Consider the following 115,343-nt stretch of genomic DNA (forward strand, 5'->3'; position numbering starts at 1 on the left):
TACTATAAGTTTTGATTTTCATGGTTTAAACTTTTGCGATACGTAACTCTTCGGCAATTCTCTTGGCTACTATTTTTTCTTCTTTCGGTCGGAGCATGAAAACCGTCATACTGATGGCGTTATCGCCACCGCTAATGACCTCTATGGAGGGATCCCCCATGCGTAATTTTTCCTGCATTTGTTCACGGGTAAGTTGGATGGAATCATCCCAGGAAATTTTGAGATAGGGGGTGTGATTGGCGATTGGAGGTACTGAAACATCGGTAGTCACACCATCAATTTTTTCAACCTCTCCGGCTACATAGGCCACTTTATCTTCCCATTCTTTCCATTCCTTTTCATGGTCTTTTTTGATGTATTCGTCCAGGGCCACGTACATGCCAAGGATTTCCTCCTTATTTACTTTCATGCCTCTTCCGATGGTTCCTCCACGGGGTGGAGCACTCAGGCGGGCAGCTTCAATCAGGTCTTTTCTTCCCATAAGGATACCGGCACTTTGGGGCCCTTTGATGGCCTTTCCTCCCGATACGCACACCAGGTCGAATCCCATATCATTGTATTTCCATAGATTTTCTACCGGGGGTACATCCGCCGCCATATCGATCATGGTCGGGATCCCGTGCTTTTTTCCCAGGGCCACCCACTCTTCATGGTTTATTTTGCCGTCCGGTGCCTGGTAATTTAGAAACCACATCATTGCGGTTTTGTCATTTATGGCGCGATCTACATCCGCAGCTGTTTCCACTTCTACTACTTTCACGCCTGTATTCGTGATGGCATGAACGTACCCTACATTGTGAGACTTTTGTACAATGACTTCCGATTTCATCCCCTCGAGATTGGGAAGTTGCCTGATTTTATCCCGGTCTTTGCCAGTCAATACTCCTGCCGTACCTAAAACCATCGCAGACCAGCAGCCCGCTGTGACCGTGGCGGCTTCGGCATGGCAGAGTACTGCGATCTTCTCACCTACCTTGTCCTGTACCTCGTCGAGCATTACATAATGGCGGGAGGAGTAGTTAATGGCTTCCATAACCTCTCTGGGCATCAGGGAGGCGGTCATGGCGGTATAGGTGCCAGCTGCATTTATAAAACTCCGCAACCCCAGTTCCTGTACCAGGTCTCGTTTGGGTAAGGCATCGGTAGGGGCTGCCAGGGTTCCGGATAAGGGAATTCCACTGCCCATCATGCCTCCTACCAAAGGAAGTGCTCCCAGTCTTTTTAATAATTTTCTTCTACTTAACATCTTTTTTTCGTTTAGTGACGCTTTGGACGGATTCTGATTGGGTCCAAAACGAAATATTCTAATCTTCTATTTCCACTATCATCTCGATCTCTATGGCAATGTTGTTGGGAAGCGAGCCCATGCCTACTGCAGATCGGGCATGCTTGCCTTTCTCCCCAAATACTTCTACCATAAAGTCGGAAAATCCGTTCATAACGCTGGGTTGTTGGGTAAAATTCGGACTGGCATTTACCATTCCCAGGACTTTAACGATTCGTTTTACTTTATTTAAATCTCCTATTTCAGCTTTTAATGTAGCTAACAAAGCGATCCCGGTAAGCCGGGCGGCTTCCTGTCCCTCCGACACGGTAAGTTCCGTACCTAGCTTTCCCTGTACACTTGTCCCATCCCCACGGCTGGGACCATGTCCAGATAAAAAGACCAGGTTTCCGGTACGGACTGCGCGAACAAAATTGGCTGTAGGTGGGGACGGTTCGCTTAGCGTGATGCCCATGGCCTTTAACTTCTGTTCGGGATTCTGCTGTGAATAACCCATCCATGAAACGGTCATGAGTCCCCATAATAATAGAAATTGTAGTGGTTTTTGCATAAGTAATTAGTTGTTTATTTGATTCACTATTCCTAACGGTATTAGTCATTCCAAGGCCTGCTGCCCAGACCGTTCAGGTCCCAAACGATGCTACCCGCCCTGAGCGTAAGTTCTGTTTCTAATCTTTGAGTGCCGGCGTTGGATTCCCCTGCGGAATCCAAAAATCCAAATGCTCCCTGATGCAAAGTAAAGAGGGCCAGATCCGCTTCTGCTCCCACCGATAAGTGACCCAAATCTTCCCGCTGAATTACCTGAGCAGGTTTCCAAGTGGACGCTTCTATGGCCTCCTGAAGGCTCATGCCAAGATTCATCATTTTGGAGACCACATTGGACATGTCCTTCATTCCACCATTCATACTACCCGTGTGCAGATCGGTACTGATGGTATTGGGCCAAAAACCCTGCTGCGTGGCAGGAACGGCGATATCGTAGTAAAAAGATCCGCCGCCATGTCCTACGTCAAAGATCAAGCCCTTCTTCTGAGCGGTCCACCAGTGCTCCCTTACCTTTTCGCTCTCATCAATAACTGCTTCTTTTGGCCCGTGCCCGGAGTAATTCCTGCCATACATATGTGTCAGAATATCTCCTGGCCTCAGGATCTCCAGGAAGAGCGTTGCCAGCGGTAGGGCAGGATCCGCACCTCCCAAATCCACCATTACTGGGATATTCGCAGCGACACCTGCTGCTGCCGCTTTGCGATAGGGTTCCCACTCATGTCCCCGGTAGTGGGCGATCTTAACGCCGATTATTTCTGGAAACTGCCGGGCTACCATAGCCGTCATTTTGGCATCCATATCTCCCTGGTCTTGTTCTCGCGGGACGACCCCACTCATGCCATCGCCCACAATGTTGATAAAGGCAAGAACCCGGGTTCGGGACCTGTCGATCACTTGTTCTTTAAATTGCCGAAAATTTCGCCATCCCGCACCACCGGCGTCCGCCACAGTGGTAACTCCTGCCCGGAAGGTAAAACCGTCTGGAGGCAAAGCGGAAAAACTATTGCTTAAATACCGGTGAGGGACCGTGCCGAAGAAATGATGACCATGAATGTCTATCAGTCCGGGACTCACGATCATGCCCTGTGCATTGATTGTCTTTTTTGCGTCCTCAGCAGCGATGTTTTTGGCGACACGGGCAATTTTCTGATCTTTTATGGCAATGTCCATCACCTCGTCCAATTGATTTTTTGGATCGATAACATGTCCGTTTTTGATCAGCATATCGTATTGCTGGGCCTGAATGGAAAGCAGGCTCCAGCATAGAAAGGCAAGAAATAGACAGGTTTTTTTCATGGGTTATTGAAAGATAAGGTTGCCGAAGTACTTCGGTAAATGAAAATCCGGACGCTGGTTAATGACTTCATTCCAGGTAATATAATGTGGATTACTGGTCCGGCTCCCTGTTTTGTAAAAATTGGCCTTCCAAACCACTCCGGGAGCGGGGGAAGTGATGGTCCGGTATTGCTTTAATAGTTCGACGGGTAGCCGGAATTCAATATACCAGGTGGTGGCTTCCTTGATTTCAGGAATGACTTCTCCAGGGAGACTATGCGCAATTTCTATTTTTTTGATCAGCTCGGAGTTGACGACTTCGTATTCTTTGCGTGGGGAGGTGACATGGTGAAACAAAGGTACGCCAGCGGCATTGATCTCCAGGTTAAAGTACTCCAATGGCTTGGAAACATCCGGGGAAAAGAAAAACTCCACGCAGGAGTCGGTGGATACCGGACCGTTTATTTCCTGCACTAAAGCCTGCACAAATCTATCCTCGACTTTGAAAATACCATAAATGTTTTGTTTATCGTACCTAAGCTTTACCTGGGTACGAGGACTGAATGCAGGCTTTTCTCCCATATGCAAGGAAATATCGGCTGCTGGCACTTCTTTCCATTCAGGTTTTTCCCAATTTCCATCAATGGTTAAAGGCTGATTCACGGGCTGGACGAGGTATTCGGCAGGGTTCGGTACGGGAGAATTCATGCTGTCTGGCATCGCGTTTTGGGATTCAACGAAAAACAATACAAATAGGAAGTAAATAAGCTGCATGGTCGGATGAATTTAACTAATTGAACGCTCGTACACAAATTATTTCAGCTCCTTGCGCACCTGAGCTACCTCGGCAGCAGAAATGCTGGAGGCGTTATTACCGAAGCTTTTCCGGATGTAAGTCAGCACACCTGCCACCTCCGCATCGCTTAGAAAGGAATGTGCGGGCATGATGCCGTTGTAAGCTACTCCGTTTACCTCAACCTGTCCTTCCAGACCGTTTAGCAAGAGACTGATCAATCTTTTCCTGTTTGGTCCCCTATTAGCGGTCACCCATTCTGTCTCCGAAAGCGGTGGAAAGCGCGTTCCATCCCCTTTTCCATTCGTCTGATGACAGGTAGCGCAATAAATATTGTAAGTTTGCGCACCGGTTTCCAACAAACCTTTTTCCAGGTTATCTTTTTGTTCGTCTGGATTCTTGATGTTCGTTCTGCTATTTTTACGTTCCTCCAGTTTTGCCAACGCAGCTTCCCCAAATTCAGACTTGTCACCGGTATACATGACCCGCCATATTTTTCCCTGCACACTTTCGGTGATGTATAGGGAACCGTCCGGTCCCATGGAAATTCCCATGGGTCGGGCAGCGGCATCGCCGGTGTTGACGATGGTGTCCAGTTGGGCAAAGCCATCGGCGAAGACTTCCCATGGTCCGGATGGCTTCCCGTCTTCGAAAGGTACAAATCCCACAAAGTACCCTCCCTGGGGATAAGGCCCCCGGATGGTGCTACCGTGAAAGGCGACAAAGGCTCCATCTTTATACCTGTCCGGAAACTGATCTCCCTGATAAAAGTACAGGTCATTTGGGGCGAAATGCCCGGGAAATCCCAATAATGGCCATTCCACATTCTCAGCACCGGTCGCTTTTTCCTTGTCTCCTCCATACTCCGGGTTCAACAGCTTTTTTTCCCGTATCTGGTCGTAATAGTAATAGGGCCAGCCGCCATCAGTTCCTTCCTCCACCTTGAAAAATTCCTCAGAGGGCAGGACGGCTGACTCCCACCTGGAAAAAAGATCTGGCCAGGTACGGTGTAGATTATCCCTGCCATGTTGCACGACGTACAGGCTGTTTTCTTTCTCATTCCAGTCCATGGCAACCACGCTTCGAATGCCCGTTGCATACCTGTATCCGTCTTGCTGGGTTTGATTTAGCTTATTCGCATCAAACCTCCAGATGCCTCCGTGCCATTCCAATTGAGGACAGGGATTTAAGCCGGGAGCACCAGGCCTTCGGTTAAACTCCTGACAGACATCACCGGGAGAGCCGAAGGGTATGTACATGTATCCCTGATTGTCGAAAGCAATTGGCTTGGCGATATGTTCGTAACCATGCACTGCATTTTTATAATCATCTTTCATGATGAGCTCCACCTCTCCCTCCGGCACCAGTTTCTCTGGATCCAGCCGGGTTCGGTAAACCTCGCCCGCGGTACTGAAATACAAATAGCCGTTATGGATTTCCATACCGGTACCATAGTTGCCCGTGTCAGGGTAGTCTCCAAAGGTTTCAATTAGGTCGGCCTTTCCATTTCCGTCGGTGTCCCTCAGGGCAACAATTCCCTGACCGGCCTCATTCGGGACTCGCAATTTTACGTAAATATCGCCATTATCATTAACGGTCAGGTGACGCGCCCTTCCGATACTGTCCACTACGACTACCGCCTCGAAACCATCTGGCAGGAACAAGCCGCCATTATCCGGGTCAGCCTCAGGCAAATTACCTCCCTGTTGGCAGGAACTAATAAGCAGAATTATTATCCATATAAATGGCAGGGACTGAAAAAAATGGCTAACGTATTTTGGTCCTTTCATCGTCTAAGCATCAATTGAGGTTTGATAATGTTTTGTTTGCTGAGGTAATGAAACATCGCAAATGGGTGACAAAGCTTGTGGAGATTCGCACAGATCAGTGTTGCTCCCGCTTCAATTTGACTCGAATATTCCAAGCGCATGTCATCGGGGTGATTCGTTAAGCCCTTTACCTCGCCGTGCTTGAACAGAATAGAGCTTGTACAGTTGCATGTTTCGACAAGTAAGATAATTGGATTTCGTAAAAATCCATTGGAATAAATCGTAAATTATAGCGATAAATTACTTAAGTGGACATTGTATACCAGAAATGGCGATATGACCAGTGAAAAAAGTGCAGGCATGCCCAGCGAAGATGCCTGACCTTCCCTCGAGATTAGGCCCGGGCAGTCATAAACGGCCTTATGCTACGGAGGTGAGGGAATGTAAATATTCCTTTATGTCTTTCAAGTAATGCATCACATGGACATTGGATGGGATGGTTAGGTCCTGACCGACTATCTGGTACCCTGAAACCAAAATTCCAGCATCCGGAAATCTTTCAGAAAGAGAATGTAAGTAAGGCTGCACTTGCTCTCCGGAGGGAGAGGTAGTAATGACCGTTACCAGAAAATCCGGTTGGTGTACCTTATAAACGTTATTCAGGTCAATATCTGGGGTGTTTTGACCAAGGTAAATGACCTTGTGACCATGAGACTTCAAAAGGTAACAGGAGAATAGCAGGGAAATTTCATGAAGCTCCCCCTCGGGTAGGTACAGTAGGAACTTTTTACCTCCTCCGGAGTATAATTGCCCATCGATGGCCACGATTAATTTTTGCCTTACGAGGTTACTGATGAAATGTTCCTGCCCGGGATGAATACTTCCCGTTTGCCATAAGATACCAATTTTTGATAAGAAGGGGTAAATGATATTCAGCATGGTCAATTCAAACCCTATTTTCAGAATGTTTGTCGAAATGATTTTTTCGAAGCGACTTTCATCCAATTCCACCATGGCAATGATTAAAGAATGGATTTGATCGTCGTAAGCAAAGGACCTTTCGGTCAATTTAAGGACCTCTGATTTCATTTCTTCAAAGGTCATCTTGGCGATCTTACTTATTTTATATCCATTGTCATTCAACAGTGCCACATTCAGGATCAGTTTCAAATCATCATCGTCGTAAAAACGGATGTTGGTGTCTGTCCTTTTGGGAGTGAGTAAATTGTACCGCTGTTCCCAAATCCGTAATGTATGGGCTTTTATCCCTGAGAGCTGCTCAAGGTCCTTTATGGAATAATTACTCATCTCGGTTATTTTTAAAATACTTAAAAGGAACAATAAAGAGTCCAAAGGCTACCGACCCATCCCGTTTTCGAGTGGAATGGTGCGCCTGGTGGGCTTTAAAAATACCTGCCAGGTACCCATTTTTTGGTTTTTTAAAGAACTTAACCCTTCGATGGATAAGAATATCATGTAAGAAAAAGTAACTCAAGCCGTACAAACTGATTCCGATACCCATCCAAAACCGAAAATCCAGGGTTTCCATCCCCAGAAAAATTAGTAGAATGGCGATACCGCCAAAAAGCAAGGAAAACAAATCATTTAACTCAAAATAGCCTTTGGTATGGGTATGATGTGTTTTGTGAATATTCCAAAGGGGCCCATGCATGATGTATTTATGAATAAACCATCCGGAAAATTCCATCGTCAAAAATCCAACCAGTATAAATAACAAAGCATTTATCATCTCCAAGGTAACTTTTATGCGAATGAAATGTTTTTTTTATCACAAAATAATAGCCAGAACGAAAAAAAACAGGAGTAAATTCATGAAAATAAAGAAGTTTAGTTTGTTTTCTTTGTTAAATGAAGATTTTCTGAAAATCAACTGGATGATCAGCGCTATTAAAAACCAACTCAGGTAATTGGAAAATGGAATGGCCGACGATTCCCATTGCCAAAAGTTGAGCGCGACGGCCACTGGCTCCAGGTTTAGATCCATAACTACCATGAGAGCGGCCCCTGCTAATGCTGCAAGGAAATCATTTCCTATCATTCGGTAAAGCACGCCCCCGGTAAGGTATACCATCAAAAACCAATTGACTCCTATAAGTAGCGGTACGCCCATCAGTTTTGGGCCAAGAACGGGGCCATAGGAATAATCCCCAAAGATGAGCCCCGTATTTACGCCGATTATTTCAGTGATCATTCCGATACCAAATGCGCTCAATGCAAACAAAATAAACCAACGATTATAGGCTTCATGAAAATATAGAAGGATCGATGTGACCAATAATAAATGCAATGGGGTAACCAATTGGAAAAATGGCCTGCTGCTCTCCCAATACAGGCCCACGATTCCCACCAGGTGAAGTATCAGGATAATGGTTTTAGCGATTGCCAATTTATTTCTTTTTACGAATCCTGGCAGTTCAAGGTGATTTTTTCCGTTCATGGGCTATATTTCGGTACAGTTTTAGCACTATCCTTTAATAAGGGATTTTTTTATACTTTTGTTTTACGGATTCAAGGAGAATAAAAGGAGATTATCGGGCAAATTTAATAAAAAACAACTAAACCCATGATACTATATAATATTACCATAAACATTGACAGCGACAGGGAATTGGAATTTGTTGAGTGGATGAAATTCGAATACCTGCCAAGGGTAATGCAAACGGGTTTGTTTATAGAAAAACGCTTTTTTAGGTTATTACAAGAGGACAATGGTGATGGGGTGAATTTTTCAGCCCAATTTTTTGCGGAAAGCATGGATGATTTGGAATTTTACCAACAAAAATACGGTCCCGTCATAAGGGAAGAATTAAAAGAAAAATTTGGCAGCCAGTTTGTTTCTTTCAGGTCTGTGCTGGAATCGGTCGAATAGGTTAGGTGCCGGTTTTCAGTAAAAGGTCACCTTTTCTTTTGACGATAGATAACCCAAAATGCTCATTGATCAGCGATTTACATCTGTTTTCGGCAAAGAGTGCCCGGGAAGGTGAATCGTATAATAAAGTCATTCTGAGCATGGTTTTTACATAGGCTTCTTGCTGACCCAGTTTTTGAAGCCAGCCCTTCAAACACAGGGACCAGTCCTCCTGGTATTTTTCATAGTGACTTCTTCCGTCAAATAACAATTCCAATTGGTTGGATCCGTACCGAAAGCGGTAGATTCCTGCCAGTTGCCTGTAGATTACCAATAGGTGATCCATCGGAAAGTCATCTTGCTGAAGGATTCGCAAATACGTATCGTCCTGAAGTTTCAAAGGGTTGAAAAGAAGGGTGAAGGAATTTTTGACCTCCACCACCATCAATTCAAGCAGTTCCTTTTCTATCGCCAACTGGGCCTGTTGAAGGATATAGTTTTTATCTAAAGGGAAAAGTTTTTTTGCCATAGGATGCTTTTCTGTCGGCAATTTACACAAAACTAATGGAAAATATAAATCACTCTGACAAAATGCAAGGGACTCAATGGACGGAAAGGCGCAAAAAAACGAATATTAAACCCTAAAAAAAGAAGGGTGAAGCGTGGGTACGCTTCACCTTCGAATCCGATTACCGGGCAGAGGCATTGTCAATGGTCTGACCGAAAAATACCGCATTCAGAAATAATTTATTGGTGCCAAACCAGAAGGCCCGAAAATTAGGATTGTCTACAAAACCAATGATTCTCCCGCTGCCCAGGGCAGAAATCTGTACGACACCCTTGTTTTTCATCATTTCCAGGTTTTCGGGATGAACATAGCCACTGGCCAGCGGCGTGTCTGTATACACCAGGGGATTGGCAAAGGGGTTGGAGGATAGATCCAGAAATTGATTCCCTGATTTGAATACATGAAGGTTTTCAGCCGGGTACCCATAGCCAATGGGGTGGGTGGTATCCAGTTTGGCTTTAAATATAGCACCACCTGTCACCTTAGCTCCTCGTTCATTTGCCAGGTTGGCATAAGGGGCTTGACTGGCTGTGGAGGTGTCTTTCGGAGATAGAAATTTAAAGGCGGCCAATTCATTCCCTGTCAGCCAATTCATGGCAGCACCTCTCGCGATAAGGGTACCCCCATTTTCTATCCAGGCCTTTAGTTTATTGACCCCATTTTCTCCAATTCGGGAATAATTTCCTGTTGGCAAAATAAGCACGCTGTACCGGCTAAGATCGGCAGAAGAGAGGCGGGTTGCTGGCATCAGGGTCAGTGGAATTTCCATTCGCTGGTCAAATAAATGCCAAATTTCCCCTGCATCGGAGCTTCCCACTCCTTCATCTACCAATAGGGCAATGGAGGGTTGTTCCAACACATCGATACTGGGTGAGCCCAGGTTAATTCCGGAGGTGTATCCGGTAGATAGGGCGTGTATCGTGACACCCGTGCTGGCAGCGATATCCTGCATGTCTTCATAAAAGGTTTCTTCGCTATTATCAGAAGTGCCTTTTTCTACTAAGATCGTCCCGCGGTTAAAAATAGTACCCAGCTGGTTTTGAAATTTTTCGTGTGTGACGCGCACCTGGTATCCTTTTTCCATCAGTTGGTACAGCGCTTTTGGGGCATAGTATTCCTCCCATCCAAAGGCGTAGCTGTAGGCACCGGCTGCCCCCAATACCTTACCTTCCCGGAATTGAATGCCCGCACTGACATCTTCCACTTCCGCCAGATTGAGGATCCGACTACTGAGTGCCATGGAGTTCAGATTAAATGCCATGGGCATGTTCCAGGTAGAAACATCATAGAAAAGGCTGTCCTGAAATTCCGTCCGCGTTTCAAACATGGTTTTGATCATTTTATATTGCGGCTGATCCAGTGGTACGATAAAGGAGTTGCCGGAACTAAAAGGCACTCCGTTCATGTTTACGTCTTCTTCCAAACTGTACAGCTCAATATCGTGCTGCAATAAGAGGTCCGCAAAATGATAGGCTCTGCCATAGTCTTCATCCGATCCGAATATATAGGCTTTGTCATCATCTTCCGTGTACTCGGTTTTGGAGTCTTCGTAGAAATCGACCATGTATTGGTTGAGTTCTACCCGCATGTCACGGGCAGCTTCAAAGGATGAGAGTGCCGTAGTAAATTGATTTCGGATGGTAAAGGGAAAAGAGATTTCGCCATACACATTTTCCTGGAGGTGCCCTCTGGAAGAGGCCTGTTCAAACAATATCCCAATGGCACCCTGAATATCCGGATAGGTGGAGCCTTTTCCGTAATAATAGTCGTCGAAACTCTCCCTGGTATAATACAGAGAACCGATTTCATCCAGATAGCGGGCGTGATATTGGGCTATTTTCTCTGTTAATTCCATGTTTTTTTCCGGCGTTAGCGGATTATTTCGACTGGGGATGCCTGGCTGGAAGAAGAAAGTGCTGTTGGTTCCCATCTCGTGAAAGTCCAACACAATATTCGGCAGCCATTTTTGAAGCTGACTGATTCGTCCTCTTGATTCGGGATGCTGTACTGGAAGCCAATCCCTGTTAAGATCAAACCAGTAGTGATTGGTCCGTCCCCTCGGCCAGGTTTCGTTAAGCTCACGATTATTGGGGTCTCCGTTGGGGTGGTAGCTTCTATGGCTATTTACCCAGGAGGCAAAGCGGTTTATACCATCCGGATTAATGGCAGGATCAATAAGTAAAATCATATTTTCCAGGTCCTCAGCAATTTCTGAGGCGGCCGTGAAATGATAGGCAGACAGAAGGGAAGCATTTACTCCCGAAGCCTCATTTCCATGAACCGAATGGCCCATGTACATGACTACGGGCAATTCCTGCGGATTGGCCGTACCGCTTCGCAAACCAGCTCTCTCCGACTTGATAGCTTCCAGGTTACGAATATTTTCCGGAGAGGAGACTGCCAACATTAGCAAAGGCCGCTTTTCATAGCTTTGCCCGTATTCGATGACTACTGCACGCGGGGAATTTTCGGCAACGGTCCTAAAATAATGAACCACCTGAGAATGATTGGCATGCCAGGCTCCGACTTCAAACCCCAGAACAGCAGAAGGTTTGGGTATGCTGTTATCGTAAGTAGACGTTTCCGGGAGGTAGTACTCCAGGCTTACTTCCTCCTGCGCCCGGGCGGTTAAAAAAAAGAGCAAAAGCAGGATGCTTGATAAGGTAAATTTCATATTACTTGATTTAGTCGGAGAAATAAATAGGATTCAGAAAACAAATATGAAAATACTAATTTTCATCAAGGAAAAGGGGCCATCTATCAAATCTATTCAAATATTTGCTTTAAAGCCTGGTTCAGGTCACTGTAGAGGTATTGAAATCCAGTACCCTCCATTTTTTCCGAACTTACCCGATTGCCGCCCAGAACCATTTGCGCCATTTCCCCCAGGACGATCTTTAAAGCAAATCCCGGCACTCCTATATCGATAAAAGGTTTTCCTTTAAAGCGAGCTGCTTTCTTCGTCAAACCACGGTTGGTTACCGGCACTGGCCCAACGGCATTGTAAATACCCGATAAGCCGGGGTTTTCCAAGGCATGCACAAACATTCTAGAAAGGTCTTCTATGTGAATCCAGCTCATGTATTGTCTTCCATTTCCCAATGGAGCTGCCACCGGGGGCTTGAGGATTTCAGGTAAGGCTCCTCCGTCTTTTGATAACACGATTCCTATTCGCAGGAGTACGGTACGGATTTTTAGGTCCTGGATTTTTTCTGTTGCCGTCTCCCATTCCTTCACTACCGTGGCGAGGAAGTCCTTTCCGGGAGGATTTCCTTCGAAAACTAATTTTTCTCCCGTATTAAATCCGTAATACCCCACCGCACTGGAGCTGATCAAAGCTTTGGGTTTGTCTTTTATTTTTTGGAGTTCCTGATAAAGCAAATGGCCGCTTTTTACGCGGCTATCCAAAATTTCCTTCTTCCGACTATCGGTCCAGCGCTTATCGGCCACACCAGCACCGGCAAGATGAATGATTCCATTCGCCCAATAAAGCGACTCCTGATCCAGAATACCTTTCTCAGGGTCCCAATAAAAAGACTTTTGCTTTTGTTTGTCCGGATTTCTACTAAGCCAGGCCACGTCTTTGCCTTGACTCTGCAGCAATTTTGTAATCGAATTGCCGATTAATCCGGAACCTCCGGTAATCAATATATTTTGCATCCTTATTTTTTCTTCCGTGGTTACTTTTTACTGACTGTTCACTCATCAAAAATTATTCCATCTAGGGGATGCGTTACGGATTTTTCCAGGATGCAGCAACGCAGCTAGTGTCCCATTTCCACAAATGGGCCATACCGGTAAGTAAGGACGGATTCCATCAAGATTTCCGTGACAAGTTTTAAATTCTTTCCCTATATTTGCAGCCCTTGGTGATGGGGTTCCACCAGAATCGGTGATGGATGACGTGATCGTCGGATCATCCCTAACAAACCGCTGCTACTTCCCTGCAGCTGATGACTCCTGCTTCAACTGATAGTACCTGTTATTCTCAGGTTTCGTTTTGTATGCATCGTTGTCCGTTTGTTTATGTTGAAGAGGAGCAAGAAATTATTACCACTGACCAAGTTTCTTTTTCAGGAACTGGTTCCTAGTCTCAAATTCACTTTTCGTTGGCTTTTTCTGTCCATCGTGATTGGCTTAGCAGTAGGATCTGCGTCAGCCTTTTTTTTAATTGCATTGGACTGGGCGACGCGCTACAGGGAAGGTCATCTCTGGCTTATCGGGTTTCTGCCTCTCGGTGGGTTTTTTATCGGGTGGATGTACCACCAATTTGGCAGTTCAGTGGTGAAAGGAAATAACCAGCTACTGGAGGAATTTTACAATCCCATGCAAGTGATTCCGCTACGAATGGCGCCCCTGGTACTTGGAGGGACGGTCCTTACCCATTTTTTTGGTGGGTCGGCTGGAAGAGAAGGCACCGCTGTACAAATGGGAGGAGCCCTGGCCGACCAATTCACCAAATGGTTTAAACTATCTGCTCAGGATCGGAAAATCATCCTGACTATTGGGGTGGCTGCAGGGTTTTCTTCCGTTTTTGGAACCCCTTTGGCAGGAGCCGTTTTTGCCTTGGAATGGCTCATTATCGGAAGACTGAGATACGAATCTATTTTGCCGGCATTCTTCGCCGCCTATCTGGCAGATTTTGCCTGTTCCGGCTTATGGAACGTCCCTCATACGCACTACTCCATTCCCTATGTACCCGATTCCGATCTAATTAACTTTCTCTGGGTCATTCCGGCGGGCATATGCTTTGGCCTGGTAGGAAGGCTTTTTGCGAAGAGCACCCATCTCTGGTCGGCATTCTTTACCAAAGTCATCAAATATCCTCCCTTGCGTCCCCTGGCCGGGGGGCTGATCATTGCCAGCTCTGTTTATTTCATGGGAACTACCAAGTATATAGGACTTGGTATTCCCACCATTGTGGATGCCTTTTCCGAAGACCTGCCCTGGTATGACTTTTTCGTGAAGCTACTGAAAACCTCCATCACTTTAGGAGCAGGTTTTAAAGGGGGAGAGGTCACACCGTTGTTTTACATGGGGTCTACGCTGGGGAATGCCTTATCTGTAGTCATACCATTGCCATTGGCATTATTGGCGGGGATGGGTTTTGTCGGCGTTTTTTCAGGAGCCACCAATACCCCATTAGCCTGTACCCTAATGGGTATGGAACTTTTTGGTGCCGAACCCGGGGTTTTTATTGGATTGGCTTGTGTAATAGCTTATTTGTTTAGTGGCCATGGAGGAATTTACAGCTCGCAGGTTATTGGTTCTCCGAAATACACGCAACAGGGTAGGAAGAAAGGAAAGAAAATAGGCTAACCCATTTTTCAGACTAAAATTAGGTTTTACTGCGGTTTATTCCTCCGTTAAAAAACTTTAATAAAAAAACTTGCGTGTTGGCACAACAAAATCACAGGATAATTCGTCTTCATTTTAAATTAATTCTTAGGGAAAACTATGAAAAATATCACAGCCATGCGTAAAGCAATTGGGGTGTTTCAATCTTATGGCATTCCACTCACAGGGAAAAAGAAAGCAGCCAATTTTTATTATGATTTAAGAATGGACAAAATTTTTGTTTCAGGCTTGATTTTCGAACTGGAATATGAACTAAAAAAAGAATTAGAGGATGACAAAATTGCCCGCATCCAAACCCCATCGGAATTGATTGATTCTTTGTTGCAGGCATCTTAATTAATAATTCGGATTTTTTCAATACTCTTATTAAGCTAACCTGGTGGCAAGCGGGCATTTTTTTACCGATTCCTAGCCCCAGGCAATGGCAGTCGGATCTCCCTGTTATTAAATTCACCAAATACATTCTTATGTAAAGGATGCTTCCGTTTTTTTTATTCGGGGCTCCTTTTAAAGTAGGCTGGATTGGCAAAAAGGAATGATAAATATTAGCGCAATTTTCTTTAAACCAGACCGCACTGTTTGATTCCAGTAAGAATTTTCTTTTATTTATAAACAAACTTGTTTGAATTAAACATTAACAAAACCCAAATAATGAAACAAAGAAGGGAGTTTATTAAAAAATCGATTTTTGGTGCGGGTGGATTGACCATCGGTGCCATGGGCTTTAATGCAAAGTCTTACGGAGCAATAATAGGTGCCAATGAAAGGTTCCGGATAGCAGTTTGTGGGGTAAATGGACGGGGGAAGACCCATATCCGGGAATTTTCCGAGCACAAGGATTCCGAAATTGCTTATCTGGTAGACCCGGATAGTCGTGTACTGGGAGAGCGCGTTCAGTCCCTTCGAGATGGAGAGACAAAAAGTAACCGGGTAAAAGCGGAAACAGATGTCAGGCGGGTGTTGGAGGACAGTGAGATCGATGCCATCAGTGTGGCTACTCCCAATAATTGGCATTCCCTGATGGTGGTCTGGGCTGCGCAGGCGGGCAAGCATTGCTATGTGGAAAAGCCTGCCAGTCATGATGTTCACGAAGGAAGAATTGCCCTGGCGGCAGCCGAAAAATACGGCATTGTCGTTCAACACGGAACGCAAAGACGAAGCAGTGATAACTGGGCAAAGCAAATTGGGGAAATTAAATCTGGCATGTATGGAAAAATGAAAGTTTCCCATGGATTTGCCTGTAAGCCCAGGGCGGGAATAGGCTACCGGCCGGTAACCAATCCACCTGATCATCTGGACTGGAACTTATGGAAGGGGCCTTCCATCATTGATGGTTACCACGAAAACCTGGTTCATTATAATTGGCATTGGTTTTGGCAAGTGGGAAACGGGGAATTGAATAACCAGGGAACGCATCAATTGGACGTAGCCTACTGGGCGCTGGATGATGAAGTCGCCAATACCCACCCAAAAAGAGTAATGGCTATTGGCGGGCGTTTCAAGTGGGATGATCAGGGAGAGACACCCAATACCATGTTTGCGCTGGCCGAATTTGCCAATGGGCAGTACGTTTTCTTTAATGTTAGAAACGTCGATCACGAGGGCTACCAACGAGAGGTAACTAACCGGTTTTATTTTGAAGATGGAGGCAGGTTGATGGAAGGTGGAGAGTACACCTCTCATCAGGGCAGTCAACCCAGAAATGTCAACGCAAGTCCCGTAAAAATTACCCCTGGTGGTGCATTCGGCAGTTTTATTGCCGCTTGCAAAGCGAACGATCCCATGATGGCCAATGGTAATATGTACGATGCACATTACAGTTGTACCATGGGACACCTGATGAACATCTCCTACCGACTGGGTAAAAAAGTTCCCTTTAATGCCAAGGCAGGAAGGTTTGGAGATAACCCGCTGGCGTTTGAAGAATTTATGAAAATCCATGAAATAGCCAGAGATGGTATGGGCGTTCCAGTAGACCAGGCCGAATACGTGGTAGGTCCATGGCTGGAATTCGACGGAGAAGCAGAGCATTTTGTGGGAGAAGGATCACTGGAAGCCAATCGCCTCTTGTACGACCCGCGAAGAGCAGAATTTGACTTGCCTTCTCCCGGTTCCGTATAAACTCCAAACGACCACCTTTAGCAAGGTAGGATACCAGTAGTGGGGATTTCCGATCAGGTGACCTTTGTCGGATCATCCAAAAAGTAGCAATGGGGATGCCGGCTCATGCCGATTTTAGGATAATAATCCACCGCTTTTGGGGCGGATAAGAGAATTAACTTAGCCAGGGGATAGGCCGCCTTGGTCTTTAGGATCAATGTTTTGCCTATCCCTTGTTTTTGGAAGTCCCGATGAACAGCCAGATCCGATAAATAGGTGCAGAAGGCTTGGTCTGTTAGTGACCTGGCGACTCCAACCAGCAGTCCGTCTTTTCTGGCAGTGAGGATCAGATTGGCATGCCGTAGCATGATTTCCAGTCTTTTTAGGTCTGCCACCGGTCTTCTTTCTCCCAAAGTGGAAGCTATAAGCACTTCCTGGAATTCCTGGACAGACAGATGGTTTTCTTCCTGATACTTAATTTTTTCCACCGTTATCGAATAGATTGCCTTATTTTTCCTTTTACAGAACAAAGGTAAGCCTATTTTTATGTTCTATATATCGGAAAAAACCAATATCTTGCATTTGATGTAATTCAGAACCATCGACGATAACCAAAAACCAAAGGACCATGAAGAGTAGACGAAATTTTTTACAAAAACTGACCCTTTCTGCAGTTTCCTTACCACTAATACCAGGTTTGAAATCCAGCACCTTCTCCGGCTGGCAGAAAAGGGCTTCTCAGGATACCCTGTTGCGTGTGGCTATAATGGGACTTGGGAGTTATGGAACAAGGGTAGCAGAAGCCATGCAGGACAGTAAAAAGGCAAAATTGGTTGGTGTCATCAGTGGGACCCCCTCAAAAATTTCAGCCTGGCAGAAAAAGTACGACATCCCGCCTAAAAACTGCTATAACTACGAAAATTTTGATGCGATTAAGGACAATCCGGACATCGATGCCGTATACATCATTACCCCAAACGCACTTCATCATCCCCAGACCTTGCGCGTGGCTGCAGCAGGGAAACACGTCATTTGTGAAAAGCCAATGGCCCTCAATGCGGAACAGGGCAGAGAGATGGTGGAAGCTTGCAAGCAGGCAGGCGTTAAACTTTTGGTGGGTTACCGCATGCATTTTGAAGCCAATACCCTAGAGGTTATCCGCATGAGAGAAGCAGGTGAATTTGGAGAAATCAAATTTTTTCAGGGCCTGAGCGGGTTTAAAATCGGCGATCCTAGCCAATGGCGCCTAAATAAGGAGCTCGCAGGAGGGGGAGCCATGATGGATATCGGTATTTATTCTATCAATGGTGCCCGATACATGATAGGAAAAGAGCCCATCTGGGTGACTGCTCAGGAGACCAAAACAGATCCGGTAAAATTCAAAGAAGGAGTGGATGAAACAATATTATTTCAGTTTGGATTTCCCGAAGGAATTGTGGCCTCCTGTCTTTCCACCTATAGCATGGGAAACCTGGATCGGTTTTTTCTCAACGGCACCCAGGGTTTTGCCGAGATGCAGCCTTCTACGGGATATGGTCCTATAAAGGGGAAAACACATAAAGGTCCATTGGATAACCCCCATATCACCCATCAGACGGTACAAATGGACCGCATGGCAGAAATCATACTGGAAGGGGACACCGCAAAAGTGCCTGTAGATGGCGAGGAAGGTCTGAAAGATCTAATCATCATCGATACCATTTACAAAGCAGTAGCCTCGGGTAGAAAGGAGCTTATCGATCTGAGTTAAATTAGTACTCAGGCAAGCTCGGTTTCATCTGTTTATTAATATTTTTAATGGTCAGATGGAATCTCGCATGATTAATAGTCATCCCACTATGTGACGTTCTCGTCATGCTCGATTTCCTATGGTCCTATTTTTAAGCGAACATAGCTTGTCCCGTACGCACGGAGGGCATTGCCTTTCCTGATCCTTATTGGGGAACATCTCGCATAGTAGAATATTCATTCCACTATGTCCTGCTTGCCGTATGCTTGATTTCTTCCTTCTCTCCCCTAAATCAGATGGGCAAGAATAAATGGAATGTAAGGAAGGAACGTATTTGCCCCTACTTTGTGAATCGAATTGCAGGGGATGTCGGAGAATTGGTTTAATTTTGGGCTTAGAAAAATGATTGCCGACGTGTATAAGTATTTAATCAAGCCTATTTTATTCCTTCAAGACGCTGAGTCAGCGCATCATTTCACCTTTTCCTGGATCAAAAGGCTGTTTAACTTGCCCTTATTGCATTCCCTGATTAAATCGGCTTTTGCCTTTGAGCATCAGGATTTGGAAAGGGAGGTATTTGGATTGAAGTTCAGCAATCCCATTGGTCTGGCGGCTGGTTTTGATAAGGACGCGAAGCTAATTGACGAGATGGCCATGCTTGGTTTTGGTTTTATAGAAATCGGCACGCTCACTCCCAGGGCTCAGGGCGGTAATCCCAAACCCCGACTTTTCAGACTTCCCGAAGACCAGGCCCTGATCAATAGGATGGGCTTTAACAACGGGGGAGTGGCGGCTGCCGTGGAGCGGCTAAAAAAGCGGAATGCCAAAATTTTGGTGGGGGGAAATATTGGTAAGAATAAGGATACTCCGAACGAACAAGCCCTGGAGGATTACTTATATTGCATTCATGCCTTGCATCCCTATGTTGACTATTTTGTAGTAAATGTAAGTTCGCCAAATACCCCTGGGTTAAGGGAATTGCAAGACAAGGAGCCGCTTCAGCACTTGTTAACGGCAGTAAAAAAGACCATGGAGAGTTACCCAAAGACCCGGCCAGTGTTGCTCAAAATTGCTCCGGATCTGTCGGACGGACAATTGGATGATATCATAGCTATCGTCAGGGAAACTGGAATCGATGGGGTGGTGGCCACCAATACAACCATTGAAAGGGGAGAGTTGAAAACTTCTCCGGAAGCAGTAGCGGCCATTGGAGCAGGGGGTCTTAGTGGTAAGGTATTAAAGGATAGGAGTACGGAGGTAATCCGCTACCTGGCTCAAAAGTCCGGGAATGCTTTTCCGATTATTGGGGTTGGAGGCATTTTTTCCGCTTCGGATGCCAGGGAAAAACTCGAAGCCGGGGCCAGTCTGGTGCAAATTTACTCTGGAATGATTTATGAGGGGCCAGCATTGGTGAAGCGATTGAAAAAGGGTTTGATCAAGGGTTGAGGGAGCTAGCAATTCTTTTTTATTTCTAATGCAAGCGTTAAATTACATCCCGAATAGTGGAGGAAAGGAATAACCATGACTGCAAATACGTACAAAAAAAATACGTTTAAGAAAAAATCAGGTCCTGTAAAAGGAGCAGAAAAGCCAAAGCGCTCCTTTTCATGGGCTGTTTTTAAGGATAAACGCTGGGGTTTATCGTTTGGCATTTTTTTTATGATGTTTGCCATTTTCATGTTTTTGGCATTTTTAAGTTACCTTTTTGCAGGACAGGCCGATCAAAGTCTGGTGAGTGATTCGGGCGTACCTTTACGTACAAAAGGTGGGGAGACCCAAAATCTTCTGGGATACAGTGGTGCGGTGATGTCGCATTACATGATTTTCAGATGGTTTGGGCTGGCTGCTTTGCTTTTTCCTCCCTTTCTGTTTCTATGGGGCTATCGCCTATCGTTTAAAAATAGCCTGATCTCCTTGAGTCGGTACGCTTTTTTCTCCTTGTTTTTTCTGGTGTGGCTGGGATTGTTATTAGGGTACCTGGTCCATTTAATTGATGGCTTTAATTACCTGGCATTCCTAAGTGGTGGTTTGGGATACGAATTGGCGCTGATTGCGGACGAATTACTGGGTTGGGGAACGTTCATTCTTATTTTCGGTTCGCTCTTAATATTCGTTATTGTATTTTTTAACGTAGAGAAAATCAGCTGGTTTGGAGATACTGAAACGGGCACCGCTACCGGGGGAGAAGATGAAAAATCGGCTCATCCACTACAGGATCCGGTTCCTGAAAACACAGAGGTCGTGGAGGATTTGGATTCCCCAGGAGAAGAAGAAACCTCAGAGAACAGCTGGAAATTGTCTGAAAAAGAAAAGCCTGCTCCTCAAAAAGGCGGTTCTGAATCACCCGCATTCAATGTGGAGGATCGAACTCAAATGACCGAATCAGAGGAGGAAAAAGCTGCTGATAACTTTTTTGTAGCCGCCCAACACGAGGAAGAAAAAACGGCCGATACCGTCGTGAACTCTGATCCCTACGACCCTACGCTGGACCTTCCCAGTTATCAATTTCCCACGCTGGACTTGCTGAATGAATACGATCAGCAAAAAGTTACGGTTACCAGGCAGGAATTGGAGGAGAATAAAAACAAGATTGTAGAAACCCTTGTTAATTTCAAAATCGGGATTCAGGAAATTAAGGCCACCATTGGACCTACCGTCACCTTGTACGAGATCATTCCGGATCCAGGGGTGAAAATCAGCAAGATCAAGAATCTGGAAGATGACATCGCTTTGAGCCTGGCCGCTTTGGGCATCCGAATCATCGCTCCCATTCCGGGAAAAGGCACCATAGGGATTGAGGTGCCGAATAAAAACCGGGAATTGGTGGCCGCAAGGTCGGTATTGGGTACGGAAAAATTCATGAAGAGCGATAAAGACCTGCCGGTGGCCCTTGGAAAAACCATTTCAAACGAGGTCTTCGTTGTGGATTTAGCCAAAATGCCCCATTTACTAATGGCAGGAGCTACCGGACAGGGAAAATCGGTAGGATTAAACATGATTCTTGCCTCCCTGATTTACAAGAAACATCCTTCACAGTTAAAGTTGATTCTGGTAGATCCGAAAAAAGTAGAATTAACCCTTTTTAATAAAATAGAAAGGCACTTTCTGGCAAAGCTTCCCAACGCCGAGGAAGCCATAATCACAGATACAAAAAAGGTGATTTATACCTTAAATTCGCTTTGCATTGAAATGGACAATCGGTACGATTTGTTGAAGGAGGCAGGTTGCAGAAATTTGAAGGAGTATAATACCAAGTTTGTTGCCCGGAAATTGAACCCTGAAAAGGGGCATCAATTTATGCCCTATATTGTATTGGTGATCGACGAATTGGCGGATTTGATGATGACAGCCGGAAAGGAAATCGAAGGGCCCATTGCCAGGCTTGCTCAATTGGCCAGAGCCATCGGGATACACCTGGTGCTGGCGACGCAGCGACCCTCCGTTAATGTTATTACCGGAATTATTAAGGCGAATTTTCCCGCCAGGTTGTCTTTCAGGGTTACCAGCAAGATCGACAGCCGCACCATTCTGGATGCAGGGGGTGCCGAGCAGTTAATCGGCATGGGAGACATGCTGTTGTCCATGGGTTCGGATGTGATCCGGTTACAGTGTGCATTTCTGGATACCCCCGAAGTAGATTCAATATGCGAATGGATCGGTGATCAGCGGGGCTATCCGGATGCGTATTTACTCCCGGAATTCGTGGGCGAAGAAGGAGACGGTGGTTTGGGAGAAGTAGACCTTGCGGACAGAGACCCATTATTTGACGATGCCGCCAGGTTGATCGTCATGCACCAACAGGGAAGTACTTCGTTGATCCAGCGGAAGCTGAAACTAGGTTATAACCGGGCAGGAAGGATCATTGATCAGCTCGAAGCGGCTGGTGTGGTAGGAGCATTTGAAGGGAGCAAAGCCAGAGAAGTATTGGTACAGGACGAAAACAGTTTGGAACAATTATTGAACAACCTTTAGAACAGATTGTAAAAGAAAAATGACAAGCAAAAACAAAATCGCCTTAAGTCTTGCTTTCCTTTGGAGTTTTCAAATCGCAGTTGGGCAGAATGACCCCAAAGCGGTAGAGATTTTATCAGAAGTAAGTGAAAATTACCAAAAGCTGAACGGGTTTTCGGCTACCTTTGAATATGCCTACGCTACCGAAGATGAGGGTTTGATACAAACCAATACGGGAGAGGTAACCGTCAAGGGGGAAAAATACCGGCTTACGCTAAATGACCAGGAAATTTTTAATAATGGGAATACCGTATGGACCCTCATTAAATCCAGCAAGTATAAGGAGGTAACCATTAATAACGTGGAGGAAGATACAGAAGAATTGACCCCTTCCAACATTTATACGATTTATCAAAAAGGATATCAGGCTGAGTTAGTCGGAAGTGATCAGAAGAATGGAGTGGCTGTTCATGAAATTCTACTTACCGCCGAAAAGAAATCATCTCAATTTGAAAAAATCACGCTTTTTATTGACAAGTCCAAGCTGGATCTCGTTGCCTGGGAAATCCAAGATGACGTAGGAGGGACGTTTACGTATTCTTTTAAGGATTTGGACAGCAATGTCAATGTTATGGATGATTATTTCGTATTTAATACCCAAGAAAATCAGGATGTTGAAGTCATCGACCTGAGGTAAGGTAGGTATACTTTGACACTACTGTGCTTATTTTTTCTATTTTTGTGGCATGACATCAGGGGAAATATACGCGGAAATTCAAAAAAAGCAATCGTTTCTTTGTGTTGGGTTGGATCCTGCCCTGGAAAAAATCCCCAACCACCTGCTCAAGGAGCAAGATCCGATTTTTGCCTTTAACAAGGCGATCATTGATGCCACCATCGATCAGGCGGTCGCCTATAAGCCTAACTTGGCCTTTTACGAAGCCCTGGGCCCCGGAGGATGGGAGACGTTGCAGAAAACCCTGGACTATTTGCCCGCCGAAGTCTTTACCATTGCCGATGCCAAAAGAGGGGATATTGGAAATACTTCTACCTTGTATGCCAGGGCCTTTTTCGAAAAAATGAATTTTGATGCCATTACAGTAGCCCCTTACATGGGTGAGGATAGTGTGAGTCCTTTTTTGAAATTTGAAGGGAAATGGGTGATTTTACTGGCACTGACCTCCAACCGGGGGAGTCATGATTTTCAATTGATAGAGGACAAGGAGGGAACGCCTTTATTTGCATCGGTATTGGAAAAAAGTAAATCCTGGGGGACACCGCAGAATACCATGTACGTGGTGGGAGCTACCCGTGGACCTGCGATTCAATCGGTACGGGAAATCATCCCCGAACATTTTTTATTAGTACCTGGAGTGGGGGCGCAGGGGGGAAGCCTGGAAGAAGTCGCCCGGTATGGTATGAATGCGAGTTGCGGATTGTTGGTGAATTCTTCTCGTGGAATAATCTACGCCTCATCCGGAAGGGATTTTGCCGAGGCGGCCAAGAAGGAAGCCCAGTCGCTTCAAACCTCCATGGAAAAGCTACTAAATCAATACTGCGGCTGATATTTGCGCACGTATTTTCTCCAAAAACGGATTTTTTTGTATATTCATAGGGATTTTCATTCCCTTTTTTATGATTCGTTTTCAGGAGGATTTTCTTCAGATGGTCTGGAAGTACCAGTATTTTGACAAAAAAGGACTGGAGACTAGTAATGGATTGCCCTTGTCGATTTACAAAATCGGATTTCATAACCAGCACGAAGGACCGGACTTTAAAGAAGCCGAAATCCTGATCGCTGGGATCAAGCATTTTGGTCATGTAGAAATTCACCTGCGTTCCTCCGATTGGAAGTCCCATCAGCATCAAAAGGACCCTGCTTACAATAGCGTGGTGTTGCATGTGGTATGGGAGCATGACGAACCCGTCACCCGGGCGGATGGCACCACCCTGCCTACCTTATCGCTTCAGGGTAAGATTCCTTTGGACGTGATAAAGAACTACGAGAAACTGGTGTTTTCGCCAAAAAAACTTTTATGCACGGATGCATTGGCCGGAGTGCCTGGAATATTAAAATTCTCCATGCTGGAAAAGGCATTGGTGGAGCGTTTACAGGGAAAAAGTCAACAGGTCTTATCCTTATTAGAAGAAAATCAGCAAGATTGGGAAGAGACGGCTTATCAATGGTTGTTTTATTCTTTTGGTTTTAAGACCAATGCCAAACCCATGCTGAAGGTGGCCAAAAGTCTTCCGTACAATTTGCTCAAAAAAAGTGCAGGTAACCTGTTGCAGGTGGAAGCCCTGATATACGGGCAGGCTGCTATGATGCAGCCTTCCTTAGATTTGAGTCCCGGGTATGAGCAAGGGTTGGCAGCAGAGTACAGTTACTTGCAGCGGAAGTACGGTTTGAAAAGGGAATTGTTCGGGTCGGAGTGGAAATTCATGAAAGTCAGGCCGGGAAACTTCCCTTCCTTTCGCTTGTCCCAGCTGGCTGCGCTATTGAATTCCAGTCCGAATTTATTTTCAAACGTTCTCTATCGGCTCCAGGATGTGTCCTCATTTCGGAAGGTTTTTGAGATGACGGTGAGTCCCTATTGGCAGCAACACTATCACTTTGGAAAGCCCATGAAATCGAAAACCAGCGGCAAACTAACGGAGGGTCTGTTGAATTTACTGGCCATCAACTTCGTGGTACCGCTCTGGTACGCCTATGGGCAATACTCGGACCTGGGGCTTTGGCAGGAAAAATGTTTTAATTTTCTTCAGGAAATCCCGGCAGAGAAAAACAGTTTGATTGCTATTTTTTCAGGAGCTGGCTGGGAGCCCTTGCAGGCCTTTGACAGCCAGGGGATGCTGGGCTTGTATCATGGCTATTGTTCCAAAAGGAAGTGCCTTTCCTGCAAAATTGGCCAAAACATACTCCGAGGCAATAAATGAGTATCTTTGCACGGGACAGGAATTTCCGTTAATTTTGCGGTTCAAAAAAAGAATCATGGAGAAACCCATTATTATATTTGGCGCCAAGGGCATCGCTCATCCCGCACTTGAAATTTTCAACAGCCATGATCTGGTAGTGTATGGTTTTCTGGATGAGGACGAAAGCCTTCACAAAAAGGAAATAAACAATGTAGCCATTTTGGGAAACCCGGAAGACGATGGGTTTTTAAAATTGATCGGTAAAAAATGTGAAGCGTTCGTGGCGGTGGATGATGCCCGGTACAGAGCCTCTTTGGTAAAAATGCTCAATGAGAAGCGAAAGGTACAACCCGTCAACGCATTACACCGCCTTTCCTATATTTCAACAGATGCGGCGATAGGCCATGGAAACTTTATCAATGCAAAGGTAAGCATCGGTGCTGGTGCCAGTATTGGGAATCACTGCATTCTCCATACCAACGCGACCATAGAGCATCAGGCTAAAATAGGAGACTTCGTCCAAATAGGTGCCGGAGCGGTGGTAAATTCCGGAACGACGATCGGCAACGGGGTCTTCCTGGGATCCGGAGTGACGGTGGTAGCAGGGGTTACCATCGGGAAAAATGCGCGGGTTGGTGCCGGTTCCGTTGTAATCGGAGACGTGGCGGCCAATCAGACCGTTTTTGGCAATCCGGCACAAGTAGTTGAAAAATAAGTACTAGTAGTTTATATTTGGCGTATTAATATAACACCCTGTCGGAAACAGGGCTGGCGTTATGGAATATCGAATTTTACTTTATTATTGCTATGCTCCAATCGAGGATTTGGAAGCATATAGGGATGAACATCATTTGTTCTGCGTCGAAAACAATATCCGGGGGAGAATTATAGTTTCTCCGGAAGGGCTCAATGGCACGGTTTCCGGGTTGAAGGAAGATTGTGACAAATACATGGCCTATGTCACCTCCGATCCGAGATTTGCCGACACTGAATTCAAGGTAGACAAACACCAGGGGCATGCCTTCGCAAAAATAAACGTGCGGGCAAAAGAGGAAATTGTTCATTCAGGACTGAAACACATCAATCCCCGGATGAAAACCGGCAAACACCTGGAACCTTCTGAATTCAAGGCGCTAAAAGATGAAGAAGACGTGGTTATTTTGGATGTTCGCTCCAACTACGAACACGAATTAGGTCATTTTAAAAATGCCATCCGGCTGGATATCGATAATTTTCGTGATTTTCCGGAAAAAGTCAAGGAGCTGGAGCATCTGAAAGGCAAAAAGGTACTGACCTACTGTACCGGTGGCATCAAATGTGAGAAGGCTTCTGCCTTTTTGCTGGAACAAGGGTTTCAGGATGTTTATCAGCTTCATGGCGGTATCATTAAGTACGGAATGGAAGCAGGCGGAGCAGATTTTGAAGGAAAGTGTTATGTCTTTGACAATCGACTTGCAGTAGAAGTGAATTCCGTCAATCCGAAAATTATTTCGAAGTGTTTTGTCTGTGGTACCGCTTCAGATCGCATGGTCAACTGCGCCAATCCCGATTGTAATGTTCACGTACCCATTTGTGAATCTTGCGGCTGGGAAATGGAAGGGGCTTGTTCGGATACCTGTAAAACACATCCCAGGAAAAGAGCCTATAATGGCACCGGTTATTATCAGAAAAACACGAACGGATACAACCCCTACAAGGGGCTTTACCAAAAGCCCAATGTGGACAAAATAAAATCTGCGCTGCATGGTAAAACCTCTGCCTGACTCGGATTTTATTCTCAATCCGGATGGCAGTATCTACCATCTGAATTTAAAACCTGGTCAGGTGGCAGAGACGGTGATTGCCGTAGGCGACCCCGATAGGGTACAGGAGATTTCCAGACACTTTGATGAGGTAGAGCTGAGGGTCCGCAAACGGGAATTTGTAACCCATACCGGATGGTACCATGGAAAAAGGATCAGTGTGATCAGCACCGGGATGGGTACGGATAACGTCGAGATTTTTATGACGGAATTGGACGCTTTGTTCAATATCGATTTCAGTACCAGGCTTCCAAAAAACAACCTTACCCGCCTCACTATTATCCGTGTTGGCACCTCAGGTGGCATGCAAGGCAGTCTTCCAGCAGGCAGCCTGCTTGCTTCTTCCTTCGCGCTGGGATTAGACACCTTGATGGCATTTTACCAACTCCCGCAGACCGGGGAAGAACGCAGTATTTCGCAGCTAGTGAAGGAGCGGTTGCATTTGCCTTTTTTACCCTACTGCGTGCGGGGATCGGAAAGTTTATTGGAGAGGTTTAGTGATCTTCCCCGGGGGATTACGGTCACCTGCCCTGGATTTTATGGGCCACAGGGAAGAGCGGTAAGGCTTAGTCTCCAAATTCCGGAAATGATCTCCACCTTGAGCGAGCTAGAAGTAAAACCCGGATTTTTTTCAAATTTTGAAATGGAGACCGCTGGCTATTATGCGATGGGCAGACTTTTGGGGCATGACACGCTCAGTCTTAATGCCATCGTGGCCAATCGCATAAGCAACCGTTTTTCAGAAGCTCCCGAGCAGGTGGTGGAAAAACTTATTGCCATCGTTTTGGAAAAAATGTAACCGTTGGTGGGACTTTACCCTTTCCGGTAATTTTTTCTATTCGGAGATTTTTGGAGATAATATTGAAGAGGGATTTAATAACAGTAATTTCATCCTATTCCATCCAACTCGCTTAATTCGAGCCAGCGCATTTCCAGTGCTTCAGCTTTCTTATCGATTTGTTCTATTTCCTGAGACCAGTCGGTCAGCAGTTGGTGATCATCTGTACCTTTAGCCATTTTATCTACCAGTGCTTTTTTCTGGGAGTGGAGCTTCTTTAAATCCAATTCTATGGATTCAAATTCCTTTTTGTCTTTATAGCTTGCTTTGTTGGAGCTGCTGGCGGGAGCTTCGGTGGCTTTCGCTGCTTTTGCCACCGGCTTTTTGCTGGGGGCTGCCTTTTTTACCTTTAAGCTTTCCCTGTAATCGGTGTAGTTTCCAGGAAAATCGCTTATTTGACCCTGTCCTTCGAAGACAAACAGGTGGTCTACCAGTCGATCCATAAAATACCTGTCATGAGAAACGATGACCAGGCATCCCGGAAAATTTTCCAGAAAATCTTCCAGCGTATTGAGTGTGACAATGTCCAGATCGTTGGTCGGTTCATCCAGAATCAGAAAATTGGGGCTTTTCACCAGCACCATTAGCAACTGAAGCCGCCGTCTTTCCCCACCGCTGAGTTTGGATATGGGAGTGTGCTGCTGTTTTGGCGGAAAACCAAATTGGTTGAGAAATTGGCTGATCGTGATGGTACTTCCCCCAGCCACGGTGACCACTTCGGCAACTTCTTTTACGCAATCTAAGAGTCGCTTTTCCTCGTCAAAGCTGTTCTCCTCCTGCCTGTAATAGCCAAAGGCGGTGGTTTGTCCGATCGTAACTTCGCCTTTATCCGGGGTATTCATACCCGTCAGCATATTCAGGAAGGTGGTCTTGCCGGCTCCATTGGGGCCAACGATCCCAATTTTATCTCCCTTTTTGAAAATATAGCTGAAGTCATCGACTAGTGTCAGGTCTCCATACGATTTATGGATTTTCTCTAGTTCCACTATTTTTTTACCCAGCCTTCTGGAAGTAACTTCCAGGCTAATATCCCGCTCTTCCGAAGGGCGAAATGCTTTGTCTTTGGTTTCTTCAAAGGCATCCACCCGGTATTTGGCCTTGGTCCCTCTAGCTTTGGGTTGGCGCCGGATCCAATCCAGTTCTTTTTTATACAGGCTTTTTGCCTTCTCCTGTTCGGTGGCCTGGTTGGCTTTTCTTTCTGCTTTTTTCTCCAAAAAATAGCCGTAGTTTCCGGCATAGCGGTAGAGATTGCCCTGCTCCAGTTCCAAAATTTGATTGGTAACCCGGTCCAGGAAGTACCGGTCGTGGGTAACCATCAGCAAGGAGAGATTGGACTTGGACAGGTATTCTTCCAGCCATTCGATGGTTTCAAGGTCCAGGTGATTGGTAGGTTCATCCAGTAGCAGCAGGTCCGGAAAATTCAATATGGCTCGCGCTAGTGCTACCCGTTTTCTTTGCCCTCCGCTAAGAGCTGAAACGGGGATGTCCGTATCGTGTAGCCCTAATTTGCCCAGTACCTCGTTGATTTGGTATTCGAAGTCCCAGGCTTGCAGGCGATCCATTTTCTCCAGCATGGGCTGGAGTTTTCCCTGTCCGTCGTGCTCAGCATCCAAAAGCACTTTTTGGTATTCCTGAATTACCTGGATGATCTCGTTATCCGGATCGTCAAACACCGTCTGATAAATGGTTTTATCTCCGGAGAAAACCGGATTTTGGTGTACATAAGCGATCTTGGCCTCCTGATTTATCACCACTTGCCCCTCATCCGGAATATCCTCTCCCATGATTATTTTCATCAGGGTGGACTTTCCCGCCCCATTTATGCCAACCAGCGCCGTCTTTTGACCGCGTTCCAGACCAAAGGAAATGCGGGTAAATAAAACCCGCTCGCCAAATGATTTACTTAAATTTTCTACTGAAAGGTAATTCATAGTGTAAAATTACAACCGTATTTTTGATTATTCAATCGTTGAGAAAGGATGGGAATGAAGGCGCACCAAAATTAGGGAAATAGGGCGTTTAATTTCCCTACCAAATTCCTTTGCGTGTGCCTGGAGACCATTGACAGGATACTTTTCGGACCGCATTCACCTGCCGAAATTGAAATCCTTTCTTCTTGTTTATTGAGGGAGCTGTTTTGGGTGCAGTGTGGTTTCTGCTTTAAGAGGAGCAATTATAAAGTAAACGCTGGTTTTTTTAATCCTGGAAAGGGAATTACTTTAAAAATTCATTGATGGCCTTTACAAGGGATCGGATGCTTTGTTTGAAGTGTGCGAGGGATTCATCCAGAAAGGGCTGCGCGTTTCCTTTTTTTCCCTGGTATTTTTCTTCAAACGAGGCTTTTTTTTCGTTGAGTTCCTTTTCCAGTTTTTCCTTTTTTCCGCGGAGTTCCTGAATTTTTTTCTCAATTTCTTCGCTCGCCTCTCCGGTAGCCTTGGTTCCTTTTTCTATCAAAATCTCGATTTTGCTTCCAACTTCCTGAAGCATTTTTTCGATTTCATCAAATCCTGAACGTTTCCTTTCCATGGTATTTTTGTTAATAATCCTAAAAGTAGCCAAATTTCTGCATAAAGCAGAAGAAAAATGCTTCTAGAAATAAACTTGGCTCATTAGACAAAAATAAAGCCCCAATGCTATTGGGGCTGATAGAGGTTGGATTAACCGGCCAATTTTATAAAATACTTGTTTAAAATCGGCTCGTATAGTTTGGAAAATGTCTTGTAACACCATTTCCTGAACTCTTCCAGCTCGGCTGGAACCAATAGATTCAGGCCCTTTCGCAACTCTTTCTCGAAGAGTTTGCTGTCAAAACTTACCTTTAATAAAATAGTTTTAACATATTCCATCATGGTTCATGTTATTTTAATTAGGTTTGGCAAAAAGATTGATTTATTTACGGTATACGGTTTAAAATTAGATTTGTTACGTATAAAATATACTTGTTTATTTGCAGTTATAAATAAAAGCACTACAAGCATCTTCTATGTTCTCAACGATTAACCACGTTCTTTTCGTATCCCTTGCGTTCCTTTTTTCATTGACGGCTGGGGCGCAAGATATCCGCATAGAATTGGGAGAAAGTGAAGTCGCACTGAATGAAACCTTTACCATTAAAGTAACGGTTTCCGGCGAAAAAATCCGATCCTATGATCAATTGCCCGACATTTCGGGATTCCAGAAGCAGGGTGTGTCGCAAAGTTCGTCCATGAACATTGTAAACGGACAAATGAGCAGCACGAATAGTATTATCCAATATTACAAGCCCCTTCGGAAGGGACAATTTACCTTACCAAATTTCACCTTAACGGTGAATGAAGAAAGTGTTTCCTCTCCAGGAAAGACCATTTCCGTAGTGGATGCCCGCGCCAGTGCCCGGAATAACCGTGCGCTGGATCCTTTTGATGATCTCTTCGGAGGCAATAACTCTGAGGAGCCGGAGTATGTGGAGGTTGAAGACGATGCTTTCTTCTCCCTTTCTGTCGACAAAGAAGAGGTTTACGTAGGAGAAGGGTTCAATGTAAGTTTGGCATTTTACATGTCAGAAAGCAATCAGGCACCCTTTAATTTTCACGAACCGGGAAAGCAGCTAGAGCGGATCATCAATGAAATCAAGCCTGGAAATGCCTGGGAGGAAAATTTTAATATTACCAGTATTCAGCCTGAAAGGGTGGAGTTTGGAGGAAAGCAGTGGACGAAATACAAAGTGTATGAAGCCAGTTTTTTTCCGTTTAACGCCGGGTCGGTGGATTTTCCCTCTGTGGGCTGGGAGATGATCAAATACCGTATCGCCAAAAACCCGAGCTTTTTTGGCAGCAATCGCCTGCAGGATTTCAAAACCTTCTATTCTCAACCCAAGTCCATCCAGGTAAATGCCCTGCCCCCGCATCCCTTAAAAAATGAAGTGAGTGTTGGTAATTATCGATTGAGGGAAAGTTTTGAGCAAAAAGAGGTACAGACAGGAGAAGGTTTTACCTATGATTTTACCATTATAGGAGAAGGAAATATCAGTTCCATTCGACCGCCCCGGCTCAGACGTCGGCAAAAGCTGAATACGTTTGACCCCAATGAGCAGGTACAAATAAACCGGGGCAGAGGAAAGGTAACCGGGATGAAGGAGTTTGGCTATTTTATCACCTTAAATGAGCAGGAGGAAGTAGCGCTAAAAGATCATTTTGAGTGGATTTATTTTAATCCGCAGTTGGCCCAATACGATACCTTGGTGCCTCAGGCGATGGTCCGGGTAACCGGGGAGAGCAAGATCAATCAGGCCATATCCTCTTCCCGCCTGGGAGGATTATACGATCTGATCGAAGTAGAAGACAATAAGCTTTTAAACCAGGGATATAAATATTATTTTTCCGCACTGATAAATGGCTTGCTGTTGCTGGCAGTGCTTTTATTAGGGTTTTTGATGTTTAAGAAAAAATAATTCATGCGCAATACATTTGGTAATGTTTTCACCATCACCACCTTCGGGGAGTCACACGGTAAAGGGTTAGGAGTGATTGTTGATGGTTGTCCCGCTGGAGTAGCTGTCGATGAAGCGTTCATCCTGCAGGAGTTGCAGCGAAGAAAACCCGGGCAATCCAAAATCACCACTCAGAGAAAGGAGGAAGACGGGTTTGAAATCCTGTCAGGCGTGTTTGAAGGAAAAAGCACGGGTACGCCCATTGCCGTCGTTATCTATAATACCGACCAGAAAAGCAAAGATTATTCGCACATTGCGGACAAGTTCAGGCCTTCCCATGCAGATTTTACCTATCACGAAAAATTTGGTGTCCGGGATTACCGGGGAGGAGGAAGAAGCAGTGCCAGGGAGACGGCTGCGAGAGTGGCCGCAGGGGCCATCGCAAAATTAATGTTGCGGGAATTTGGGGTTTCGATCAATGCTTATGTGAGTCAGGCAGGACACGAACGGCTGGAAAAAACGTACAAGGAGCTGGACTTTAGCCAGACAGAAGCAAACATAGTGCGGTGTCCGGATGCTGAGGCGGCCGAGCGAATGATCGACCTGATCGATGAAACCAGAAAAAATAGGGATACCATCGGAGGGGTGGTGAGTTGTGTCGCCCAGGGAGTTCCCGTAGGACTTGGAGAACCTGTTTTTGATCGGTTGCATGCCGCGTTGGGGCATGCCATGCTTAGTATCAATGCCGTCAAAGGTTTCGAATACGGAAGTGGCTTCGAGGGGGTGAGCATGAAAGGATCCGAGCATAACGATGCCTTTTACAAGGAAGGTGAAAAAATAAAAACCAGGACCAACCACTCCGGAGGAATTCAGGGAGGAATATCCAATGGAGAGGCCATTTATTTCAGAGTAGCCTTTAAGCCGGTAGCGACCATCATGCAGGATCAGGAGAGCATTGATACGAAGGGTGAGCCTGCTGTTGTTTCCGGAAAAGGGCGTCACGACCCCTGTGTGGTACCCCGTGCCGTGCCCATTGTGGAAGCCATGTGCGCACTTGTCCTGGCCGATTACCTGCTATTGAACCGCTCAAGCAAACTATAACCACTTCAACCACTAACCAAACATGAAAAAAAAAATACCCCTTCACACCCAGATCATCATCGGATTGGTTTTGGGTCTTATCGTAGGTTTAGCCGTAGTAAAACTTGGCATATCTCCGGATTTTACCCTTAATTACATCAAGCCAGTAGGTACCATCTTTATCAACGGGCTTAAGATGATAGCCGTACCCTTGGTGCTTGCTTCATTGATTGTAGGTGTTTCCAATCTGGGGGATATTTCCAAATTGAGTAGAATTGGTGGAAAAACCATTCTGACCTATATTTTTACCACGGCATTGTCAGTATCCGTAGGCTTGTTAGTGGTGAATATTTTTAGCCCCGGAAAAAGCTTGCCGGTGGAGACCCGGGACAACCTGATGAGCCTCTATACTGAAACGGCGGATACTAAATCCATGCAGGCTGAAGAACTCAAGCAGCAAAGTCCTTTACAGCCATTGGTGGACATGGTGCCGGAAAACGTTTTTCAGGCAACCACCGAAAATGCGAGCATGCTGCAGGTAGTGTTTTTCGCCATCATTGTAGGCATTGCTCTGATACAAATACCCAAAAGTAAAGCCGAGCCGGTCATCGCCTTTTTTGATGGGTTGAATGATGTAATCATCAAAATCGTAGGATTTATCATGATTTTAGCCCCCTATGGGGTATTTGCACTCATGGCTTCGCTGATTGTGGAGATCACAGGCGACAATCCCAGTTCGGCGCTGGAGTTGCTGCTCGCTTTGCTAAAATACAGTTTGGTTGTTTTGGGGGGCTTGGCATTTATGACATTGGTAACGTATCCGTTGATATTGAAATCATTTACCAAAGTCAGGTACCAGGACTTTTTCAAAGCCATCCGGCCAGCCCAGTTATTAGCGTTTACGACCAGTTCTAGTTCCGCCACCCTGCCCGTGACCATGAAACAGGTAGAAGAAGAAATAGGCGTTTCGGAAGAAGTAAGCAGCTTCGTCTTGCCGTTGGGAGCCACCATCAATATGGACGGGACCAGTTTGTACCAAGGAGTGGCCGCTGTTTTTATTGCCCAGGCGTTGGGGATGGATCTGAGCTTGAGTCAGCAATTATTAATAGTAATGACTGCTACCCTGGCTTCCATAGGCACTGCGGGAGTACCGGGTGCAGGGATCATCATGTTGATCATTGTATTGGAATCCATCGGCGTTCCTGCCGCAGGAATTGCCTTGATTTTGGCACCGGATCGGATTCTGGACATGTTCCGAACCATTGTGAATGTGACCGGGGATGCCATGGTTTGTACCGTGGTGGCGTCTACTGAGGGCGAACTGCCGGAGGGACTGATCCGAAAGTCCAATCCACTTACAGCCTCCTGAGTAGATTTTTCATAAACGAATTGCCTATTTACCGAACCATCATTGCATTCCGGGCGTTTTACAGTTGCTTAGAAATGAAATATTTAATGTAAATTAATAAATACCATGCTGGAAGCACAAAAAAAGCCTGTTCATCTTTATTTAGAGGCTAATCCAAACCCCAACTCCTTAAAATTTGTCGTGAATTTCATGCTTGTTGAGGATGGAGTTAGTTTTGATTTTCCAGATGAAGCAAGTGCTGAAAAGTCTCCTCTCGCTAAGGAATTGTTCAATTTTGCCGCTGTAGAAAGGGTGTTTATTGCTGCCAACTTTGTCACCGTGACCAAGAAAAGCGACATTCTTTGGGAAAACATTCAGGATCATATCCGTAATCAAATCAAGGGATTCCTGGAGACCGGGCAGTCGGTTATTGCCAGAGACCTGGATGTGGATCCTCTTTTTGATGAGAATGATAGCGAGACCGTCAAGAAAATCAAAGGAATTCTAGATGAATATATCCGCCCCGCTGTAGAACAAGACGGGGGAGCCATTGTGTTTCACAGTTTTCAGGACGGGATTGTCAAGGTGCTGCTTCAGGGAGCTTGTTCCGGTTGTCCCTCCAGTACCGTTACCTTGAAGGCGGGAATAGAAAATCTTTTGACCGGTATGCTGCCTGAAGTGAAGGCCGTAGAAGCAGAAGGGGTCTAAGGCTTTCATATCCAATAGATGGTCTTTGGAAAGTGGATTGGTGGGATTTTAGGATTCCTGGCTATTTTGTTACGGTTGATCTCCGAAGCATTTCCGCAATTTACGGAAAGCTGGTACGCCAAAGGCCTGTTTCCCCTAGTACGTGGAATACTGGACCATTCACTGGGAAAACTGCCTTTTCCAGCTATTTACCTCGTTTTCGCTGGGTTGCTACTGGCATTGTTTTATTTTGTTAAGGCACTGTTACGTAAAAATAGAGGAAGTAGAAAAAAGACCTTTTTCATTTTTAGAGGGCTACTGAATTTTGGTGGCTGGGCGATTTTTTTGTTTTTATTTCTATGGGGATTTAATTATTACCGGTTGCCACTTTACTGGCACCTGGGGCTTCGTTCGGAACCGATGGGCCGCGAACAGTTGCTGGAAGAAATGCGTTTGACCGAGGCGGACTTGTTGGCACAGCGAGCGGAACTGCAACTTGATTCCCTGCCCCTGGTATATTTGCGAGACTTTGAAGCGCTGGAAAGCCAACTTAGAGAAGAGATGCAGGAGACCCTGGAAAAGATCAGGTACTCCTGGGTTGGAAGCCCTTCCGTGAAGCCTTTATATCCGGCTGGAACCTTGAGGCGCATGGGGATTTTTGGAATTTACTTTCCGTTTACCGGCGAAGGATACCTGGACCCCAGCTTGCATCCCCTGGAAAAAACCTTTACCCTGGCCCATGAACTTGCCCATGGATTTGGAATTACCGATGAAGGAGAAGCTAACTTTATGGGTTGGCTGGTCTGTGCCAGCAGCGAAGACTACTATTTGCGCTATATTGGGTCACTTAAACTTTTCCGGTACCAGCTAAACGATTTGTACCGAATGGATCCGGAATCCTACCAACAATTCGTTGGTCAACTTCCCATTGCAATCCGGCAGGATATTCGGGAGATTCAACAGAGCAACCTGGAGATAAGGCCCTATTTTCTTGAATTGAGCAGGAAATCGAATGATTTTTACCTCAAATCTCAAGGAGTAAAAGCCGGCATAAAAAGTTATGCTCAGCTTCCCATGCTCGCCAGGGCTTGGAGATTAGGGCAAGTCGATATATGAAGCCCTTTTTACAGTGGAAAATGACCTGTTTTTAGGTAGAAGCTGAATTCAGTCCATTGGGTATGGTCAAGGTGAAATTGGATCCGCTTCCCTCTTTGCTGACTACCTCCAGACTTCCCCCCAGTCTCTTTGCATTTTGGAAGCACAGGTGTAACCCCATTCCTGTTCCTTTTTCTTGCTCAGTGCCGTAAGTGGATTTGATGTCCTGCTCAAATATTTTTCTGAGGCGTTCCTGAGAAATTCCAATACCATTATCCTGTATGGAAATGATGATCAATTCTTTCTGGCCAGTAATTTCGATACTTACCTGTCCTCCGGTAGCAGTAAATTTAATGGCATTCTGGACCAGATTTCTAAGGATCAATAGCAAACGGTCCGTTTCAATCTTTACCATCGGATTTTTGCGGTAATGGACTGCCAGCGAAATGGATTTTTGTTTGGCAATTACCTTTAGGATTTCCAATGTGTCCTCGAAGAGGTCCTTTAGTTTTATTTCCTTTACCCGGATCGCTTGATTTTTTAATTCAAAAGAGGACCAATCCAATATATTTTCCATCATATTGTAAGTCCGGGTCGTTATTTTAAGCAGTTCTTCGTGCAAAAAATCCATTTCTTCGGGCGGTAAATCTCCCTTATTGATGAGTTCCAGTGTCTGCATAATGGATTGGAGCGGATTTTTTAAGTCATGGGAAATGATGGTAATGATTTTATCCTTTTGAGAACTGGTTTTACTCAGGCTGCGGTTGATTCGGACCAATTCATTGCTTTTTACTTTGACCTTGTTTTTTTGAGATTTATAAAACCGTTTCAAGGTGGCTACCAGAAATCCAATTCCAGCCAGGCAGGCGATATAGGTGATGGCATGATCAATAAAAATCAGTCCGTTGCTATCGTATAATTTGGGGATCCACTGCGTGTGGAAGGTACCAAGATAATAGAGCAGCAAGAAGAACAAACCATTGATCACACTCCAGAAAAAATAGGACCGGATGGGAGAAATACTGAGGATAATGAGGTGGCATAACATGAAAATATAGAAAGTGGGACCATCAATGCCATCATTATTGAAAAAGTTAATGGTCAATACGGGATAGGTAACCCCGCCGAATAGATAGTAGGCATATTTAAACTGGTTTCGTTCTCTAAGCAGGTAATAGCAGACCGCCAGTCCAACGATAACCACAAACGAAATTCCGATTAAAAACCAATTGCCAATAATCGCATTAAAGGCCATCGTGGCCAGTATAAAAATGAAGACGATGACCAAGGTGGAATTAAAAATCTGTTTTTCCATGACCGGGCTATTTTCCCAATAAAAAAAATGGGAGGCCCGGGTTTTTATTTTATTCCAAAAGCTCACAATAGGGTTGTCATTTTAAAATTTTCCGGGCTGCTGATTACCAAATATCGGAATGAATTCAAACGTTTCACCATCAAAAAGTCCTTTGTCACTCAACTTGATGGATGGAATAACCAATAGAGCCATAAAGCTCAAGGTCATAAAAGGGGATTGTAGACGGGATCCCATTGCCTTTACCATTTTATCCAGACGGGTATAATGCCTGGCTACCTCAAAGGCATCTGCCTTACTCATCAGTCCCCCCACTTCTAAGGGCAGCACTTCCTCTGCTGGACCATTAACTGCCGCAAGACCTCCTTTGCAGCGAATAATCAGATTGGCTGCTCTACTCATGTCCTCGTCACTCACGCCAACCACAATAAGGTTATGGGAATCATGTGCTACCGAAGAAGCGAAGGCTCCTTTTTTCAGCCCGAAACCTTTTATAAGTGCCACTTGTGGGGGGCTGTTTTTTTCATACCGGTTGATCACCGCGATTTTTAGGATATCCTCTTCGGTATTGCTAATTACGCTTCCGGAGTTTTCCGGTACGGTCACTCTTATTTTATGGGTGGTTAATTGCTTGTCCAGTGCTTTGATAACGGTGGCGGGCCCGCCCTGGTGTTTTAATTCAAATGATGCCTTGTCAAGAAAATCAGCCTGGAAGCGGTTTACTGCCTGACAATCCTGGTGGGGGATTCTTGTCTTTCCCTCCCTGGCCATTAATTGGCCGTTGATGTGGGTTTCTAGCACCTGAAAGCTAACCAGATCTTCCACCAGTATAAAATCTGCAGGATCGCCCACTTTAAGCAGTCCCACCGGGAGTCCGTAATGGTGTACGGGCGTGATGCAAGCGGCACGGAGTACGTCAAAAAGATCTTTGCCCCTGGAAACTGCCCGGACGACCAACTGATTGATATGCCCTTCGAGTAAGCTGTCGGGATGTTTGTCGTCCGAACAAAACATGAGGTGTTCCGGAAATGCATCCATCAGGTCAATCAACGCATCGAAGTTTCTGGCGGCACTTCCTTCACGAATGGCCACCTTCATACCGTTTCGAATGCGGTCCCTTCCTTCTTCAAATGTCGTGCACTCATGATCGGTGGTAATTCCAGCGGCCGCGTATTTGGCGGCACTTTCGCCTGTAAGCCCCGGGGCATGACCATCTACAGGCTTTCCATAGCGTTGGGCAAGATGGATTTTTTCCATTACTTCTGGATCCTCCTTCAATACGCCGGGCCAATTCATCATTTCTGCAAGGTAGTGGATATTCCCTTGCTGAAAGAGTTGTTCAATTTGTTTGGGAGAAATGGCATCTCCGGCAGTTTCAAAGGGAGTGGCAGGCACGCAGGAAGGAGCTCCAAAGAAAAACTTGAACCCTGTTTTTTCCCCGTTGGCGATCATGAAGGCAATGCCCTCCATGCCGCAAACATTGGCAATCTCATGGGGATCAGAGACGGTGGCGACGGTGCCGTGGATCACGGCAAGTCGGGCAAAAGACGCAGGGACCAGCAAAGAGGATTCGATATGAACATGGGCATCAATAAAACCGGGAAGCAGGTAGTGGGGAGGTGCCGTAGAGAGGCGATCAACAGCCTGTATACGGCCATTGTTCACCTCAATCTTTGCGGGATAAATTTCTTTCTTTTCAATATCCACCAATTGTCCCTTCAGGCTGTAAGCTGTCGTCATTCCGCTGTTAAAAGTTTAAATAGTACTATTTCTGTTGGTTTGTACACCAGATTGGAATAAAAAACCAATACAAATAAGGTCTACTGCCCAGAATAGTCATAAATATACTATATTTGCATCTGAAAAGGAAAGCAGGTACCATTCATTTTTTATTAATGAAAAAAATCATCATTGCCATTGACGGTTATTCCGGTTGTGGGAAGAGTACCACAGCAAAGGCGGTGGCTAAAGCGTTGCGCTATACGTATTTGGATTCCGGGGCTATGTACAGGGCAGTTACCCTTTATTTTTTAGAAAATCACATTGACACCTCTGAGTCAGAGGAAATTGATCAAAGCCTCCGGGAAATGGAAATTGAATTCCGACATAATGAGGCCGATGGAACCCAACAAGTTTATCTGAATGGAGTTAATGTAGAGAGGGAAGCACGCGGAATGGAAGTTTCGGCAAAAGTGAGTGAGATTAGCAAGATTCCACAGGTAAGGGCTGCTTTGGTAGAAAAGCAACGAAGTTTAGGAAGTAATAAAGGTATTGTGATGGATGGCAGGGATATTGGTACCGTTGTTTTCCCGGATGCGGAGTTGAAAATATTTATGAAAGCCGATACCCTAATCCGGGCAGAGCGAAGGCAGCGTGAGTTATTGGAAAAAGGGCAGCGGGTAAGTTTGGATAAGGTGCAGGAAAATCTGGAATCAAGAGATGAGCAGGACAGCGGAAGGTCGATAAGTCCCTTAAAAAAAGCAGAAGATGCCGTGGAGTTGGATACGAGCTATTTGGATTTTAACGAGCAGGTCTTGAGGATACTGGAACTGGCAAAGGAGAGAATGGATTAAGTTTATGGAAGTTACGATAGATAAAAATTCAGGATATTGTTTTGGTGTGGAATACGCCATAAAGATGGCCGAAGATGAAATGGTTGACGACCGGAAATTGTATTGTCTTGGGGATATCGTCCATAATGATATGGAAGTAAAACGATTGAGTAATAAAGGCCTGGTGGTGATTGACAGGGAGGATTTACGATGTCTTCACGATTGTAAAGTCCTGATCCGGGCCCATGGAGAGCCACCGGAAACCTATCGCATGGCCATTGAAAACAACATCGAATTAATCGATGCCTCCTGTCCGGTGGTATTGAAGCTACAGCACCGGGTAAAAACCGCCTTCGATAAAATGCAAAACCAGAAGGGGCAAATCGTTATTTACGGGAAAAAGGGGCATGCCGAGGTCATTGGCCTCACCGGCCAAACCCTTGAAAAAGCCATCGTGGTGATGGATGATGAAGACCTTGAACAAATTGATTTTTCAAGGCCGGTGACATTATTCAGCCAAACCACCAAAAGTACCAAAGGCTTTTATGCGCTCAAGCAAAAAATTGAAGAGCGAATTCGAGAAGCCAAAGGAAAAATGGAAGAGTTGGATTTTAATGCCAATGATTCCATTTGCAGGCAGGTCTCTAACCGGGAACCACAATTGCAAAAATTTTCGGAGGACAATGATGTCGTCATCTTTGTTTCCGGCAAAAAAAGTTCGAACGGTAAGGCCCTGTACCAGGTCTGCAAAGGGATAAATACCAGGAGCTATTTTGTCGAGAACGAGCAAGATATAAACCCTGACTGGATCATGCCCGAAGATAAGGTGGGCATTTGCGGGGCTACTTCTACCCCTATGTGGTTGATGGAGCAAGTAAAGGAACACATTCTGTTTCTGGATACGCCCTCGGTGGAAGCGGAATTATAAATAGAGGCAAAAGAGGTGGGCGATCGTTCAATATTTGATAAATAAACAAGGAATTAGCTTCTAATAACTAATGTAATTTATTAGATTTGAGGCGTTTTTCATAGGATCATATAGTTTCAAAAATTAAATATGTCAAAACAAATCAAGCTTAAAAAAGGGTTTGATATACGCCTGGTTGGTAAAGCCGAAAATAAGATCGGTGATTTTCAGCCTGTCAAAACCTTTGCCATCAAACCTACAGACTTCATCGGAATGCGACGGCCAAAGGTCATCGTCAAAGAAGGTGATACGGTAAAGGCAGGTTCTCCTATTTTATTTGATAAGAAATTGGAAAAAGTGCAATACGTGGCACCTGTTTCCGGGGAGATTGTTGAAATCAAGCGAGGAGAAAAAAGAAAATTGTTGGAAATTAAAATCCTGGCTGACAGTGAAATTAATTTTGAGAATTTTGAAAAATTCACCGAAGCTGATATTGCTGCTGCCAGTCGGGAAAAGCTGGTGGATCACATGACCGCTACGGGAGTGTGGCCTCAAATTATTCAGCGCCCTTACGGTGTTGTAGCCGATCCGGAGGACGAGCCCAAGAATATTTTTATTTCCTGTTTTGACACCCACCCACTGGCTCCGGATTATGATTTCCTTCTGAAAGGTCAGGCCAACTATTTTCAGGCTGGTATCAACGTGCTGAAGAAACTTACCAAGGGCGGCGTCTTTCTGGGGCTCTCCGGTGAATCTAAGTCGTCCGAAATGGCGAACATTCAGGGGGTGGAAACCAATTATTTCTCCGGCCCTCATCCTGCGGGCAACGTAGGAGTTCAAATTCATCACATTGCTCCCATTAATAAAGGCGAAACGATTTGGACCCTAAACCCTTATGGAGTAGTCCAAATCGGGAAATTGTTTACGAACGGTCACTATGATGCCTCCAAGCTAATTGCCTTAACCGGATCCGAGATAAAAACCCCTGTTTACGCCCAAACCTATATTGGAAGCTGCGTGGATAGCTATGTGGCTGGAAATACGAACTCGGATAACGTAAGGGTGGTATCTGGAAACGTGCTGACTGGGGAGAAAATTAAACGGGATGGGTACCTGGGATTTTATGATCACCAGCTAACCGCCATTCCAGAGGGAGATTATTACGAATTTCTGGGGTGGATGAAGCCTACGACGGAAAAACTGAGTTACCACAAGGCACTCGGTTTGCTGTCCTTTTTGTATCCAAAAAAGGAATACGCTCTGGATTCCAACGTTAGAGGAGAAGAACGAGCTTTCGTCCAAACAGGTGTTTTTGAGAGTGTGACTCCAATGGATATCTATCCGGTATACCTTTTAAAAGCTATCATGGCAGAAGATTTTGATGAAATGGAGGAGTTGGGAATCTACGAGGTAATTGAGGAAGACCTGGCACTTTGTGAATTTGTGGATGTTTCCAAACACCCGGTGCAGGAAATAGTTAGAAAAGGTATAGAACTCATTCAATTTAGTTAATCATATGAAGTTTTTACGTGACCTGTTGGATAAGCAGAAGCCCCTTTTTCAAAAGGGAGGAAAATTAGAAAACCTCTACTACTTGTATGAGGCTGGAGAAACATTTCTGTTTTCTCCCAAGCATACGACAGCACCCAGAGGCGCACAGGTGAAAGACGCAATCGATTTGAAGCGGATGATGATCACCGTGGTGATCGCCATGATTCCCTGTTTGTTATTCGGTATTTACAATACCGGCCATATGCACTACCTTGCGGTAGGGGAAGCGGCTAGCTTTGGAGATAAGTTTATACTGGGACTGACGCTGGTATTGCCGATCGTTATCGTCGCCTATGCGGCCGGAGGCTTGGTGGAGGCTGTCTTTGCTGTGGTCCGGAAGCACCCGATTAATGAAGGATTTTTGGTGACCGGAATGTTGATTCCTCTGGTGGTTCCTGCTACGACACCGTTATGGCAGGTGGCACTTGCCACCATTTTTGCAGTCGTAATTGCCAAGGAGGTTTTTGGCGGAACGGGAATGAATATCCTGAACGTGGCCATGACAGCAAGGGCCTTTTTGTACTTTGCTTATCCTGCGCAGATTTCAGGAGATCAGGTCTGGACCTACCTGGGTGACAAAACACCAGTAGATGGATTTTCGGGTGCTACTGCCCTTTCCGTTGCGTATCAATCCGGCCAGGAAGGGGTAGATGCCGCTTCCAATCTTGCCAGTCATAATTCGGCAATCATGGATAATATGTTTGGCTTTGCTAACATGTTTTTTGGATTTATTCCAGGTTCCATCGGGGAAACCTCCACGTTAATGGTACTACTAGGGGCAGCGATTCTGCTGTTTACCGGTGTGGCTAGTTGGAAAATCATGCTGAGCGCGTTTGGCGGCGCCTATATCATGGCTGCCATCATGCAATTGTTGGCGGTAAACGAATTTATGGCGATGCCAGCACATTATCACCTGGTGATGGGAGGAATTGCCTTCGGAATTGTATTTATGGCAACAGATCCTGTTTCGGCTGCTCAGACGGAATCCGGGAAGTGGGTTTATGGCTTGCTGATCGGTGTACTTACGATCATTATAAGGGTGACAAATCCGGCCTATCCGGAAGGAATCATGCTTGCGGTGTTGTTTATGAACGTATTCGCCCCGCTGATCGATCATTATGTAGTAAAAGCTAACAAGAAAAGGAGGTTACAACGTGCAACAGTCTAACGCTTACATTATCACATTTTCAATAATCCTGACCGTAGTTTTGGGTTTATTGCTTTCCGGTACCGCTGAGGTATTGAAACCCATACAGAAAAAGGCTGAGGAACTAGACACCAAAAAGCAAATTTTGGGCGCCGTGATGGCGGCAGATGAAATTGATGCCATGAAGCCTGAGGAAATCAATACCTTTTACCAGAATCGAATTTCTTCGAAGGTGGTCAATATAGAAGGAGAAGAAGTAGAAGAACAAGATGGGGCGCAGGTAACTGCCGAAACCATCGATGTAGGAAAAAATTATAAGAAGGCACCGGAAGACCGGTTGTATCCTGTATTTATTTTCCAGGAAGAAGGAAACGAAGATGCTGTCGCCTCTTACATCTTTCCGGTATATGGAAACGGGCTATGGGACAATATTTGGGGATACCTGGCCTTACAAACGGATATGGAGACCATTGAGGGGATTACCTTTTCTCATGCCGGCGAAACCCCGGGACTAGGTGCGAGAATTACCTCCACAGATGTTCAGCAGCGATACAAGGAAAAGTCCATATACGATGAAAGTGGCGAGTTGGTATCGGTAGTGATGCAAAAAGGAGAAGGTAAAGACTATTCCGGAGAGCCGCATAAAGTGGATGGCTTGTCAGGAGCTACCATTACGGCTGAAGGGGTAAATAGAATGTTGAAAAGCTATCTGGAGCATTACAAGGCTTACATGGAAAAGAATAAAGAAGGTTCTTCCAGAATGGCATCCAATTAATTTGAACGTTTCAATAGAACAACGATATGAGTACAGACACTGCTGAAAAAGAAATAGCTATAAAAGAGTCAGAAGCGCTTCTTTCGAAAAGAAGGAAAAAGCTAATGACCGATCCTTTGGTAGATGATAATCCCATAACCATTCAGGTGTTGGGTATTTGTTCTGCGCTAGCGGTTACCACCCAGATGCAGCCTACCTTGGTAATGGCATTATCCGTTATTTTTGTCATGGTAATGGCCAACTTGTCGATATCCCTGTTGAGAAATAAAATCCCAACCAGGGTGAGAATCATCGTGCAGTTGGCAGTGGTAGCCTCTTTGGTTACCCTGGTAAATGAAGTATTGCAAGCCTTCGCTTATGATATGTATAAGGAACTATCCGTTTTTGTAGGCTTGATTATCACCAACTGTATTGTGATGGGACGCCTGGAAGCCTTTGCGCTTGGTAATAAACCCTATGATTCGGTACTGGATGGTTTTGGGAGTGCGTTGGGGTACTCCTGGATTATTCTGACAGTTGCCTTTTTCAGGGAATTATGGGGATCAGGTTCACTATTTGGCATTCCTATTTTCGATGGAATATCCAGCCTTTTTGGTTCCGACTTCCAGTTGGCCACCAATGGGCTAATGGTATCTCCGGTGGGAGCCTTTATTATCCTTGGCCTGCTGATTTGGGTGCAGCGCACCAAGACTGGTTATGTGGAACATTAAAAGTAAGAAGGAATGGAATTATTTAACTTAGCAATACGGTCAATTTTTATTGACAACATGGTTTTTGCCTACTTTCTGGGGATGTGTTCGTTTTTGGCGGTGTCCAAAAAAGTGAGCACAGCGCTGGGCCTTGGAGCTGCTGTAATTTTCGTTTTGACGATTACCGTGCCGCTCAATTGGCTCTTGAATGAATTTATATTAAAAGAAGGTGCATTGGCCTTTTTGGGAGCATCCTTTGCTACGATTGACCTTACCTTTCTACGGTTTATTATGTTTATTGCCATCATCGCCGCCATGGTTCAATTGGTGGAAATGGTCGTTGAGAAGTTCGCTCCGGCACTTTATGGTGCGTTGGGTATTTTTCTTCCTTTGATTGCGGTAAACTGTGCCATCCTGGGGGGATCGCTTTTTATGGCGCAAAGGGACTATACCCTGGCAGAAGCTACGGTTTATGGATTTGGATCCGGAACGGGGTTCTTTCTTGCCATTGTGGCGTTAGCTGCCATTCGGGAAAAATTGAAGTATTCAAACGTCCCTAACGGTTTGAAAGGTCTCGGTATTACCATGCTGATCACCGGGCTTATGGGAATCGCCTTCATGTCCTTTATGGGAATAGATTTGTAACATTCCGTATACAGACTCCATTTGGTACAAATTGTAAAACCCTGTTCACTTTTTTTGAGAGCAGGGTTTTTTTCTTTCTTTACTGCTTCTAACTAACAACCGCCATGGCTGATTTCACATCAAAGCGAATTTTAGGCTACTTTCTGCGAGGATTGCTTTTTGTCGTCCCCTTTTTTCTGACGGGATACATTATCATTCTTACAGTTCAATTTCTCGATAACATTATCCCGGTAAACATTCCGGGATTGGGAATCCTAGTCATGTTGGTCTTTGTAACGCTGGTAGGGTATCTGACCAGTATTTTTATCACCAAGTCTATTTTTGAAGAGCTGGAAAAAATAGTCTTTAAAATTCCTTTGGTGAATATCCTTTATACCAGTATCAAAGACCTGATGTCTGCTTTTGTGGGGGATAAGAAGAAGTTCAATACACCGATCATTGTAAAGTTGTCGGAAAATATTTCTCGCCTGGGTTTTATGACTCAGGATGACCTCAAGGTTCTTGGGCAGGAAGATTTGGTAGCTGTATACTTTCCTCATTCCTATAATTTCAGTGGAAACTTATTTCTGGTTCCCAGAGCAAATGTGACCCGCTTAAAAAATGTAAACAGTACCGAAATCATGAAGTTTATTGTTTCGGGAGGGGTCTCTCAGTTGAATTACTACAAATATCCAAACAAAGCGAAGGATCAGCAGGGTCAGGAACCCGGCTTATCCTCCGAGGGACTTTGATATATGTATTCGATCCCCTTTAACCAGCCCTATGTAACCCGTAACGAATGGGTATACGTCCAGGATGCACTGGCGCAAGGCAGGTTATCCTCGAATGGGAAGTACACGCATAAATGCCAACAATTTTTTGAGAGCACGTTTGGATTCAGGAAAACCTTTCTAGCCCATTCCTGCACTCAGGCGCTCGAAATGGCAGCCTTGTTGCTGAACCTTGGCCCTGAGGACGAGGTGATTCTGCCAAGCTATGCTTACGTAAGTACCGCCAATGCCTTCGCACTCCGTGGATGCCGGCTGGTATTTGCCGATAGTCGACCCGATTATCCGGGCATCGATGAGACCGAAATCGAAAGGCTGATAAGCAGCCGAACGCGGGCAATTGTACTCGTCCACTATGGCGGGGTGGCATGTAATATGGATCCAATCCTTGATTTGTGTAAGAGGTATAACTTGTTTTTGATTGAAGATGCGGCAGCGGCCTTGGATGGGTATTACCTGTCAAAGGAGGGTGATGCCCGTCCACTGGGTAGTATGGGGGATTTTGCGACCTTTTCTTTTCACGAAACGAAGAATATCAGTTGCGGAGAAGGAGGATTGTTGGTGGTCAATAATCCCTCGTTTTTCCAGGAGGCAGATTGGGTGTGGAACCGGGGGACCAATCGTTCTGATTTTGACAAGGGAAATCGCTCCTCCTACGAGTGGGTACACCTGGGCTCCGCTTTCGCTCCCTCGGAAATCGCTGCCGCCTGGCTTTGGGCGCAGTTGGAAAACCTGGCTGTCATTCAGAAAAAAAGAGCAGTGGTATGGCATTGGTATCAAACGCATCTTAAGGAAGTTTTACCTTCTTTTTCTGGCCAATTGCCTGTAATCCCCACTTTTGCCCGGCAAAATTTCAATACTTTTTACCTGTTGATGGATCAGCGCCGGGATCGGGAGGACTTGATTGCGTATTTAAAATCCAAAGAGGTCCTTTCGGTGTTTCATTACCGCTGCCTGCATCTGAGTCCCTATTTTAGGGATAAGTACCAGGGGAAGCCCTTGGTAGAAGCGGAAAAATACCAGGATAGATTGCTCCGGTTACCTGTTTTTGCCGATCTCGATGTCAACCGGTTGGAAAAGAAATTGCTTTCCTGAATGAACGGTAAAGATACCAATAAAAAAAGGTCCTTTTTCAAGAAAAGGACCTTCTTCATTCTACGTATGTTGTAAGAAAATTAAATCTGTGCTTCCAATTTATCTGCGAGTACCGATTTAGGAACGGCACCGATAACTTTATCTACTACTTTACCTTCTTTGAATATAAGCAGTGTTGGGATGCTTCTGATGCCAAACTGAGAAGGTACACCTAAATTGGCATCTACATCCATTTTAGCAATGGTGGCCTTTCCTTCGTAATCTCCTGCCAGTTCTTCCACTATTGGTCCGATCATTTTACAGGGTCCACACCATTCTGCCCAAAAGTCTACCAAAACCGGTTGTTCTGAATTGATGATTTCTTCAAAGTTGGTATCTGTAACTTCAATTGCTTTTGCCATCTTATTGTTATTATAATTTTGAAAATATATATCTTAATCCGATTATCATCCGATTAGTTCCATCAGATGTCCATATTTTCCTTCGATCCCACTTAAATGATCTTATAGGCCACCTCCGGAAGCTTTTCAAGCGCCTGGATTAAATCATTGGAAGGGTCAATCTTATAACGGGAGGACATCAGGTCGAGCGTTATATTTTCTTTATTGTCAATGATATTGATGTAGAGTTTTGCCTGCCCCTGGTACTTTTTGCTGATCTGTTCGAGTTTTTCCATCAAGTCCAGGCTGAGGTCGTCCAGGTCAATATGCACCCGGACTCCTTTGATCATGCGGCCTCGGATTTCATTTAATAAGGTCATCTGATTGATCTTAAACTCATATTCTCCCGGTTTGTATTTATTAGGGTGTACACTGCCGGAAAGGTATAAAAACCATCCGGTCATGAAATACTGTTTAAATTTCACGTAATCTTCTCCAAAAAGGAAAAAGGTGTGTGCCCCTTGATAATCCTCCAAGCTGAGTGTTCCAAATGGTTTTCCGTTCTTGGTAGTACGGTGAGCAAAGGAAGTGACAGCCCCTGCCAGTTTTATTTCGCCTTTGTTTTTTACCTGAGAGAGATCCGTTAATTCCGGTAAACTGGTATTGGTAAAAGCTTCTATTTCTACCTTGAACTGATCCAGCGGATGGCCGGAAATGTACAACCCCACGACTTCTTTTTCGATATTGAGCTGCTGCAACTGGCTAAAGGGCTCCAGTGGTGGAATGGTGGGTAGTGGAATATCGGTTCCATTTCCTCCGCCAAACAATGATACCTGGGAACTTTCCTCTTCCTGGATTACCTTTTGGGCGTATTTTACCGCTTTTTCCAGTAGGCTGGCTTCTCCATCGGCCGCTTCAAGATACTGCCTGCGATGAAATTCGCTGAAGCAGTCATAGCCACCGGCCATGGCCAGCACTTCCATGGTTTTTTTATTTACCGCCCGAAGGTTGACCCGTTTGGTAAAATCAAATATATTTTTGTACAGCCCCGAGGCTTCTCGTTCTTCGATGATGGCCTGCACTGCTGCGTTTCCGGTTCCTTTGATCGCGGCCATGCCGAAGCGTACCTGCCCTTCCATATTTACCGTAAAGTCACTTTTGGATTCGTTTACATCCGGCCCCAATACCTGTATGCCCATTCGCTTGCACTCTTCCATAAAGAAGGTTACCTGAGTGATATCGTTCATGTTATTACTCAGTACCGAAGCCATGTATTCGGCCGGATAGTGGGCCTTCAGGTAGGCCGTTTGGTAAGCTATCCAGGCATAACAGGTAGAGTGCGACTTGTTAAAGGCATAGGAAGCAAAGGCCTCCCAATCTTTCCATATTTTTTCAAGCTTTTTGGAATCGTGCCCTTTGGAAGCAGCCTGGTCGATGAATTTGGGCTTCATCTTGTCCAGTACATCCTTTTGTTTTTTTCCCATGGCCTTCCGAAGAACATCCGCTTCACCTTTTGTGAAACCCGCCAGTTTTTGGGAGAGTAACATCACCTGCTCCTGATAGACTGTAATTCCGTAGGTTTCTTCCAGGAATTCTTTCATATCCTCCAAGTCATAGGAGATGGCTTCCGTCCCATGTTTCCTTTTTATAAAGCTGGGGATGTATTCCAGTGGGCCCGGACGGTATAAGGCGTTCATGGCAATCAAGTCGGCAAAGACAGTAGGTTTAAGCTCCCTCATGTATTTTTGCATGCCGGCAGATTCGTATTGGAAAATGCCAACGGTCTCCCCTCTTTGAAACAGTTCGTAGGTCTTCTGATCGTCTATGGGGAAATTTTCAGGATCCAGTTGGATGCCATGCCGCTCTTGTATGATCCGAACCGCATCTTTAATGAGGGTTAGGGTTTTTAATCCCAAAAAATCCATCTTCAGCAAGCCGGCATTTTCTACTACCGAGTTGTCAAACTGGGTACAGACCATGTCCGAATCTTTGGCCAATGCGACCGGCACAAAATTCGTGATGTCATCGGGCGTGATGATGACTCCACAGGCATGAATGCCAGTGTTTCGGACGGATCCTTCCAGTACCTTCGCCTGATTTACCGTTTTGGCACTGTCGTCACTGCCCTTGGAGATACGGATCAGTTCCAGGGCTTTGTCCAGATTCTCGTTATTGTTTTTAAGTTTGGCAGAAAGGCGGGGCCGGTCGTTGGCAAGCTCAAAGAGGCTTTTTAATTTGATGTCAGGCACCAATTTGGCAAGCCTGTCTGCCTCCGATAGCGGGAGGTCCAATACCCTTGCCGTATCCCTGATAGCAGATTTGGCAGCCATGGTACCGTAGGTAATGATTTGTGCCACCTGGTTGGCACCGTATTTTTCGATTACGTAATCGATCACCCGCTGACGTCCTTCATCATCAAAGTCAATATCAATATCCGGGAGGGACACCCGGTCCGGATTCAGAAAACGCTCGAAGAGGAGATCATAGGCGATGGGGTCTACATTGGTAATGCCCACACAAAAAGCCACCGCCGATCCAGCCGCCGAGCCCCGACCCGGGCCCACCGAAACACCCATATCCCTGGCGGCTCTGGTAAAGTCCTGAACGATCAAAAAATAACCGGGGTATCCTGTCCGTTCTATGGTTTCCAATTCAAAATCAAGCCGTTCTTTGATTTCATCGGTGAGGGTTTCGTATCGCTTTTTGGCTCCTTCGTAGCTAAGGTGCCTTAGGTAAGCATTTTCACCCCGGTTCCCTCCATCCACCTCATCTTGGGGATCAATAAATTCTTCAGGAATGTCAAATTTAGGCAGCAATACCTCCCGGGCTAATTGGAAAGGTTCTATCTTTTTTACAATCTCATTGGTACAGGCAATGGCTTCCGGAAGGTCAGCAAAGAGTTTTTTCATCTCCTCCGGACTTTTGAGGTAGAATTCTTCATTCGGAAAGCCATAACGGTATTCCCGCCCCCTTTTGCCAACGTATTTTTTGGGTTTTGCGACCAATTCGCCATCTTTTACACAAAGTAAAATATCGTGCGCTTTTGCGTCTGTTTTGGTATTGTAGTAGCTATTATTCGCTGCAAAATAGGGGACCTGGTACTTAGCTGACCATTGCAATAAGACCTCATTGACCTTTTCTTCTTCGGGTATGCCATGGCGGTTTAGCTCGATGTAAAAATCATCGCCAAATTGGTCCAGCCACCAGACAAAAGCCTCCTCTGCCTGGGTTTCTCCTACGTTAAGGATGAGATACGGAATTTCTCCCCACAGTCCCCCGGTGGTAGCAATGATGTCTTCCTTGTATTCGACTAGCAGGTCCCGGTCGATTCGGGGCAAATAATAAAACCCCTCAATATTTGCGTAGGAAGAGAGTTTGGCCAGATTATGATAGCCTTTTTTGTTTTTGGCCAACAGCACCGTTTGGAATCCATCGTCTTTGTTGGTCTTATTTTTCCGATCCCGGCAGAGGTTAAATTCACAACCAATTATGGGTGTGATTCCCTGATTGAAGGCCTCCCTTACAAAGTGAAAAGCACCCATCATGTTGCCATGGTCGGTCATGGCCAGAGCCGGCATGCCGAGTTGTTTGGCCCGCTGTATGACCACGGGTATTTCGGAAGTGGCCTGTAAGATGGAAAACTGGGTGTGGACATGCAAGTGGCTGAAAGGAACGCCTTTCAGGTCCGAAATATCGGCCCCGTCGGCTGCCTTTAAAACTTTTTTGGCTGCAGTTTTTTCATCGTCTTTGGCTGTGGCAAAGTTGGCCTCGTCCAGATCAGGAGCCTCATACAGGACTTGTTCCAGTGAAACACCTTCTGCGGGAGGCAACACCCCTTCCTTAATCAGGCCAAAAAAACATTTGGCAGTAGCGTCCACATCATAAGCGGCATCGTGGGCATCTCCAAAACCCTGCCCAAACAATTTGGTATGCAGTTCCAGAAGCGTAGGCCATTTGTATTTGCCGCCTTTTCCACCAGGTATGGCACAGAAATCGGTGGAAAGGTCCTTGGTATCCAGGCTTTCCTTTTCCAATAAGTTACCGGGCCTTTTGGCCCGCAACATTTCAGCGCCTACTACATTGATATCAAATCCAATGTTGTGGCCCACCAGGTAGCGACACCTTTCAAGGTCCTTTTCAAACGCCTTCAATACCTGACCCAGTTCGTGACCATCTTTTAGGGCTCTTTGGGTAGAAATACCGTGAATTTTTTCGGCATTGTAGGGAATGGTAAAGCCCTCTGGCTTAACTATGAAATTCTGCTGAGAAATTAATTCGCCCTTTTCATTATGTAACTGCCAGGCCAACTGGACCAGACGTGGCCAGTTGGCCAGATCTGAAATAGGGGCATTGTAGTCTCTGGGAAGCCCGGTGGTTTCGGTATCAAATATTAAGTACATCTGGCTTGGATTATTGAATTTCGAAGTGAATACCCGTTTCCGGATTCACATTTAAAAATACATGGAATCCAGTGGATCTTCCAATTTATATCCGAAAATAAATAAAATCATCCGCCCACTTTATTTCAAAGGTTTCAGGGATAGCTACTTTCCATAATTGACTATTTCCCAAACCATGGAGCAGGAAAAAAGGTGAAACGACTCAAAAATTTTCTGGCACCTTTTTCAAATATAAAAAAACTGCCCACTCAATAAGGGTGGGCAGTTCAGGAGTTTGGGAATGCCGTAAAGGTTATTTGCTAATGGAAAATTGATCTACTTGCTCGCCCTCCAAATTGATGGTTTCGGCCCGGAGCTCCTTACCGTCTATGGTGATGTATTGGTATAGATGAGACGCTGGAAACTGCACCTCCGCATAGGGCTCTCGTGGTATGTCCTCATTTTTACCCGTGGTGCCAATGGAGATCCAGTAAATGGTGCCGTCGGCAGGGGAGGCTTGTACTTTGCCATTTTTCATCGGTTTGGAGCGCATGTAGTAGTGAAAGTGGCCCCCCATGACCAGGTCCACATGGTATTTATCAAAGAGAGGGCCCCAGAGTTCTTGAATATCCTCGTAGGGCTCCACGCCGTTATAGGGTGGAAAATGAAACACGGCAATTTTCCAGGTTGCTTCGGATTCCTTTAATTTAGTTTCAATCCAGGCCGTTTGGTCTTCCAGGGGTAAGGTAACGTCAATCATCAGAAAGAGCGTTTTTTGGTAGTCAAAAGCATACGTTCTACCTTCCATCTCAGGGGGACTGTCAGCAGGCAAGCTCAGCATCCGCTCGTACATCCATGCGCCCAGACCATCCTGGCTGTCGTGATTTCCCGGGACTGCCATCAGGGGTTTTCGGGAGACGGTTTCCCCGGCATATTCGAACAGTTCATCCCAATCATTTCGGTAAAGTCCGGTATTTACCAGGTCTCCTGCGATGATATAAAATTCATTTTCGGGATGTTGGGTTTCTGATTTTTGAATCAAATTTCCCCAGATTTCGGAATTGTGCACATCTCCAAACCAAATGAAGGAGAAAGGCTTTTCCTCACTAGCCGCGGTTGAAAAAGACTGCGTCTCCGACCAGCCCCCAGTATCAGTCCCTGCCTGGTAGCCGTACTCCGTTCCCGAATTTAAGGAGCGGAGTTTTGCCGTAAAACGATGGATGTACCGGTCGTTCTGCAGGAGCCTGTCCTCCATCACGTACCGTTCTGCTGAAATTTCGGTGGTGTCCGCAGTTCCTTTTTCCCAATAGCGAACGCTCCCTTCGGTAACCTCTTCAGATGTTCTCCATTGAATGTCCATCGAAGTGGTGGGGTCCCCGCTCCAGGTCAACAATAAATGGTCTGGTTTTTCACTGCTTGGAAACTCCGTGGTTCGAAATGCATTTACAAGATGTGCTTCCCTGGCCCTTCCCCGGATGGTGGTTAGCAGCTGCTGTCCCTGCAGGGACTCCGGAACGTTTGTGATGGTCAATCCATCCCAGTCATGGTAAGTAAAAGCACCTGGTTTCAATATTTCAATGTGTTGCTCTTCCGGAAATACCGGAGTGATGGTCAAGCTGTCATTTGGATTTTGGGGGGCAAGGGCTAAAAAGTAAACGGGTCGGTGTTTCCCAAAGCCATTGATGCCCAGTCGAACGTCACCTGCCTCAAAATCTTTCTGCCACACCTCGTAGGTGTAAATTTCATTTTCTACTTCCATTCCCGTTGGTTCAAATCCTGATGTTTCAAGCCAGAAGGGGATTTTATCCTGGGCTTTGTCCCGCATCAGGGATACGGTAGCAGGCACATTGATCTGAATTTTCCAATACTGGGTGGCGAGTGACGCTTTTTCTTCTTCGCTTAGGTAGTGTTCTACAAATTCATGGGAAACCGTATCCAGGGTTTCGCTATCCCATTCTTCATACATTCTGGTCACGACCCTGTCCATGGTTTCAGAAACGGAAAGCAATTCTATGTCAGTACTTTGATGGGGACCACAGGAAAAGCCAAGGATCCAAATCCATAGAACTAACAAATTCGATTTTTTCATAAAGACATTGATTTTAAAATGTTTTCCAATAAAGAAATAGCATATCACTAGACAATAATACATGATCAATTGAAATCAGGCTATTTAAGGAATTGTTAAATGTCTTCACATTTTTTTCATAACAAAAAAGAAATGAAGGAGATAGTCTTTTTTTTGACCCGGATGGTATATACGGTGGAGGGCAAACATATGAAAAAGAAAGAAACGGCCGCTTTGCTTCAACGGCTTGTACAAAATAAGATTTCCCGGGAAGAGTTTGAGGAGTTGCTTAGTGGAATGGAAGATCAGGAAACAGTTGGCTATCTGGAAGAAAGCATGAAGGCCTATTTCGATAAGATAATGGATGATTATGAAGCGGAAAACAGAACGAACATAGAAAAAAAAATTCCAATGACGAAAGTAATAAATAGTTCAAATTAATTAAAAACCATTAATAGAGATAGGAGGTCCCAATAGAGACAAGGTTTGGAAAGGAATATTCCGATAGAATTGAATGAAAACTAAATTAAAACTGCAAATCAATTTAATGAGTTATGAAAAAACGCCGTACTAAAAAAATGTTAAAGTGGATGGTACCACTTTTATCGGTTGGGCTGGTTTCCACCGGCAGCCTGCTGGCGGAGGCAACTAGCTTTCCGATTACCAGTGCAGGTAATCCGATACATGCTACCAGCACGATGGATGATGCCATTGCTGTTACGATTCGAGGGACCGTTACCTCTCAGGAGGACAATGCCGGTCTTCCAGGAGTGACTGTTTTGGAAAAAGGAACGAATAACGGAACCGTTACCGACATTGACGGTGCCTATACCATTGATGTGGCCGGTCCGAATTCCGTTTTGGTATTCTCCTATGTAGGTTTTGAGAATCAGGAAGTAACCGTAGGGAACCGCACTAATGTAGATGTGATCCTGCAGGAATCCATGGCAGCCATGAATGAAGTGGTGGTAACCGCTCTGGGTATCGAGCGAGACCAACGATCCCTCGGCTACGATGTATCGACAGTAAATGCGGAGGATGTCACGCAGGTGTCTCAGGAAAACGTATTGAGCTCCCTGGCAGGTAGAATGCCTGGAGTTACCATTAACCAAACCAGTGGGCCAGGCTCTTCCATGAGCATGGTGATCCGGGGGGCAACCTCTCTGACTACCGATAATCAGCCCCTATTTGTGGTGGATGGAGTGCCCATGTCCAATTCCCTGAATAACATTTCTCAAAATGGAGATGGTAACCAGGTGGATTATGGTAACGCCATTTCGGATATTAATCCGGATGACATTGCCAATATCAGTGTATTGAAAGGCCCAAGTGCAGCAGCCCTGTACGGAACCAGGGCCGGTAACGGGGTCGTGTTGATCACCACAAAGTCTGGCAGTAAGCGAAAAGACATGGGGGTATCCTTTTCGACCAGTAATGTATTCGAAAGACCTACCCGTCTGCTGGATTTCCATTACCGCTATGCCAATGGTAATCGAGAAGGCGTATTCAATGCAGGATCAGCCTATTGGGGAGGTCCTGAACTGGATGCCGGAAATACCGCCATTCAGTGGAACAGCCCGGTAGATGAAAACGGCAACCGCATTCCTACGGAGCTGCGATCGTATCCCAACGCCATGAAAGATTTCATGCAAACGGGCGTAACCTCAACCAATAATTTGGCGGTGAGTGGTGGAAATGATGATGCTACTTACCGGGTATCTTATTCCAATATGTTGCACAAGGGCATGATCCCGAATTCCGATTTATTCCGAAACAACATTTCCACTTCAGTTACCTATAACATACTGGAGAAGTTGACCTTCAGTACGAATTTCAATTACAGTAATAGCATGTCCAATGACCGTCCCAGTACAGGTGATCGACGAGCGAATCCTCTGGAAGCTATTTACTCCTCTTCCTACATTAATTTTGAGGAAATGAGGGATTTCTGGGAGGAAGGACAGGAAGGCGTTCAACAGGTTCGAACTCCCAGAGGAGATAATCCTTATTTCATTGCCTACGGTATCCAAAACGCCTTTAGAAGAGATCGGATATTTGGGAATGCTTCCCTGGATTACCAATTCAATGATAACTTTAATATCACTGCCCGGTATTCACTGGACAGGTCTAACGAGAACAGGGAAACCAAAATACCATTCAGCTATAGCCGTATGGCCAGAGGTGGCTATTACAACACCGACCTGCTGACCCAGGAATCCAATGCGGACATTTTGGCCAGCTACAAAAAGGATTTTGGGGAACTGGATTTCAATGCCTCAGCCGGGGGTAATATCATGACCCGATTTGGATCTAACAATAGCGTTGGTGTAGGCGGAAACCGGAACAACGGACTGGTGGTACCAGGTATTTACAATGTGCAAAACATCCCTGCTGATAACCGTTCGGTGGGCAGTGGTTATTCCAAGCGAGCCATCTACAGTGTGTATGGTTTGGCTTCCTTTGGATTTGCCGATCAGTTGTATTTGGACCTGACAGCGAGAAATGACTGGTCCTCAACTTTACCAGCAGCAAACCGTTCGTATTTTTATCCTTCTGCGTCTTTGAGCTGGTTGGCGAATTATACCTTTAATTTGCCTGAGAACATAGACATGCTTAAAGGTAGGGTTGGTTGGGCACAGGTTGGTAACGATACCGACCCGTATCGACTAGTACAAAATCTGAGTACAGGATTATACAACAATATCAATACCGCTGCGATGCCCTCGGGATTGTTAAACCCGGACCTTAAGCCGGAAGAAGCCACTTCTATTGAAGCAGGGATTGATTTGAACATGTTTCAAAACAGATTGCGTTTTACTGGTACCTATTACACAGTAGATAACCGAAACCAGATTTTTGCCGTAAACCTTCCCCGTTCTTCTGGATTCAGCAGTAGATTGATCAATGCCGGCTTGATCCAAAGCCGGGGTTTGGAATTTACCCTTGGGGGCACACCATTGAGCAGGAATGGCTGGAACTGGGATATCAACCTGAACTGGAGCAGAAACCGAACCAAAGTGGTGGAACTGAGCGATAACCTGGACCGAATCACCCTTTGGGGTGAAAATGATGCAGGAGCGATTACCTTCCTTGGAGAGAACATCGGAGATATGTACAGCTCGGGTTTTGCTCAAGTAGAGGATCCTAATTCTCCTTACTATCAATGGCCCATTCTGACCAGTACGGGATCCTGGCAAGCCTTCCGTCGCGTTGATGAGGAGCTTCGCAAAGTAGGGAATTTCAACCCTGACTTTATTCTTGGAGGGCAAACCAGTCTGAGCTACAAGCGATTCGTTTTGAATGCCAGTTTGGATTGGAGAAGCGGAGGAGAGTTCATCTCTTTCACCTATCGTTACGGTGAGTCTGACTGGAAATCCCAGCGACAGTTGGATAACCTGATCCCAGGTGGCCTGTATTCCGATGCCGAGTTGGTGGAGCTATTGAAATCAGATCCTGATAAGTATATCATTCCACGACCAGGAAATTTCCCAAGAGTCGGTGGACATACTGCTGAAACTGGTGGTTTTCCACTGGATGAAAATGGGAACGATGGTGCCTTTATACCCGGCGTGATTCAAACAGCCGGAGCGGACACACCCGATGACTACAGCGATGACGAATACGAGGAGCACCTGGGTGGTCCGGAAACCAACATTTACCCCATCACTAACACCTATGCCTGGAGGTTTAACGAGCAGGTTACTTTTGATGCCTCTTTTATCAAGTTAAGAGAGCTGTCTCTGGGTTACCGAATTCCTGATTTCGGAGCTTTCCGTAACGTTACTTTTGCCGTCTACACGCGAAACATCATGTTGTGGACCAAGGCGGACATCGGTGTTGATCCTGAAAGAGCCTTCTGGGCTGGAGGTGGTAGTCAGGGAGACACGTCCTCTCAGTTCCGACAAGGGATTGAAAGGCAGAATGTAATGCCCTGGAGTGTGCCGGTAGGGTTCAAACTTAATTTTAATTTGTAAATTTCTTTAATATACAAATCATGAAGCATTTATTTGATTTTCGAAAAATAGCTTTATTCGTATTCGGGTTGGTCCTATTCTCCGGTTGTGACGAGAAACTGGATGAGATGAACATCAATCCCTACGGAATAGAGCCTTCCAATGCCAATCCGAATTTGCTGATGCCGACCGTTTTGTCTTCGGCAGCTCAGAGCTACGTAAACCTGGGGTATAACGACCTGGCCGGTGCCGTACAACATACCCAGAAAAACGGTTGGTACTCCGGACATAATTTCTACGATTGGACCAACAGAAACTGGACCGGTTGGTATGATATACTACGTACCAATGAGTTGTTGATTCGCCGGGGAGAGGAACTGGACAATGAGTTCTTTCAGGGGATTGGTTTGACCATGAAGTCTTTCGCGTTTGGTAATATTGCAGACCTTTGGGGAGACGCTCCCTATACCAATGCACTGAAAGGTGATCAGGGAGGAGAAGAACTGCAATACCCTGCATTTGATAGTCAGGAAGTCATTTATGACGGCATCATTGCTGACCTGCAAGAGGCGGTACAGGTCTTGGGATCTGCTTCCGGTGAAGGGGTTACCAGTGGAAATGACCTGTATTACAATGGCGATACTCAAAGTTGGCAGCGATTTGCCAATTCACTCTTGCTGAGATATTACATGCGCTTATCAGAGAAGAAGCCCGATGTGGCCAGGGCAGGTGTAGAAGCCATTTATAGCAGTGGAATCTATATTCAGGATCCTTCCCAAGATGCTACCCTGGATTACACCGGAGGAGCGAACGACCAGTGGCTTTCGAGGCACGTTCGTTTAGACCCCGATGATTTTCAGCGGTACCAGGCTTGCCAGACTTTTATCGACCAGTTGACGGGCACCAATGACCCCCGTTTAACGGTCTGGTTCGATTCTGTAAGAGTGCAGTGGGTAGCTGATGAATCCCTTGCCACGGCCACAGAAGATTTTATCCGGGCAAATGGAGAGCCTTTGAGCGTGGAAACGTATCCCTATGATGATTTTGTAGAATTGTATGCCGATGTGAAATTTACCAGAAGGTACAATCCGAATATGGCAGATTATAACGATGCGCTGTATGTTGGACTGCCTCCTGCGATTACTGTACCGGAGTCCTATAATGGCAACCCATCTCCCGGTCAGGGAACGCAAAACCAGCATGTATCACAACTGGCTCACATATACAGCACAGAAGGAGCCCCTGGTGACATTCTTAAAGCCAGGATCATTTCCGCAGCGGAAGTGAGTTTTATCTTTGCCGAAGCTGCGCTGAAGGGCTGGAATGTTGGCGATGCCGAAACTCATTACAATATGGCCATAGAGCAATCGCTGGAAACATGGAACAGTGCTGATGAGTACAATTCCTTCATCAGTCAGCCAGAAATCAGTTTTAACAATTCACTCGAGCAAATACTGGAGCAAAAATGGGTGGCCAGCTGGACTGCTGCTGCTGAATCCTACGCTGATTACAGAAGAACAGGTCTTCCTGATCTGGAAGCCGGTCCATTGTCTCCGCAGCCAGAGGTTGCCCTCAGGTTTCAATACGGGAGCGATGAGTATAACAACAATTCGGCTAGTATACAAGCCGCATTGGATGGACTGGAAGTCACTCCCTTTTCCGGAAACTTTGGAGCAGATAGCCAGTGGTCCAAGCCATGGTTGTATCAGGGCACCAACGTCCCTTTCTAATATTTTTGGTTGATACCCATACGCAATGCAAAGTTCTCCTCTACTCCGGTAGGGGGGAACTTTTTTTGTTACTCCTATCTTAGTAAGTCCGAAAAGGATGCTTACTCAATTGTGTAGGTTCTCAATTAGAAGGGTATAGTGAGTACTAGATCCAGCGGGTTCTCCTCTGCCGATCTGGGAGCGATCGTATGACCCAATCTCCAGAAGCGTTATTTTTACAACGCATGCAATTCAGGTTCAACCCCATCCAGGGTTGGAGGTATTTGGTGGTCAACGAGCCGTGGGTGGGCTGTACCCACGGTTATTGTTGTTCAGGCCTGACTTTTAAGAACAGAATCATCGGCAGCCTAAATTGGCATTTATAAAAATTTTTTCCTTAAGTCCAATCACATTATAGTGAGGTCCCATATCACTTCCCAAGAAACAAGCTCTTGTTCCACTCCAAAGCCTCTAGGGCTTTAACAATAATAACGCCGGGCGAAACCCGGGGCCGACAAGCGTGGTTCATCCTGCAACATAGAAGGGGTTGAACATGATCCTGCGTACAAAGGAGAGCTGCTCAATCTTGTTTGGAAACCTCATTGCAAATTTGATATCAGGCTAAATTGCGCATACATTTTTTCCAAAAAACCCCGAAATCGAGTGCGAAACCGTTTAATCGAACGAAATTGTCCTATTAAAATCGAACTCAGTTCAGCTAGTTACCAATCAAAGCGTTTATTCATCCCCGGCATTTCACCGTGAATGCTGATCGCAATCAGGCTTAGAACGGCCAGCAACAACAGGATTCCCAAAACCATATAGCCCCATTTTTTCGGATGTGCTTTTTTTACCCTGATTTGGGGCTGAAATTTGTGGATCAAGAATATAATTACTATAAAGTTAATAATGTATAGGAATTGCTCAATTCGGTAGAAACTTAAAAAGGAGCCGGTAATCAAAATGGTAAATACGATATATACGGCAAAATAGGTAATGAAAACACCCATAACCTCTTTATAGCTCATTCCTTGGCCGACGGTTCCCTTTTTGTTGGAAAAAAGGCTGATCCAGGTAATAGCAGGAATCAGGAAGGCCATGAGTGCCACCCATTGGACCATTCGAACCCAAAGTGCGGGGTCGTCAATAAGCCTGCCAAGGGTGGTTTCCAGATCCTTCATGACGAATGATTGCTGCCAAACGATGAAGGGTATAAGTAAGATAAAACCGATCATGGGAAGGGTAAGGTTGCGATATGAATACCGATAATTCTCCTCCTCCTTTGGCCAGGAACTGGTAAAGGCACCGTAGGCCATGCCCAATCCGCCAAAAAATCCAAGCGAATATTCCATCACGTTCCACATATTGAACGACACTTCGGCGACATTTCCCAGGACTTGAAGGAAATTACCGAATGCAAAGCCAAACCCGCCTCCTAATCCGGCAAATACCGCTACCCTCATGGCACTGTACTGTTTTTTGCGGGCCAGGTAGTACATCATGGCAATGCCAATACCGGCACAGACACCCCAGGCTTCCGATCTGGGTGGGGTCATGGCAATGCCCAATTGTTCAATAATGAAGTAATAGAAAATGACACCTCCTACGGTCATTTCGGTAATGACCTGGTGCCATTTCACCTTTTTTTCCGGGTGATCTGCCAACACCAAGCCAAAAAGCCCCCCACCGATCAGCCCATAAAGCCCTCCAATGATGAAAAGCATGGCCAGTCCATAATAGACATTGACAAAATCTACCCCTCTTCCATAACCTACCACGGCACCGTAGCTCATCATACCTCCCAATCCCCAGCCTACAGCCCCTGCAAAAGCGGCTTTCATTGCCTTATTGTACCAGGACTTCTTTTTGGACAATAAAATAATACAGAGGCTACCAATACCTCCTGCCCAGGCAGCTCCCTGTTCGTGGCCAAATTGTCCTCTAATGGCCCAGGCAGTACCCAAGGCCATGCCAGCCAGCAGCAGGGAAATGACTGTGTTTTTTGTTGCATTTTTCATGTTGTGCGCTATGGTTGAATGCGAAGAGAGTTATATATTCCAAATATACCCATCCCCAGGTCCGGGAATAGGATAGATTCTTTTGAAGGTAATACCCTAAGCTGCTGATTTGTACTATTGAACTGATTGCTTTTTGTCTTTTAAAGTGACCGCCTGGCAGCCCTCAGGTAGGGTAGGCGGTATGGGATTATTTACCAGCCAGGTACCGCTTTCGGTATTCAATGGGATTACACCCTTTTACCTGTTTGAATTGTCTGGCAATGTTTTTACTATCATTCAACCCTAAATCGAGGGCAATTTCAAACACGGTTTGGTCTGTCTCCAATAGTTTTTGGGTGAACTTTTCAATACGCAGGTTGAATATGTATTTGTAAATGGGGTAACCGGTAATTTGGTGAAATCGCTTTTCAAGGGTTCTTCTGGACAGGGGAACCTGCCGGACTACCTCGTCTACTTGAAGGTTTTTCTCGATGTTTTTATGGATGTATTTTAGTGTGGAGGCAATGTAATCGTCATTAGTGGCATAAATATCCGTGGATTGCCGGGTGATTATTTGAGTAGGTTTCACGTGAATGTCGTAATACTGCTCAGTTCCGTTTTGGATCATATGTTCCATCAACCTGGCCGTATCGTAGCCTCCTTTTTCTATATCCAGACCGATGCTGGAAAGGGGAGGATCGGACAGATCGCAGAGCATTTCATCGTTATCTACTCCCAATACCGCTACCTCCTCCGGAATTCTGATTTTATTTTGTTTGCAGGCCTCTGTGATGTGCAGTCCCTGGTTATCATCACAGGTCATCAGGGCAATTGGTTTGGGCAGAGAGATCAGCCATTTGCTCAGGGAGTTACTTTTATAATACCAAAGGTCGGTGGAACGCGATTTTCGGTGTTCAAAGTAATTGACTTTATACCCGACCGAATTGATTTTTTTCTCGAACCCTTCGGCTCGCTCCCGGGACCAAACAATATCATTGAAACCGTAAAAGGCGAAGTTTTTAAATCCTTTTTTCAGGAAATATTCAGCACCCATTTCGCCAGCCTCGTGGTAGGCACCGGTGATATTGGGAAGCTCGCTGAAGCGTTCTTTAAAATCCTGCGCAATGACGGGTATTTTGGAATCAATGATCAATTTAAGATCCATTTCGTTGTAAAGCTGTCCGATGATTCCATGGGCACCCCAGTCTTTGGCCCAGTCCAGTATCCCTTTAATACCGATGGTTTCCCGGTAGTATAGTGGCATCCGGCAATAGGTCCAGGGGCCATGTTCCGCGGAATATTTGGAGATCCCTTTTAGTAGACTTTTACTGTATTCCTCCGCAAAGTCCAGCAACAGAATAATCTTGTACATGCCTTACTTGAAGATGTCCTTGATATTTTTGGTAGCATTACTCACCAGGGGTTTCGCCCAAATGCCAATACTCAAGATGTAGCCTAACGTAATGAAAAGGAATAACATGGCCAACTTGAGGCCAACCAATTCGGCAAGCCCGCCAACAATCAGGGGCACCACCGCTCCTCCGGCTATCCCGGTGCAAAGTATTCCGGAAAAGGTACCGTGATGGTGAGGGACAGAATTCAGCGCAAGGGAGAATATGACCGACCACATCACCGAAGCAAAAAAACCAGTCATGGGAAAAGCTACCAGTGCCCATGAAACCGGACCGAATAAAGCAATCAGTAGTGCTAAAATGGCCCCAGAGGTAAAGAGGATCAAGACGGTACGACTATCCATAAACTTCAAAAGCAATAAGCCCAGCAAACAACCGATGGTAAGCAAACCCCAAAAATAGGAAATGACCGAAGCCCCGGTAGTGGCCGGGTCCACCCCGTGATAGGTTTGCAGAAACTTGGATATCCAATTGGCAATACCTTGTTCCGTACCTACGTAGGAGAAGATTCCCAGGAAATACAAAATCACGTATTTATTAGCTAATAATTCCTTAAAGGCCACCCCAATATCAATTTTTTCGTCTTCCTTTAGTTCTACCTTTGGGAACTTAGCAAAGTAGACCACGATGACCATCAGAAAAGCGATCCCTGCAAATACCCAGTAAAGAGACACCCATTTGAGATTTTCAGGCACCATTCCATCCAAAAAGGAAAATAAGAAGCCGAGATCGCCCGTATGGATATTGGTGACCAGATAGCTGTAAAGCATGGGACTCAGAAAGGAGGCTGCACCGAAGGCCAATTGCCCTAATACCGAATTAAAGGCAAAATGGGCTTCTCCTCCAGCAGTCCGAAGCAATGGGTTAATTACGACCTGTAGAATAGCCATTCCAATACCTATAATGAACAGTGAGGTAAGGGCAATTCCAAAGCTGGGAATCAGGGCAAACACAAGGGCTCCCACAAAAGCAAGAGAAAAGGCCGCGACCAGCATTTTCTTTTCTTTATACTTTTCCACCAGGATACCCGAGGGTATGGACATAACCGCATAGGCTACAAAAAAAGAAAAAGGTAAAAATCCGGCCAATCCGATACTAAGGGTAAAACTGTCAATGATATCCGGGATGATTGGACCTAGGATATTGGTAAGAAAAGAAATGACAAAAAAGATTAACAGAATAAGGGCAACGATAAGGTTATTTTTTTTCATATCATTTGTTTTTCAGGTGATGAAGATAGCCATTACTAACGGAAATCATAGGTTTAATCGACGAAGAAATCATGGCAGGACAGGGAATCGGGTGGTCGTGAGTAGGTCTTCGGAATATTCCAAGGGTGATGAAGTTAAAAATTTTGCTACAGGACACCCTTTGCATGCTCCAGAGACAGGTCTACCAATGCTGCAGCTCCCAAAAGGGCAATGTCTTCGTTTTTAGTCTGGTGGATTTTCAATTTTTTGATGGACTCCGGATAAATAAAGTCGCTGAAACTTTCCTTCATCGTAGCTTCAAAATAAGGGTAGGCATTGGCCACAGAACCTCCAATAACGATGGCTTGCGGGTCATAGGTGTACATGACTGCTTGCACCGCCGCCCCAAAATGATGTCCAAAATCCTTCCATTGGGATAAGGCCTCTGGGTCTCCTTTTTCAGCCTGATTGTAGGCATCTAGTGCCGTAGTATGGTAAAAGGCACTGAAAAAATTTCCGCTGGCATAATATTCAATGTTCTGATCCTTGTAAGGAAGCAGGCCGATTTCTCCTGCACCACAATTGGTGCCGGCATACAATTTATTTCCAATAATGATTCCGGACCCCAGACCTGTTCCAATAGACATGCCCACCAGACAGGAATATTCTTTACCCATTCCGAATTTATGTTCTCCGATCGTAAAACAATTCACATCGTTATTTACAAATACCGGTAGGTTAAACTCCTCTTCCAAAATGGCTTTAAGGCGCACTTTCTTCCAGGAAGGGATATTAGTGACATTGTAAACGATCCCTTTTTCCACATCCACTACCGAGGGAACGCCTATTCCGATTCCCTCCACCTTATGACGGGTGAGGGGCTCGATAAACTGTTTCACCTGATTCAAGGTCGAATGAAGGTCATCTTTTTCTTTCAACAAGGCCTTGGTTTTATGGATGATCTTCCCTTCCTTCTCAATGCCGACTTGGATTTTGGTTCCTCCTAAATCTATTCCTATGTTCATTGCGCTTATACAGGTGAGTTTTAAAAAAAATGAAACAACAAATATATCTTAATTTACATATTATACAAACCAATCCGTACCACAAACTCCCCTTGTTACCGGATATTATTCGTTTGGTTTTCAGGTAGTAAGGAGGTAGATAAGGTAGCTTGGCCTATCTACTATACTTGAAAGCCGGGGGATGTACTATTTTGAGAAAGATCTTTTTTGATAGTACAAATCCTGGAAATCGGGTATTATTACTGTTAAAATTAAGGTATTTTACCAAGCCTAACGGTACTGCCCAATTGGTATTTCAGCTAAAAAGCAGGAATTTTGGATTAGGTGATTTTGACTCAGGAGTAGATTTAACGAATAATCATAAAAAAACAAAAAACGATGAAAAGAAGGGATTTCTTCAATAGAAGCATTTTGGCCTCGTTGGGATTAGGCGCTTTGGGCACAGGAGTAAGTTATGGAAACACCCGTCCCGGGTCCTTCAATAGGGCTGCAAAAAACATCATTTTTCTGGTTAGTGATGGCATGAGCACCGGAACCCTGAACATGGCCGATTTACTTCTCAGGGAGAAGGAAGGAAGGAAAAGCAGGTGGGTGAGTTATTATCAGGGAGGCTTTGCCAAGCGGGCACTCATGGATACCGCATCTTCCAACTCCCTGGTTACGGATTCAGCCGCTGCCGGTAGTTCCTGGGGTTGTGGCATGCGGGTGCCGAACGGATCCCTAAACGTGGGTCCGAATGGAGAGCTGCCCGTTCCTATCCTGCAGAAGTTCAAAAATGCTGGAAAGTCGGTGGGTTGTGTGACCTCGGTCCCCATCACCCACGCTACTCCGGCTTCATTTTGCGTAAATGAAAAAAGTAGAAGTGCCATGTTTGATATCGCGGTAAAGTACCTGGAGTTGGAGTTTGATGTGATGATGGGTGGCGGCAAGGCACTTTTTGACAGCGAATCAAGAGAGGATAAACGAGATTTACTTGGAGATTTTAGAAAAGCGGGATTCTCGGTGGCGCTAGATCGAGCGGAAATGATGGCATTAAACGGGAAAAATCCTGTCTTAGGAGTGTTTAGTGAAGGAGGGATGCCTTATTCCATTGACAGAGAAAATGACCCGGAATTAAAAAATAGGGTTCCTTCCCTGGCAGAAATGTCTCAGAAGGCCATTGACTTGCTCTCCAAGAATCCATCTGGTTTTGCGATGCAAATAGAGGGCGGCAAAGTAGATTGGGCAGCACATGCAAACGACGCACCCGGATTACTCTACGATCAATTGGATTTTGATGCCGCAGTAGGCATTGCACTGGATTTTGCAGCTAAGGACGGGGAAACATTGGTCATCATGACTACAGACCATGGGAATGCCAATCCCGGTTTATTCAATGGGAGTAAATTTGGTAAACTCTATACCACCTCGCACTCCAACGAATGGGTCTTGAGCCAGTTATCGGCTGCCAATACACCTGGGCAAGTGACTGATTTTATCGAAACCTACCAGGGTTTAAAGCTTAAGAAGGAGGAGGCAGAAGTCCTGTTGAAAAGCTATAAGGAACTCAATGACGATGGGATATATGGTTCTACCAAGGTACCCAATCACCTTTTTGCTCAAATTCAATCCAACCATACCGGCATCGGCTGGGCAGGAACGGGGCATTCGTCTGATCATGTGGAACTGGCCATGTACGGGCCGGGAAGTGAAAATCTGCCAGCTTATATAGAAAACTACAAACTTCACAATTTTATGCTCAATGCAGCTCAAGTACCGGCCATGGCCTATTTGGTATAATGAATGTACTTTATCAAAAACCTCATTGATGGACCATTTGTGGCCAGGAAATTCACCGTCTTTGAAACCAGCATAGGTGCTTATGTGTCCAAACTAATTTCCCAATATCAATAGAACCAAGAAGAAGCCAGCACTGATCCAGATTACCCGTCCTGTTTATCCACAAATAAATTAATCAACGAAAATGATGAAAAATAGTAGTTTAATAATTGGCACCTTTGTAGTCTTATTTGCTACTTTTTCCTGTGGGGGTTCCGTCTCGGATACCTCACACGAAGAGGAACCCGAGATGCAAGCCGATCAAGAAATATCCGTGAATACCGTTCAATACGAACATGTGTTTGGTGATGATAGACCATTTGCGCAGAGCCACGCCTCTACCATGATCCCTTTGGGTGGGGAAGAATACCTGGTAGCCTGGTTTGCGGGCTCTCATGAAAAAAATGACGATGTGGGCATCTGGACGGCCAAGGGGAAACCAGGAAACTGGTCGGAACCCGAGTTGCTCGTAAAAGTTCGTAATGACCCCCATTGGAACCCCGTACTCTTTCAGGCTCCGGACGGGAAGGTATATTTGTTTTTTAAAGTTGGAAAAGAAATTGATTACTGGGAAACCTGGGTGCAGGTTTCGGAAGATGGCGGAGACAGTTGGTCAGAAGCCAGAGAATTAGTTCCTGGGGATAAAGGGGGACGGGGCCCGGTAAGAAACCACATGCTGGTACTTTCAGATGGAACCTGGCTGGCCCCGGCCTCTGATGAGAAGAATAAAGCTTGGACGGTATTTGTGGACCGGTCGGAGGATGGGGGAAAGACCTGGGAAGCGACGGATAAATTGGAAATGGACCGGGACGAGATTAGTGGAGAAGGCGTGATTCAACCTGCCTTATGGGAATCGAAACCAGGACATGTACACATGCTGATGCGTAGTAGTTCTGGAAACATCTGCCGGGCAGATTCAGAAGATTACGGCAAGACCTGGTCGCCTGTAGAAGAAATCTCACTTCCAAACAATAATAGTGGCATTGATGTCGCCCATTTGGGCGGTGAAAAAATCGCGGTTATCTATAATCCGGTTTCAGAAAATTGGGGAGCGCGATATCCGATATCCGTATCGGTCTCTCTGGACAACGGGTATACATGGGGCCCGAAATTTGATATTGAAAAAGGAGAAGGGGATGAGGATGAGTTGTCCTATCCGGCGATGTTTTACGAAGAGGGTCATTTAGTGGCATGTTACACTTGGAACCGGCAGCGGGTGGCTTTTTGGAAAGGGAAATTGGAAGGAATTTAACAGACTAGATATGAAGGTATTTTGGATTATTGGCTGCCTGGTAGTGCTAGCGGCCCAAATGGTAAAAGGGCAGGGAGAAGCCACTTATGCTGAAAAGCTGGGCTTTCCTGCCGGAAAAAAAGTGGTGATTTTCCATGTGGACGATGCAGGCATGTCCTATGAGTCCAATGAAGGGACCATCAAGTCCATCGAGTCAGGGGTGGCTACCTCCTGTAGTATTATGATGCCTTGCCCCTGGGCCGCGAGTTTTGTGAAACATGCGCTTCAGGAGCCCATGGATGCGGGTATCCACCTGACCTTGACCTCCGAGTGGAACGATTATCGCTGGCACCCCCTTTCGGGAAAAAAGGCTGTTCCCGGTCTGGTGGATGGAGAAGGTGCGTTCTGGCCTTCTGTGGAAGAGGTAATACGGAATGCAAGTGCTGATGAAGTGGAACGGGAAATTCGGGCCCAGATAGATAGGGCACTGGATATGGGATTAAGACCAACTCATCTGGACAGCCATATGGGAACACTTTTCTACCATCAACCTTTTTTGGAGCGGTACATAAAAGTTGGGGTTGATTATGGAATTCCCGTCATGTTTCCGGGTGGAAACAATAAGCTTCTAATGCGTTCCATGAACAATAACCTGATCAAACAGCTGAAAAAAGATGGGAGCTATAAAGTAGGAATGGAATTGCCAAAAAACCCATTAGTGGAGCAGGCGCCGGAAGTAGGTAAGCAAATCTGGAATTCCGGTTTACCGGTATTGGATGATTTGCATACGGTAAGCGGGAACTGGAAGCCTGACGGTGAGCCTGGTGATGAGGCTTGGGGAGATTATAAGGTAGCCCAATTCAAATCGGTTTTAACCCAAATGGAACCAGGGTTGATGATGATCATTGTCCACAGCAACGGAGACCGTAAAGTTTTTGACCGGATTAGCTCCTCCGGCGGGTCCCGGTATGCAGACATGTTGGCCATGACGGATCCGGATTTACAACAATTTATTGAAGAAGAAGGAATCATTCTTACTACCTGGCAAGAAGTAATGCAACGAAGAAAACGAGCAGAATGAAAATACTCCTAACGGGTCTGGTAGCGATGCTTTTGGGTGTTTCTGGTTATGGCCAATACATTCCAAAGGAAAAAGTTGTCGAACAGGAACAGTTGATTTTCCCTCTACAAGGACAACATGTGCATGGAAGCAGCATTGTGGCGCTTCCGAATGGGGACCTGCTTGCCGCCTGGTTTGAAGGCTCCGGAGAGCGAACAGCAGATGATGTGCGGATTATGGGTGCCCGCTTAAGAAAGCGGGATTCGGAATGGGGAGCTCCTTTTTTGATGGCAGATACTCCCGGTTTGCCCGATTGCAACCCGGTATTGTTTCTCAATCAGGAAGGAAAGCTATTTTTGGTGTGGATAGCCGTTCAAGCCAATCGTTGGGAGCAAAGCATCCTGAGGCTGCGAACCAGCACGGCATTTGATAATGCCGGTGCCCCGATGTGGGATTGGCAGGACAATATACTTCTTAAGCCAGGCGAAGAATTTCATCAGGAAGTAGTTCAAAAATTTAAAGAGTTGCCTCCCAATACTTCTGGCTGGGCGGAATATGCGCCTTTGTACGATGAGATGATTATTGAGGCGAGCAAGGACAGCAAAAAATCCAGTATCGGGTGGATGACCCGGATCAAGCCCCTGGTTCTGCAGTCGGGAAGGTTGCTGTTACCGCTTTACTCAGACGGGTTTAACTTTTCATTGGTAGCCATATCGGATGACGATGGAAAAACCTGGGCTGCCAGTAATCCCATTGTAGGAAGGGGACCCATTCAGCCCGCTTTAGCACAGCGGGAAAACGGTGAAATTATGGCTATCATGCGGGATAGTGGGGATGCTCCCAATAGGTTGCACCGCAGTTATTCTACTGACGAGGGGCTAAGCTGGACCGCCAGTGAAAAATCCACCATTCCCAATACGGCCAGTGTGGAATTATTGGCATTGGATAACGGCCTTTGGCTCTTTTTAGGAAATGACGTGGATGATGGCAGGTACAAACTGTCCATGTACGTTTCTGATGATGAAGGGAGGACCTGGCGGGGTAAAATGTACCTGGAAGATGAGAAAAAAGGCTATGGGGGCTTTTCCTACCCTTCTTTGATTCAGGATATGGATGGTATGGTGCATGTAACGTATTCTTACCATTTGGAAGAAGGAGGGAAATCAATAAAATATGTAAAAATCAATCCAAATAATTTTTTTTAAGGTAGTACTTCCTGCGCGTTTGCTTGTATTACAGATGAGCAGATCGATTACCTGAAAAGGTTGAAATTGGTTTGACTTTAGTAGTTAGGTTAGGTAAGTTTTGTCCGCTCCTGCCCATTGGGTAGGGCGGACAAATTTATTTTTAAACGGATTAACCCAAAACGCCTTTTCTGATTACTAACGGTTGTTGGGAATTAGGACAATTGGAGTAGCCGGTCGATTGCACTGGCTGATGTTGATATTTCCCTAAAACGCGCTGTAGATCCGACAAAAAATCAATCAAATAACTGATACATTACCAATGAGATATTTCCCATTAAGATACTTCGTACTATTAGTACTGACATTAACCACCACGTTAGGAATAAAGGCCCAGAATTTACCAGCTTCCAGTAAGAAAGTTCATGTGGATAAGCCTTTTGTGCAAGAATACAGTGTCAAATTTGCTGCAAGCGAGGACATGGTTTTAAAGAAAGCATTTGCGGATAGAAATGGTACCATTCAGGTGTTGGAGGCATCCGGTTTAGTGAGAACCCATACCGGGGCTTTCCTGTATCCGGGCTCACTGATTCCCGACAGGAGTTACCTTCCCATGGAAGATAAAATCATCCGCGATATGCTCAGCCTGGAAGGACAGTTCGTTTATTTGGACGATGAAGCTGTTTTTAGCAATGCCTGGGCAGGAAGTGTATATTTGCCTCATGAGCTCCCCGGGGCGACTCTTTTTGAGGCCGGTAAAGGATTTACCTTCCTGGTTTCCGACGGTAGCGACCTTCACTTGGTAGGTCCTCAGGGAGTAATCTGGAAGGGCAAGGCCACTAGTTCTCCCGTGTTGGATATTACATTTGACTCAGAAAGAAACGTTTTTTACGTTTTGAGCACAAATGCGGTAAGTGTATTCTCACTATCGGAACAGAAAGGATCAACTCTTACCACCGGAGAGGGCTTTACCTGCTTTGCATTTCGACCGGGAAAGGATCGGCTGGCTATCGGCACAGACAACGGGTTTTTTGAATGGGACCTGGGGGAAGACCAAATGTGGGGTACCAAAAATGAAGCCTTACCTTCTTCCAAATTGACCGACATTTCGGAAATCAACGGATTGCTTTGGTTTGGTTCCGATAGAGGAGCCTTCATGCAGAAAGAAGATGGAGGGTTCAACTACTATTATGGTGAACGGTGGGTTCCGGGTGAGGAGGTCATCCATGTCAGTCAAAAAGGTGAAAACGAAGTTTTATTGTTAACCGAACAGGGCTTGGGCAAATTGGTATTTACCTATCAGACGCTTGCAGAAAAGGCTGCGTATTTCGATCATCAGGTAAGAGACCGGCATATTCGTCATGGTTTCAATGCCACCCTGGTAGGGATGGAAAAGGGCAATGTAGATACAGGCAGATTAGGCGACTCGGATAATGACGGTCTGTGGACCTCCATGTATTTGGGAGGTGAAGCGTTTCGGTATGCGGTGACAGGAGAGGCAGAAGCCTTGCAAAATGTGCGTGAGTCTCTTGATGCCATGGAGCGGCTCTACACGATTAATCCGGTACCCGGTTTTCCTTCCCGATCTTTCGAGAGAAGCGGCTACATCGAGCGGCTGTCAGACCCTGAGCGCTGGCAACATGCTTCCGATCCGGAATGGGACTGGAAAGCTACGACCAGCAGTGATGAAGCCATCGGACACGTATTTGTATTTGGGGTAATTGCAGAGTTGGTAGATAATGAAGCCGTTCGGGCCAAGGCGATTCGTCTACTAGATGAATTAATGCAGCATATTGTTGAAAACGATTGGTACCTGATTGATTATGACGGAGAGCCTACTACCTGGGGCAGGTGGAATCCGGAATATGTCAACGGTTTTCCAACGATGGTAGGAGATAGAAAATTAAATTCATCCAATATAGTGGCCATGTTACAAACAGCATACCACTTTACCGGAAGGGAAATTTACAAGGAAAAAGCCTATGATCTTATGGAAAACCACGGGTATCTGGAAAATCTGATGCGTCCTATGGAAGAAATAGGCCGGGCGAAAGAAGGCAGCGATGAGTGGGCAGCCATGCTTTCAGAATCGTGGAACCACTCGGATGATGAAATGTATTTCCTGGGATACTGGGGATTGTACCGGTATGCGTTTACAGATGAGTTAAAAGACATGTACCAAAAAGCCATCGTGGATCATTGGGAAGCCGAGCGGCCGGAGAAAGATGGCCTTTGGAATATCTTCACGGCGCTGGTTTCTCCTGAAAATTTTGACCTGGAAGAGGCCATTTGGTACCTGCAGGAATACCCCCTGGACCTGATCAATTGGACCATAAAAAATAGCCATAGAAAAGATATCATCCTTCTGGAGGAAAACTTCCGCAGGCAAACGACCCAGGAGGTGCTTCCTCCGGACGAATTGCAGATTCGCAGGCATAATGCCAACCGCTTCGGGTTAGATGGAGGAAGAGACGGAAGGCAGGAAAACAGTGCGGGAGATATATGGCTGCTTCCTTACTGGATGGGAAGATACCTGGAAGTAATCAGCGAACCCTTATTACCCTAATCACGCATGAGTTTTCTTTCCGAAATCCAGTCGGGAGAAACCGTTGTAAACAATACCGCCTGGCCGTTGGTATTCATTTCTCTTCTACTGCTCAACGGCAGCAGTTTTGGATGAAAGAAGCGGTAAATCGGGTAGTTCACAGCTCTGATTTAGCCCTCTTCAAGCAGCGCCTGGAGGGGGATTTTGCCCTCTTGAAACCAGAACCGGGACCCAAAAAGAAGAAAATCACCGGGGATCGTTCGATTATTTAGTTGAATGTTTTATCAATTATTTGCGAAATTTAAGCAGCATGACAAAAATAACGGAGCAGCCTTCCTTGTACCGACATCTGGAAAAGATGTCCGTTTCGGAACTAACGGCCAACATTAATAAAGAGGATAAGAAAGTCGCCTTAGCCATAGAGGCGGCACTTCCTCAAATCAATCAACTGATTGAAATGATTGTGGAAAAGCTGGAGCAGGGAGGTAGGTTATTTTACCTGGGCGCCGGCAGTGGTGGTAGGTTATCGGTGTTGGATGCCATCGAATTGCCCACTACCTACGGGATACCCAAAGGAGTGGTGAATGTAATTCTCGCCGGTGGAGTGGCTCATTTGGTGGAAGCCCGGGAGGAAGAAGAGGATAACCGTGAAGCTGGCTGGAAGGCCCTTGAAAGCCACGATGTTTCCAAGAAGGACTTGGTCCTGGGTATTTCTGCCAGTGGCACCACGCCGTTTGTACTGGCAGCCCTACAAGCCTGTCAATCCAAGGGGATCACCACCGGCTGCCTGGTCAGCAATCCGGAATCACCAATAGCGGGAGCAGCTGATTTTCCGGTAGAAGTCATCACCGGGCCGGAATTTGTGTCCGGCAGTACCCGAATGAAATGCGGCACCATGCAAAAAATGGTATTTGACATGATCTCTACTACTTGTATGATCCGGCTGGGAAGAGTGGAGGACAACAAAATGGTGAATGTACAGCTCATAAACGATAAAATAACCGATCGGGCTGTGAAAATGCTTATGGAGCGAGCGGGATTGGAAGATTACGAAAAGGCCAAAGCCTTATTGATGGAGAAAGGATCGGTGAAAAAAGCCTTGGATACATTAAATTCATAAAAAAAAAGGGAGCCAAAATCAAATATGGCTCCCTTTGTTATTTTTATTGGGAAAGATCAGGAGATCACTTTTTCCGCTAAAACGATTATTTTATTGTCATTTACTTCTACCACTCCTCCGTCCACAATCAGGGATTTCTTGCCTTCATTGCTGGTGTAGGACACGGCTCCCTTTTCCAATGCAGAAACGATAGCGGCGTGGTTTTTCAATATTTGAAAAGAACCATTAGCTCCTGGAAAGGTAGCTTCCGAAACTTCTCCTTCAAATATTTTTTTATCCGGTGTAATGATTTCTAAATGCATGCTTAAAGATAAGGTGAAGTAAAATAAGAAGTTTTACGTTTCAGAACGGCAATGAATTATTTAACTTCCGCCAGCATTTTTTCGCCTTTGGCGATGGCATCTTCAATGCTTCCGACCAGGTTAAACGCTGCTTCCGGTAAATGATCCAGTTCTCCATCCATGATCATGTTAAATCCTTTGATGGTTTCTTTGATATCTACCAACACGCCTTTTAGGCCGGTAAACTGTTCGGCTACGTGGAATGGCTGTGAAAGGAAACGCTGTACCCTTCTTGCACGGTGTACTACCAATTTGTCTTCTTCGGAAAGTTCTTCCATACCCAGGATGGCAATAATATCCTGAAGTTCTTTGTACCGCTGGAGGATTTCTTTTACCCGGGTGGCACAGTCATAATGCTCGTCTCCCAGTATTCCTGGTTCCAGAATTCGGGAAGTAGAATCCAATGGGTCCACTGCGGGGTAAATTCCCAGCTCAGCGATCTTTCTGGAAAGAACGGTGGTGGCATCCAAGTGGGCGAAGGTAGTAGCTGGAGCGGGGTCTGTCAAGTCATCTGCAGGTACATAAACAGCCTGTACAGAGGTAATGGATCCGTTTTTAGTCGAAGTAATTCGCTCCTGCATGGCACCCATTTCGGTTGCCAAGGTGGGCTGATAACCCACGGCAGAAGGCATCCTTCCCAAAAGGGCGGATACTTCGGAACCAGCCTGGGTAAAACGGAAGATATTATCTATAAAGAAAAGAATGTCCTTACCGGCACCTTCTCCTTCACCATCCCGGTAATATTCGGCAAGGGTCAGACCCGTCAGTGCCACTCTTGCCCGAGCTCCCGGAGGTTCGTTCATCTGACCAAATACAAAGGTAGCTTTAGAGTCCTGTAGTTTTTCCAGGTCTACTTTGGCCAGGTCCCAACCTCCTTCTTCTTCCAGGGATTTGACGAAATCATCCCCATAGGTCACAATCCCGGATTCAATCATTTCACGCAGCAGATCGTTTCCTTCACGGGTACGTTCGCCGACTCCTGCAAATACGGAAAGGCCTGAATAGGCTTTGGCAATATTGTTGATCAATTCCTGGATCAATACTGTTTTTCCAACACCAGCTCCTCCAAAAAGTCCGATTTTCCCCCCTTTTGCATAGGGCTCGATCAGGTCGATTACCTTTATTCCAGTGTAAAGAACCTCTGCAGAGGTGGACAAATCTTCAAACTTCGGTGCTGATCGATGTATGGGCAGACGTTTGGTATGGTCTGGTTGGGGTAATCCGTCAATTGCTTCTCCCACCACGTTAAATAACCTTCCTTTGATGCTGTCTCCGATGGGTACAGAGATGGGGGCACCAAGGTCCCTTACCTCCATTCCCCTCACCATACCTTCCGAAGAATCCATGGCGATGGTTCGTACCCGATCTTCTCCAAGGTGCTGTTGTACCTCGAGAATTACCGTTTGGCCGTTTTCTTTTGTGATTTCAAGTGCATCAAGGATATTTGGCAGTTTACTTCCCTCAAAGGAAACATCCACAACAGGACCAATTACCTGAGTTATCTTACCAGTATTCGCCATTGTTATATTTTAAGATGAATAGGAACAATACTTTTTTTAATTCGAGTGCAAAATTAGTTAATATTGCTGAATACCAAAGGATGTTTTAAAAATTAATCCACTTTGCCCTTCATTTTTATGGTACTAGATTTTTAATACAAAAAAATCCTATCATTTTGGGCGTTCCGGCTTTTTGTGTGCCCTATTAAAACATCCTTCTGGCGCGCACCCAGCGCCTGGACCAATACCGGGACTGTATATTGTCTTCCGTAACGCCCAGTGAGGTGGAGGCATGAATAAAATACGTGGTTCCCCGTCTTTTTTCAGTAATGATCCCTGCATGGGTCACTTTTCGCCGCCTTCTGCCGGTAGCAAAAAAGACCACATCGCCTTTTCTTAGCTTTCGTTTGGATACGCGTTTTCCCATTCTGCTTTGATCTTCGGATATCCTGGGCAAATTGAGCCCAACGCTGCGGAACGAAAGGTAGACCAGGGCCGAACAATCCATCCCGGTTCGGCTGATTCCTCCATAACGATAGGGAGTGCCCTGGAAGGATTTGGCTGTGGCTACCACTTGGTCAATGTGCTGCTGACGGATTTTTCGGGAGGAAGAACAAGCACTGAAAAGAAGTAAAAACAGCCCCATTACAAAAATACTCCACCTGGCACTATTCATTTGCTGTTGCATAAAAGAATCAAAATTTGTTCAATGATAAAAAATCCGGCCCGAACAAGCAAAAACCGGAGGTCATTTGATGGTATACGATGGCGAAATTAGTTTGGATACCCCTGTGTTTTCTGCAATAATTGGTTACTTTTAATCTTTCAAAGCGATCACAACAACCTAAATACACAGGGTATTTACTGCATAAAAACAGGAACCCTACAATGCGTACCATGAGTAAAGAAGATTTCAGAAGGCTTCCCCTTCCTAAGAAAATACAAAAGCTATATACCGAGGGCACTTTTGTCGTGGCTATCCGCTACTATGCCTATAAGGTAAACCTGTATTTGCTGGGGAGGGAATATGTGGAGGTATTTTACAACCATAAATACGATCGCATAGATAAGGTTGAATTTTTGAACCAAAGCCATACCCGAATGAAATTTTACCTGGATCAAATTCGGCTTCAGGAGATTTGACCCTAGTGGTAAAGGGCTTTAACGGGCAGTAAGGCGGTGATGAATTTCAAGTACCTTCGGAATCAGCATTTCTTTCTCGTCGTTGGAGAGAAGGAAGGTTGCCAATTTGTTTTTTTTCTCGTCCTCCCATTGTTTTTCCATTATGGCTTTGATTTGCTCAGTACTTCTATGGGGGTCTCTCTTACGGATCCTGGAAATGCGCAATTCCCTGGGGGCACTTACATGGATCGTGTAATCCAACTCCCGGTAAGAACCGGTTTCAAACAGTAATGCTGCTTCCTTTAAAACATAGGGAGAATGCTGGAAATCGACCCAGGTTTTAAAATCCCTATACACGGCTGGATGGACGATGCGGTTGATTTTTTGGGTTTCGTCGGCGCTTGAAAAAACCTTTTCCGCCAGGTAAACTCTGTTTGGCCTGCCATCTGCCAGGTAGGCATCCTTGCCAAATTCGGCCATGATTTTCTCTTTTAGGTCACTTTCGTGTTCCATGAGCCACTTTGCGCGGTCGTCTGCATTGTAAACAGGTACCTTGAGCAGGGCGAATAACTTTGAAATCAGAGATTTTCCGGCACCTATTCCCCCGGTGATGCCGAGCAACAAGGGCTGTTGCCTACTCATAAATTAACTTGAAGTTTTCGGGTTCGAAGGTGACTTCTTTAATGTATGCCGGAGATTTGTTCAGGGAAGCTGATATGGTGCTGTCTTCTCGGTTGCGGTTGTTGTAATTTAAAATGGCGGAAAGTTCCAGTTTTTGCAACGCTTCCATTTTATCCTCCTGAACTAAAAATTGAGCTTGAATTTCGGTAATAGTGCTATCAATGGTCACATTACCTGGAAAGTAAAGCTTCTGTATTTCCAGGTCGACCGTGTTTTCTAAGAAGGCTACGACCTCAAAAGTAACCTGGGATGTTTCTTCATCAAGGCTAAGGTATTCTTGTTTTTCCTTATCCAAATTTAACGGAAGGAGTTTGGAATAATTCTCCCGGATATTCTCGTCAGGGATATCCATATATAGCTTGCCTTCCAGTTGTTCGATTACTGAAATGGGGCCGGTAACGGTGACCGTCTCGGGCTCCAGTCTGATATCAGACGCATAGTCATGATTTTCGGCCAGCGTAGTGGAGGTCGTGTCTGGTACGATTTGAATCTTTTTGGATACAATCCGGTCAATAGAAAAAAACAGGGTGTCCTGCACAATGTCCACCAGATTGGAGGATGCCAGGTGCTCGGACATTTGTCGCTCTATATCGGAGGTTAAAAGAAAAGGTTTTTGAGAGGGATCTTCTACGAATACCTCCAGGGGCGTGACGCTGATCTTAAAATGTCTCTTAAGTAAATCCCAGCCGTTTCCATTGATTTGAATGCGCACCTCTCCCGGTACATTGCCGACAGCCATGAATTCCTCCTGATCGTAGTTTAGCTGCAATGGCTGGTTGACTGAGGTCGTGTAGTTGTCCTTGTTCAGGGCATTCAAAAGCCAAAAGGTGGTAGCCGTGAACACACAGAGGACTACCACTTTTAGATTTGATGTTTTTTCAGGTTTAAGTTTCCTAAAATAGTTACCAAGTGTACTCAATTGTAGAGTGAATTATTTGGCATTATTTAATTTTTTGGTGTAATCGAGCGAGAGGGCGGATTTTTCCACCTTAAGTTTCATTCCCTTGTCTAATTCCACGAATACCAAATCCCCTTCTACTGAAAAGACCTTGCCATGAATCCCACCCACGGTGACTACATGATCTCCTTTTTTAATTTCGGAGATAAATTTGGTGGTTTCTTTTTGTTTTTTCTGTTGGGGACGGATCATGAAAAAATACATGATTAGAATGATACTTCCGAAGAGAAATACCTGGCCCATGATGCCGCTTCCGGCACCTCCGTCTACTTGAAGCAATAGCGAGTGATACATTTTTAACGTTTAACAGGACCTGCTGAAGGCCCGGGTGATGCAGATGCAGTTTTTCTATTGACACTACCCTTCAAACGTAACCGCGTTACGTTAGGAGAGGTATTCGCCTGAATGGTTACGGTGGGGCTTTGTACGCCTGACTTTCCGGTAGAATTGAAAACGACCTTCACAAAACCCTCTTCTCCGGGTTTGATTGGTGTTTTGGTCCATTCCGGGCTGGTGCAACCGCAGGAAGCCTGGATGTTTGAAATGACTAATGGCGCTTGTCCTGAATTTTCAAAGGTAAACAGGTGCTCTATCACTTCCCCTTCCTCTATGGTTCCGAAATCAAATACTTCTTCTTCAAATGCAAAAGCTCCGATGGAAGAGGGGTCGGCCGCCTGTACATTTTGTGCATTATTAGGCGTGACCACCCGATTTTGCTCCAATTGAGAAATTTTCTGCTCTAGTGCTTCGATCCGGTCATCCTTATCTTCACCTCCCTGACTGCACGCGCCGGTCAGCACCAGGGAAACTCCTAGCATCCAAACCGTGATTTTTGAATAGTTCATAAAATTAACTAATTTAATTATTGTTATTTTCTTTGTTAATCTGATCAATAAGCTTGTTCACATCACTGAGTAGGTTCTCTGCTTTGGATTTGGCTTCTGTGATCACTTTATCTCCTTCTGATTTGGCCAGATTGTCTGGCAAATTTTTGCCTTCCATCAAATCCTCGATCAGATCTTCCAGTTCATTGCTGTACTTTCCCAGACGATAGGAGAGCTTATCTCGGGTGTTGTTGCCAGAATCTGGTGCAAATAGCACCCCTAGAACCGCTCCCAGCCCTGCTCCTAAAGCAAAAACAAATAGTGTATTACTTTTCTTACTCATTATCTGTGTTATTTATTATCAATAAGTCCTCTACCACTTTTACGGATTTTTCCACTTTCGGTTAATTCTTTTGATAAAGTATCCAACAAACCGTTAACAAATTGCTTGCTCTTAGGCGTGCTGTAGGTTTTGGAAATATCGATGTATTCATTTATCGAAACTTTCGTCGGAATACTCGGAAAATTAACCATTTCCGTCAATGCCATTATCAGAATTACCCTGTCCGTTAAGGCGATCCTTTCTACATCCCAATTTTTCGTTTTTTGGGCAATCATGCCACTAAACTCGTCTTCCGAAGCTACGGTCAAGTTAAATATATTTTGGAAGAATTCCTTGTCCTCCTCCCAGTTTAAAGCCAACTCGGGAAGAATCTCATCCGAGGGCTCCTCCGTTCCGGATAAGTTCTTTATCACTTTTGATGCCAGACTTCTGACAATGGATTTATTCTCCGCCCAATTGATGTCCTTCTCCTGAAAAAAACTAATGACAGCCTCACTTTTGAACAGTACGTTTTTCAATAGGGACTGGAGGATTTCTTTGTCTTGTTCAAAGCTAGGATTATCAATGGTAATGTACGTTTGATAGTCCTCATTTGGCTTGACTAACTCCCTAAACCAGTCCTTTATTTCCAGTTCCAACTCCCTACTGTCCACCTGAAATCGATTACATTCACGACGGTAGGAATGGTTGGAGTCTATTAGTTGCAAGGCCTTATTGGCTCCTAAATTATAAAAAGAGGCTGGCTGCAAAGCCGGCTGGGCATCGTATTTTCTTTTTTTAGCCTTTTCATTGGTCACATGCGCTCCAAACTCCAACAAAATATGGATGGCATAGATATACAATCCGGGGATGTTTTCCACTGCTGTCAGCATGTTACTTTTCAAAAAATCCTTGTCTTTTTGATTGTATTTATGGTAAAGATCCACCGCTTTGATCGCCGTATGCCTAATTTTTTCATCCGTTTCCCCTGATCCCAGTGGGGTGTCTTTTTGCAGATGAGATAGAAAAAGCTGCACACACCGTTCCGCATCTCTTTTGAGTTGCCCCTTGTCCTGAACCTCCATCGTGTTGAGATCCGGAAGGAACGCCTCCCTGATGTAATCTTGTGCCAGATTAGCATTGCTAAACTTGCACTGTTGGTAGGCATATAACGTTTGAAATGCTTTTACTCTAAGGATTCTTCTGTTTAACATTTATTAAAATTAAAGAACGTGATGGGTGAAACCCTGAAATTTACCGAAAATGCAGGTTTACCTGCTTAGGCGAAAATTTCTGCAAATTAGTAAATGTCCCTGCAAAGGGCAAATATATCGATTTTTTCAATGATAGAAATAGTTTTTCTGCTTACAGGGACCTGTTTTGGTTTATTCGCGTCTAAATCGCAGGTAGAAGGTCCTTTTCTTATGTTTTGATCCCTCCTATTGAACTTTGCCGTTTGGATTGTGTTATATTTGGGTTCGCAGAAGCGGTGCCAGTAGTAAACATACCTTACGTAGGGGTTGACTGCTTTGCCTTTGCAATTTAAGATGTATTCTAAAAGAAAATACGAAATCTAACGCTTTTTATTTTGTGAAACCTCTTTGGAGATTAAATAAATATTTATATAAATACAAGCTGTACCTTTTTCTGGGAATAGTTTTTACGATTATTTCCAATATTTTTGTAATTATTCCTGCCCAACTGGTTCGAATCGCCATCGATTATGTGGTGGAAAGTTTTTCCTATTATCAGGTCTATGAAGAGGGCTCGGTTGTCACAGAATTGGCCCGAACGGTTTTTTTAAAGTACATACTCATTTTCGGACTGCTGATCCTGGCAATGGCCCTGCTGCGTGGTTTGTTTCTATTTTTAATCCGCCAGACGATTATTGCCATGTCCCGGCTGATCGAATACGATCTGAAAAACGAAATCTACCGGCACTATCAGCAATTGCCGCTGGCTTTTTTCCGGCAAAACAGTACCGGGGATCTGATGGCCAGAATTACCGAGGACGTTTCCAAAGTCAGGATGTATCTGGGTCCTGCCCTGATGTATGGAATTAACTTATTGATATTATTCCCACTGGTTATCGGATATATGTTAACCGTCAACGTCCCCCTGACGCTGTATTCGCTGATTCCCCTGCCCATTTTATCGGTTAGCATTTATTTGGTCAATAACATGATCAATGAACGATCGGAAAAAATCCAGCGGAGCCTTTCGGGCTTGAGTACCTTTGTGCAGGAAGCTTTCTCCGGCATTCGGGTGATCAAATCCTTTGTCCGGGAAACAGACAGTGCCCGGCAATTTGATAAGGCCAGCGAGCATTACAAAGAAAAATCCATCTCCCTCACCCGGGTGCAATCCTTGTTCTTTCCGCTGATTTTAGCACTGATCGGAATGAGTACCATTATTACCGTTTATGTGGGAGGAATTCAGGTGATTGAAGGTGGCATAGGCTATGGCGTCATTGCGGAGTTTATTTTATATGTCAATATGCTTACCTGGCCGGTGACTTCCCTGGGCTGGGTAACCAGCATCGTACAGCGGGCGGCAGCTTCACAGGCCCGTATCAATGAGTTTCTGGACCAGAAAAACGATATCCTCAGTACCGAAAATATCGTTCGGGACATCGAAGGAAGCATCAAGGTGGAAAACGTTTCCTTTGTCTATCCGGATTCAGGGATTCGGGCACTTGACAAAGTGAGCTTTGAAATTGGCTCCGGGCAGTCACTGGCCATTATCGGGACTACCGGTTCCGGAAAATCCACCATCGCCAATTTATTGATGCGGATGTATGATGCCTCGGAAGGTCGCATTTTAATTGATGACCTGGATATTCGCTCCTATAACATCGCCAACCTTCGAGAACAAATTGGTTATGTGCCTCAGGACGTGTTTCTTTTTAGTGATAGCATCACCAACAATATTGGTTTTGGGCTCGGAAAAGAATTGAATTCCGAACAGATCGAAAAGGCCGCCAAAGATGCGGACGTTTACCAGAATATCGTTGATTTTCCAAAAGGCTTTGATACCCGGCTGGGGGAAAGAGGCATTACCCTGTCCGGTGGGCAAAAGCAACGAGTTTCCATTGCCAGGGCCATTGCCAAGTCACCGAGAATTTTACTGCTGGACGATTGCTTGTCGGCGGTGGACACCAAAACCGAGAATGCCATCCTGAATGCCCTCGAAAAAATCATGAAAGGCAGGACCTCTATCATCATCTCCCACCGGGTCTCCTCTGCCAAACTAGCCGACCAGATCATCGTGCTGAACGATGGAAAGATGGTAGAAAAAGGAACCCATGAGGACCTAATGCTGGCCAAAGGCACCTATGCCGAGCTCTATGAGAAGCAAACCCAACAGGCGGGAGAGGTGGAATAAGCGCCTTTACATTGGCTATAATTGAATATAAAGACCAGCTACAGCAAATTGAACCAACGTAAAGTTATACACTTCATCCACATTGGCCCCTCCTTCCAGAAAACGGTAACCTGCTTTGATGTCTATCCGATCCGTAACAGGTAATCGGATCCCTAAAAACAGGTCAAATGCTCTCCCCGGCCCTCCTGCCAGTCCGTCTCCTTCGAAGTAAATTAACTTCTCTCCTCCAAAATCATAGGAGGTATACAGATGCAACAGGGGTACAAAACCGAGGTCGTCTTTTTTGTCACGTAATCCCTGACCATTGGCGAGACGGACCCGCGCATCCCGGATTTTGGCTGTAAAACCAACACCAACAAGCCAATTTTCTGAACTAATGATGTCTCTCCGGTAGGTCAATCTATAGCTGTTGAATTGATAATAGCCATCCAAAGCCTCCCCTTGCCTAAAAATACTGGATTGGAAGTTGATATCAGTGGCGGCATTCCCAATATAATGGATCCCAAGAGGTGCATAAAGGGCAAACAAATGGTTCTTTTCATTAAAGCGATAGCCCAATCGTATTCTTAATGGGAAGACGGGTCCCTCCGTATCGAAATCTTCCTGAAAACTAAATAAAGTCCCCATTTCATTTGGAATTCGTACTTCATTGTATCCCGGAAATGCCAGGCCGGACTCAATATCTATTGTGACCTGAGCCCGGGAATGGTTGCCCATTAAAAATAGAAACATGGTCAAGGGTAAAACGAATAATCGAACCATTAATAGGTGTATTTAGGATTTTACTTAATGAAGTAGAAACAAGTATTGTGCCTATCCAAGATCGGGGTACCTATTTACGGAGCTGAATTTCATTCTATCCAAAGACCCAGCCAATACCTGGAAAAACAATCCTGTTGTGGAGGAAGAGTAGCCAAAACGGTCAAAAATCCCGCAAAGTAGGCTGGAAACTGCTTATTCAGCTTCAGCTATCAGAAAGCTTTTTCAACGTCTGAATCAATGCCTCCAGGTCTTTCTGCTCGTGCCAGGCAGACAGTACAATTCGGTTTACTGCCGGGCTATCCGGCAGCGGGTAAGGAAAAGAAGATAGAATAAACCCTTTTTGGTGTAATTGTTCCACCCAGGACTCCGGTTCAAAGGAAATAACCGGATAGGTAGGCATAAATTTAAGCCGCTCCACTCCCTCCAGTGCGGATGCGATGTACTGTAAATTATTTTTCAGCTTTTGCTGCTGCTTGACGTAATAATCCTGTCCCTCCAAAAATGCACTTAAAAATGCCGGAGCAGGAGGGGAGGAGGTGCGGTAAATAGGGTTTTCCCTGACCCGAAAAATTAGCGAAGTATTTCCAAGGATGATGCCTGCTGGAAGTGCCAGTGCTTTGCCTAGCGAACCCGCGACCATTACTTCGACCGGAAGGCGCTTCCATTGCGCATAGGTACCAAAAATACCTTTTCCCAATAGGCCAAATGCATGGCTGTCATCAATTAGCAGGTAGTATTGGTTGGCGGGAGATAGCTTTTTGGTCCATTCGAAATCATGAATTTCAGGAATAAGGGGGTTAACGGCATTGGAAAGTAGAAGGATTTTTTGACCCATTAGTTCATGAGACTTGGCAATGCACTTTTTTTGCCATTGTTTGTGAGTAAGGCCGATAGGTTGCTGGCTTTCTAAGGTGATGGCCGGATGGGTATCGGGAGCCGTCCAGGTAAGGTCTGCAAGAGGTCTAAGGGTGTTAACGGCAAGTTGTCCTGCCATGTATCCGCTACTCAGGACTGCCGCTTCAGCGGCTCCGGAACCTGCTGCAAATTGGGCTTCAAATGCTTCATATAGGGACAGTTGCACATTGCTGTTCCGGCTGGAACCGTGGTTGGGGCCATATTTATGGATCCCCTGGATCAGGAGCTCCTTAAACTCAGGTAGGGTCCCCATTCCCAAATAGGAGGTACCACTAAAATGCAGGTAGTCTTTGCCCTGATGGGTAATGGTTCTTCCAAGTTGAGAAGTAGGATAAGTATGACTCATTTTGACAACGGGCTTTATATCAGGATCGCACCGGTTCCCGGCCGGTCCGGAAAATGCACCTTATCGGGGCTGATCTTCACGCCATCAGCGATATCTTGGGACAGAAGCATGGCTCCGTCCATGTCCACGTAGTCCAGTAACGGAGCTATGTGAGCAATGGCAGCGATTCCCACGGAAGATTCGGTCATGCAGCCCACCATGGTTTTCATGCCCAGGGACTTGGCTTGCCGAATCATGCGCAGGCCAGGGGTGATGCCCCCTGCTTTGACGAGTTTTACATTGATCCCATGGAAAAGGCCCTGGCATCTTTCCACGTCCTGCTCCGAAATACAACTTTCATCGGCGATGACCGGTAGTTCACTAAATTGAAAGACTTTTTTCATGCCTTCATCGTCCTCCCTTGGCAGGGGTTGTTCCATGAATTCTACATTGAGTTTGGCCAGTTCCCCGGAATAAGCAATGGCCTGATCGGCGGTCCAGGCACAATTGGCATCAATCCGGAATACCGCGTCGGTGTGTTTGCGCAGGGTTTTGATGATGTCCAGGTCATGATCCGTACCCAACTTTATTTTGTATATGGGCCAGTCCACTTCTTTCATTTTTTCGATCATCTTGGGGATGGGGGCGATGCCAATGGTGAAGTTGGTGACCGGAATGCTTGCCGGGTTTAAATCCAGTAGCTCGTATAATTTTTTATCCTGCATTTTAGCATACAGGTCCCAGGCGGCGATATCCAAGGCGCATTGGGCAAAGGGATTGTCTTTAAAATACGGCTCGGTGATGGACCACAGCGTTTCCGGGTGCATAGGCGCTAATCCCGCTAATACCTCATCGGCTACTTTGGCCAAACATGCTTGCATGTTTTCAAGGGTTACCCCGTAATAGGGATTGGTAGTAGATTCTCCCAGACCATAAAGCCCATCCGCTCCCTGCAGCTTTACAATCAGGGTGTCCTGAACGTCCCGGCTTTGATGGGCGATGGTGAAGGTGTGCTTTAATGGTAGCTTATGTGGAAGTAGTTCGATCTTCATAAAAATGGCATGAGGTTTTTTCAAAGGCTAAAGGTAGGATATCGACAGCATCCTTGTAAATTCTTCCCTTAGATTTTAATTAAAAATAGCCATATTTACATTAAAACTACCTTTGAATATGAAATTAACCACTAACTCCCTTCTGAGGGGATTTCTTTTCGGCACATTGGTATGGTGCCATACCCATGCTAATGCCCAAAAACCGGAACCATTGGAGACCCCTTTACTGGAAAAGGCATATACACACTTCAAAGAATCCCAACTTACGGAACGTCGTTTTGGCTACGATAAGATTGCCCCCTTGATCGAATCCAGGTCCACTGTTTTTGAGCAGCAGGTACTTGGAAAATCGGTGGAGGGAAGACCTCTCAACGCGCTTACCTACGGAACTGGCCCAACCCGTGTCCTGCTTTGGTCTCAAATGCATGGAGACGAGAGCACAGCGACCATGGCCCTATTTGATTTGTTTAATTTTTTGGAAGGCTCCGGGGAAGATGATTTTGCGGCTATTCGGAAGGTCCTTCAAGAAAAATTAACCATTCGCTTTATTCCCATGGTCAACCCGGATGGAGCGGAACGCTTTCAGCGTAGAAATGCCCTACACATAGACCTGAACCGGGATGCCATTCGACAAAGTAGCCCGGAGGCCATCATTTTGAAAGCGGCCCGGGACGATTTTGAACCCGAATTTGGCTTTAATCTGCACGACCAAAATGCTTACTACAACGCATCCGGAACTTCCAATCCGGCGACCATTTCGGTCCTGGCTCCTGCTTATAATGAAGCACGCGAGGTAAATGAAGGGCGGGAAAAAGCGATGAAAGTAATCGTCGGTATGAATCGGGTATTGCAGGAAGAAATACCTGGTAATGTAGGCAAGTACAACGACACCTTTGAACCCAGAGCTTTTGGGGACAATTTTCAAAAGTGGGGAACCAGTACCATATTAATTGAATCCGGAGCCTATCCCAATGATCCGGAAAAGCAGTACATCCGAAAGCTGAATTTTATGATTATCCTGAACGCATTATATGAAATTGCGACCGGGATTTATGCTGAGTTGGAAGCATCTGCTTACCAAGCCATTCCGGACAATGCTTCCCGGTTGATGGATTTGCTTATTAAAAACGTTCGTTCGGAAATCAATGGGTATCGCTATGTGACAGATATCGGGATTCGGAGGCGTGTACGCTATCAGGAGGGAATAAGGTACGAGCAAGGAGAAGTAGCGGATTGGGGCGACTTGTCAATTTATTATGGTTATGAAGAGCTGTATGCTGAGGGAATGACCGTAACGAAAGGAAACGTGTGCGAGCAGGAAACAGCAATAGCTGATTTAAGCCGGGAAGAAGTCCTGGATTTGCTCCGGGAGGGGTATTTGGCGATTAAGACTTCCGAAACGAACAAAGGAATGGTGCATGATTTGCCCATTCTGATAGTGACTGGGGAGCAGCTACCGGACCTGGAACCATCGCTGTCGAATGCTCCCAATTTCCTTCTTGAAAAAGACGGGGAATATTTGTATGCAGTGGTGAATGGAAACCTGATAGATTTACAAAGTCCAGGAAATAAATCATTTAAGCAACGTGTGCAATAGCGGATCCGCCTGTCGGCTACCTTTTATTGGTGAGGTTACAGACTGGATCTTGATAGGTATCAATGGATGTTTATTGTAATTGTACGGAAAAATGATTAAAATCAAATTTATTTTAATGTAAAACACCCTAAACCCCATGCAGAATAAATCTTCCATTGAAGACATACGAAAAAGATTTGATAAGGATGTGGACCGTTTTTCCAATCTGGATACCGGTCAGGAAGCCACCATGGATGCGCCTTTATCTATGGAATTGATCGCCAATGCAGTAGTGGTTTCCAACCCGCAGGCAAAAGCCATGTTGGATATTGGTTCCGGGGCGGGAAATCTTTCCCTGAAAATCCTGCAATACCTGCCCCAGGTGGATTGTGATTTGCTGGATTTAAGCCAGCCCATGCTGGCTAAAGCCTACGACCGGGTAAGCTGGGCCACTACCGGGACAGTCGATACCATTCAATCGGATATCCGGGACGCCCAACTGACTGAAAACAAGTACGACATCATCGTAGCAGCCGCCGTTTTGCATCATCTCAGGGAGGTCTCCGACTGGGAACATGTATTTGAAAAGATTTTCAAACTGCTGGCACCTGGTGGATCATTTTGGGTCTCTGATCTGGTGTCTCATGACGATCCCGCCGTACAGGAAATGATGTGGAACAGGTATGCCCGGTACCTGGAGTCTATAGGCGGCCTGGGATACAGGAAGAAGGTATTTGACTACATTGAAAAAGAGGACAGTCCCCGGTCATTGCCTTTTCAATTGGACCTGATGAAGAAAGTGGGCTTCTCACACCTGGAGGTGTTGCATAAAAACTGCTGTTTTGCTGCCTTTGGGGGCAAAAAGCCGCTGGATAACTTGGCCGGTTAATTTTGGTCAAACAAAGAGGTGGCGGTACATTTCTTCCAGTCGGGTGACTGGCACTAGTTCCAGGTTAAATTTATCGGTATCCAGAGATTTGAGTCCGTATCGGGACAACATGATCTTTTTGAAGCCCATTTTTTCCGCTTCGGCTATGCGGCTTTCGATGCGATTTACTGCGCGGATTTCGCCTCCAAGGCCAATTTCACCCGCAAAACAAATACCGGGGTCAACGGGATTGTCTTCGTACGAGGAAATCAGCGAGGCGCATACGGAGAGGTCCAGGCCCGGGTCATCTACTCGCAAGCCACCGGCCACATTGAGAAACACGTCCTGTTGTCCTAATCGCATTCCCCCTCTTTTCTCAAGAACGGCCAGGAGCATGTTCAGCCTTTTGGCATCGTGGCCGGTACTGCTGCGCTGTGGGGTGCCGTAGGTCGCCGGACTCACAAGGGATTGAATTTCGATCAAAAGCGGTCGGTTTCCTTCCAGCATGGCCCCGATGGCGACTCCGTTGAGTTGCTCTTCCCGCTGGGTCATCAGAATTTCGGAAGGGTTAGTCACTGCTTTGAGGCCGGAAGCATGCATCTCGTAAATTCCCAATTCGTTGGTAGAACCGAAACGGTTTTTGGAGGTTCGCAAGATACGGTAACTCAGGTGCCGGTCCCCTTCAAACTGCAAAACCGTGTCCACCATGTGTTCCAGAATTTTTGGTCCGGCGATGGCTCCGTCCTTGGTAATATGGCCGATCAGAAAAACCGGTACTCCGGTTTGTTTGGCAAATTTCATGAGTTCTGCCGTACATTCCCGGACCTGGCTGACCGATCCGGCGGCGGATTCCACGTATTGGCTGTGTAGTGTCTGGATGGAATCGATGATCAGCAGCTCGGGTTTTAATAGTTCTACCTGCTGGAATATTTGCTGGGTGTTGGTTTCCGAAAGTACGAAACAATTGTCCGACTGATATGCCATCCGTTCGCTGCGCATTTTGATTTGGTTATCGCTCTCTTCTCCGGAAACGTACAGTACCTTCGTTGAGGCCAGCATAAGGGCTATCTGAAGCATCAGGGTGGATTTGCCTATGCCCGGTTCGCCACCTATTAGTACGAGCGAACCCGGTACAATGCCTCCCCCCAGTACCCTGTCCAATTCAGGATCCCTGGTGACCAGGCGGGTTTGGGCTTCGTAGTCAATTTCAGCTAGCCGTTTGGGCTGATTACTTTTTTTGGATGATGTTTTGCCGGATTGCCAGCTCCCTTTTTGGTTTACCTCCTTTTGGATCACCTCTTCCACATAGGTATTCCATTCCCCACAGGAAGGACATTTTCCTACCCATTTGGAGCTTTCTACCCCACAATTCTGACAAAAAAAGGCGGTTTTTATTTTGGCCATGCGGTCTTGGTTTGGAAATAGTTAGTTGTAAATGAATGGTTCAATGGGCTTCCAGCCAATGGGTCCCCTTGCCTACTTCTACTTCCAATGGGACGGCTAATGGGATTGCCCCGGACATGAGTTTTGGTATCTCTTTTTCCAGCAGTGCCACCTCGTCCTTATGGGCATCAAAAACCAATTCATCGTGGACCTGAAGGATCATCTTGGATTTAAGGTTTTGGTTGATCATCCATTCGTACACCTGAATCATGGCCACTTTGATCATGTCAGCAGCGGATCCCTGAATAGGGGCATTGATGGCGTTGCGTTCGGCAAAGCCCCGCATGGTGGCATTTCGGCTGTTGATGTCACGTAGATAGCGCCTTCTGCCCAAAATGGTTTCTACAAATTCATTTTTTCGGGCTTTTTCGATACTTTGATCCATGTAAGCTTTTACGGCCGGGAACTCTTTAAAGTAGGCATCAATAATTTCTTTGGCCTCTGACCGGGGGATTTTTAGCCGCTGCGATAAGCCGAAGGGAGAGATGCCATAGATGATTCCAAAATTCGCAGTTTTGGCTTTCCTTCGCATGTCTCCGGTCACCTGATCCAGTGGCACCTGGAAAATTTTGGCCGCTGTAGTGGCATGGATATCCCTGCCCTCCTTAAAAGCGCCAATCATGGATTCGTCTTCGGAAAAAGCAGCCATGATTCGCAACTCAATCTGGCTGTAATCCGCCGCCAGGATCAGGTGGTCTTTGTCTCTGGGCACAAATGCCTTACGGATTTCCCTGCCCCTTTCCGTTCGGATGGGGATATTTTGCAGGTTTGGGTTAATAGAAGAGAGCCTGCCTGTCGCTGCCACAAACTGATTGTAGGTGGTATGGATCCGGCCGGTTTTGGGATTTATCAGACTGGGAAGGGCATCTACATAGGTAGACTTGAGTTTGACCAGCTGCCGGAAGTCCAGAATGGCCTGTGCGATTTCGTGTTCTATGGCCAGCTTACTGAGCACCTCTTCTCCGGTGGCAAATTGCCCCGTTTTTGTCTTTTTGGCCTTGGGGTCCAGTTGCAATTTCACAAATAAAATTTCCCCCAGTTGCTTGGGAGAGCTGAGGTTAAATTGCTCGCCAGCCAGCTCGTACACCTTTTTTTCGATGACCTTGCTTTCCGTCTCCAGCTCGCCTGACATTTCCCGGAGGCTTTCCGTATCGATTTTTACCCCTTCAAATTCCATGGCTGCCAGCACTTCGATCAGAGGGCTTTCTACCTCATGGAGCAGTTTTTCCAACTTATTTTCCTTGATAATCGGGTCCAGTTCTTTTTTTAGCAATAAGGTGATGTCTGCATCCTCGGCCGCATAATCCACCACTACTTCGGGATCAACATCCCGCATATTGCCCTGGTTTTTACCCTTTTTGCCGATCAAGCTTTCGATAGAAACCGGCTTGTAGCGAAGGTATTGCTCAGCCATCCAATCCATGGAGTGCTTTCCCTCCGGCTCGATCAGGTAATGGGCCAGCATGGTGTCGTATAGTTTACCGGCTACGCTGACACCGTAATTCATCAGTACCAGTATATCGTACTTGATATTCTGACCGATTTTGAGAATGCCTTCGGATGAAAAGACCGGCTTCAATAGCTCCAAGTAGTTCCTTACCGTATTTTTATCCTCGGGAAAGGGGATGTAATACGCTTCTCCGGGAAGGTAGGCAAAAGAAATCCCTACTAGGGCTGCCTCATTGGGATTGATGGAGGTGGTTTCGGTATCAAAACAGATCTCCTTCTGCAGGAGCAGGTAGCGAACCAGTTCGTCAATGGCCTCTTCTCCCGATACCTGATGGTAATTATGGCTCCGTGTGAAAATGGTTTGCAGGTGTTCCGGAACGGCTATTGGCGGTTCGGAATCCTCCTCGCTATCAACGGCTTCTTTTCCGGTAAACAAGCCTAACTGCTCGTTCACTTTAATACTCGGTTTTTTGATGGTTTCCCCGAAAACGCGCTTGGTCAACGTTCTGAACTCCAGTTCAGCAAAAAGGGCTTTGAGGTTTTCCTCATTGGGAGGTTCATAGGTAAGGGCTTTTTCATCGAATGCCACCGGGACGTCCTGGATAATCGTAGCCAATTCCTTGGATAACAGCCCCTGTTCCGCAAATTTTTCGACGTTTTCCTTTTGCTTTCCTTTCAATTGATCCGTGTTTTTGATCAACTCCTCTACCGAGCCAAATTGTTTTAACAGTTTGACTGCGGTTTTGGCCCCGATTCCGGGAATACCGGGAATGTTATCCACCGCATCTCCCATCAGTCCCAGGATATCCCGCACCTGGTCTACATTTTCGATGTCCCACTTCTCACAGATTTCTTTCGGCCCCATGATATCCACGGCATTCCCCATAAAAGCAGGTTTATACAGGTAAATATGGTCCTCTACCAGTTGACCGTAATCTTTATCCGGAGTCATCATATAGACGGTAAAGCTGGTCCTTTCGGCCTTTTTGGCCAGGGTACCGATAATGTCGTCTGCCTCGAACCCGTCCAATTCCAAGGTGGGGATATTGAAGGCCTGAACGATTTGTTTGACCCAGGGAATCGCTACGGCAATGTCTTCCGGTTGTTCCTGCCGGTTGGCTTTGTAATCCTCAAATTGCTGGTGCCGGAAAGTGGGCGCATGGGTGTCGAAAACCACGGCAATGTGGCTGGGTTTTTCTTTTTCCAGAACTTCCAGCAGGGTGTTGGTAAAACCGAGCATGACGCCGGTATTTAGTCCTTTGCTATTGATCCTGGGGTTTTTGCTGAAAGCAAAATGCGCCCGGTAGATCAGTGCCATTGCATCCAGAAGAAAAAGCTTTTTGTTGCCTTTAGCCATTTGTTGTCCGATTATTGAGGTTTTATAGGATTGATTCGGCGATAATTCTAATCAAATTCAGCACAAGTTAGTGAATTTTGGGCAATGCTTCGGATGGAAAAAAATAAGAATTTGCCCGAATAGTGCTCGCTATGAATATGCCTAAAACCGAAACGGGTGAGCCATTATGAAAAATAGAAAGATTGAGCCATCGGTACCCTTTCCGTTTTTTTGGTAAGGTTATTGATATAGGTAAAAAATCAAGTTTCGAATGATACGTACATTTTTGACATCATTAATTAATCTAATGTTTCACCGTAAATAGTAATTCTTATGAAAAAGATCGCATACTTTTTATCCATGCTGATGTTGTTGACTGCCATAGCACCTGCAGCCATGGCAAAAGATGGGTCGGCAGATAAGGAACCCAGTCCGGAAGAGCAGGCTCGTTTAGAACAATTAGATGAGCGGGTTCAGGAAATTAAGGACATGGACCTCAGGGCCATGGACAAGGAAGAACGTAAGGAAATCCGTAACGAACTCAGGGATATCAATAAGGAGGCCAAAGCCCTGGGCGGCGGCGTTTATATCTCTGCAGGGGCACTGATCGTCATACTCCTATTACTGATCCTTTTAACCTGATTAGTATTACCTCCGGTTTCTGAAAAGAAATGGGGGGTGCTTACTTTTTTATTAATATTTAACTCGCTCTTAAATGTCCTTCTCAAATAAATGTCCTTCTCAAACCCGAATGTTAGGGTTGAGATTTTAAATATTTTTTAACCTGTAACGCCCGCCAGAATATAAATGCCAGGGGAATCAGCCAAAGTGCCTCGTTGAAGAGCAGGTGAAAACCAAGGCGTTTGTTCCATTCCATGTTATCCATGTAAAGTAGGAGAAAACTTATCAGGGAAGCGACCTTTCCCAGTATCCCCAGCCCCATCAGGTAGATCCAGCTAATGGGGTAAAAAGCAGATAAAAACACCAGCAAGCCGGCCACCATTCCCAAGCTGCCATAGAAAAGGGTCCCGGACCAGCCGTCCAGGCTGTTGTCCATGGCCAGCCAGTTCAATACGGTGGGGCCAAACCATCTAAAAAAAGCACCCCAAAGGATCGCGTAAATGCCGGCGAGCAAGAGCAATCCCCGGTGGGGCATGGTAAACATGGGAAATTCTGGTTGACTGGAAGCGGTCTTCATAAATGATCGTAGGTAATCGTTTAAAGGTTAACAGATTTTTGCGGCGTTTTACCGCCGGTATTAATTTTTTATGGTTTCGGAAAAATACCGAAATCCCCAGAGCATTTCACTAATGAAATTGACGGGTTGGAATGTTTTTTTTATGGTCTTTGGCACAAAAGGTTCCAGGGTGACCCGAATATTTCGAAAACGATCCATTTCGACGGTAATGCTGAAACTCCCGGTAAGTTTAAGTAATTCCTTTGGGAAGAAAAGCTGTTGATGCACCTTTACGGGAGGACGATGAAACCCAAACTTTTTTTTGACGGCGGATTGGCTTTCTACTGCCATTTCAAAGGAGTCCGGACCCAATGTAAGCCTTGATTGACCGGTAAACCGGGGATTAAAGGCATGCCTGAGTTTGATTTTGTTTTTTATAAAGGAATAACAAACTTCATGGTTAACTTCTTTTTTCAGAAACAACTGATTTTGAGTAGCAAAAAAGTGCCAAATCGTATCAATTCTTTTCAGTTCCATAACTAGGTTTTTTGGGTATTTCCCAATGTTTTAAAGGAATGGGACGGTCCTGTATCAGTCAATTTAAGTTTTATTTTGATATTTTCAATAATTTTGTAATCGGAGCAGCTTCCCGGAGTTCCTTGCTTCTCCTTTTAAATAGGAGCCGCAAAGAGTGCTCAGTTGTGGGAAGTAATCTTTTCGAAATCCTGGAAAGTTTGCAGAAATGCTTTTCGCTCCTTTTCGTCTTCAAATAGTTTCACCCATCCTTCGTCCGCTTTTGCCCGAATACTGTTTAGATCCGTACTTAGCCAGTCTCTCAATTTCGTTGCGTTTTCCAAATGGGTATATCGGTTTCCTTGCCGCAATTCGAGCGAGTCTTTCGGCTTTTTATGCTCGTCCAGGTTTTGTAGCAGGAGGGGGGATTTTCCGATCAGACTGCCCTTTAGAACCAGAAATGGAACTGCCGTATTCCGGTTTTTCTGAACAATAAGCTCTATTTGTAGGCCTGATTTAAGGCTATCCGGATCAAAGTCCTCATGAACGTAGCGATCCACGGTTGGCAGTTGTTTTACCTCATAATCGATTCTTCGAATATTCTTAAAGAAAAGGAATCCCGCATCAGTGATGGCAAACTCAGGATCTTCTCCGGAGTTGCTGGCCCGGTATTCGTTAAAAAAAGAGAGCAGCAAAACCAGTCCCAGGGAGGCGGTCCCGAATATTTTCAGGAGGCGGTACATTTCCCGGCTCAATTGATCTTTATTTGATGTAGGTGTTGGCATCTGGTAGTAAAGGTAACCAAATTTTTAGCGGGATGGTTTATCTGAAAAAGGGCTAAGTCTTCCATGGATTTGGGCCTAAATTCTTTATTAATTGCCTATCTTTGCCCTCTTAAAAGAAATTGAAGGCTGTCTATGAGTAAAGAAGTACGCGTAAGATTTGCTCCATCCCCTACCGGAGCATTGCATATTGGAGGTGTGAGAACCGCTTTGTATAACTACCTTTTTGCCCGTAAAAATGGTGGAAAGTTCTTGTTACGAATTGAGGATACAGACCAAAACCGATACGTGCCTGGCGCAGAGGATTACATTAAAAATTCCCTGGACTGGATCGGTATCCGTCCGGATGAGAGTCCCTGGACGCCCGGAGAATGCGGCCCCTACCGACAATCCGAGCGCAAGTCCATGTACATGGAATACGCGCAGTACCTGCTCGAAAAAGGACATGCCTATTATGCCTTTGATACGTCCGAGGATCTCGAAGCCATGCGACAAAGGCTAACGGCCGCGAGGGTGGTGTCTCCCCAGTATAATTCCATCACCCGTACGCAGATGAAGAATTCCCTCACCTTACCTGCGGACGAAGTGAAGGCACGCCTTGATTCCGGAGAGCCCTACGTCATACGAATTAAAATACCTCGAAAGGAAGAAGTTAGGTTAAATGACATGGTTAGGGGATGGGTGTTGGTGCATTCCAATTCCCTGGATGATAAGGTTTTGATGAAATCTGACGGCATGCCCACCTACCACCTGGCCAATATTGTAGACGATCACTTAATGGGTATCACCCATGTGATTCGTGGGGAAGAATGGTTACCCTCCGCACCGTTACATGTTTTATTGTACCGGTATTTGGGCTGGGAAGACAGCATGCCCGAGTTTGCCCACTTGCCACTGTTGCTTAAGCCGGATGGAAATGGTAAATTGTCCAAAAGAGATGCCGAAAAACATGGATTCCCCATTTTTCCGCTTGAATGGAAAGATCCGCAGTCTGGTGATATGGTGGCAGGTTTCAAGGAAGCGGGTTACTTGCCGGAGGCATTCCTGAATTTTATCGCCTTCCTGGGCTGGAATCCGGGAGATCAGCGGGAGCTTTTTACCCTGGAAGAATTGATAGCAGCCTTCTCAATTGATCGAATCGGCAAGTCAGGCACTAAATTTGACATAAACAAAGCCAAGTGGTATAACGAGCAGTATCTCAGGCATAAATCCGATCGGGAACTTGCAGCCTATCTGCTGGCAGATCTTGAAAAGGAAAATCGTACGCTTTCTATAGAGAAGGCGGAAAAAATTGCATCAGTGATGAAGGAAAGGGCCACGTTTCCTTCGGATTTATGGAATGAAGGGAAGTTCATGTTAGTGGCACCGGATACGTTTGACCGGCAGGTAGCCGAAAAAAGATGGAATCAGGATGCCATTGCCGTTTTAAAGGCGTTCAAAAATGAATTGTTGGATGAATCAGTGCCCTTGTCCGCAGAATCAGCTAAATCCATGCTGGCAGCCGCGGCAGCATCGGAGGAGATAAAATTGGGCAAGGTGATGCAGGCCGTAAGGCTTGCGGTCACTGGAGTAGGAGCAGGACCGGATTTGATGCAGATTTTTGAGATATTGGGCAAGGAGGAATTGATCAAAAGAATAGATTTTGCGTTACATACGTTAGGAAACCAGTGACGATACCAAAATCTGGGACAGGAGTCGTATTTTAAAGAAGAAACAGTCATGGCTAAGAAGACGAAAAAAAAGGACATACCAAAGGTAAACGAGGAATTGGAAGGCTTTAATATGAATATAAATTCATTTGGAGAAATTTCCAGTTCTTTTTCCATTGATAAGATCAACGAGTTTCTTAATAAAAATGTGGATGACAAGAAATTGAGAGACCGGGAAGAAAGTAAAAAGCCCAAGAAAAAGGATGACAATTAATCGTGGATAATTCATAACTGCTTCTTTTTTCTTATGAAAATCGGTTGGCCTCTTTTGGTAATTATTTTTTTGGCTTCCAGTGATCTTATAGCACAGACCAGTGTGGGGATCCGTGGAGGATATACGGAGTCCAGTGCGTCCTACCGGGTTACCCTGGGTAGTTTTCCCCGCAGTGTCACGGGCCTGGCTGCCCCCACCTATTCCCTGGTGATTGAGCAATTTTTTGAGAAAAATGCAGGAGCACAGATAGAGTTTCAGTTCCTGACTACCGGCTATGCAGCAACAGATACGATCAACACGGGAAATGAAACCCAGTTTGATTACATTAAAATTCCGATACTATCTAATTTTTACCTGGGCAATTCGGGAAGGTTTCATATCAAACTAGGCCCACATGTGGGATACCTCCTGGATGTCAGGGATGTAAATCGGGTTGTGGAAGGGGAACTCGTCATTCCAACCTATGGGCAGCCGGCTGACGAACCCCGGAAATTGATGTACGGCTTGACGGCCGGTGTGGGGATTTCAAAGTTGTTTGGAAAGCATACCCTTCAGGGAGAAGCGCGTTATTCGTATGAATTTGGAAGGCCTGAATCCCAGGAACGGATATTTGACATCAATTTCACCCAATTGGAATTCACTATTTCCTACCTTTTCAGGGTGTTGGATTGAAGCTACAGGAATAATAATGTGGTGTAAAAAAAATGGTGTTATCAGTCTGTTTTGGTTTCGGAAATTACCTCCAGGATTTCAGAATAAATAAGCCCCTTTTCCCTTTCAATTTTTTCGTAGGCGATCCTTTCTGCCCCCATGTACCCGCCCATATGGTATCTTTGGTACCAGGGCAAAATGGAGATGGCCACATCCCATATGGAATACTGAAATGCCGTTTGCACGGCCAGTACTGCAAAACCAGCGTTTAGGAGGAAAGAATTGAGGCCATTTCGCCAATCGCCTGCGTACACCTGTCCCAGGCCGGGTATAAACATGCTGAGGATACGTGCCTTTTTGGGTGAGATTTTTTCTACTTTTTCCAGGTTTTTGAAGATCTGCTTAATTTCCTCCTTTTCTTCCGCATTCCCGGAGGGTAAAGCCCGCAAAAATTTTTTTTCGGATTCCGTAAAATTCCCCAGTCCAAAGTAGGTGATGCCTTCATAAAAATTCCTTTTCTGGCTAAAATAGGGGTTGAGATTATCCGGTAAATTAAAAAGTTCTATTTGGGCGTAACCATAATCTTTATTCAACAAAAGACTGGAGGTCTTTTTAAAGGTCAATTCTATTTTTATGCTGTCATTTTTTTCGGCAAAATAGGCAAGATCATAATACCTGGCCGCATTTTCAAAATCCTGCAGTTCATAGTAACAGGTGCCCATTTGGTGGAAAATTTCTTCCTGATAGGAGCCTTTGCCGAAAAACAACACCCGATGAAAGGTGAGTAGAGCCCGCTCATACTGTTCCGACTCGATCAGCTCATTGGCGAATGCAAACGTCTGATGCAGGTCTTGGGTGTGCCCCTTCGTTGCACCTAATAAACTAAAAATTAGTATAAAAAATACGCTCAATTTCTCTTTGACTATGTTCATTTAGTCGTTGATTATAGAATTTTGCAGATTTATGAGAACCAAATATATTTCCTATATAAAAAGCTGTAGAAACGGATGCAAATATCCAACCCCTTACACTTTTTGTTCCTGACCGACTAAAACCCCTGTGTGCTTGCCAGGCCGTGGTACCCACAAATAAAAGGGCTACTAAGCCGTCTTTCCAATCTCGGGTGTATACTTTCCCTGCACCCGGAATCAAAATGGATAACCCCGTTGCCAAAGCAGGACTTTTGTATTTTTGCTGCAAGGCAAGTTCGGTGATTTCTCTATAATTTGCAACTATGGGCTTCTGATCAGTAGCGACCTTATTGTAATATACCAGGGCATCCTCCCAATCGTGATTTAGTGCATTGCTGGTCCCTAAAAACAAGAATTTATCCTCCTTTGAGAGGGTATTTTCGTTTGTCAGGAAATCTTTTGCTTTATCAAACGCTTTATTTTTGAGTAGCATGAAAGCATATATTGGGGCTACTTCCGCTGGGATTCTCTCCTGCAGGGGATACATTAGTTGAGCTCTTTTTAATCCAAGGGCACTGTTTTCTGCACGGATATAGGTTGAAAAAAGCGTTCTCTGTAAATTTTTATCTTCAGGTTTTAGAAATACCAACCTTTCATATTCAGAAATGGCCAGCGAATACTGCCTGGTACCTAAAAGGTGCTCCGCAAAAGCTTTCGTATGTTCATAATCATACAAATCTTGAGCAGCGCAAGGAGTAAAATGAGAAGAAAGGCTGAAAATGGAAAAAATAAAGAACGTGATGATATTTCTCATTCTAATTTATCGATCATTAAGGTTGATTCCGGATCTTTTCTATACTTTTCGGGACTAAGTCCATTGCATCTTGTCAATCGATCAAAGGCATTGGCGGTGCCCAAAATAATCCCATGCTTTTTTATGGACATTAAAGCGTATTCTGAACAGGAGGGGGTGAATACACAGGTATTGCCATCTTGAGAAGAAATAAATTTTTTATAACCCAAAAATAGACCGGAAAAGACCATCTCCACCTCATTTTTACTTTCTCTGGCAAATTCATATTCTTCTTTTTCTTCCTCCTCAACCATAAGTTTTTGATGTGCTTTAACTTCTGGTAGGGATTGGGCTGTAACGAAAAAGTTAAAAAGGCTAATTTGGAATGCTAATATTATAAAGGTCTTCTTTCCCATTTTGATTAATTACGACGTTTTTATAAGTGGTTACCTGGTAATTTTGACCGGTCTCTTGATAGGTGATTTGTATGATTTCCGTTGGAAATTCACATCCACTTACATTGATGTAATCCTGATAAAATTGTTTACTTAACATTTTACCTTCGGTATTATAGAAAACGATCCCATTAAGTTTTTTATCAATATTGGATATAATTACCTTTCCCATTGCCTCTTTCAACTTCGTGTCATCCGGCTCCCAGGTGCTAATTACCATTTCACCGTCTTTTTCTACCTGCTCAATTTTGTATGGGCTATCCTTAAGCCCAAAATCGGATAGTTGGCCAGTTAAAGTAAAGTGAAAAAAGGAAGATTCTGGAATCAAAAAAGACCTTTTTCTATCCAGCAATTGGCGTTCCTTCATTCGGAAAAAAGAAGTGTCTTTCAAAACCCATATTTCCGGTTCCGGAAAGGTAATGTCATAAACGATTTTTTCGGAAACCTTGTCGTAGTAGACTTTACCCATTATCAGTTGGGAGCTGCCGTCGGCTAGTTTCTCTTTAATCGAAAAGTCCGCTTTTAACCTATAAAACTGTTGCCCGGAAATTATTCCGGGCAACAGTAGAAAAAACATAACAACTAGTGTTGACGCAATTTTTTGTTTCATTAAAACGGATAAGCGGAAAAAGCAAAAATATAAGATGCAGCTACAAGCAAGGCATACACACCACCTAGGGCAACACAACCCCAAATAGCTTTTCTGGTTTGTTCCTTATCTTCAGCATCAAAATGAACAATGGCGATACCTACCGGACCCAAAACACAACCCCAAAGGAATGAAGGAATACCTGCTACCGGGTGATCAGCTAAAATGGCTGCAAAATTATCCAGCATGTTCACACTTAAATTTAACTCGCCTTCCCGGGCAAAGTCCATCACTTCATTTAAAGTGACTCCCTGATTCGAAATCACATAGCTTTCTAACTCATTTAAATCAGAAATCTGAGCATCAATTTGTGCCTCGTTCAAGTCAAACAGGGCTGCTCTGGGGCTTTCTGCATGAGTGAAACTCACCAGCAGAAATGACAAGAATAAAAATAAAACATTTTTCATAAGTTAATTTAATTAAGTTTCACATGTAATAGAAGAATGAAGTACGTACGTTTAGCAAGTTAAACAAAAATAAAAGTTTAACACAACATAAATTACCTATTTTTTTGGAAGTAAATACGGCTCAGAACTACATTTAAGAAGATAAAATTAAGTTTGTTTTAAGGAATAGGGCTTTCTTTGGTTATCGAAAAAAATTATCATTTAATTGATAAAGTAATTTTTAGGTAAAATAAAAATGAAAAATTCATGTGTTTCCTTCTTTTTGTTTTATTGTAAAAAAAGAAAAACCTGGAGAATGAGCAGGACATTCTCCAGGTTTTTTTGCTTATAATTTATTTATAATGGCATGCTATTCAACATATTCATCCCAGTTTACCTCGGCTTGTGGATGAGGAAATTGAAGAAAAATAGATCCCTGGTCAAATGAAGTATCGATTTCATCCAGGCGCCCGTACCTGCGGGCATCGATCCAACGGTGTCCCCAGGGTTCAGCCCATAAGGAGTACCTCCGCTGGTACAAAATCTCGTCGATAAGGCTGGGCTGATCAGTAGCCCCGGTGTAATCTCCAATTTCTGCTGCATTCCGGATGATATTGATTGCTTGCACCGCAAGATCGGTCTCCCCCAACTGTGCATGCGCCTCTGCCTTTAGCAAAATCAATTCTTCATTCCGGATAAAAGGAATGGGGGTGGTGTTATTTGGCCATCGGTTGTCCTGATGGGTGCCTACCAGGGGGGTCGCATCGGTTGTAATGATTACCGGTTCCTCCCGTTCGAAAAATTTCTCGGCCACCCTTGCATCCCCTTCGGTAGCGTCTTCCAAAACGGAAGGATGCACCACCACGATGGTATTTATGGAGGCATCCCGAATGTAAAACAAGGGGTTAAATAAGTCCGGAGCACCAGTATACGGATGAGCAGGACCTGACTGCAGGTTCCCCTCCAAATCCATAAAAGAATTATCCAAGGCAGTTAATACACCTTCCCAGTCTTCCAGATAGGTATTGGTTCTGGCTAAGATGGCATTATTAATTTCCCGGATTCTTTCCAACGATGTAAATCCGGCAAATCCCGGGGTTAAGGTAAAAGGAAAATCACCGGTACCGGCTGTTTGCAGTAATTCGTCTGCGGTTTCGAGCAAGGAACGGGAGTGCTCCATACCCGCTTCGTAGGAAACGTAAGGGCCTGGATTAAGCGGGTCTCCCACGTCAATCCGGATGCCATTTTCGTAGACAAAATTGGCAGGAATCATAAATTGATAGGCCTGAATCATCCGGGCAAAACCGGAGATTGCCGCCTGCTCCGCGGAACTCAGGTTATTGGTGTTTTCCGCAGCGGAAATCAGCACATTAGCCTGTCTGATCGCCTGATAGGGATCGGCCCAAGATCCTCCACCGGTGGATCCAAATCCAAAATAAACCCGGTCGGGTTCTCTACCTGCCTGGCCAAGCCAATCCGTCTGGAAACGAGGGTCTGAACCGTTCAGATACCAGATTTCTCTCCCAAAGGTGTTCCATGCCCGGGATACATTTTCGACGTAATCCCTGTGCCGGGACTCCAATCCCGTTATCAAAAACTGAATTTGGGAGCGGGAGGCATTTTCACTGACACTTCCCACAGAGGGGTTGTTGGGATCATCTATTTGATCCAGTTCCAACGGGTTGCAGCTAACCATGAGTAGTCCTGCAACCACGCCTAATCCTATATATCTTTGTAGTGTGCTCATTGTCTTCATTGTTTTAGGATTAAAAATCAAGAGTTACGTGAAAGAAAATCCTTCTCGGTGTTGGGTAAGGGGCGATATCGACATTATTATCTACCGATCGTGCTCCAAAAGTGGACGTTTCGGGATCGTAGCCATCGTAATCGCTGAATAAAAAGGCGTTGTTTACGGACATACCTAAACGAACGCTTTCCAGTGCATTACCAAAAGTATTGCTTACAGAGGCTTTGGGAAGGGTGTAAAACAACCCTATCTCACGAACTTTTACAAAAGAGGCATCCTGAACCCATCTTCCGGCGTTGTTATAGGGAGCGGGTGGGCGTTGTCTTCCGTTTGGTACACCGTCATTATTATCATCTTCAAACCATCCGTTGGTAGTTCCTCCGGAATCGGAAAGGAAAGATGTCAGGTTGATATTATCCCCGCCTTGCCGCCATTCTACAAGGAACGACAATTCCAGATTGTTGTAGATGCGCATGGTATTATAGAAGGAAGTGTTGAACTTGGGCTGGGCATTTCCCCACACCGTAAATCCGCTTGGGTGATCCGAATCGGCAGGCGTACCAATAATGGTGGTTGGTGCAAAACCCTCGGCATAATAGAAGGTACCCAAACCGGTACCAAAGGCTCCCAGGTTATACTGCGGAATACCGAGGCGGGTCATATTCACCCGATTTTGCCAATACATAATTCGCGAAAACCAGTTGAAGTTCGCCTGGTCGACCACTGTCCCTGAGAGACTTAATTCCAATCCTTTGTTTTGCAGCTCCGCTTCGTTGCTGGGGATGGTATTCACTCCCGTGGATGGTGCCAGGTTCAGGTTCTGGATATTGTTTTGGGTGTTTTTAATGTAGTAGGTGGCTTCTAAGGCAAATCGGTTGTTTAAGAATCCAAAATCTACCCCAAACTCTAGTTCAGTAGCTGTTTCCGGCCGAATCTCTGTGTTACCTATCTGAAGTCCAACCACAGAACCTAACAAGCCCCCAATATTGGCTCCCTCAAGCCTGGAAAAGGTATTTCCGAATTCAACCGGTCCTGCCGTTTCACCGTAGGCGATCCTGGGTTTCAATTGGTTTATAAAACCGGAATTCCAAAAATCAAAATTTGCCAGATTTAACGCTAAGGAAGCCCTCGGAAAGCTATAATATTGATTGGGATCTCCATTCAGCGTAGACTTATCCCAACGAACGCCTACCGTACCGATGATTTTATCTTCAAAATTTGCTTCCTGTTGAAGGAAAATACCCGCTTCCTGAACCTCGCTTGTAAATTGTTCGACAATTTCCTGTACAGAGGCTTGCTGCAGGTTGGTTTGGCCCGGTACCAGACCCCGTCCCCTGTTAAATAAGGAACTGTTGCTAAAGTCCAGCCTAACCATACCGGCCTGGGAGTTCATGTTAACTTTTCCCAGATTAAAGTTATATACCAATGCCGCCTGAAAATTGGTATTAAAGCTTTCTTGCTTTCCCCAAAACACATCGCCGGGATTGGCCTGCCCGCGTTGGTATTGAAGAAACTCCGGCAGGTAAATCAACGTGGAATTTTGAAGAAAGTCTAATCCCCCGGCCACATTGGCTTTCAGGAAGCTATTGCTATTGCTAAACAAGTCAATGTCCAGGGTGAAGGCCTGAACAAAACGCTGCACGTCGGATGTGTTCTGCGCATGATCGGTGACCGCCGCAGGATTTTCGCTAAAGTAAGGATTGGTCGGGTAGACACCGTTTTCGTCAGGCCTGATATCAAAGTAATTTGGAATATAAGCCATGCTATATCCTATACTTGCTCCGGAATTGTTTTGGTTACCTGTAAATCCCCTATCTGATGTGGATTTGATATAGTTGGAGGACACCCCCAATTTGATCTTATCCGTGATATTATGGTCCAGGTTGGCTCTAAGCGAAAAGCGATCAAAACCGGTATTTTTCACTGTCCCGTCTTCTGAATTAATATTTCCGGAAACATAAAACTTCGTTTTCTCACTACCACCGGACACCGTCAACCGGGTATTGCTGAGTAAGGCCGTGTTGTTATAGAAATAATCTTCGTAATCAATCCGGGTTCCTTCTCTGAAGCGCTGTAATTCTAGAGGCCTTCTGTCTTCCGGGAAAAAGGCATTGATTTTTTCTTCACTCCAGTCGTCTGTTCCCAAAAGCCGTAATGGTTGCGCAAAACCGATGTCCTGGGAAAGGGATACTTTGGTTTTGCCCTCAGCTCCACGCTTGGTGGTGATGATGATTACCCCGGCGTTGGCACGGGTACCATAAATAGCGGCAGCGGAGGGTCCTTTCAGCACTTCAATGGTTTCAATATCTGCCGGGTTGAGATCAGCAAGTCTGTTGGATCCATCATCCTGACTCTCATTACCTGCACCGGTGACGGTAGCCCGTCCGGTTCGCTGGAAGGAGTTATTGATATAGACACCATCCAGTATAATGAGTGGCTGTGAAGCTCCCGTAAGGCTTGAAATTCCGCGCAACTGAATGGATAAACCTCCTCCCGGAGCGCCTCCATTGGACCGAATGTTTGCCCCGGCGATTTTACCATAAAGCGCCCCATCGGTGGTTTGGATGGTAGTCGTTCCGGTTAGCTCCCGGGAAGAAACGGATGAAACCGCGTTGGCTAGGTTGGACCGCTTGACGGAAGAGGCCAATCCTGTCACCACTACTTCTTCCAGATTGGTAGCGTCTTCCTGAAGGGCTACGCTAAGGGTAGTGTTGGTATTGGGCCCAACATCAATGTTTTGGCTAAGGTATCCCAAGGAGGAGATAACCAGGGTAGCCGACGCATTGTCATCGAAATTCAGATTAAACCTGCCATCCAGGTCGGTTACGGTTCCCTTTGTAGTGTTGCGAACCAGTATACTTGCCCCTATCATGGGGTCTCCAGTGCGTTCGTCGGTAATGATACCCGATACGCTGTACTGTGCATGCGTCCATCCCATACTGAGTAGGGACAAAAACATGACCAATGAAAATCGGTAAAGGTTTGACATAGAACTAAATTTAGATTGAGGTTAATTAACAATTAATGGTGATAAATTAATTAAATAGTCGTAATGATATTTAATAATAAATCGTAATGAGGCAAAAATATTGATTTTATTTTGGAATTAATTAGTTAGATAGTTTTTAATGTAATAAAAGCCCTGAGAAACTAAAATTGTTTTGCTTTTCTGAAAAAAATGGCGGGAAATTAGCCAGAAATTTTAAAAGTTAACTATTCTTAGCGGAAGTTGGGCTGATAAATAGCAGTACCTACCAAAACCGAGGCGCTGACCAATCATTCCTGATTTACCTGAATAAACTTGATATTTCTACGCAGTCCTTCCCACTTGGTGCGTTTCAAAGCCGACTTTTTAAAAACCCGATCAAAGGTTTCTTTAGTCATTTCTTCCCAATCCAGCGATTCCAGCTCGGGCTGGGGCAAAAATTCCGGTTCCTGATGAGGTTTTGAAAAACGATTCCAGGGGCACACATCCTGGCAAATATCGCAGCCAAAGGCCCAGTTATCCATCTTTCCCTTGAATTGCTCCGGAATTTCTTCCTTGAGCTCGATGGTCAGGTAGGAGATGCATTTAGAGGCATCCACCAGGTTGGCCTGCAGGATGGCATCCGTAGGGCAGGCATCAATGCAGCGGGTACAAGTGCCACAATAATCGTGGGCAATCGGTGCGTCGTAGTGAAGGGGTAGGTCAATGATCAGCTCTGCCAGAAAAAAGAAACTGCCCATGTGCTGATTTAAAAGTAAACTGTTTTTTCCGGTCCAACCTAATCCTGCCTTTTGAGCCCATTGCCTTTCCATGACTGGCGCACTGTCGACAAAAGCCCTGCCGTTGATGTCCCCGATTTCTTCCTTTAGGATTTGAAGAAACCTTTTGAGTTTGTCTTTAATGACAAAGTGGTAATCTTTTCCATAAGCATATTTGGCGATTTTGATGTCTTCTGTTCCTTCCGGCAGCTTCTTTGGGGGGTAATAATTGTATATCAGACTGATGACCGACTGGGCGTTGTCCACGAGTTTGCCCGGATCCAGTCTTTTGTCAAAATGATTGGCCATATAGGCCATTTTGCCCTGGTAGTTGTTGTCTAACCAGGATTCTAATTTTGCTGCTTCCTCTTCTAAAAAGGCGGACCTGGCGATGCCACAAAAGTCGAAACCCAACTTTTCGGCTGTTTCTTTGATTAACTGGCTGTTTTTTTTTCTGGTATCCATAAACTATGGGTATCGAATGCGGTGCAGCGGAAAGCCTACAAATCAAAAAGACTACCGGATTGACCACCAAAATCCGGCTTGATTTTTAAATGTCCGTAGGCCAGTTCAGTGGCCATCCTTCCCCGGCTGGTTCTTTTAAGGTACCCTTCCTGAATCAAAAATGGTTCGTAAACTTCCTCTATCGTTTCGGCCTCCTCTCCACAAGCGGTGGCAATGGTAGAAATGCCTACCGGTCCACCATTAAATTTTTTAATGATGGTCAGCAGGATGCGGTTATCCATTTCATCCAGTCCGTTTACATCTACATCCAGTGCGTTGAGTGCCATTTTTGCGATGTCCAGGCTGATCCTTCCATCCCCTTTAATTTCTGCAAAATCCCGGGTTCGGCGCAACAGGTTGTTGGCAATTCTCGGGGTGCCTCTGCTTCGCCTGGCAATCTCAAAAGCAGCTTCTTCATCCAATGGAGTGCCCAGAATGGAGGCGGAGCGCTTGACGATGGTGCGAAGCAATTCCGCATCGTAATACTCCAACCTTGCGTTGATCCCAAACCGCGCCCGTAAGGGGGAGGTAAGCAGGCCGGAGCGGGTGGTGGCTCCCACCAGCGTGAAGGGATTCAGGCTAATTTGTACGGAGCGGGCGTTGGGCCCGGAGTCCAGCATGATATCAATCCGGAAATCCTCCATGGCGGAATACAGGTATTCTTCTACAACCGGATTGAGCCGGTGAATTTCATCAATAAAGAGCACATCTCCTTCTTCGAGATTTGTCAAAAGACCTGCCAGGTCGGATGGCTTGTCCAGCACCGGCCCGGAGGTAATTTTTAGGCTGGATTCCAGCTCATTGGCAATGATATGGCTCAAGGTAGTTTTTCCCAGACCGGGAGGTCCGTGAAGTAGCACGTGATCGAGGGATTCTCCTCGTCTTTTGGCAGCCAGAACGAAAACCTTTATATTTTCAACGGTTTTTTTCTGACCCGTAAAATCCTCAAAACTCAGTGGTCTTAAAGCCTTTTCTATTTCTTTGTCCCCCGATCCCAGGCTTTCTTCGTCACCACGCAGATAATCTTCTCTCATATTCACTAGCTAAGAATTACAAATATAAAAAAATTGGTCCGGTTTTCAGTTACCATTTGCCTTTACCTGCCTCACTAACCAAAGGATAATAGGTAAAAACAAAGGGCATTTGGAAAATAAGAATTAACTTTCGGAAAATTAAAACAGACATCGTTTTATGCGAAAATCTGCCAAGAAAAATATCATTTACAGCATTTTGTTATTGTTGGTGGTATTTATGGTGTATCTCTACAGGCAAAACCAAAATGCACCGGACATTGAAGAATCGGATGATCAAAAAATGGTGCTCACAGGCCCTACCATGGGTACCAGCTACCGGGTGGTTTACCTGGACCCTGGCAGAAGGGATCTTCAGGAGGAAATCGACTCGTTACTGGTTGATATCAATCAATCCCTGTCTACCTATATTCCCGATTCGGAATTAAGCAGATTTAACCGGAATGATTCGTTGGAATTCGACTCCCCTTACCTGTATCCGGTATTAGCGGCCAGTGAGCGGGTATATGAAGCCACTTCTGGGGCTTTTGACCCGACGGTCGGACCTTTGGTTAATGTTTGGGGATTTGGTCCGGAAGGAGCATCCTTGAAGGATAGTGTGGAAGTCAGACAGCTTTTAGAACGGGTAGGCTTTGATCAATTGCTGTTTGATCAAAGTGGAATTAGGAAATCCAATCCGGACAGCTACCTGGACTTGAGTGCCATCGCCAAAGGCTATGGGGTGGACCTGGTAGGTGAATTTCTTGAAAGCCGGGGAATTCAAAATTACCTGGTAGAAATAGGAGGAGAATTGGTGAGCAGGGGGGTAAATGAAAACGGAGAACTGTGGAAAGTGGGCGTAACGAGACCTACCGAAGAAGGCCTGGCCAATGAATTGTATTCCATCATTGCATTGGATAATAAGGGCATGGCTACCTCGGGGAATTATCGTAATTTTTATATCAAAGATTCCGTGAAATATTCGCATACCATTAGTCCTTTTACCGGGTATCCGGTAGAACATCGCTTGTTGAGTGCCACGGTGCTGGCAGCGGATTGCATGACCGCCGACGCATTTGCCACGGCGTTTATGGTTCTGGGATTGGAGAGGGCCAAGGAAATTCAGGAATCAGTGGAAGGCCTGGAAATCTTTCTTATCTTTAACGATGAGCAGGGACAGGTGCAATCCTATGTAAGTAAGGGACTGGTTCCTTTTCTTACCAATGTCCAGGAAGAAGAATCCAAATAACCCGGTATTTATTATGCTTCATTTTCTTTTTCTATTTATCGCTGCATTTGGTGCGGGATTGCTAGCCTTATTTATCCCGGGATGGAAGGAAAAGAGTTTCAAACTGGGGTTGATTTTTGCCGGAGCCTATCTTTTTGCCATTACCATTTTACACATCCTGCCCGAACTTTTTGCAGATCAGGATTCTGCCTATTACATGGGCTTGTATATTCTTTTGGGATTTCTGCTTCAGCAGGTCCTGGACTTTATGTCTTCGGGAATTGAGCACGGACACATCCACGACCATGGAGGGCAAAGCGTGGGTAACAGTGTTTGGACCTTGATGATCGGCTTGTTTTTACACGCCTTTCTGGAAGGGACCCTCCTTTCCAAGCAGCCCATGCTGGCAGGGCACCATCACGGTAGTGAAACCTTGTTGATTGGGATCATCCTTCACAAGATGCCGGAAGCGTTTGCGTTGGTAGCTGTATTGATGACCCGGATGAATAAACCGGGAGTTTTGCTGTTATTGGTTCTCTTTTCCCTGGCTTCCCCACTGGGAATGATTTCCACCGATTTGCTATACGACCAAGAGCTTATCGGAAGGGGAACCTTAAACATTTTGTTCGGCTTGGTGGCAGGTGGTTTCCTACATATTTCCACGATCATCTTTTTTGAAAGCTCTCCCCAACACCGCTTTCAGCTGCACAAGCTGCTGATCATCTTATTGGCCTCCGGATTGGCTATTTTGACCGAGTTTATTATTTGATAGCCTTTATTTACGAACCCGAAAGATTCGATAGGACCGGTATTCCTGACCGAACTGATCTTGGGTTTCTACCTCTAGTCGATGCGTCCCTACCGAAAGGTGATCTGGCAGGGTGGCGGTCCAAATATGGTTGGAAATCTGAGGCGGATCCATCTTCCAACCTATACCTTCGTCTACCGAAGTACCATTTGATAATTCCAGGTCCAGGTATTTATCCAGGCTGTGCATCCAGGCGTTTAGGGGGTCTTCCTGGGGATCAAATTGCATTGGGATCCAGGTGTTTGAATCCCCTACCCTCATTTTAACTTGTGATTTCTCAGAACCTGCGAATACATTGACCAGCACCGCGGTGTTTTTTAGTTCGTTTGTAGGAATGTCATCCGGCAGGTGGATGTTCATCTGATAGGAAGCTGGTCGTCGGGCAGCCTTAAACCGGATGCGGTAGTCGGTCCCGTCAAATTCCACCAGACTGTAGCCATTCGGGGCACCATCGTTCATTGTGGCATGCGGGATGCCGGTTTCGTCCTTTAGTCCCACCCACCAGCTTCCGCTTACGGTAGCATTGATAAAGTGATGGTGCGGGGTTTCGCCCTTCCAACCCTCATCCTGATCGATGAACACATGATTCATGGTATGCGTGTGGCCAGCAATAGATAAGGTATAGGGTCTGTTTTGAAGCAATTGAAATAGCTGCTTTCTGCCTTGAGTTCGTGTGATCGGAGCGTGTTGCACGATTACGACTCGCTTTTCAAGCGGCACAAAATCAAGGAAGTTTTTGATGAAATTAAGCTGTTCGTCGGTGTATTGGGAGGTATACTTACCGCTTTCATCATAATGAATGTCGCGAATGACGATGAAGGCTACTTTGCCATACTCAAAAGCATAGGTACTGGGACCAAAAAAACGATTAAAGGTTTCATCCCGGAATGGATCCTCCGTAACATCCCGGTTGTGGTCGTGATTACCAAAGACGTAATACCAGGGGATACCAATCTGCGCGGTGCTTTCACTGATTTCCTCAAAAAGAGCCGGGTCGTCTGCCACGATGTCTCCCAGGGTAATGCCAAAAGCAGCATCGGTAGTCAAACATTCCTCAATTACATCGTGACTCACATAATTCACTTCTTTTATACCTCTTGCCTGTGGGTCTCCAAACAGTAGGACCTCAAACCGGTCCTCTTCCTCCTGCGGATGCAAAGGAAAATTAATCTGCTCCGGTAGCGGCCCAGTAGGAGTAAGGCCCGCAACCTCGGTGAAGGGGGAGCCATTTGGTTGGTGCCAATAGTAATACTGAGCAAGGTGATTGGCATTTAAGGGGCTTTGATAACCAGCTGGTTTGATAATAAATACAGCCTGGCCCTCCCGAACCGGTAATTTCCAGCCGCCATCAGGACCACTTTCCGTCACCTCTACCCCATTGGTAACCAAGACAGAGGGTATCCCGGGTTCTCCCGGGTCCAATTTGCCGTTATTATTGAGATCCTGATATACCTGACCCCTTGCGATTTCCTGAGCAAGTATTTCATTGAGTAAAAATATGAAGTGCAGTCCTGACAGCAGGTAACTAAGGAGAAGTGGTTTCATTCCAATAGTATCTTTGATTGAGAGAGAGATGCCTAAAGGAATAACCGGATCTGCCCCCAAACGGACTATCAATCTGTCAAATACCTTTGCTGAAAAAAAATGCCGGAGCCTTATGTTTCCATAAGACCCCGGACAAACCCTACATTAAAAAATAACCAACTAACACGACGGATTTCCAACTTCCTCTTTCCTCACTGATCCGTTTCCCATTTCTTTAACATCCGAAACTTAGCAACGAAAAAGGATTAATCCGAATGATTAAACATATAAATTACTGATAAAATGCACAAAATATTTTCTTTATTTTGAAATACATTAAAATATATGTTGAAAGTTTTAATATAGGTGTTTTTGTCCTTTGTCTAGTTAAAAAATGCGTTTAAAAAAAGTAAGCGATTGGATGTCAACTAAATACCTTAAAAATATCCAAAAAATCTTGAAAAAACATTGTTTTTTTATGGGGCTGTCCATGCTTGCTTTAGCACGAGTGTAAGCTAGGAAATAGAACTTGAAAAGGAAGAGCCGGTAACCCATTTTGATGTAGGCCGGGGATTCTATTAAAGACGGTAGGGAGCAAATTAAAACAAAAAGATGCTTCTAGTTGGCTAAAAACGCAAGCGCTATTCGGTTAAATTCCTCCGGTTTTTCTACATTGACTACGTGTCCACAGGCGGGAACCACTACGAGCCGGGCCGAACGGTGATTTTTGACCAGTTTGGTAATGGATGGCAGAAACATATAGTCTTCCTCTCCCATGAGATACAAGGTGGGGATGGATGTTTCCCTGATCCTGAAAAAGGCCAAAAGGGGATTTACCTTTGCCGCCAGGGTAAACCACCGGATAAATTCTTTCTGATAGAGTTTTTTAGCTTCTTGTACAAAAAGATACCGGGAAGCTTTGTGGTTTTTGCGGGGCATGATGATAAAAGCAAAAAGCTTGTAGAGCATCAGGTAGGGAATCACCGACTTCAATAAAATACCCAGTCTCATTAGCACTTGCCCTCGAATATTAAGTTTCATGATGGCTCCGGCCAGAATCATACTACTGACCCTGTTTGGATGCCTTTCGGTGATTTCCCGAATAATGATGGTTCCCAGGGAAATACCAACGAAATGGGATTGCTTGATTTTCAGATGGTCGAGTACTTCGACTACCTCATCCCCTATGACATCAAACGAATATTTTTTTAGTTTTTCGTAGACATGGTTTTTTGATTTTCCATGGCCCCGTAAGTCCACCAAAAGGACGTTAAATGATTTTTTGAAATCACGAATTTGCCGAAACCATATCGCACTACTGCCCCCGGCACCGTGGACAAATGTTACCCACGGAGCTTCCGGATTCAGCGTATATGTCGTATAGTGAAGCATTAAAAATGTAAACACCAAACGACTCACTAAGGTTTAACTTCCCGGATAAACGGTCCTTTTTTTGTTTCCAGCCAATTCCCTATTCTCTTTTGACTAGTTCCCAAAACGAATCCGGATCTTTCATAACGATGCGGAATCCCAGCAGGTGAAAAATTTCCTTATTGAGCCATCTGGCGATTTTGGGGTTGGCGGTGTAGCGATTTTGATGGTTTTTTTTTCTGGCAATTCCCGGAAGCAATGGTAGCATTTCCGGAAGAAATGTTTTCCTTATTATTTTGGAAAGCCAAAGCCAAAATGTTGAAACCGGTCTTACAATAAAAAAGCCCTCTTGCCCCATTTGCTGGTAAAGTGGAAGAAAAACCATTCCCTGGTAGGGGCTGATGACAGGTTCTCCATTGTTTCGAGCCAGTTCGTGTCCTTTTCGAATGGGGTTGAAATTGAAAAATCCAGGGTTCATCCTAAAGTCTTGTTCCGGGCTGATGGGATAGCGGCAAAGAATTTCGTAAAAACCTTCCGGAATGTCCAGATTACTTTTTAGCCAGCCCTCCTCCAATTCCTTTTCGTTCTGGGTCAATTGGATGATACCTAAGTAATTCATGCAGAGTTTGACAAAAGCCTGGTGCCTGCGAATGCTGTCGGGGTCCTCGTGCTTTCCTGCCTCAAACCCCAACGCCGGGTACCCCAGGTCATTGATATGGCTCATCAGAGGGCCTTCCAGGTATTCCTCGATACCCAAGATCAAAGGCACGGGAAATTGTTTGGCAGCAGACCGATTGACCAGGGTGTCGTTAAACGGGAGAAAGGCACAACTTTCGGAGGAGGTGGTGTGTAAATCGGCAAATAACATTTTACCCGCATTGTATTTTGCAATGATGCTCGTAATCAGATGGTCCAGGGAGGCCAATTCTTCCAATTCCGGATAGCTGAATCCGGCTTCCCCCGGTTCTTTCATACGGACCAGATTCAGGTTTTCTCTGGTCCAGATGCGATTCAGGTCTTTTTCGATGTACCGTTGTTTTCGTTTCAGGGCCTGGTCATTTCCTTTGAGCACGATTACATTACCCTGAAAGCTAAACTTTCCGGTATTTTGTTCACCGAAAAGGTCTTCCATGGCCAATACAGAGGCCGGTTCGTTGCCATGAATTCCAGCGATTACCACCAGAGTAGGTGATTTTTCATCCTGGTGATGCGCAAATAAAATCCGGGGATTATTTGTAGTGAGAAGGGTTTCAGGCATTGTTTTTCTCGTAAAGTTTGTCCCAAATGCTTTGGGCATCCTTATCCGTCACCAATCCTATCAACTGGTCTCCGTCTACCACCGGCAAGCAGCTGATTTTTTTATTGACCATCAGCAACATGGC

At 45.3% G+C, this 115,343-nt stretch carries 102 protein-coding genes and 1 riboswitch (2 of these 103 cut by a window edge); of the genes, 47 read left to right on the plus strand and 55 right to left on the minus strand.

What is annotated here, in order from left to right:
- The 9 genes from GJQ68_RS05230 to GJQ68_RS05270 form a co-directional block, all read right to left on the minus strand.
- A protein-coding gene (locus tag GJQ68_RS05230) for an amidohydrolase/deacetylase family metallohydrolase (RefSeq protein WP_162416263.1) crosses the window boundary here: on the minus strand, positions 1-22 show its start. Its footprint begins 1,232 nt before the window's first position; only the first 22 of its 1,254 coding nucleotides appear in the window; the start codon lies at positions 20-22; the stop codon falls past the left edge of the window.
- Between the two features lie 3 nt (positions 23-25).
- Positions 26-1,246 (minus strand): aminotransferase class V-fold PLP-dependent enzyme, encoded by a 1,221-nt coding sequence (locus GJQ68_RS05235; protein WP_162416264.1) that lies wholly within the window; start codon positions 1,244-1,246, stop codon positions 26-28.
- A 58-nt stretch (positions 1,247-1,304) separates the two neighbouring features.
- Entirely contained in the window at positions 1,305-1,796 is a 492-nt protein-coding gene (locus GJQ68_RS05240; RefSeq protein ID WP_235941153.1) for a RidA family protein, read from the minus strand.
- A gap of 80 nt (positions 1,797-1,876) precedes the next feature.
- Positions 1,877-3,127, minus strand: a complete 1,251-nt coding sequence (locus GJQ68_RS05245) for an amidohydrolase/deacetylase family metallohydrolase (protein ID WP_162416266.1) — start codon at positions 3,125-3,127, stop codon at positions 1,877-1,879.
- A 3-nt stretch (positions 3,128-3,130) separates the two neighbouring features.
- On the minus strand, positions 3,131-3,880 hold the full coding sequence (locus GJQ68_RS05250; protein ID WP_235941112.1) for a carbohydrate-binding family 9-like protein: 750 nt from the start codon (positions 3,878-3,880) through the stop codon (positions 3,131-3,133).
- Between the two features lie 39 nt (positions 3,881-3,919).
- Complete coding sequence (locus tag GJQ68_RS05255) at positions 3,920-5,689, minus strand: c-type cytochrome (RefSeq protein ID WP_162416267.1); 1,770 nt, start codon at positions 5,687-5,689, stop codon at positions 3,920-3,922.
- 399 nt (positions 5,690-6,088) lie between these two features.
- The gene (locus GJQ68_RS05260; RefSeq protein WP_162416268.1) at positions 6,089-6,976 is read right to left on the minus strand and encodes a MerR family transcriptional regulator; all 888 of its coding nucleotides are present in this window, start codon (positions 6,974-6,976) and stop codon (positions 6,089-6,091) included.
- Positions 6,969-7,418: a sterol desaturase family protein gene (locus GJQ68_RS05265; RefSeq protein WP_162416269.1), complete on the minus strand. Its 450-nt coding sequence runs from the start codon at positions 7,416-7,418 to the stop codon at positions 6,969-6,971. Before GJQ68_RS05265 ends, GJQ68_RS05260 begins: the two co-directional genes overlap by 8 nt.
- A gap of 39 nt (positions 7,419-7,457) precedes the next feature.
- Complete coding sequence (locus GJQ68_RS05270) at positions 7,458-8,126, minus strand: carotenoid biosynthesis protein (RefSeq protein ID WP_162416270.1); 669 nt, start codon at positions 8,124-8,126, stop codon at positions 7,458-7,460.
- Between the two features lie 126 nt (positions 8,127-8,252).
- Between GJQ68_RS05270 and GJQ68_RS05275 the strand changes: the two genes are divergently transcribed.
- On the plus strand, positions 8,253-8,558 hold the full coding sequence (locus tag GJQ68_RS05275; RefSeq protein ID WP_162416271.1) for a DUF4286 family protein: 306 nt from the start codon (positions 8,253-8,255) through the stop codon (positions 8,556-8,558).
- 1 nt (position 8,559) lies between these two features.
- Here GJQ68_RS05275 and GJQ68_RS05280 read toward each other — a convergent pair whose 3' ends face one another.
- From GJQ68_RS05280 to GJQ68_RS05290, 3 genes are all read right to left on the minus strand, one after another.
- Positions 8,560-9,066: a hypothetical protein gene (locus GJQ68_RS05280; protein ID WP_162416272.1), complete on the minus strand. Its 507-nt coding sequence runs from the start codon at positions 9,064-9,066 to the stop codon at positions 8,560-8,562.
- 160 nt (positions 9,067-9,226) lie between these two features.
- Entirely contained in the window at positions 9,227-11,779 is a 2,553-nt protein-coding gene (locus GJQ68_RS05285) for a M14 family metallopeptidase (RefSeq protein ID WP_162416273.1), read from the minus strand.
- A gap of 92 nt (positions 11,780-11,871) precedes the next feature.
- Positions 11,872-12,765, minus strand: a complete 894-nt coding sequence (locus GJQ68_RS05290; RefSeq protein WP_162416274.1) for a TIGR01777 family oxidoreductase — start codon at positions 12,763-12,765, stop codon at positions 11,872-11,874.
- A 199-nt stretch (positions 12,766-12,964) separates the two neighbouring features.
- Positions 12,965-13,075, plus strand: a riboswitch (Fluoride riboswitch).
- A gap of 56 nt (positions 13,076-13,131) precedes the next feature.
- On the opposite strand from GJQ68_RS05290, the gene GJQ68_RS05295 reads away from it, so the two are divergent.
- From GJQ68_RS05295 to GJQ68_RS05305, 3 genes are all read left to right on the plus strand, one after another.
- Entirely contained in the window at positions 13,132-14,424 is a 1,293-nt protein-coding gene (locus GJQ68_RS05295; RefSeq protein ID WP_162416275.1) for a voltage-gated chloride channel family protein, read from the plus strand.
- A 138-nt stretch (positions 14,425-14,562) separates the two neighbouring features.
- Complete coding sequence (locus tag GJQ68_RS05300) at positions 14,563-14,799, plus strand: acyl carrier protein (RefSeq protein ID WP_162341132.1); 237 nt, start codon at positions 14,563-14,565, stop codon at positions 14,797-14,799.
- A gap of 315 nt (positions 14,800-15,114) precedes the next feature.
- The gene (locus GJQ68_RS05305; protein WP_162416276.1) at positions 15,115-16,584 is read left to right on the plus strand and encodes a Gfo/Idh/MocA family protein; all 1,470 of its coding nucleotides are present in this window, start codon (positions 15,115-15,117) and stop codon (positions 16,582-16,584) included.
- Between the two features lie 53 nt (positions 16,585-16,637).
- Here GJQ68_RS05305 and GJQ68_RS05310 read toward each other — a convergent pair whose 3' ends face one another.
- Positions 16,638-17,051 carry a GNAT family N-acetyltransferase gene (locus tag GJQ68_RS05310; protein WP_235941114.1) on the minus strand — a complete coding sequence of 138 codons (414 nt, stop codon included), beginning with the start codon at positions 17,049-17,051 and terminating at the stop codon, positions 16,638-16,640.
- Between the two features lie 140 nt (positions 17,052-17,191).
- Between GJQ68_RS05310 and GJQ68_RS05315 the strand changes: the two genes are divergently transcribed.
- The 9 genes from GJQ68_RS05315 (at position 17,192) to GJQ68_RS05355 (ending at position 27,760) form a co-directional block, all read left to right on the plus strand.
- Positions 17,192-18,313, plus strand: a complete 1,122-nt coding sequence (locus tag GJQ68_RS05315) for a Gfo/Idh/MocA family protein (protein ID WP_162416277.1) — start codon at positions 17,192-17,194, stop codon at positions 18,311-18,313.
- Positions 18,314-18,706: 393 nt separating this feature from the next.
- Entirely contained in the window at positions 18,707-19,738 is a 1,032-nt protein-coding gene (locus GJQ68_RS05320) for a quinone-dependent dihydroorotate dehydrogenase (RefSeq protein WP_162416278.1), read from the plus strand.
- A 75-nt stretch (positions 19,739-19,813) separates the two neighbouring features.
- Positions 19,814-22,264, plus strand: a complete 2,451-nt coding sequence (locus tag GJQ68_RS05325; protein ID WP_162416279.1) for an FtsK/SpoIIIE family DNA translocase — start codon at positions 19,814-19,816, stop codon at positions 22,262-22,264.
- Between the two features lie 19 nt (positions 22,265-22,283).
- The gene (locus tag GJQ68_RS05330) at positions 22,284-22,940 is read left to right on the plus strand and encodes a LolA family protein (RefSeq protein ID WP_162416280.1); all 657 of its coding nucleotides are present in this window, start codon (positions 22,284-22,286) and stop codon (positions 22,938-22,940) included.
- A gap of 49 nt (positions 22,941-22,989) precedes the next feature.
- Positions 22,990-23,808 (plus strand): orotidine-5'-phosphate decarboxylase, encoded by an 819-nt coding sequence (gene pyrF / locus GJQ68_RS05335; RefSeq protein ID WP_162416281.1) that lies wholly within the window; start codon positions 22,990-22,992, stop codon positions 23,806-23,808.
- A gap of 70 nt (positions 23,809-23,878) precedes the next feature.
- Entirely contained in the window at positions 23,879-25,180 is a 1,302-nt protein-coding gene (locus GJQ68_RS05340; RefSeq protein ID WP_162416282.1) for a DUF2851 family protein, read from the plus strand.
- A gap of 55 nt (positions 25,181-25,235) precedes the next feature.
- On the plus strand, positions 25,236-25,874 hold the full coding sequence (locus GJQ68_RS05345) for an acetyltransferase (protein ID WP_162416283.1): 639 nt from the start codon (positions 25,236-25,238) through the stop codon (positions 25,872-25,874).
- Positions 25,875-25,935: 61 nt separating this feature from the next.
- On the plus strand, positions 25,936-26,922 hold the full coding sequence (gene trhO / locus GJQ68_RS05350; RefSeq protein WP_162416284.1) for an oxygen-dependent tRNA uridine(34) hydroxylase TrhO: 987 nt from the start codon (positions 25,936-25,938) through the stop codon (positions 26,920-26,922).
- Positions 26,903-27,760, plus strand: a complete 858-nt coding sequence (locus tag GJQ68_RS05355) for a nucleoside phosphorylase (protein WP_162416285.1) — start codon at positions 26,903-26,905, stop codon at positions 27,758-27,760. The genes trhO and GJQ68_RS05355 overlap by 20 nt, the downstream gene beginning before the upstream one ends.
- Positions 27,761-27,849: 89 nt before the next feature.
- Here GJQ68_RS05355 and GJQ68_RS05360 read toward each other — a convergent pair whose 3' ends face one another.
- From GJQ68_RS05360 to GJQ68_RS05370, 3 genes are all read right to left on the minus strand, one after another.
- Positions 27,850-29,730: an ABC-F family ATP-binding cassette domain-containing protein gene (locus GJQ68_RS05360; protein WP_162416286.1), complete on the minus strand. Its 1,881-nt coding sequence runs from the start codon at positions 29,728-29,730 to the stop codon at positions 27,850-27,852.
- A gap of 283 nt (positions 29,731-30,013) precedes the next feature.
- Positions 30,014-30,325 (minus strand): hypothetical protein, encoded by a 312-nt coding sequence (locus tag GJQ68_RS05365; RefSeq protein WP_162341120.1) that lies wholly within the window; start codon positions 30,323-30,325, stop codon positions 30,014-30,016.
- A 131-nt stretch (positions 30,326-30,456) separates the two neighbouring features.
- Positions 30,457-30,648 carry a hypothetical protein gene (locus GJQ68_RS05370; protein ID WP_162341119.1) on the minus strand — a complete coding sequence of 64 codons (192 nt, stop codon included), beginning with the start codon at positions 30,646-30,648 and terminating at the stop codon, positions 30,457-30,459.
- A 134-nt stretch (positions 30,649-30,782) separates the two neighbouring features.
- On the opposite strand from GJQ68_RS05370, the gene GJQ68_RS05375 reads away from it, so the two are divergent.
- From GJQ68_RS05375 to GJQ68_RS05395, 5 genes are all read left to right on the plus strand, one after another.
- Complete coding sequence (locus GJQ68_RS05375; RefSeq protein WP_162416287.1) at positions 30,783-32,228, plus strand: BatD family protein; 1,446 nt, start codon at positions 30,783-30,785, stop codon at positions 32,226-32,228.
- Between the two features lie 3 nt (positions 32,229-32,231).
- On the plus strand, positions 32,232-33,308 hold the full coding sequence (gene aroC, locus GJQ68_RS05380) for a chorismate synthase (RefSeq protein WP_162416288.1): 1,077 nt from the start codon (positions 32,232-32,234) through the stop codon (positions 33,306-33,308).
- A 22-nt stretch (positions 33,309-33,330) separates the two neighbouring features.
- The gene (locus GJQ68_RS05385) at positions 33,331-34,656 is read left to right on the plus strand and encodes a dicarboxylate/amino acid:cation symporter (RefSeq protein WP_162416289.1); all 1,326 of its coding nucleotides are present in this window, start codon (positions 33,331-33,333) and stop codon (positions 34,654-34,656) included.
- A gap of 105 nt (positions 34,657-34,761) precedes the next feature.
- Positions 34,762-35,343, plus strand: a complete 582-nt coding sequence (locus GJQ68_RS05390; protein WP_162416290.1) for a NifU family protein — start codon at positions 34,762-34,764, stop codon at positions 35,341-35,343.
- Between the two features lie 18 nt (positions 35,344-35,361).
- Positions 35,362-36,438: a DUF3810 domain-containing protein gene (locus tag GJQ68_RS05395; RefSeq protein ID WP_162416291.1), complete on the plus strand. Its 1,077-nt coding sequence runs from the start codon at positions 35,362-35,364 to the stop codon at positions 36,436-36,438.
- A gap of 31 nt (positions 36,439-36,469) precedes the next feature.
- On the opposite strand, the gene GJQ68_RS05400 is transcribed toward GJQ68_RS05395, so the two are convergent.
- The gene (locus tag GJQ68_RS05400; protein WP_162416292.1) at positions 36,470-37,732 is read right to left on the minus strand and encodes a sensor histidine kinase; all 1,263 of its coding nucleotides are present in this window, start codon (positions 37,730-37,732) and stop codon (positions 36,470-36,472) included.
- An 81-nt stretch (positions 37,733-37,813) separates the two neighbouring features.
- Complete coding sequence (gene ade / locus GJQ68_RS05405) at positions 37,814-39,469, minus strand: adenine deaminase (RefSeq protein ID WP_162416293.1); 1,656 nt, start codon at positions 39,467-39,469, stop codon at positions 37,814-37,816.
- Positions 39,470-39,624: 155 nt separating this feature from the next.
- Here ade and cmk point away from each other — a divergent pair, with 155 nt between their 5' ends.
- The 9 genes from cmk to rffA all read left to right on the plus strand — a co-directional run bounded on the left by cmk (position 39,625) and on the right by rffA (position 47,857).
- Positions 39,625-40,302, plus strand: coding sequence for a (d)CMP kinase (gene cmk, locus GJQ68_RS05410; RefSeq protein WP_162416294.1), 678 nt, complete (start codon positions 39,625-39,627; stop codon positions 40,300-40,302).
- Between the two features lie 4 nt (positions 40,303-40,306).
- Positions 40,307-41,209 (plus strand): 4-hydroxy-3-methylbut-2-enyl diphosphate reductase, encoded by a 903-nt coding sequence (locus tag GJQ68_RS05415; protein ID WP_162416295.1) that lies wholly within the window; start codon positions 40,307-40,309, stop codon positions 41,207-41,209.
- Positions 41,210-41,338: 129 nt separating this feature from the next.
- Positions 41,339-42,700, plus strand: coding sequence for a Na(+)-translocating NADH-quinone reductase subunit A (locus GJQ68_RS05420; protein WP_162416296.1), 1,362 nt, complete (start codon positions 41,339-41,341; stop codon positions 42,698-42,700).
- Between the two features lie 4 nt (positions 42,701-42,704).
- On the plus strand, positions 42,705-43,907 hold the full coding sequence (locus tag GJQ68_RS05425) for an NADH:ubiquinone reductase (Na(+)-transporting) subunit B (protein WP_162416297.1): 1,203 nt from the start codon (positions 42,705-42,707) through the stop codon (positions 43,905-43,907).
- On the plus strand, positions 43,894-44,661 hold the full coding sequence (gene nqrC / locus GJQ68_RS05430) for an NADH:ubiquinone reductase (Na(+)-transporting) subunit C (protein WP_162416298.1): 768 nt from the start codon (positions 43,894-43,896) through the stop codon (positions 44,659-44,661). Before GJQ68_RS05425 ends, nqrC begins: the two co-directional genes overlap by 14 nt.
- 26 nt (positions 44,662-44,687) lie before the next feature.
- Complete coding sequence (locus GJQ68_RS05435; RefSeq protein ID WP_162416299.1) at positions 44,688-45,371, plus strand: NADH:ubiquinone reductase (Na(+)-transporting) subunit D; 684 nt, start codon at positions 44,688-44,690, stop codon at positions 45,369-45,371.
- A 12-nt stretch (positions 45,372-45,383) separates the two neighbouring features.
- Positions 45,384-45,995, plus strand: coding sequence for an NADH:ubiquinone reductase (Na(+)-transporting) subunit E (nqrE, locus tag GJQ68_RS05440; protein WP_162416300.1), 612 nt, complete (start codon positions 45,384-45,386; stop codon positions 45,993-45,995).
- Between the two features lie 104 nt (positions 45,996-46,099).
- Positions 46,100-46,726, plus strand: a complete 627-nt coding sequence (locus GJQ68_RS05445) for a DUF502 domain-containing protein (RefSeq protein ID WP_162416301.1) — start codon at positions 46,100-46,102, stop codon at positions 46,724-46,726.
- A 3-nt stretch (positions 46,727-46,729) separates the two neighbouring features.
- Positions 46,730-47,857, plus strand: coding sequence for a dTDP-4-amino-4,6-dideoxygalactose transaminase (gene rffA, locus GJQ68_RS05450; RefSeq protein ID WP_162416302.1), 1,128 nt, complete (start codon positions 46,730-46,732; stop codon positions 47,855-47,857).
- Positions 47,858-47,937: 80 nt separating this feature from the next.
- Here rffA and trxA read toward each other — a convergent pair whose 3' ends face one another.
- The 3 genes from trxA to GJQ68_RS05465 form a co-directional block, all read right to left on the minus strand.
- Complete coding sequence (gene trxA / locus GJQ68_RS05455) at positions 47,938-48,258, minus strand: thioredoxin (protein WP_162416303.1); 321 nt, start codon at positions 48,256-48,258, stop codon at positions 47,938-47,940.
- 92 nt (positions 48,259-48,350) lie between these two features.
- Positions 48,351-52,637, minus strand: coding sequence for a DNA polymerase III subunit alpha (dnaE, locus tag GJQ68_RS05460; RefSeq protein ID WP_162416304.1), 4,287 nt, complete (start codon positions 52,635-52,637; stop codon positions 48,351-48,353).
- A 292-nt stretch (positions 52,638-52,929) separates the two neighbouring features.
- Entirely contained in the window at positions 52,930-54,705 is a 1,776-nt protein-coding gene (locus GJQ68_RS05465; RefSeq protein ID WP_162416305.1) for a purple acid phosphatase family protein, read from the minus strand.
- A 132-nt stretch (positions 54,706-54,837) separates the two neighbouring features.
- On the opposite strand from GJQ68_RS05465, the gene GJQ68_RS05470 reads away from it, so the two are divergent.
- The 3 genes from GJQ68_RS05470 to GJQ68_RS05480 all read left to right on the plus strand — a co-directional run bounded on the left by GJQ68_RS05470 (position 54,838) and on the right by GJQ68_RS05480 (position 60,367).
- Positions 54,838-55,125: a hypothetical protein gene (locus tag GJQ68_RS05470; RefSeq protein WP_162416306.1), complete on the plus strand. Its 288-nt coding sequence runs from the start codon at positions 54,838-54,840 to the stop codon at positions 55,123-55,125.
- A 149-nt stretch (positions 55,126-55,274) separates the two neighbouring features.
- On the plus strand, positions 55,275-58,658 hold the full coding sequence (locus tag GJQ68_RS05475; protein WP_235941116.1) for a SusC/RagA family TonB-linked outer membrane protein: 3,384 nt from the start codon (positions 55,275-55,277) through the stop codon (positions 58,656-58,658).
- 20 nt (positions 58,659-58,678) lie between these two features.
- Positions 58,679-60,367 carry a SusD/RagB family nutrient-binding outer membrane lipoprotein gene (locus GJQ68_RS05480; RefSeq protein ID WP_162416308.1) on the plus strand — a complete coding sequence of 563 codons (1,689 nt, stop codon included), beginning with the start codon at positions 58,679-58,681 and terminating at the stop codon, positions 60,365-60,367.
- A gap of 701 nt (positions 60,368-61,068) precedes the next feature.
- Here the strand turns inward: GJQ68_RS05480 and GJQ68_RS05485 are convergent.
- The 4 genes from GJQ68_RS05485 to GJQ68_RS05500 form a co-directional block, all read right to left on the minus strand.
- Complete coding sequence (locus GJQ68_RS05485) at positions 61,069-62,364, minus strand: photosystem II biosynthesis protein (RefSeq protein WP_162416309.1); 1,296 nt, start codon at positions 62,362-62,364, stop codon at positions 61,069-61,071.
- 187 nt (positions 62,365-62,551) lie between these two features.
- Complete coding sequence (locus GJQ68_RS05490; RefSeq protein ID WP_162416310.1) at positions 62,552-63,715, minus strand: DNA-binding transcriptional regulator; 1,164 nt, start codon at positions 63,713-63,715, stop codon at positions 62,552-62,554.
- Positions 63,716-63,718: 3 nt separating this feature from the next.
- Positions 63,719-64,966: an MFS transporter gene (locus GJQ68_RS05495; RefSeq protein WP_162416311.1), complete on the minus strand. Its 1,248-nt coding sequence runs from the start codon at positions 64,964-64,966 to the stop codon at positions 63,719-63,721.
- 146 nt (positions 64,967-65,112) lie between these two features.
- Positions 65,113-65,970, minus strand: a complete 858-nt coding sequence (locus tag GJQ68_RS05500) for an ROK family protein (RefSeq protein ID WP_162416312.1) — start codon at positions 65,968-65,970, stop codon at positions 65,113-65,115.
- A 378-nt stretch (positions 65,971-66,348) separates the two neighbouring features.
- On the opposite strand from GJQ68_RS05500, the gene GJQ68_RS05505 reads away from it, so the two are divergent.
- The 7 genes from GJQ68_RS05505 (at position 66,349) to GJQ68_RS05535 (ending at position 74,928) form a co-directional block, all read left to right on the plus strand.
- Positions 66,349-67,749 (plus strand): alkaline phosphatase, encoded by a 1,401-nt coding sequence (locus tag GJQ68_RS05505; RefSeq protein WP_162416313.1) that lies wholly within the window; start codon positions 66,349-66,351, stop codon positions 67,747-67,749.
- 184 nt (positions 67,750-67,933) lie between these two features.
- A complete protein-coding gene (locus GJQ68_RS05510; RefSeq protein ID WP_235941124.1) occupies positions 67,934-69,040 on the plus strand; it encodes a sialidase family protein in 1,107 nt (368 codons plus the stop codon).
- A gap of 10 nt (positions 69,041-69,050) precedes the next feature.
- Positions 69,051-70,100, plus strand: a complete 1,050-nt coding sequence (locus tag GJQ68_RS05515) for a polysaccharide deacetylase family protein (protein WP_162416314.1) — start codon at positions 69,051-69,053, stop codon at positions 70,098-70,100.
- Positions 70,097-71,284 (plus strand): sialidase family protein, encoded by a 1,188-nt coding sequence (locus tag GJQ68_RS05520; RefSeq protein ID WP_162416315.1) that lies wholly within the window; start codon positions 70,097-70,099, stop codon positions 71,282-71,284. Before GJQ68_RS05515 ends, GJQ68_RS05520 begins: the two co-directional genes overlap by 4 nt.
- 301 nt (positions 71,285-71,585) lie before the next feature.
- A complete protein-coding gene (locus GJQ68_RS05525; protein ID WP_162416316.1) occupies positions 71,586-73,829 on the plus strand; it encodes a hypothetical protein in 2,244 nt (747 codons plus the stop codon).
- On the plus strand, positions 73,766-74,080 hold the full coding sequence (locus GJQ68_RS23180) for a hypothetical protein (protein WP_202927881.1): 315 nt from the start codon (positions 73,766-73,768) through the stop codon (positions 74,078-74,080). Before GJQ68_RS05525 ends, GJQ68_RS23180 begins: the two co-directional genes overlap by 64 nt.
- A gap of 38 nt (positions 74,081-74,118) precedes the next feature.
- Positions 74,119-74,928 carry an N-acetylmuramic acid 6-phosphate etherase gene (locus GJQ68_RS05535; RefSeq protein WP_162416317.1) on the plus strand — a complete coding sequence of 270 codons (810 nt, stop codon included), beginning with the start codon at positions 74,119-74,121 and terminating at the stop codon, positions 74,926-74,928.
- Between the two features lie 56 nt (positions 74,929-74,984).
- Here the strand turns inward: GJQ68_RS05535 and atpC are convergent, their stop codons facing one another.
- The 3 genes from atpC to GJQ68_RS05550 all read right to left on the minus strand — a co-directional run bounded on the left by atpC (position 74,985) and on the right by GJQ68_RS05550 (position 77,456).
- Positions 74,985-75,230, minus strand: coding sequence for an ATP synthase F1 subunit epsilon (gene atpC / locus GJQ68_RS05540; protein WP_162341085.1), 246 nt, complete (start codon positions 75,228-75,230; stop codon positions 74,985-74,987).
- A 56-nt stretch (positions 75,231-75,286) separates the two neighbouring features.
- Positions 75,287-76,789: a F0F1 ATP synthase subunit beta gene (gene atpD / locus GJQ68_RS05545; RefSeq protein ID WP_162416318.1), complete on the minus strand. Its 1,503-nt coding sequence runs from the start codon at positions 76,787-76,789 to the stop codon at positions 75,287-75,289.
- A 184-nt stretch (positions 76,790-76,973) separates the two neighbouring features.
- Positions 76,974-77,456 (minus strand): C40 family peptidase, encoded by a 483-nt coding sequence (locus GJQ68_RS05550; protein ID WP_235941132.1) that lies wholly within the window; start codon positions 77,454-77,456, stop codon positions 76,974-76,976.
- A gap of 209 nt (positions 77,457-77,665) precedes the next feature.
- Between GJQ68_RS05550 and GJQ68_RS05555 the strand changes: the two genes are divergently transcribed.
- The gene (locus GJQ68_RS05555) at positions 77,666-77,911 is read left to right on the plus strand and encodes a hypothetical protein (protein ID WP_162341082.1); all 246 of its coding nucleotides are present in this window, start codon (positions 77,666-77,668) and stop codon (positions 77,909-77,911) included.
- 18 nt (positions 77,912-77,929) lie between these two features.
- On the opposite strand, the gene coaE is transcribed toward GJQ68_RS05555, so the two are convergent.
- From coaE to nusB, 6 genes are read right to left on the minus strand one after another with little or no spacing between them, the layout of a single operon-like run.
- Positions 77,930-78,532 (minus strand): dephospho-CoA kinase, encoded by a 603-nt coding sequence (coaE, locus tag GJQ68_RS05560; RefSeq protein ID WP_162416319.1) that lies wholly within the window; start codon positions 78,530-78,532, stop codon positions 77,930-77,932.
- A complete protein-coding gene (locus tag GJQ68_RS05565; protein WP_162416320.1) occupies positions 78,525-79,490 on the minus strand; it encodes a YbbR-like domain-containing protein in 966 nt (321 codons plus the stop codon). Before GJQ68_RS05565 ends, coaE begins: the two co-directional genes overlap by 8 nt.
- A gap of 12 nt (positions 79,491-79,502) precedes the next feature.
- A complete protein-coding gene (yajC, locus tag GJQ68_RS05570) occupies positions 79,503-79,823 on the minus strand; it encodes a preprotein translocase subunit YajC (protein ID WP_162416321.1) in 321 nt (106 codons plus the stop codon).
- A gap of 2 nt (positions 79,824-79,825) precedes the next feature.
- The gene (locus GJQ68_RS05575) at positions 79,826-80,374 is read right to left on the minus strand and encodes a DUF1573 domain-containing protein (protein ID WP_162416322.1); all 549 of its coding nucleotides are present in this window, start codon (positions 80,372-80,374) and stop codon (positions 79,826-79,828) included.
- A gap of 13 nt (positions 80,375-80,387) precedes the next feature.
- Positions 80,388-80,696 carry a YtxH domain-containing protein gene (locus GJQ68_RS05580; protein ID WP_162416323.1) on the minus strand — a complete coding sequence of 103 codons (309 nt, stop codon included), beginning with the start codon at positions 80,694-80,696 and terminating at the stop codon, positions 80,388-80,390.
- Between the two features lie 8 nt (positions 80,697-80,704).
- Entirely contained in the window at positions 80,705-81,889 is a 1,185-nt protein-coding gene (nusB, locus tag GJQ68_RS05585) for a transcription antitermination factor NusB (RefSeq protein ID WP_162416324.1), read from the minus strand.
- A gap of 376 nt (positions 81,890-82,265) precedes the next feature.
- Between nusB and GJQ68_RS05590 the strand changes: the two genes are divergently transcribed.
- Positions 82,266-84,059 carry an ABC transporter ATP-binding protein gene (locus GJQ68_RS05590; RefSeq protein WP_162416325.1) on the plus strand — a complete coding sequence of 598 codons (1,794 nt, stop codon included), beginning with the start codon at positions 82,266-82,268 and terminating at the stop codon, positions 84,057-84,059.
- Between the two features lie 15 nt (positions 84,060-84,074).
- Here GJQ68_RS05590 and GJQ68_RS05595 read toward each other — a convergent pair whose 3' ends face one another.
- From GJQ68_RS05595 to GJQ68_RS05605, 3 genes are all read right to left on the minus strand, one after another.
- Positions 84,075-84,821 carry a hypothetical protein gene (locus tag GJQ68_RS05595; RefSeq protein WP_162416326.1) on the minus strand — a complete coding sequence of 249 codons (747 nt, stop codon included), beginning with the start codon at positions 84,819-84,821 and terminating at the stop codon, positions 84,075-84,077.
- Between the two features lie 202 nt (positions 84,822-85,023).
- Positions 85,024-86,082: an aminotransferase class I/II-fold pyridoxal phosphate-dependent enzyme gene (locus tag GJQ68_RS05600; protein WP_162416327.1), complete on the minus strand. Its 1,059-nt coding sequence runs from the start codon at positions 86,080-86,082 to the stop codon at positions 85,024-85,026.
- Positions 86,083-86,096: 14 nt separating this feature from the next.
- A complete protein-coding gene (locus tag GJQ68_RS05605) occupies positions 86,097-87,113 on the minus strand; it encodes a dipeptide epimerase (RefSeq protein WP_162416328.1) in 1,017 nt (338 codons plus the stop codon).
- Positions 87,114-87,231: 118 nt separating this feature from the next.
- Here GJQ68_RS05605 and GJQ68_RS05610 point away from each other — a divergent pair, with 118 nt between their 5' ends.
- Both GJQ68_RS05610 and GJQ68_RS05615 read left to right on the plus strand, forming a co-directional pair.
- Positions 87,232-88,710, plus strand: coding sequence for a M14 family metallopeptidase (locus GJQ68_RS05610; protein WP_162416329.1), 1,479 nt, complete (start codon positions 87,232-87,234; stop codon positions 88,708-88,710).
- Positions 88,711-88,846: 136 nt separating this feature from the next.
- On the plus strand, positions 88,847-89,578 hold the full coding sequence (locus tag GJQ68_RS05615; RefSeq protein ID WP_162416330.1) for a class I SAM-dependent methyltransferase: 732 nt from the start codon (positions 88,847-88,849) through the stop codon (positions 89,576-89,578).
- A 6-nt stretch (positions 89,579-89,584) separates the two neighbouring features.
- Here the strand turns inward: GJQ68_RS05615 and radA are convergent, their stop codons facing one another.
- Complete coding sequence (gene radA / locus GJQ68_RS05620; protein WP_162416331.1) at positions 89,585-90,961, minus strand: DNA repair protein RadA; 1,377 nt, start codon at positions 90,959-90,961, stop codon at positions 89,585-89,587.
- Positions 90,962-91,001: 40 nt separating this feature from the next.
- Positions 91,002-93,806, minus strand: coding sequence for a DNA polymerase I (gene polA, locus GJQ68_RS05625; RefSeq protein ID WP_162416332.1), 2,805 nt, complete (start codon positions 93,804-93,806; stop codon positions 91,002-91,004).
- A 312-nt stretch (positions 93,807-94,118) separates the two neighbouring features.
- Here polA and GJQ68_RS05630 point away from each other — a divergent pair, with 312 nt between their 5' ends.
- On the plus strand, positions 94,119-94,427 hold the full coding sequence (locus GJQ68_RS05630) for a hypothetical protein (RefSeq protein ID WP_162416333.1): 309 nt from the start codon (positions 94,119-94,121) through the stop codon (positions 94,425-94,427).
- Between the two features lie 112 nt (positions 94,428-94,539).
- Here GJQ68_RS05630 and GJQ68_RS05635 read toward each other — a convergent pair whose 3' ends face one another.
- The 3 genes from GJQ68_RS05635 to GJQ68_RS05645 form a co-directional block, all read right to left on the minus strand.
- Positions 94,540-94,983 carry an NfeD family protein gene (locus tag GJQ68_RS05635; RefSeq protein ID WP_162416334.1) on the minus strand — a complete coding sequence of 148 codons (444 nt, stop codon included), beginning with the start codon at positions 94,981-94,983 and terminating at the stop codon, positions 94,540-94,542.
- A gap of 60 nt (positions 94,984-95,043) precedes the next feature.
- Positions 95,044-95,499, minus strand: coding sequence for a hypothetical protein (locus GJQ68_RS05640; RefSeq protein ID WP_162416335.1), 456 nt, complete (start codon positions 95,497-95,499; stop codon positions 95,044-95,046).
- 158 nt (positions 95,500-95,657) lie between these two features.
- The gene (locus GJQ68_RS05645) at positions 95,658-96,260 is read right to left on the minus strand and encodes a hypothetical protein (RefSeq protein WP_162416336.1); all 603 of its coding nucleotides are present in this window, start codon (positions 96,258-96,260) and stop codon (positions 95,658-95,660) included.
- A gap of 132 nt (positions 96,261-96,392) precedes the next feature.
- On the opposite strand from GJQ68_RS05645, the gene gltX reads away from it, so the two are divergent.
- From gltX to GJQ68_RS05660, 3 genes are read left to right on the plus strand one after another with little or no spacing between them, the layout of a single operon-like run.
- A complete protein-coding gene (gene gltX / locus GJQ68_RS05650; RefSeq protein ID WP_162416337.1) occupies positions 96,393-97,928 on the plus strand; it encodes a glutamate--tRNA ligase in 1,536 nt (511 codons plus the stop codon).
- Positions 97,929-97,976: 48 nt separating this feature from the next.
- Positions 97,977-98,180 carry a hypothetical protein gene (locus GJQ68_RS05655; protein ID WP_162416338.1) on the plus strand — a complete coding sequence of 68 codons (204 nt, stop codon included), beginning with the start codon at positions 97,977-97,979 and terminating at the stop codon, positions 98,178-98,180.
- A 33-nt stretch (positions 98,181-98,213) separates the two neighbouring features.
- Complete coding sequence (locus GJQ68_RS05660) at positions 98,214-98,852, plus strand: porin family protein (protein ID WP_162416339.1); 639 nt, start codon at positions 98,214-98,216, stop codon at positions 98,850-98,852.
- A gap of 41 nt (positions 98,853-98,893) precedes the next feature.
- Here the strand turns inward: GJQ68_RS05660 and GJQ68_RS05665 are convergent, their stop codons facing one another.
- From GJQ68_RS05665 to ruvB, 9 genes are all read right to left on the minus strand, one after another.
- Complete coding sequence (locus GJQ68_RS05665; RefSeq protein ID WP_162416340.1) at positions 98,894-99,763, minus strand: tetratricopeptide repeat protein; 870 nt, start codon at positions 99,761-99,763, stop codon at positions 98,894-98,896.
- On the minus strand, positions 99,714-100,391 hold the full coding sequence (locus GJQ68_RS05670) for a hypothetical protein (RefSeq protein WP_162416341.1): 678 nt from the start codon (positions 100,389-100,391) through the stop codon (positions 99,714-99,716). Before GJQ68_RS05670 ends, GJQ68_RS05665 begins: the two co-directional genes overlap by 50 nt.
- Before the next feature lie 161 nt (positions 100,392-100,552).
- On the minus strand, positions 100,553-100,951 hold the full coding sequence (yidD, locus tag GJQ68_RS05675) for a membrane protein insertion efficiency factor YidD (RefSeq protein ID WP_202927882.1): 399 nt from the start codon (positions 100,949-100,951) through the stop codon (positions 100,553-100,555).
- Positions 100,911-101,567: a hypothetical protein gene (locus GJQ68_RS05680; protein ID WP_162416342.1), complete on the minus strand. Its 657-nt coding sequence runs from the start codon at positions 101,565-101,567 to the stop codon at positions 100,911-100,913. Before GJQ68_RS05680 ends, yidD begins: the two co-directional genes overlap by 41 nt.
- Before the next feature lie 32 nt (positions 101,568-101,599).
- Complete coding sequence (locus tag GJQ68_RS05685; protein ID WP_162416343.1) at positions 101,600-102,046, minus strand: hypothetical protein; 447 nt, start codon at positions 102,044-102,046, stop codon at positions 101,600-101,602.
- 349 nt (positions 102,047-102,395) lie between these two features.
- Positions 102,396-103,772: a RagB/SusD family nutrient uptake outer membrane protein gene (locus GJQ68_RS05690; RefSeq protein WP_162416344.1), complete on the minus strand. Its 1,377-nt coding sequence runs from the start codon at positions 103,770-103,772 to the stop codon at positions 102,396-102,398.
- A gap of 19 nt (positions 103,773-103,791) precedes the next feature.
- Positions 103,792-106,761 carry a SusC/RagA family TonB-linked outer membrane protein gene (locus tag GJQ68_RS05695; RefSeq protein ID WP_162416345.1) on the minus strand — a complete coding sequence of 990 codons (2,970 nt, stop codon included), beginning with the start codon at positions 106,759-106,761 and terminating at the stop codon, positions 103,792-103,794.
- 287 nt (positions 106,762-107,048) lie between these two features.
- Positions 107,049-107,981: a tRNA epoxyqueuosine(34) reductase QueG gene (gene queG, locus GJQ68_RS05700; RefSeq protein WP_162416346.1), complete on the minus strand. Its 933-nt coding sequence runs from the start codon at positions 107,979-107,981 to the stop codon at positions 107,049-107,051.
- A 35-nt stretch (positions 107,982-108,016) separates the two neighbouring features.
- Positions 108,017-109,054: a Holliday junction branch migration DNA helicase RuvB gene (ruvB, locus tag GJQ68_RS05705; protein WP_162416347.1), complete on the minus strand. Its 1,038-nt coding sequence runs from the start codon at positions 109,052-109,054 to the stop codon at positions 108,017-108,019.
- Positions 109,055-109,211: 157 nt separating this feature from the next.
- Here ruvB and GJQ68_RS05710 point away from each other — a divergent pair, with 157 nt between their 5' ends.
- Together GJQ68_RS05710 and GJQ68_RS05715 are read left to right on the plus strand one after the other, a co-directional pair.
- The gene (locus GJQ68_RS05710; protein WP_162416348.1) at positions 109,212-110,279 is read left to right on the plus strand and encodes an FAD:protein FMN transferase; all 1,068 of its coding nucleotides are present in this window, start codon (positions 109,212-109,214) and stop codon (positions 110,277-110,279) included.
- 13 nt (positions 110,280-110,292) lie between these two features.
- Complete coding sequence (locus tag GJQ68_RS05715; RefSeq protein WP_162416349.1) at positions 110,293-111,027, plus strand: ZIP family metal transporter; 735 nt, start codon at positions 110,293-110,295, stop codon at positions 111,025-111,027.
- A 6-nt stretch (positions 111,028-111,033) separates the two neighbouring features.
- Here the strand turns inward: GJQ68_RS05715 and GJQ68_RS05720 are convergent, their stop codons facing one another.
- The 4 genes from GJQ68_RS05720 to GJQ68_RS05735 all read right to left on the minus strand — a co-directional run.
- A complete protein-coding gene (locus GJQ68_RS05720) occupies positions 111,034-112,611 on the minus strand; it encodes a calcineurin-like phosphoesterase C-terminal domain-containing protein (RefSeq protein WP_162416350.1) in 1,578 nt (525 codons plus the stop codon).
- Between the two features lie 597 nt (positions 112,612-113,208).
- Entirely contained in the window at positions 113,209-113,982 is a 774-nt protein-coding gene (locus GJQ68_RS05725; protein ID WP_162416351.1) for an alpha/beta fold hydrolase, read from the minus strand.
- 79 nt (positions 113,983-114,061) lie between these two features.
- Positions 114,062-115,219 carry a succinylglutamate desuccinylase/aspartoacylase family protein gene (locus tag GJQ68_RS05730; protein ID WP_162416352.1) on the minus strand — a complete coding sequence of 386 codons (1,158 nt, stop codon included), beginning with the start codon at positions 115,217-115,219 and terminating at the stop codon, positions 114,062-114,064.
- Positions 115,212-115,343, minus strand: partial view of a CBS domain-containing protein gene (locus GJQ68_RS05735; protein ID WP_162416353.1) — the final stretch only. It continues 1,758 nt past the right edge of the window; 132 of the gene's 1,890 nt are visible here — the last part of the coding sequence; the start codon falls outside the window, past its right edge — the gene reads right to left on this strand; its stop codon occupies positions 115,212-115,214. Before GJQ68_RS05735 ends, GJQ68_RS05730 begins: the two co-directional genes overlap by 8 nt.

It is taken from the genome of Cyclobacterium roseum, from assembly GCF_010119225.1.
GTDB classification, from domain to species: Bacteria; Bacteroidota; Bacteroidia; order Cytophagales; family Cyclobacteriaceae; genus Cyclobacterium; species Cyclobacterium roseum.

Bases quoted from the DNA above. Each gene is read 5' to 3' on its own strand.
- GJQ68_RS05250 (WP_235941112.1), bottom strand. From the start codon at position 3,880: ATGCAGCTTATTTACTTCCTATTTGTATTGTTTTTCGTTGAATCCCAA.
- GJQ68_RS05355 (WP_162416285.1), top strand. From the start codon at position 26,903: ATGGTAAAACCTCTGCCTGACTCGGATTTTATTCTCAATCCGGATGGC.
- gltX (WP_162416337.1), top strand. From the start codon at position 96,393: ATGAGTAAAGAAGTACGCGTAAGATTTGCTCCATCCCCTACCGGAGCA.
- cmk (WP_162416294.1), top strand. From the start codon at position 39,625: ATGAAAAAAATCATCATTGCCATTGACGGTTATTCCGGTTGTGGGAAG.
- GJQ68_RS05510 (WP_235941124.1), top strand. From the start codon at position 67,934: ATGATGAAAAATAGTAGTTTAATAATTGGCACCTTTGTAGTCTTATTT.
- GJQ68_RS05490 (WP_162416310.1), bottom strand. From the start codon at position 63,715: ATGTACAAGATTATTCTGTTGCTGGACTTTGCGGAGGAATACAGTAAA.
- GJQ68_RS05640 (WP_162416335.1), bottom strand. From the start codon at position 95,499: ATGGAACTGAAAAGAATTGATACGATTTGGCACTTTTTTGCTACTCAA.
- GJQ68_RS05715 (WP_162416349.1), top strand. From the start codon at position 110,293: ATGCTTCATTTTCTTTTTCTATTTATCGCTGCATTTGGTGCGGGATTG.
- GJQ68_RS05330 (WP_162416280.1), top strand. From the start codon at position 22,284: ATGACAAGCAAAAACAAAATCGCCTTAAGTCTTGCTTTCCTTTGGAGT.
- GJQ68_RS05635 (WP_162416334.1), bottom strand. From the start codon at position 94,983: ATGAAGACCGCTTCCAGTCAACCAGAATTTCCCATGTTTACCATGCCC.
- GJQ68_RS05520 (WP_162416315.1), top strand. From the start codon at position 70,097: ATGAAAATACTCCTAACGGGTCTGGTAGCGATGCTTTTGGGTGTTTCT.
- GJQ68_RS05610 (WP_162416329.1), top strand. From the start codon at position 87,232: ATGAAATTAACCACTAACTCCCTTCTGAGGGGATTTCTTTTCGGCACA.
- yidD (WP_202927882.1), bottom strand. From the start codon at position 100,951: ATGGGAAAGAAGACCTTTATAATATTAGCATTCCAAATTAGCCTTTTT.
- GJQ68_RS05245 (WP_162416266.1), bottom strand. From the start codon at position 3,127: ATGAAAAAAACCTGTCTATTTCTTGCCTTTCTATGCTGGAGCCTGCTT.
- GJQ68_RS05665 (WP_162416340.1), bottom strand. From the start codon at position 99,763: ATGAACATAGTCAAAGAGAAATTGAGCGTATTTTTTATACTAATTTTT.
- GJQ68_RS05345 (WP_162416283.1), top strand. From the start codon at position 25,236: ATGGAGAAACCCATTATTATATTTGGCGCCAAGGGCATCGCTCATCCC.
- ade (WP_162416293.1), bottom strand. From the start codon at position 39,469: ATGACGACAGCTTACAGCCTGAAGGGACAATTGGTGGATATTGAAAAG.
- GJQ68_RS05275 (WP_162416271.1), top strand. From the start codon at position 8,253: ATGATACTATATAATATTACCATAAACATTGACAGCGACAGGGAATTG.
- dnaE (WP_162416304.1), bottom strand. From the start codon at position 52,637: ATGTACTTAATATTTGATACCGAAACCACCGGGCTTCCCAGAGACTAC.
- rffA (WP_162416302.1), top strand. From the start codon at position 46,730: ATGTATTCGATCCCCTTTAACCAGCCCTATGTAACCCGTAACGAATGG.
- GJQ68_RS05370 (WP_162341119.1), bottom strand. From the start codon at position 30,648: ATGATGGAATATGTTAAAACTATTTTATTAAAGGTAAGTTTTGACAGC.
- GJQ68_RS05325 (WP_162416279.1), top strand. From the start codon at position 19,814: ATGACTGCAAATACGTACAAAAAAAATACGTTTAAGAAAAAATCAGGT.
- GJQ68_RS05415 (WP_162416295.1), top strand. From the start codon at position 40,307: ATGGAAGTTACGATAGATAAAAATTCAGGATATTGTTTTGGTGTGGAA.
- GJQ68_RS05655 (WP_162416338.1), top strand. From the start codon at position 97,977: ATGGCTAAGAAGACGAAAAAAAAGGACATACCAAAGGTAAACGAGGAA.
- GJQ68_RS05685 (WP_162416343.1), bottom strand. From the start codon at position 102,046: ATGAAAAATGTTTTATTTTTATTCTTGTCATTTCTGCTGGTGAGTTTC.
- GJQ68_RS05265 (WP_162416269.1), bottom strand. From the start codon at position 7,418: ATGATAAATGCTTTGTTATTTATACTGGTTGGATTTTTGACGATGGAA.
- GJQ68_RS05605 (WP_162416328.1), bottom strand. From the start codon at position 87,113: ATGAAGATCGAACTACTTCCACATAAGCTACCATTAAAGCACACCTTC.
- ruvB (WP_162416347.1), bottom strand. From the start codon at position 109,054: ATGAGAGAAGATTATCTGCGTGGTGACGAAGAAAGCCTGGGATCGGGG.
- aroC (WP_162416288.1), top strand. From the start codon at position 32,232: ATGCGCAATACATTTGGTAATGTTTTCACCATCACCACCTTCGGGGAG.
- GJQ68_RS05575 (WP_162416322.1), bottom strand. From the start codon at position 80,374: ATGAACTATTCAAAAATCACGGTTTGGATGCTAGGAGTTTCCCTGGTG.
- GJQ68_RS05500 (WP_162416312.1), bottom strand. From the start codon at position 65,970: ATGAACATAGGAATAGATTTAGGAGGAACCAAAATCCAAGTCGGCATT.
- GJQ68_RS05515 (WP_162416314.1), top strand. From the start codon at position 69,051: ATGAAGGTATTTTGGATTATTGGCTGCCTGGTAGTGCTAGCGGCCCAA.
- GJQ68_RS05690 (WP_162416344.1), bottom strand. From the start codon at position 103,772: ATGAGCACACTACAAAGATATATAGGATTAGGCGTGGTTGCAGGACTA.
- yajC (WP_162416321.1), bottom strand. From the start codon at position 79,823: ATGTATCACTCGCTATTGCTTCAAGTAGACGGAGGTGCCGGAAGCGGC.
- GJQ68_RS05340 (WP_162416282.1), top strand. From the start codon at position 23,879: ATGATTCGTTTTCAGGAGGATTTTCTTCAGATGGTCTGGAAGTACCAG.
- nqrE (WP_162416300.1), top strand. From the start codon at position 45,384: ATGGAATTATTTAACTTAGCAATACGGTCAATTTTTATTGACAACATG.
- GJQ68_RS05445 (WP_162416301.1), top strand. From the start codon at position 46,100: ATGGCTGATTTCACATCAAAGCGAATTTTAGGCTACTTTCTGCGAGGA.
- trxA (WP_162416303.1), bottom strand. From the start codon at position 48,258: ATGGCAAAAGCAATTGAAGTTACAGATACCAACTTTGAAGAAATCATC.
- GJQ68_RS05375 (WP_162416287.1), top strand. From the start codon at position 30,783: ATGTTCTCAACGATTAACCACGTTCTTTTCGTATCCCTTGCGTTCCTT.
- polA (WP_162416332.1), bottom strand. From the start codon at position 93,806: ATGGCTAAAGGCAACAAAAAGCTTTTTCTTCTGGATGCAATGGCACTG.
- GJQ68_RS05235 (WP_162416264.1), bottom strand. From the start codon at position 1,246: ATGTTAAGTAGAAGAAAATTATTAAAAAGACTGGGAGCACTTCCTTTG.
- GJQ68_RS05435 (WP_162416299.1), top strand. From the start codon at position 44,688: ATGAGTACAGACACTGCTGAAAAAGAAATAGCTATAAAAGAGTCAGAA.
- GJQ68_RS05390 (WP_162416290.1), top strand. From the start codon at position 34,762: ATGCTGGAAGCACAAAAAAAGCCTGTTCATCTTTATTTAGAGGCTAAT.
- GJQ68_RS05680 (WP_162416342.1), bottom strand. From the start codon at position 101,567: ATGTTTTTTCTACTGTTGCCCGGAATAATTTCCGGGCAACAGTTTTAT.
- GJQ68_RS05365 (WP_162341120.1), bottom strand. From the start codon at position 30,325: ATGGAAAGGAAACGTTCAGGATTTGATGAAATCGAAAAAATGCTTCAG.
- GJQ68_RS05480 (WP_162416308.1), top strand. From the start codon at position 58,679: ATGAAGCATTTATTTGATTTTCGAAAAATAGCTTTATTCGTATTCGGG.
- GJQ68_RS05475 (WP_235941116.1), top strand. From the start codon at position 55,275: ATGGTACCACTTTTATCGGTTGGGCTGGTTTCCACCGGCAGCCTGCTG.
- GJQ68_RS05420 (WP_162416296.1), top strand. From the start codon at position 41,339: ATGTCAAAACAAATCAAGCTTAAAAAAGGGTTTGATATACGCCTGGTT.
- GJQ68_RS05240 (WP_235941153.1), bottom strand. From the start codon at position 1,796: ATGACCGTTTCATGGATGGGTTATTCACAGCAGAATCCCGAACAGAAG.
- radA (WP_162416331.1), bottom strand. From the start codon at position 90,961: ATGGCCAAAATAAAAACCGCCTTTTTTTGTCAGAATTGTGGGGTAGAA.
- GJQ68_RS05695 (WP_162416345.1), bottom strand. From the start codon at position 106,761: ATGTCAAACCTTTACCGATTTTCATTGGTCATGTTTTTGTCCCTACTC.
- GJQ68_RS05630 (WP_162416333.1), top strand. From the start codon at position 94,119: ATGAAAAAGATCGCATACTTTTTATCCATGCTGATGTTGTTGACTGCC.
- atpD (WP_162416318.1), bottom strand. From the start codon at position 76,789: ATGGCGAATACTGGTAAGATAACTCAGGTAATTGGTCCTGTTGTGGAT.
- GJQ68_RS05260 (WP_162416268.1), bottom strand. From the start codon at position 6,976: ATGAGTAATTATTCCATAAAGGACCTTGAGCAGCTCTCAGGGATAAAA.
- GJQ68_RS05730 (WP_162416352.1), bottom strand. From the start codon at position 115,219: ATGCCTGAAACCCTTCTCACTACAAATAATCCCCGGATTTTATTTGCG.
- GJQ68_RS05710 (WP_162416348.1), top strand. From the start codon at position 109,212: ATGCGAAAATCTGCCAAGAAAAATATCATTTACAGCATTTTGTTATTG.
- GJQ68_RS05305 (WP_162416276.1), top strand. From the start codon at position 15,115: ATGAAACAAAGAAGGGAGTTTATTAAAAAATCGATTTTTGGTGCGGGT.
- GJQ68_RS05300 (WP_162341132.1), top strand. From the start codon at position 14,563: ATGAAAAATATCACAGCCATGCGTAAAGCAATTGGGGTGTTTCAATCT.
- trhO (WP_162416284.1), top strand. From the start codon at position 25,936: ATGGAATATCGAATTTTACTTTATTATTGCTATGCTCCAATCGAGGAT.
- GJQ68_RS05495 (WP_162416311.1), bottom strand. From the start codon at position 64,966: ATGAAAAAAAATAACCTTATCGTTGCCCTTATTCTGTTAATCTTTTTT.
- GJQ68_RS05580 (WP_162416323.1), bottom strand. From the start codon at position 80,696: ATGAGTAAGAAAAGTAATACACTATTTGTTTTTGCTTTAGGAGCAGGG.
- GJQ68_RS05600 (WP_162416327.1), bottom strand. From the start codon at position 86,082: ATGAGTCATACTTATCCTACTTCTCAACTTGGAAGAACCATTACCCAT.
- GJQ68_RS05270 (WP_162416270.1), bottom strand. From the start codon at position 8,126: ATGAACGGAAAAAATCACCTTGAACTGCCAGGATTCGTAAAAAGAAAT.
- GJQ68_RS05505 (WP_162416313.1), top strand. From the start codon at position 66,349: ATGAAAAGAAGGGATTTCTTCAATAGAAGCATTTTGGCCTCGTTGGGA.
- pyrF (WP_162416281.1), top strand. From the start codon at position 22,990: ATGACATCAGGGGAAATATACGCGGAAATTCAAAAAAAGCAATCGTTT.
- GJQ68_RS05660 (WP_162416339.1), top strand. From the start codon at position 98,214: ATGAAAATCGGTTGGCCTCTTTTGGTAATTATTTTTTTGGCTTCCAGT.
- GJQ68_RS05470 (WP_162416306.1), top strand. From the start codon at position 54,838: ATGAAGGAGATAGTCTTTTTTTTGACCCGGATGGTATATACGGTGGAG.
- nusB (WP_162416324.1), bottom strand. From the start codon at position 81,889: ATGTTAAACAGAAGAATCCTTAGAGTAAAAGCATTTCAAACGTTATAT.
- GJQ68_RS05595 (WP_162416326.1), bottom strand. From the start codon at position 84,821: ATGGTTCGATTATTCGTTTTACCCTTGACCATGTTTCTATTTTTAATG.
- GJQ68_RS05400 (WP_162416292.1), bottom strand. From the start codon at position 37,732: ATGGAAAAACAGATTTTTAATTCCACCTTGGTCATCGTCTTCATTTTT.
- GJQ68_RS23180 (WP_202927881.1), top strand. From the start codon at position 73,766: ATGGCTGCTTCCTTACTGGATGGGAAGATACCTGGAAGTAATCAGCGA.
- coaE (WP_162416319.1), bottom strand. From the start codon at position 78,532: ATGAGTAGGCAACAGCCCTTGTTGCTCGGCATCACCGGGGGAATAGGT.
- GJQ68_RS05255 (WP_162416267.1), bottom strand. From the start codon at position 5,689: ATGAAAGGACCAAAATACGTTAGCCATTTTTTTCAGTCCCTGCCATTT.
- GJQ68_RS05295 (WP_162416275.1), top strand. From the start codon at position 13,132: ATGTTGAAGAGGAGCAAGAAATTATTACCACTGACCAAGTTTCTTTTT.
- GJQ68_RS05425 (WP_162416297.1), top strand. From the start codon at position 42,705: ATGAAGTTTTTACGTGACCTGTTGGATAAGCAGAAGCCCCTTTTTCAA.
- GJQ68_RS05385 (WP_162416289.1), top strand. From the start codon at position 33,331: ATGAAAAAAAAAATACCCCTTCACACCCAGATCATCATCGGATTGGTT.
- GJQ68_RS05550 (WP_235941132.1), bottom strand. From the start codon at position 77,456: ATGCAACAGCAAATGAATAGTGCCAGGTGGAGTATTTTTGTAATGGGG.
- GJQ68_RS05720 (WP_162416350.1), bottom strand. From the start codon at position 112,611: ATGAAACCACTTCTCCTTAGTTACCTGCTGTCAGGACTGCACTTCATA.
- GJQ68_RS05280 (WP_162416272.1), bottom strand. From the start codon at position 9,066: ATGGCAAAAAAACTTTTCCCTTTAGATAAAAACTATATCCTTCAACAG.
- GJQ68_RS05485 (WP_162416309.1), bottom strand. From the start codon at position 62,364: ATGAAAAATGCAACAAAAAACACAGTCATTTCCCTGCTGCTGGCTGGC.
- GJQ68_RS05525 (WP_162416316.1), top strand. From the start codon at position 71,586: ATGAGATATTTCCCATTAAGATACTTCGTACTATTAGTACTGACATTA.
- GJQ68_RS05465 (WP_162416305.1), bottom strand. From the start codon at position 54,705: ATGAAAAAATCGAATTTGTTAGTTCTATGGATTTGGATCCTTGGCTTT.
- GJQ68_RS05725 (WP_162416351.1), bottom strand. From the start codon at position 113,982: ATGCTTCACTATACGACATATACGCTGAATCCGGAAGCTCCGTGGGTA.
- GJQ68_RS05360 (WP_162416286.1), bottom strand. From the start codon at position 29,730: ATGAATTACCTTTCAGTAGAAAATTTAAGTAAATCATTTGGCGAGCGG.
- GJQ68_RS05615 (WP_162416330.1), top strand. From the start codon at position 88,847: ATGCAGAATAAATCTTCCATTGAAGACATACGAAAAAGATTTGATAAG.
- GJQ68_RS05395 (WP_162416291.1), top strand. From the start codon at position 35,362: ATGGTCTTTGGAAAGTGGATTGGTGGGATTTTAGGATTCCTGGCTATT.
- GJQ68_RS05315 (WP_162416277.1), top strand. From the start codon at position 17,192: ATGAAGAGTAGACGAAATTTTTTACAAAAACTGACCCTTTCTGCAGTT.
- GJQ68_RS05555 (WP_162341082.1), top strand. From the start codon at position 77,666: ATGAGTAAAGAAGATTTCAGAAGGCTTCCCCTTCCTAAGAAAATACAA.
- GJQ68_RS05285 (WP_162416273.1), bottom strand. From the start codon at position 11,779: ATGAAATTTACCTTATCAAGCATCCTGCTTTTGCTCTTTTTTTTAACC.
- atpC (WP_162341085.1), bottom strand. From the start codon at position 75,230: ATGCATTTAGAAATCATTACACCGGATAAAAAAATATTTGAAGGAGAA.
- GJQ68_RS05290 (WP_162416274.1), bottom strand. From the start codon at position 12,765: ATGCAAAATATATTGATTACCGGAGGTTCCGGATTAATCGGCAATTCG.
- queG (WP_162416346.1), bottom strand. From the start codon at position 107,981: ATGGATACCAGAAAAAAAAACAGCCAGTTAATCAAAGAAACAGCCGAA.
- GJQ68_RS05645 (WP_162416336.1), bottom strand. From the start codon at position 96,260: ATGCCAACACCTACATCAAATAAAGATCAATTGAGCCGGGAAATGTAC.
- GJQ68_RS05535 (WP_162416317.1), top strand. From the start codon at position 74,119: ATGACAAAAATAACGGAGCAGCCTTCCTTGTACCGACATCTGGAAAAG.